At 52.3% G+C, this 115,343-nt stretch carries 98 protein-coding genes, 1 tRNA gene and 1 other annotated feature (1 of these 100 only partly in view); of the genes, 68 read left to right on the top strand and 31 right to left on the bottom strand.

Annotated features, from left to right (window positions below; translation table 11 throughout):
• Nucleotides 1-108: 108 nt before the first annotated feature.
• The 14 genes from LCF41_RS18955 to ahpF all read left to right on the top strand — a co-directional run bounded on the left by LCF41_RS18955 (nt 109) and on the right by ahpF (nt 17,122).
• Nucleotides 109-1,158 (top strand): NAD(P)-dependent alcohol dehydrogenase, encoded by a 1,050-nt coding sequence (locus LCF41_RS18955; RefSeq protein ID WP_225085891.1) that lies wholly within the window; start codon nt 109-111, stop codon nt 1,156-1,158.
• A 371-nt stretch (nt 1,159-1,529) separates the two neighbouring features.
• Entirely contained in the window at nt 1,530-3,242 is a 1,713-nt protein-coding gene (locus LCF41_RS18950; RefSeq protein ID WP_225085890.1) for a DUF6138 family protein, read from the top strand.
• Between the two features lie 55 nt (nt 3,243-3,297).
• On the top strand, nt 3,298-4,224 hold the full coding sequence (locus tag LCF41_RS18945; protein WP_225085889.1) for a D-2-hydroxyacid dehydrogenase: 927 nt from the start codon (nt 3,298-3,300) through the stop codon (nt 4,222-4,224).
• 220 nt (nt 4,225-4,444) lie between these two features.
• Nucleotides 4,445-5,920, top strand: coding sequence for a hypothetical protein (locus LCF41_RS18940; RefSeq protein WP_225085888.1), 1,476 nt, complete (start codon nt 4,445-4,447; stop codon nt 5,918-5,920).
• 292 nt (nt 5,921-6,212) lie between these two features.
• Nucleotides 6,213-6,288 (top strand) — tRNA-Gly (locus LCF41_RS18935).
• A 502-nt stretch (nt 6,289-6,790) separates the two neighbouring features.
• Complete coding sequence (locus tag LCF41_RS18930) at nt 6,791-7,258, top strand: hypothetical protein (protein ID WP_225085887.1); 468 nt, start codon at nt 6,791-6,793, stop codon at nt 7,256-7,258.
• Between the two features lie 195 nt (nt 7,259-7,453).
• A complete protein-coding gene (locus LCF41_RS18925; RefSeq protein WP_225085886.1) occupies nt 7,454-8,194 on the top strand; it encodes a hypothetical protein in 741 nt (246 codons plus the stop codon).
• A 51-nt stretch (nt 8,195-8,245) separates the two neighbouring features.
• The gene (locus LCF41_RS18920; protein ID WP_225085885.1) at nt 8,246-8,947 is read left to right on the top strand and encodes an ABC transporter ATP-binding protein; all 702 of its coding nucleotides are present in this window, start codon (nt 8,246-8,248) and stop codon (nt 8,945-8,947) included.
• Entirely contained in the window at nt 8,940-10,178 is a 1,239-nt protein-coding gene (locus tag LCF41_RS18915; RefSeq protein ID WP_225085884.1) for an ABC transporter permease, read from the top strand. Before LCF41_RS18920 ends, LCF41_RS18915 begins: the two co-directional genes overlap by 8 nt.
• A complete protein-coding gene (locus LCF41_RS18910; RefSeq protein WP_225085883.1) occupies nt 10,171-11,637 on the top strand; it encodes a TolC family protein in 1,467 nt (488 codons plus the stop codon). The genes LCF41_RS18915 and LCF41_RS18910 overlap by 8 nt, the downstream gene beginning before the upstream one ends.
• Complete coding sequence (locus LCF41_RS18905) at nt 11,630-12,901, top strand: efflux RND transporter periplasmic adaptor subunit (RefSeq protein ID WP_225085882.1); 1,272 nt, start codon at nt 11,630-11,632, stop codon at nt 12,899-12,901. The genes LCF41_RS18910 and LCF41_RS18905 overlap by 8 nt, the downstream gene beginning before the upstream one ends.
• 176 nt (nt 12,902-13,077) lie before the next feature.
• Entirely contained in the window at nt 13,078-14,742 is a 1,665-nt protein-coding gene (locus LCF41_RS18900) for a DUF4153 domain-containing protein (RefSeq protein WP_225085881.1), read from the top strand.
• 94 nt (nt 14,743-14,836) lie between these two features.
• Nucleotides 14,837-15,400, top strand: a complete 564-nt coding sequence (gene ahpC / locus LCF41_RS18895; RefSeq protein WP_010287114.1) for an alkyl hydroperoxide reductase subunit C — start codon at nt 14,837-14,839, stop codon at nt 15,398-15,400.
• Nucleotides 15,401-15,559: 159 nt separating this feature from the next.
• Complete coding sequence (gene ahpF / locus LCF41_RS18890; RefSeq protein WP_225085880.1) at nt 15,560-17,122, top strand: alkyl hydroperoxide reductase subunit F; 1,563 nt, start codon at nt 15,560-15,562, stop codon at nt 17,120-17,122.
• A gap of 649 nt (nt 17,123-17,771) precedes the next feature.
• On the opposite strand, the gene queG is transcribed toward ahpF, so the two are convergent.
• Entirely contained in the window at nt 17,772-18,911 is a 1,140-nt protein-coding gene (gene queG, locus LCF41_RS18885; RefSeq protein WP_225085879.1) for a tRNA epoxyqueuosine(34) reductase QueG, read from the bottom strand.
• 169 nt (nt 18,912-19,080) lie between these two features.
• Here queG and LCF41_RS18880 point away from each other — a divergent pair, with 169 nt between their 5' ends.
• From LCF41_RS18880 to hflC, 10 genes are all read left to right on the top strand, one after another.
• Nucleotides 19,081-19,965, top strand: coding sequence for a hypothetical protein (locus tag LCF41_RS18880; RefSeq protein WP_225085878.1), 885 nt, complete (start codon nt 19,081-19,083; stop codon nt 19,963-19,965).
• Between the two features lie 92 nt (nt 19,966-20,057).
• Complete coding sequence (gene nnr, locus LCF41_RS18875) at nt 20,058-21,590, top strand: bifunctional ADP-dependent NAD(P)H-hydrate dehydratase/NAD(P)H-hydrate epimerase (RefSeq protein ID WP_225085877.1); 1,533 nt, start codon at nt 20,058-20,060, stop codon at nt 21,588-21,590.
• Between the two features lie 64 nt (nt 21,591-21,654).
• Complete coding sequence (tsaE, locus tag LCF41_RS18870; protein WP_225085876.1) at nt 21,655-22,137, top strand: tRNA (adenosine(37)-N6)-threonylcarbamoyltransferase complex ATPase subunit type 1 TsaE; 483 nt, start codon at nt 21,655-21,657, stop codon at nt 22,135-22,137.
• Complete coding sequence (amiB, locus tag LCF41_RS18865) at nt 22,134-23,807, top strand: N-acetylmuramoyl-L-alanine amidase AmiB (RefSeq protein WP_225085875.1); 1,674 nt, start codon at nt 22,134-22,136, stop codon at nt 23,805-23,807. The genes tsaE and amiB overlap by 4 nt, the downstream gene beginning before the upstream one ends.
• Nucleotides 23,808-23,858: 51 nt before the next feature.
• A complete protein-coding gene (gene mutL, locus LCF41_RS18860) occupies nt 23,859-25,868 on the top strand; it encodes a DNA mismatch repair endonuclease MutL (RefSeq protein WP_225085874.1) in 2,010 nt (669 codons plus the stop codon).
• Nucleotides 25,861-26,802: a tRNA (adenosine(37)-N6)-dimethylallyltransferase MiaA gene (gene miaA / locus LCF41_RS18855; RefSeq protein ID WP_225085873.1), complete on the top strand. Its 942-nt coding sequence runs from the start codon at nt 25,861-25,863 to the stop codon at nt 26,800-26,802. Before mutL ends, miaA begins: the two co-directional genes overlap by 8 nt.
• A 128-nt stretch (nt 26,803-26,930) precedes the next feature.
• Nucleotides 26,931-27,230: an RNA chaperone Hfq gene (hfq, locus tag LCF41_RS18850; RefSeq protein ID WP_015841848.1), complete on the top strand. Its 300-nt coding sequence runs from the start codon at nt 26,931-26,933 to the stop codon at nt 27,228-27,230.
• Between the two features lie 94 nt (nt 27,231-27,324).
• Nucleotides 27,325-28,605, top strand: a complete 1,281-nt coding sequence (gene hflX, locus LCF41_RS18845) for a ribosome rescue GTPase HflX (RefSeq protein ID WP_225085872.1) — start codon at nt 27,325-27,327, stop codon at nt 28,603-28,605.
• A 96-nt stretch (nt 28,606-28,701) separates the two neighbouring features.
• Complete coding sequence (gene hflK / locus LCF41_RS18840; protein ID WP_225085871.1) at nt 28,702-29,964, top strand: FtsH protease activity modulator HflK; 1,263 nt, start codon at nt 28,702-28,704, stop codon at nt 29,962-29,964.
• 3 nt (nt 29,965-29,967) lie between these two features.
• Nucleotides 29,968-30,963 carry a protease modulator HflC gene (gene hflC / locus LCF41_RS18835; protein ID WP_225085870.1) on the top strand — a complete coding sequence of 332 codons (996 nt, stop codon included), beginning with the start codon at nt 29,968-29,970 and terminating at the stop codon, nt 30,961-30,963.
• A 58-nt stretch (nt 30,964-31,021) separates the two neighbouring features.
• Here the strand turns inward: hflC and LCF41_RS18830 are convergent, their stop codons facing one another.
• A complete protein-coding gene (locus LCF41_RS18830) occupies nt 31,022-32,227 on the bottom strand; it encodes an ISL3 family transposase (protein ID WP_225088227.1) in 1,206 nt (401 codons plus the stop codon).
• A gap of 175 nt (nt 32,228-32,402) precedes the next feature.
• Here LCF41_RS18830 and LCF41_RS18825 point away from each other — a divergent pair, with 175 nt between their 5' ends.
• Both LCF41_RS18825 and LCF41_RS18820 read left to right on the top strand, forming a co-directional pair.
• Nucleotides 32,403-32,603: a DUF2065 domain-containing protein gene (locus LCF41_RS18825; protein ID WP_225085869.1), complete on the top strand. Its 201-nt coding sequence runs from the start codon at nt 32,403-32,405 to the stop codon at nt 32,601-32,603.
• A gap of 99 nt (nt 32,604-32,702) precedes the next feature.
• The gene (locus LCF41_RS18820) at nt 32,703-34,001 is read left to right on the top strand and encodes an adenylosuccinate synthase (RefSeq protein ID WP_015841843.1); all 1,299 of its coding nucleotides are present in this window, start codon (nt 32,703-32,705) and stop codon (nt 33,999-34,001) included.
• Nucleotides 34,002-34,109: 108 nt separating this feature from the next.
• Here the strand turns inward: LCF41_RS18820 and mpl are convergent, their stop codons facing one another.
• Nucleotides 34,110-35,486: a UDP-N-acetylmuramate:L-alanyl-gamma-D-glutamyl-meso-diaminopimelate ligase gene (gene mpl / locus LCF41_RS18815; RefSeq protein WP_225085868.1), complete on the bottom strand. Its 1,377-nt coding sequence runs from the start codon at nt 35,484-35,486 to the stop codon at nt 34,110-34,112.
• Between the two features lie 169 nt (nt 35,487-35,655).
• Here mpl and fbp point away from each other — a divergent pair, with 169 nt between their 5' ends.
• Nucleotides 35,656-36,660 (top strand): class 1 fructose-bisphosphatase, encoded by a 1,005-nt coding sequence (gene fbp / locus LCF41_RS18810; RefSeq protein ID WP_225085867.1) that lies wholly within the window; start codon nt 35,656-35,658, stop codon nt 36,658-36,660.
• Nucleotides 36,661-36,761: 101 nt separating this feature from the next.
• Here fbp and ruvX read toward each other — a convergent pair whose 3' ends face one another.
• The 7 genes from ruvX to metK form a co-directional block, all read right to left on the bottom strand.
• Nucleotides 36,762-37,181, bottom strand: a complete 420-nt coding sequence (gene ruvX / locus LCF41_RS18805) for a Holliday junction resolvase RuvX (protein ID WP_225085866.1) — start codon at nt 37,179-37,181, stop codon at nt 36,762-36,764.
• Nucleotides 37,181-37,744 (bottom strand): YqgE/AlgH family protein, encoded by a 564-nt coding sequence (locus LCF41_RS18800; protein WP_225085865.1) that lies wholly within the window; start codon nt 37,742-37,744, stop codon nt 37,181-37,183. The genes ruvX and LCF41_RS18800 overlap by 1 nt, the downstream gene beginning before the upstream one ends.
• A gap of 83 nt (nt 37,745-37,827) precedes the next feature.
• Entirely contained in the window at nt 37,828-38,787 is a 960-nt protein-coding gene (gene gshB, locus LCF41_RS18795; protein WP_203449583.1) for a glutathione synthase, read from the bottom strand.
• 11 nt (nt 38,788-38,798) lie between these two features.
• A complete protein-coding gene (gene rsmE, locus LCF41_RS18790) occupies nt 38,799-39,533 on the bottom strand; it encodes a 16S rRNA (uracil(1498)-N(3))-methyltransferase (protein ID WP_225085864.1) in 735 nt (244 codons plus the stop codon).
• Nucleotides 39,534-39,647: 114 nt separating this feature from the next.
• The gene (gene endA / locus LCF41_RS18785) at nt 39,648-40,346 is read right to left on the bottom strand and encodes a deoxyribonuclease I (protein ID WP_225085863.1); all 699 of its coding nucleotides are present in this window, start codon (nt 40,344-40,346) and stop codon (nt 39,648-39,650) included.
• A gap of 96 nt (nt 40,347-40,442) precedes the next feature.
• The gene (locus tag LCF41_RS18780) at nt 40,443-40,955 is read right to left on the bottom strand and encodes a SprT family zinc-dependent metalloprotease (RefSeq protein ID WP_225085862.1); all 513 of its coding nucleotides are present in this window, start codon (nt 40,953-40,955) and stop codon (nt 40,443-40,445) included.
• A 303-nt stretch (nt 40,956-41,258) separates the two neighbouring features.
• Complete coding sequence (gene metK / locus LCF41_RS18775; RefSeq protein WP_225085861.1) at nt 41,259-42,410, bottom strand: methionine adenosyltransferase; 1,152 nt, start codon at nt 42,408-42,410, stop codon at nt 41,259-41,261.
• 709 nt (nt 42,411-43,119) lie between these two features.
• On the opposite strand from metK, the gene speA reads away from it, so the two are divergent.
• Nucleotides 43,120-45,102, top strand: coding sequence for a biosynthetic arginine decarboxylase (gene speA, locus LCF41_RS18770; RefSeq protein WP_225085860.1), 1,983 nt, complete (start codon nt 43,120-43,122; stop codon nt 45,100-45,102).
• A 58-nt stretch (nt 45,103-45,160) separates the two neighbouring features.
• Here the strand turns inward: speA and LCF41_RS18765 are convergent, their stop codons facing one another.
• Together LCF41_RS18765 and loiP are read right to left on the bottom strand one after the other, a co-directional pair.
• Complete coding sequence (locus LCF41_RS18765) at nt 45,161-45,706, bottom strand: helix-turn-helix transcriptional regulator (RefSeq protein WP_225088226.1); 546 nt, start codon at nt 45,704-45,706, stop codon at nt 45,161-45,163.
• Nucleotides 45,707-46,384: 678 nt separating this feature from the next.
• Complete coding sequence (gene loiP, locus LCF41_RS18760; protein WP_225085859.1) at nt 46,385-47,137, bottom strand: metalloprotease LoiP; 753 nt, start codon at nt 47,135-47,137, stop codon at nt 46,385-46,387.
• A 411-nt stretch (nt 47,138-47,548) separates the two neighbouring features.
• On the opposite strand from loiP, the gene tkt reads away from it, so the two are divergent.
• From tkt to LCF41_RS18725, 7 genes are all read left to right on the top strand, one after another.
• Complete coding sequence (gene tkt, locus LCF41_RS18755) at nt 47,549-49,543, top strand: transketolase (protein WP_225085858.1); 1,995 nt, start codon at nt 47,549-47,551, stop codon at nt 49,541-49,543.
• Nucleotides 49,544-49,858: 315 nt separating this feature from the next.
• Nucleotides 49,859-50,875, top strand: coding sequence for an erythrose-4-phosphate dehydrogenase (epd, locus tag LCF41_RS18750; protein WP_225085857.1), 1,017 nt, complete (start codon nt 49,859-49,861; stop codon nt 50,873-50,875).
• A gap of 72 nt (nt 50,876-50,947) precedes the next feature.
• On the top strand, nt 50,948-52,111 hold the full coding sequence (pgk, locus tag LCF41_RS18745) for a phosphoglycerate kinase (RefSeq protein WP_180742948.1): 1,164 nt from the start codon (nt 50,948-50,950) through the stop codon (nt 52,109-52,111).
• A 136-nt stretch (nt 52,112-52,247) separates the two neighbouring features.
• Nucleotides 52,248-53,324, top strand: coding sequence for a class II fructose-bisphosphate aldolase (gene fbaA, locus LCF41_RS18740; RefSeq protein WP_015841829.1), 1,077 nt, complete (start codon nt 52,248-52,250; stop codon nt 53,322-53,324).
• Between the two features lie 125 nt (nt 53,325-53,449).
• Nucleotides 53,450-54,310 carry a small-conductance mechanosensitive channel MscS gene (mscS, locus tag LCF41_RS18735; protein ID WP_225085856.1) on the top strand — a complete coding sequence of 287 codons (861 nt, stop codon included), beginning with the start codon at nt 53,450-53,452 and terminating at the stop codon, nt 54,308-54,310.
• A 204-nt stretch (nt 54,311-54,514) separates the two neighbouring features.
• Nucleotides 54,515-55,129 carry an arginine exporter ArgO gene (argO, locus tag LCF41_RS18730; protein ID WP_225085855.1) on the top strand — a complete coding sequence of 205 codons (615 nt, stop codon included), beginning with the start codon at nt 54,515-54,517 and terminating at the stop codon, nt 55,127-55,129.
• A 235-nt stretch (nt 55,130-55,364) separates the two neighbouring features.
• Nucleotides 55,365-56,090, top strand: a complete 726-nt coding sequence (locus LCF41_RS18725; protein ID WP_225088225.1) for an oxidative stress defense protein — start codon at nt 55,365-55,367, stop codon at nt 56,088-56,090.
• Nucleotides 56,091-56,167: 77 nt separating this feature from the next.
• Here the strand turns inward: LCF41_RS18725 and LCF41_RS18720 are convergent, their stop codons facing one another.
• Nucleotides 56,168-57,061: a LysR family transcriptional regulator ArgP gene (locus tag LCF41_RS18720; RefSeq protein ID WP_015841813.1), complete on the bottom strand. Its 894-nt coding sequence runs from the start codon at nt 57,059-57,061 to the stop codon at nt 56,168-56,170.
• 239 nt (nt 57,062-57,300) lie between these two features.
• Here LCF41_RS18720 and rpiA point away from each other — a divergent pair, with 239 nt between their 5' ends.
• Nucleotides 57,301-57,960 carry a ribose-5-phosphate isomerase RpiA gene (gene rpiA, locus LCF41_RS18715; protein WP_225085854.1) on the top strand — a complete coding sequence of 220 codons (660 nt, stop codon included), beginning with the start codon at nt 57,301-57,303 and terminating at the stop codon, nt 57,958-57,960.
• A gap of 294 nt (nt 57,961-58,254) precedes the next feature.
• The gene (gene serA, locus LCF41_RS18710; protein WP_225085853.1) at nt 58,255-59,487 is read left to right on the top strand and encodes a phosphoglycerate dehydrogenase; all 1,233 of its coding nucleotides are present in this window, start codon (nt 58,255-58,257) and stop codon (nt 59,485-59,487) included.
• 52 nt (nt 59,488-59,539) lie between these two features.
• On the opposite strand, the gene LCF41_RS18705 is transcribed toward serA, so the two are convergent.
• Nucleotides 59,540-60,541 (bottom strand): zinc-binding alcohol dehydrogenase family protein, encoded by a 1,002-nt coding sequence (locus tag LCF41_RS18705; protein WP_225085852.1) that lies wholly within the window; start codon nt 60,539-60,541, stop codon nt 59,540-59,542.
• A gap of 129 nt (nt 60,542-60,670) precedes the next feature.
• Between LCF41_RS18705 and LCF41_RS18700 the strand changes: the two genes are divergently transcribed.
• Entirely contained in the window at nt 60,671-61,582 is a 912-nt protein-coding gene (locus LCF41_RS18700) for a LysR family transcriptional regulator (RefSeq protein ID WP_225085851.1), read from the top strand.
• Nucleotides 61,583-61,833: 251 nt separating this feature from the next.
• Complete coding sequence (locus LCF41_RS18695) at nt 61,834-63,537, top strand: methyl-accepting chemotaxis protein (protein ID WP_225085850.1); 1,704 nt, start codon at nt 61,834-61,836, stop codon at nt 63,535-63,537.
• A 76-nt stretch (nt 63,538-63,613) separates the two neighbouring features.
• On the opposite strand, the gene ettA is transcribed toward LCF41_RS18695, so the two are convergent.
• Nucleotides 63,614-65,281: an energy-dependent translational throttle protein EttA gene (gene ettA / locus LCF41_RS18690; protein WP_015841807.1), complete on the bottom strand. Its 1,668-nt coding sequence runs from the start codon at nt 65,279-65,281 to the stop codon at nt 63,614-63,616.
• Nucleotides 65,282-65,837: 556 nt separating this feature from the next.
• On the opposite strand from ettA, the gene sltY reads away from it, so the two are divergent.
• Together sltY and trpR are read left to right on the top strand one after the other, a co-directional pair.
• Entirely contained in the window at nt 65,838-67,772 is a 1,935-nt protein-coding gene (gene sltY / locus LCF41_RS18685; RefSeq protein ID WP_225085849.1) for a murein transglycosylase, read from the top strand.
• A gap of 72 nt (nt 67,773-67,844) precedes the next feature.
• Nucleotides 67,845-68,192 (top strand): trp operon repressor, encoded by a 348-nt coding sequence (trpR, locus tag LCF41_RS18680; RefSeq protein ID WP_225085848.1) that lies wholly within the window; start codon nt 67,845-67,847, stop codon nt 68,190-68,192.
• Between the two features lie 3 nt (nt 68,193-68,195).
• Here the strand turns inward: trpR and yjjX are convergent, their stop codons facing one another.
• Nucleotides 68,196-68,735 (bottom strand): inosine/xanthosine triphosphatase, encoded by a 540-nt coding sequence (gene yjjX / locus LCF41_RS18675; RefSeq protein WP_225085847.1) that lies wholly within the window; start codon nt 68,733-68,735, stop codon nt 68,196-68,198.
• A gap of 50 nt (nt 68,736-68,785) precedes the next feature.
• On the opposite strand from yjjX, the gene gpmB reads away from it, so the two are divergent.
• Nucleotides 68,786-69,436 (top strand): 2,3-diphosphoglycerate-dependent phosphoglycerate mutase GpmB, encoded by a 651-nt coding sequence (gpmB, locus tag LCF41_RS18670; RefSeq protein WP_225085846.1) that lies wholly within the window; start codon nt 68,786-68,788, stop codon nt 69,434-69,436.
• On the opposite strand, the gene robA is transcribed toward gpmB, so the two are convergent.
• Nucleotides 69,425-70,312, bottom strand: a complete 888-nt coding sequence (robA, locus tag LCF41_RS18665) for an MDR efflux pump AcrAB transcriptional activator RobA (RefSeq protein ID WP_225085845.1) — start codon at nt 70,310-70,312, stop codon at nt 69,425-69,427. The two genes, gpmB and robA, sit on opposite strands and share 12 nt — an antisense overlap.
• Nucleotides 70,313-70,517: 205 nt before the next feature.
• Between robA and creA the strand changes: the two genes are divergently transcribed.
• Nucleotides 70,518-71,000, top strand: coding sequence for a protein CreA (gene creA / locus LCF41_RS18660; protein ID WP_225085844.1), 483 nt, complete (start codon nt 70,518-70,520; stop codon nt 70,998-71,000).
• A 71-nt stretch (nt 71,001-71,071) separates the two neighbouring features.
• On the opposite strand, the gene arcA is transcribed toward creA, so the two are convergent.
• Complete coding sequence (gene arcA, locus LCF41_RS18655; protein WP_039490693.1) at nt 71,072-71,788, bottom strand: two-component system response regulator ArcA; 717 nt, start codon at nt 71,786-71,788, stop codon at nt 71,072-71,074.
• Between the two features lie 764 nt (nt 71,789-72,552).
• Here arcA and LCF41_RS18650 point away from each other — a divergent pair.
• The 5 genes from LCF41_RS18650 to thrC all read left to right on the top strand — a co-directional run bounded on the left by LCF41_RS18650 (nt 72,553) and on the right by thrC (nt 78,348).
• Nucleotides 72,553-73,239 carry a tRNA/rRNA methyltransferase gene (locus LCF41_RS18650; RefSeq protein ID WP_225085843.1) on the top strand — a complete coding sequence of 229 codons (687 nt, stop codon included), beginning with the start codon at nt 72,553-72,555 and terminating at the stop codon, nt 73,237-73,239.
• Nucleotides 73,240-73,432: 193 nt separating this feature from the next.
• The gene (gene thrL / locus LCF41_RS22465) at nt 73,433-73,519 is read left to right on the top strand and encodes a thr operon leader peptide (RefSeq protein ID WP_071531141.1); all 87 of its coding nucleotides are present in this window, start codon (nt 73,433-73,435) and stop codon (nt 73,517-73,519) included.
• Nucleotides 73,458-73,573 (top strand) — a sequence feature (Thr leader region). (Overlaps the previous gene by 62 nt.)
• A gap of 90 nt (nt 73,574-73,663) precedes the next feature.
• On the top strand, nt 73,664-76,123 hold the full coding sequence (gene thrA, locus LCF41_RS18640; protein ID WP_225085842.1) for a bifunctional aspartate kinase/homoserine dehydrogenase I: 2,460 nt from the start codon (nt 73,664-73,666) through the stop codon (nt 76,121-76,123).
• A gap of 2 nt (nt 76,124-76,125) precedes the next feature.
• Nucleotides 76,126-77,055 (top strand): homoserine kinase, encoded by a 930-nt coding sequence (gene thrB, locus LCF41_RS18635; RefSeq protein ID WP_225085841.1) that lies wholly within the window; start codon nt 76,126-76,128, stop codon nt 77,053-77,055.
• A gap of 3 nt (nt 77,056-77,058) precedes the next feature.
• Nucleotides 77,059-78,348, top strand: coding sequence for a threonine synthase (gene thrC / locus LCF41_RS18630; protein ID WP_225085840.1), 1,290 nt, complete (start codon nt 77,059-77,061; stop codon nt 78,346-78,348).
• Nucleotides 78,349-78,409: 61 nt separating this feature from the next.
• Here the strand turns inward: thrC and yaaA are convergent, their stop codons facing one another.
• Nucleotides 78,410-79,183, bottom strand: a complete 774-nt coding sequence (yaaA, locus tag LCF41_RS18625; protein ID WP_225085839.1) for a peroxide stress protein YaaA — start codon at nt 79,181-79,183, stop codon at nt 78,410-78,412.
• 319 nt (nt 79,184-79,502) lie between these two features.
• Here yaaA and tal point away from each other — a divergent pair, with 319 nt between their 5' ends.
• Complete coding sequence (gene tal, locus LCF41_RS18620; protein ID WP_015841794.1) at nt 79,503-80,456, top strand: transaldolase; 954 nt, start codon at nt 79,503-79,505, stop codon at nt 80,454-80,456.
• A gap of 77 nt (nt 80,457-80,533) precedes the next feature.
• On the opposite strand, the gene LCF41_RS18615 is transcribed toward tal, so the two are convergent.
• Nucleotides 80,534-81,622 carry a GGDEF domain-containing protein gene (locus LCF41_RS18615; protein ID WP_347881001.1) on the bottom strand — a complete coding sequence of 363 codons (1,089 nt, stop codon included), beginning with the start codon at nt 81,620-81,622 and terminating at the stop codon, nt 80,534-80,536.
• Nucleotides 81,623-82,012: 390 nt separating this feature from the next.
• On the opposite strand from LCF41_RS18615, the gene mog reads away from it, so the two are divergent.
• Together mog and LCF41_RS18605 are read left to right on the top strand one after the other, a co-directional pair.
• Entirely contained in the window at nt 82,013-82,600 is a 588-nt protein-coding gene (gene mog, locus LCF41_RS18610; RefSeq protein WP_225085837.1) for a molybdopterin adenylyltransferase, read from the top strand.
• Between the two features lie 120 nt (nt 82,601-82,720).
• A complete protein-coding gene (locus tag LCF41_RS18605) occupies nt 82,721-84,058 on the top strand; it encodes an MFS transporter (protein ID WP_225085836.1) in 1,338 nt (445 codons plus the stop codon).
• A 134-nt stretch (nt 84,059-84,192) separates the two neighbouring features.
• On the opposite strand, the gene satP is transcribed toward LCF41_RS18605, so the two are convergent.
• The gene (satP, locus tag LCF41_RS18600; RefSeq protein ID WP_015841790.1) at nt 84,193-84,768 is read right to left on the bottom strand and encodes an acetate uptake transporter; all 576 of its coding nucleotides are present in this window, start codon (nt 84,766-84,768) and stop codon (nt 84,193-84,195) included.
• A 482-nt stretch (nt 84,769-85,250) separates the two neighbouring features.
• Between satP and dnaK the strand changes: the two genes are divergently transcribed.
• The 4 genes from dnaK to nhaR all read left to right on the top strand — a co-directional run bounded on the left by dnaK (nt 85,251) and on the right by nhaR (nt 90,833).
• Nucleotides 85,251-87,158 carry a molecular chaperone DnaK gene (gene dnaK / locus LCF41_RS18595; protein ID WP_225085835.1) on the top strand — a complete coding sequence of 636 codons (1,908 nt, stop codon included), beginning with the start codon at nt 85,251-85,253 and terminating at the stop codon, nt 87,156-87,158.
• A 107-nt stretch (nt 87,159-87,265) separates the two neighbouring features.
• Nucleotides 87,266-88,402, top strand: a complete 1,137-nt coding sequence (dnaJ, locus tag LCF41_RS18590) for a molecular chaperone DnaJ (protein ID WP_225085834.1) — start codon at nt 87,266-87,268, stop codon at nt 88,400-88,402.
• A gap of 287 nt (nt 88,403-88,689) precedes the next feature.
• A complete protein-coding gene (nhaA, locus tag LCF41_RS18585; protein WP_225085833.1) occupies nt 88,690-89,886 on the top strand; it encodes a Na+/H+ antiporter NhaA in 1,197 nt (398 codons plus the stop codon).
• Between the two features lie 32 nt (nt 89,887-89,918).
• Entirely contained in the window at nt 89,919-90,833 is a 915-nt protein-coding gene (nhaR, locus tag LCF41_RS18580; protein WP_225085832.1) for a transcriptional activator NhaR, read from the top strand.
• A gap of 37 nt (nt 90,834-90,870) precedes the next feature.
• On the opposite strand, the gene rpsT is transcribed toward nhaR, so the two are convergent.
• A complete protein-coding gene (rpsT, locus tag LCF41_RS18575; RefSeq protein ID WP_010681770.1) occupies nt 90,871-91,134 on the bottom strand; it encodes a 30S ribosomal protein S20 in 264 nt (87 codons plus the stop codon).
• A 424-nt stretch (nt 91,135-91,558) separates the two neighbouring features.
• Between rpsT and ribF the strand changes: the two genes are divergently transcribed.
• From ribF to carB, 8 genes are all read left to right on the top strand, one after another.
• On the top strand, nt 91,559-92,500 hold the full coding sequence (gene ribF, locus LCF41_RS18570) for a bifunctional riboflavin kinase/FAD synthetase (RefSeq protein WP_225085831.1): 942 nt from the start codon (nt 91,559-91,561) through the stop codon (nt 92,498-92,500).
• Nucleotides 92,501-92,531: 31 nt separating this feature from the next.
• On the top strand, nt 92,532-95,345 hold the full coding sequence (gene ileS, locus LCF41_RS18565) for an isoleucine--tRNA ligase (protein ID WP_225085830.1): 2,814 nt from the start codon (nt 92,532-92,534) through the stop codon (nt 95,343-95,345).
• Nucleotides 95,342-95,857: a signal peptidase II gene (gene lspA / locus LCF41_RS18560; protein ID WP_155116488.1), complete on the top strand. Its 516-nt coding sequence runs from the start codon at nt 95,342-95,344 to the stop codon at nt 95,855-95,857. Before ileS ends, lspA begins: the two co-directional genes overlap by 4 nt.
• Nucleotides 95,857-96,330 carry an FKBP-type peptidyl-prolyl cis-trans isomerase gene (gene fkpB, locus LCF41_RS18555; protein ID WP_225085829.1) on the top strand — a complete coding sequence of 158 codons (474 nt, stop codon included), beginning with the start codon at nt 95,857-95,859 and terminating at the stop codon, nt 96,328-96,330. The genes lspA and fkpB overlap by 1 nt, the downstream gene beginning before the upstream one ends.
• A complete protein-coding gene (gene ispH, locus LCF41_RS18550) occupies nt 96,311-97,261 on the top strand; it encodes a 4-hydroxy-3-methylbut-2-enyl diphosphate reductase (protein WP_225085828.1) in 951 nt (316 codons plus the stop codon). Before fkpB ends, ispH begins: the two co-directional genes overlap by 20 nt.
• A 338-nt stretch (nt 97,262-97,599) precedes the next feature.
• Nucleotides 97,600-98,421 carry a 4-hydroxy-tetrahydrodipicolinate reductase gene (gene dapB, locus LCF41_RS18545; protein ID WP_225085827.1) on the top strand — a complete coding sequence of 274 codons (822 nt, stop codon included), beginning with the start codon at nt 97,600-97,602 and terminating at the stop codon, nt 98,419-98,421.
• Between the two features lie 445 nt (nt 98,422-98,866).
• The gene (gene carA / locus LCF41_RS18540) at nt 98,867-100,015 is read left to right on the top strand and encodes a glutamine-hydrolyzing carbamoyl-phosphate synthase small subunit (RefSeq protein WP_225085826.1); all 1,149 of its coding nucleotides are present in this window, start codon (nt 98,867-98,869) and stop codon (nt 100,013-100,015) included.
• A 14-nt stretch (nt 100,016-100,029) separates the two neighbouring features.
• The gene (carB, locus tag LCF41_RS18535; protein ID WP_225085825.1) at nt 100,030-103,254 is read left to right on the top strand and encodes a carbamoyl-phosphate synthase large subunit; all 3,225 of its coding nucleotides are present in this window, start codon (nt 100,030-100,032) and stop codon (nt 103,252-103,254) included.
• 87 nt (nt 103,255-103,341) lie between these two features.
• On the opposite strand, the gene LCF41_RS18530 is transcribed toward carB, so the two are convergent.
• Entirely contained in the window at nt 103,342-103,956 is a 615-nt protein-coding gene (locus LCF41_RS18530) for a LysE family transporter (RefSeq protein ID WP_225085824.1), read from the bottom strand.
• A 199-nt stretch (nt 103,957-104,155) separates the two neighbouring features.
• A protein-coding gene (locus LCF41_RS18525) for an IS5 family transposase (protein WP_225085161.1) occupies nt 104,156-105,000 on the bottom strand; the annotation gives its coding sequence in 2 pieces (ribosomal slippage) (nt 104,156-104,655 and nt 104,655-105,000; 846 coding nt in all).
• Between the two features lie 77 nt (nt 105,001-105,077).
• Between LCF41_RS18525 and LCF41_RS18520 the strand changes: the two genes are divergently transcribed.
• The 3 genes from LCF41_RS18520 (at nt 105,078) to folA (ending at nt 106,893) form a co-directional block, all read left to right on the top strand.
• The gene (locus tag LCF41_RS18520; RefSeq protein ID WP_225085823.1) at nt 105,078-105,851 is read left to right on the top strand and encodes a threonine/serine exporter family protein; all 774 of its coding nucleotides are present in this window, start codon (nt 105,078-105,080) and stop codon (nt 105,849-105,851) included.
• Nucleotides 105,842-106,312, top strand: coding sequence for a threonine/serine exporter (locus LCF41_RS18515; protein ID WP_180741494.1), 471 nt, complete (start codon nt 105,842-105,844; stop codon nt 106,310-106,312). The genes LCF41_RS18520 and LCF41_RS18515 overlap by 10 nt, the downstream gene beginning before the upstream one ends.
• A 98-nt stretch (nt 106,313-106,410) precedes the next feature.
• The gene (folA, locus tag LCF41_RS18510; RefSeq protein WP_225085822.1) at nt 106,411-106,893 is read left to right on the top strand and encodes a type 3 dihydrofolate reductase; all 483 of its coding nucleotides are present in this window, start codon (nt 106,411-106,413) and stop codon (nt 106,891-106,893) included.
• 92 nt (nt 106,894-106,985) lie between these two features.
• Here the strand turns inward: folA and LCF41_RS18505 are convergent, their stop codons facing one another.
• Nucleotides 106,986-107,891, bottom strand: a complete 906-nt coding sequence (locus tag LCF41_RS18505; protein ID WP_225085821.1) for a LysR family transcriptional regulator — start codon at nt 107,889-107,891, stop codon at nt 106,986-106,988.
• Nucleotides 107,892-108,002: 111 nt separating this feature from the next.
• Between LCF41_RS18505 and LCF41_RS18500 the strand changes: the two genes are divergently transcribed.
• Entirely contained in the window at nt 108,003-108,527 is a 525-nt protein-coding gene (locus LCF41_RS18500; RefSeq protein WP_225085820.1) for a DMT family transporter, read from the top strand.
• Between the two features lie 155 nt (nt 108,528-108,682).
• Nucleotides 108,683-108,877, top strand: a complete 195-nt coding sequence (locus LCF41_RS18495) for a hypothetical protein (protein ID WP_225085819.1) — start codon at nt 108,683-108,685, stop codon at nt 108,875-108,877.
• Between the two features lie 43 nt (nt 108,878-108,920).
• On the opposite strand, the gene apaH is transcribed toward LCF41_RS18495, so the two are convergent.
• The 6 genes from apaH to lptD all read right to left on the bottom strand — a co-directional run.
• A complete protein-coding gene (apaH, locus tag LCF41_RS18490) occupies nt 108,921-109,766 on the bottom strand; it encodes a bis(5'-nucleosyl)-tetraphosphatase (symmetrical) ApaH (RefSeq protein WP_225085818.1) in 846 nt (281 codons plus the stop codon).
• Nucleotides 109,767-109,768: 2 nt separating this feature from the next.
• On the bottom strand, nt 109,769-110,146 hold the full coding sequence (gene apaG / locus LCF41_RS18485) for a Co2+/Mg2+ efflux protein ApaG (protein WP_015841767.1): 378 nt from the start codon (nt 110,144-110,146) through the stop codon (nt 109,769-109,771).
• 12 nt (nt 110,147-110,158) lie between these two features.
• Nucleotides 110,159-110,977, bottom strand: coding sequence for a 16S rRNA (adenine(1518)-N(6)/adenine(1519)-N(6))-dimethyltransferase RsmA (gene rsmA, locus LCF41_RS18480; RefSeq protein ID WP_225085817.1), 819 nt, complete (start codon nt 110,975-110,977; stop codon nt 110,159-110,161).
• Nucleotides 110,970-111,971 (bottom strand): 4-hydroxythreonine-4-phosphate dehydrogenase PdxA, encoded by a 1,002-nt coding sequence (pdxA, locus tag LCF41_RS18475; RefSeq protein WP_225085816.1) that lies wholly within the window; start codon nt 111,969-111,971, stop codon nt 110,970-110,972. The genes rsmA and pdxA overlap by 8 nt, the downstream gene beginning before the upstream one ends.
• 31 nt (nt 111,972-112,002) lie before the next feature.
• Nucleotides 112,003-113,298 carry a peptidylprolyl isomerase SurA gene (gene surA, locus LCF41_RS18470; RefSeq protein ID WP_225085815.1) on the bottom strand — a complete coding sequence of 432 codons (1,296 nt, stop codon included), beginning with the start codon at nt 113,296-113,298 and terminating at the stop codon, nt 112,003-112,005.
• Between the two features lie 107 nt (nt 113,299-113,405).
• Nucleotides 113,406-115,343, bottom strand: the 3' portion of a protein-coding gene (gene lptD / locus LCF41_RS18465; protein ID WP_225085814.1) for an LPS assembly protein LptD. 471 nt of this gene lie beyond the right edge of the window; only the last 1,938 of its 2,409 coding nucleotides appear in the window; its start codon lies off the right edge, out of view; the stop codon is at nt 113,406-113,408.

Below are 115,343 nucleotides of genomic sequence, written 5' to 3'. Positions count from 1 at the left end.
TGTTTGCTGGGGGAATTGAGGAAAATAGCGTGTTTTTCCACATAGTCGGTTTCTTTACACGATAAGTTTCTCAACATAATTGGTTTCTCAACAGAAAAGGAAATAGCCATGCTTGTTCATGCGTATGGGGCCCATGCGGGCGATAAACCTCTCGAGCCGTTGCAGATTGTCCGCCGTACGCCGGGAGCTCACGATGTCCAGATTGAGATTGCGTACTGTGGCATCTGCCACTCGGATCTGCATCAGGTGCGTGCTGAATGGGCGGGCACACAGTTTCCCTGCGTGCCTGGCCATGAAATCGTCGGACGTGTGTCTGCGGTTGGGGCCCATGTTTCCGCCTTTAAGGCGGGCGATCTGGTGGGTATCGGCTGCATCGTGGACAGCTGTCGACACTGCGAAGAATGTGATGATGGCTTAGAAAACTACTGTGATGGTATGGTCGGCACCTATAACGGCCCGACGGCGGATGAGCCCGGCTGGACGCTCGGCGGTTACTCTCAGCAGATCGTCGTGCATGAACGCTATGTGCTGCGCGTCCGTCACTCTGAGGCGGAACTGGCCGCTGTTGCGCCTCTGCTATGCGCGGGGATTACCACCTATTCGCCGCTGCGACACTGGAATGCCGGGCCGGGTAAGAAGGTCGGCGTCGTAGGCATTGGTGGGCTTGGACACATGGGGATCAAACTGGCGCATGCCATGGGGGCCTATGTTGTGGCGTTCACTACGTCTGAGTCCAAGCGTGAAGATGCCAAGGCGCTGGGCGCCAATGACGTCGTGGTGTCTCGTCACGCGGAAGAGATGGCAGCGCATGCGGGCAGCTTCGATTTAATCCTGAATACCGTTGCCGCGCCGCACGATCTGGATGCGTTTCTGGTGCTGTTGAAGCGCGATGGCGCGCTAACGCTGGTCGGTGCGCCGGCATCACCGCACCCTTCTCCTAACGTGTTCAACCTGATCATGAAACGCCGTACGGTGGCGGGCTCGATGATTGGCGGCATTCCTGAAACGCAGGAGATGCTGGATTTCTGTGCCGAGCACGGGATTGTTTCTGATATTGAGCTTATCCGCGCCGATGAAATCAATGAGGCCTACGAGCGGATGCTCAAAGGTGATGTGAAATACCGCTTCGTCATTGATAACGCTACGCTGAACGCCTGATTGGCCTGGGTTCCGCTGCACTGACTTCCTCCCGGTGCAGTGGGACTATCATCAAGTGATTTATCACGCCTTCTCGACATCATGAGAAAAATCAAGCTGTCATAATTTCCTGTCACCAAAGACGCATGGATGCGGTACTATTCGTCGCTACTCCTCATTGTTACACCAACGCGTTGATTTTCCTTCTCTATCACAGCGAAAAGACAGTTGAAAATGGAAATTTATCTTGGTTTAGCTCTCCTGCAATGTTCGCTACCTCTTACTGCTACAGAGTAACGAGCAAGGCATATCTTTTGGGCGGTTGGTAGACACCATTAATACAGTTCTTTGGGGCAACGTTTCATCTGCGATAAGTAAGGATAAAGAGAAAAATGACGGACAGGCATTCAAACGAAACCGGGGTATTACCACAACACGACCTGCCGATGCGGGATGAATCGCTTACGGCAATCAACAAATGGTTTGATACGCAGGAGCAAAGGGCGGGGCTCGATGAGATTATATCGCGAACAACATTGCAGGTCGGTATCCATGACGATCTGATACTGGATTATGCGCCGGGGCGTACGTCGATATCCTCTGAAGCGAAACCGGATGCTGACGGGCTGTCGCCCGGCAGTCGCAAAGGTGCGCTGAGTGTGGCGCAGATACAGGACAGTATCGTTCCTGTGCTGGCGCAGGCTATCGCACAGCGTGTTGAGAAACTGGCCGATACGGCGCTGATTGACTACCGGTTTTGTTTTCGGGCTGTATTTCCGACAACAGAAGGCCGCTTGCTGATTACGCTGTTTACATTCACCAATGAGGTGAAAAAACAGCGGCTACTTAACGCTATTCACGACTATATCGATCGCTATCTTACCCACGGCACTGCGCCAACAGAGAAGTTACAAACTTTCTTTCTGGTTCGTCACTTGTTAGATGCGCATCTCTTTCCTGCGATGGATATCGACAACGTCATCACTCTGCTTGAGCTGATTCAGCAGAAAAACGCAGGAAGTGCGGAATTGTCTGAGCATCGACGCACCATTACCCGTGAGTTAAAAGCGTGGGTGGATCAGCACTTTTTGTTGCGCTATTGCGATGTGTCCAAACCCGAGTATTTTTTTGAACCAGATAGTTATACCCTCAAGCCCGGTATCGCACTGGAGTTACAGGGGGCACAAACGATTCATCCCGTTGAATTAGTGCTCTATACGGCAATAATGATTCTGCGCTATGAATCTTCTTACAGTAAGCCGCAGGCTTTGGAATATCTGGATATCGCGAAGCAGTTGGGCTATCCGCGTGCGGTAAGCATGATGGAAGAGGGAAGCGGTACGTTTGAACACGCGCTGATTAATCTGAAGAATGAAGGGGTTGAATGCGTGGCGAATGATGTGTTTGCGACCATCGCCGTGCGTATTCGCAAGGAAAGCGCCGAAGCGTATGCGCTGGCGCTGGGCTTCATTACACGCTTACTGACGCTCGGCTTCCCAAAGAGCTACAAGATCGTCCTGAAATCGTCGGTGCGGCAGTACCTTCCTATTAAAGGGTTAGCAAAATCGGATACCCATCGTTTTTTTGCTAACGCATTGCAGTATGCATCGACCTATCCGCTTCTTGAGGAGTATGCGCGTGCAGCGATTGAGCAATTTGAATGGTACGCCGATTCTGAAGGTGAGAAGTGCATTATGCCGGGAAGCTATGCCGTATTTGGGTTAGGCCTGACTGATGCCGGCTATTTCCCACTTGTAAAAGCGTATATGGAAAGCGTGGATGATGAGCATCAATCGGTACAAGATGCTTTCATTCGAGCGTTTTTCGATAAGCATAGCGTGACGGCGCACAATGTGGCGACGCTGGTTGCCTGCCTGAGTCATGCGACAGAAAGCCTAAAGTTGAATATGTTGCCTGCGTTAGAGGATGACACGCTGTTCGAACAACTGGTCGATGAGGTTCGGCGACGGGAATCCGCCGTGATCGAACATGTTCTGTATCTCATCTGGGGCAATACCAAGAAACTCGCCGCACTGGTGAAAAAATCGGAAGCGAAGCGCGGCGCGTTATTAACGTCGCTCATTCAGGCGTCGACCGAATCTTAAATGTAATAACGACGGGGGCGCCTCGCAGGGCTTCATCCCGGAAAGGAACATATTTATGACTGCTATTCTGCTGCTGGACTCGCGTGCCGATGAGATCGGTTCTGTCTTAAATCACGCTGCGCCGGAGCTTGAACTGGTGCTCTCAAACGGTACAGCAGAGCAGGCGGCGGGTTGTCCGATTTGGTTGGGCGAACCTGATACCGCAGCGGCATTGCTGGCTCAGGGGGCGAAACCGACGTGGCTACAGTCTACCTGGGCGGGGTTCAGGCCGCTGCTGACCAGTGGCTTACCGCGCGATTACCGTTTAAGTCGTGCCGTGGGCGTGTTTGGGCAGCCAATAGCCGAATATGTGATTGCCTATATGCTCAGGCATGAGTTGCGCCTGGGAGAACGGCAAGCCAGTCAGGAAGAACGACGTTGGGATCACCGTTTACCGGGATCGCTGGCAGATAAGCATGTGTTGATTGTCGGTGCCGGAGAGATCGGCTGCGAGGTTGCAGGCTTTCTACGTCCGTTTGGCGTCGAGCTATACGGTATCGTCAGTACACCCAGACAGCGGCCTGATTTTAAACAGATCATGAGCTTAGCGGAGCTACCCACCGCGGTACCGAAGGCTGACTATGTCATCAATCTTCTTCCTGATACCTCGGCAACCACCGATATCTATGATGCCCGTCTGTTTGCCGCGATGAAGCCTTCTGCGTTGTTCATCAATGTCGGGCGCGGTAGCGCCGTGGTGGATGATGATTTACAGACGGCGCTGCGTGATGGGCAGATTGCAGGAGCGGTACTGGATGTATTCAGGCAAGAGCCGCTACCGTACAGTCACCCATTTTGGAACATGCCGAATCTAACGTTGACGGCGCACGTTGCCGGACCGATGGTGCCGGGGCTGATGGGACGATTATTTCTGGATAATCTCGCTCGCTTTCAGGCTGATAATAGGCTGCGTGGCGAAGTGGATTTTAATCGAGAATATTAAATAATAATTAAGCTAATTATAAATGAGTGAATTTATATATTTTACAATAATTTCAATTCACTCATGTAAAGATTTCATTTTAAATATTTTTGTAAAAAATTATTGAGATTATATGGCGTGTCAGTGTAATACTACTGTTGCTAAGAATGATTATTTGTTAATTTCTAAATAATAAGTCTGCGTTCTATTTGAGAAGACTCAAAAATAAGGAAATCTTGGGATGAAATGTCATCGTTTGAATTTATGTCTTGCCGCAGCAGGACTGGCATTCTGTATGAGTGCTGCGCTTGCTGAAACCAGCGTTCCTGTTGAAGTGAAGGATATTGGTAAGCTGCAAAAAAAAGGCACGGTTTCTATCTTTAATGCGCCAAATAATATGCAATCCGATGCCGCAGGTAATTATAAATTTCACAAAGCGCAAAATGAGGGGGTTGTTGTCATTTCCCCTAATGCATCAACGGCGCAGACTGATGAAAAAAACACACAAAAAAAATCGTTATCAAGCACTCAGCCTCTTGCTAATGACAGCGCATTCACGCCTTTGTGTCCAACTCTGGCAGTCAATTCAATTTATACGCTGGATGGTCTGCAAACGGGCGGGAGTGCCTGTTATCATTTCGAAATCACTCAGCGTTCTAAAACAACCGCTTTTGTTGTCGGGCAGAGCGCTGAAACCGACATCGCGCTGAGCCTGTTTCGGGACGATGGGCAGAACAATCTGACGGCAATTAACTATTCCGATCAGCCGGGTAATGCTGATGAGGCTACGCTGAATTTAACGCAGCCGGGTCACTATTATTGGTTTATGGAAGCCAATGCGGCAGATGGTTCCGCTTTTAATTTTGGTGCCATCGTTAATACGAATGTCGATGACTATGAGTTAAATGATATTCCCTCTCTGGCCACCCCGTTGTCTGATAGTCTGAGAGAAATTGAGGCTAATTCTGACAGCGACTCTGATGCGGATTACTACGCCTTTACTGCAACTCGTGGTCAACACCTTTTACTTCGCCTTGATGGGGTGACGAGTGGAACCAATAACAATTGGTTGCTGGCGTCTTCCACTGATGGGGGGAATACCTGGACAGCCCGTAATACCGGACAGGAAATTACCATTATCCCATCTCAGCCGAATGAGAAAGTTTTGGTGAGAGTACTGCCTAATCCATCACGATTGCCGACAGTATCCCAGAAATATAAACTGGTTTTAGGTTCCAAAATTGTCAAATTTACCCATTCTCTTTCGGGAGAAAGTAATGTCCTGCGTATCCCAAGTTCTGCACCGACAGCGTATGGTTTTATGACAACACAAGCCTATCGGGATATTACCTGGGGAGTTCGTGTAACTGATTCAACTGGTGCAGGTATTCCAAATATCGTGGCGATTCTTATACTCGACCAACGAGAAAATAATGGTGCGTTAGAGTTTAATGCTGCCAATGCCCACGGAATAATCACTGATTCAAACGGGAGTGCTTCGGGCTCCGTAAAGCTGGATGGCTGTTATGCCGATCACACTACACAGTTCCAAGACTATAGCATGGGCTATATTAATACGTGGCGCACCACTTATGATGTAGGGGCGTGGATTATTGATGTCCCAGCTCAGGATGGCATTGGTGTAGGTAGTACGGGGACTTACGTCACCTTCGGGCACATTTGCAAACAAACCTTGATTACCAGCGTAAAATCCTGATACGCAGAAGACAATGAAATATCAGGCCGCCTTAACTTCAGGCGGTCTGGCTGTGGAGGCGGGATCATGGTTTCGCTTCCACAGCGATAACGCGACTTGCAGTTGAGCGATACTGTTTTTCAGTGAAAAGGGCTTGCCACGTTAAGTTGATTGGTACATAATTCTGACCGTTGAATCGCTAGGTGAGTAAATAATGATTAAATTCATTAAGTTACATGTGATTCAGCAGGATTTAATCAACGTTGATTTCACTATAAAGTGTTGAAGTCAGAGAGAATAAATCCGATTCTCAGCGGGAATAGCTCAGTTGGTAGAGCACGACCTTGCCAAGGTCGGGGTCGCGAGTTCGAGTCTCGTTTCCCGCTCCAAAATTCTTCATCGTTTTTCCTCATATATCTTCATTTAGTCTGACATCAGATTATTATTTCTGCTCGATCTCTACTTATCCTTATTAATCATTGAGTCTTAAAATGTCTTGGTTATTTATAACGGTTATGAGCTTTTCATAAAATATTGTTATTTTTGAGTTGACGTTAGCTTATTACCAATAAAATGATCACGATAATTATTCTTGTGTTAATTATTCCACCTGTTCTATTTATTTCCTGTGGTTATTTTTATTATTGCTAGTATTTTGTGATGTTGATGGCTTTATATAGAAATAAATTAAAGTTTTTGTTCGTGCTGTCGTTAAGGTTTTACAAGTATTAATGTTATTTTCTTAGCCTTTCTCTGGAATTATAGTGAAGGGAATATTACTACGTCACTGGAGTGGATTTGCGGTGCTGATTTAAAATCTGTGCCGCATCTGAGCAGGGCGGATGTTCCGTCATGCAAGCAAAAATACATTAACACATGGAGAAAAGTGCGATGACTTTTAAAAAGGTGCTTTTGGCTAGTATTGTGACTTCTATATTTGCTGCTGGAACGGCTTATGCCGGGCCTCCAGTGACGGTGACTTTCAAGAATCTGAGCAATGAAACTGCGACATATAAAATTGTCACTAACAATGAGGTCAGCACTAACGCCAGCGCCAGTCCAAAACCAGCCACGACGGTTCCGGCAAAGGGGTCTGATATTTATCGGGTTCAGAATGTCATCAGCCCTGATGCGAATGCTGCAATTGTTCGTTATACCATAGGGAGTAAGACATGCGTATTCGGTACTACCTTCGTGAATACCATCATCCCTGGTGGCATTTTCAATCCTGGTGCGCCTAACAAGGTTCCAAAATGGAATAAATCAGCTGAGGGGAGCGGTGGGGCGGTCTGTACTGCAACGATTACCTCGCAGAGTTTATCTACCTATGCGTGGAACGTTGAATTCACAATGAAATAATCTGCAGGTGACATCCTGTTGCTGATTGGCGAGAGACCGCGTTTTGTATAAAACGCATGGCTAGCGCTATTGTTATGTATATCTTGGGGCGTTATGCATCATTGACGCCCCTTTCTTGGCTCGCTCAGCTTTACGGGTATTGTATAGCGGTACGATCGATGTCGTTGCATCGCTGCTTTTAAATAGGGGCAGATTATGGAAAAAATAGATTCACTTAATGCTACATCCAGCCGCTATATATCGGCAAATGCGGTTGGAAAAAGTGCTGCTGATGCAAAGACGACAGCATCGGCTAAAGAGAATACGGCAACAACGACGAAAGATGAGAGCACGCAGGTCTCTGCATTAGCTCGTCAGTTAAGTGACGCCGCCGTTCGAGCGGCTGCCCGAGATGCAGCTACAGACCGTGATGGTTTAGGGGCGATCGCTCGTGCAGTCACTGAGAAGCTGTTAGGGGCGAGCTACGATATGAATAAAGCGGCTCATGATGCTGAAGTGCCTAAAACAGAAGACCCCGATTTACTCGCTCGAGCCAAACAAGCGACCAGCTTCGTGAATGGCAATGGTACTAACCCGTTCAAGGGGATGTCCCGCGAGCAGTTAGCGTTAATCGCCTACGATGAAAGTGGTGATTTCACTGTCAATGAAAGACGTGCGGCTTGGCTGGAATCTTATGATCAAGAACAACAGTGGAAGCGTGCAGCGATTGCCAAAATGGATGAAGAGTATAACCGTACTGGACAAGTCTCTTCTGATACCTTGTCAGAGATTCTGAAGCATTACCAATCACTGCCAGCAATTGAAGAAGCACAATTGCCTAAAGGATATGATGCGCAGCTACTGTCTCAAATTCACGCTTCGGAAAGCGGCAATGCGTCTCAAAGCGTGGATGCCTTACAAGCATTTATGGATCGTATGACGGAGAGAGCGAAATAGTAGGATAATTCGGCAACGGTGATGCTTTCGGGGGTCAACAAAGAGGCAAGGATGTCTGATGAAAGAATAACGGATCTGATCTGTTTACAAGGTATTTCACACACCTACCGTACCGGTGTTTCCTCTCAATCGGTACTGCACAATATTTCACTGTCTATTCCTGCCGGGCAAAGTTGCGCGATCGTGGGTGCATCGGGTTCCGGCAAAAGCACGTTGCTCAACATCATCGGCTTGCTCGATCAGCCTGTCTCGGGGCGTTTACTGCTCGCGGGGCAGGATATGTCTCAGGCAAGTGCTGATGAACGTGCGATCGTGCGTAATCAGGTCATTGGTTTCGTCTTCCAGAGTTTTAATTTACTGCCGCGTCTGGATGCGTTGGATAACGTTGCGCTTCCTCTGACCTACCGTGGCATCTCGCGTCAGGCCGCACGGCTGGCTGCGCAAATACAGCTGGCGCGCGTCGGTCTTGCGGAGCGAACTCACCATCGGCCTGCCGACCTCTCTGGCGGTCAACGCCAACGGGTAGCGATTGCGCGCGCGCTGGTTGGTGAACCTGCGCTTCTGCTGGCGGATGAACCGACCGGCAACCTCGACAGCCAAACGGCTGATGACATCATCGCGCTATTGCTGGCATTGAACCGCGAACAGGGGACGACGCTGGTGATGGTGACGCATGACGAAGGCATGGCCTGCCGTATGGCTCGATGCATTCATGTGCAAGACGGTCGCATCCATGAGATAAACCATGTCTGAACCTCGTTCACGGATGAAAGCGAGTCCAGTCCACTATGGCCCTTCGTTGCAGCAGCGTCTGCTTGAGCCGTTGAACAGTCTTATGCTTCTGGGGCGACGTGCAGTTCTGGCTTTGCTTGGGATTGCCGTTGGGTGCGGATCGGTTGTCGCGTTGCTCAACATCGGGCACAACGCGGAAGCCGAAGCCATGGGGGTATTCCGAGGGATGGGCAGTGACCTGCTTGTGGCCACTGTGCAGAATCGGGTGGGCAGCCATGCTACCAACTCGGCTCCGGCAGATTTGGATATCCCGGTGTTGCGACAGCATCTGCCTGATATTAAGGCGGCAACGGCGTTAATTATTACTTCCACCGAAGCGCGGCTGCGTGGGCGTTCACTCACTGCCATGGTCGTGGGCAGCCGGGCTGAATTGTCGGACGTGTTAGGACTCACGCTCGCACAGGGCCGCTACTTGAGTGATTTCGACGAGCAAAGTACCTACATCGTGCTGGGCGCGAATGTTGCGACACAATGGGCATCGCAGGGAGGCGTCGCCGCTGTGGGTGAGCGCGTGCAGGTGGGCGAATATCTGTTCGAGGTCGTAGGCATTCTTCAACCGCGGGGACACAACCCGTTGGTTCCCGTCTCGGTTGATGACGCTATCCTGATGCCGATCTCTGGTATGCGCCGTGTCATGCCTGCCCCGCAAATTGTCAGCGTGATTGCACGTAGCCGCAGCAGTGATGCGCTGGTGCAAACGGGCTCACAGTTAAAGGATTACCTATCGCCCCTGATGCCGAAACTTGATATCGATGTGCAAATCCCACAGCAGCTACTGGAGGGAATGGCGCAGCAGTCGCGGATGTTTTCATGGCTGTTGGCGGGACTGGGCGGGATTTCCTTGCTGGTTGGCGGGGTTGGGGTGATGAATGTCATGGTGATGAATGTGTCCGAACGACGCCGTGAAATTGGTGTTCGTATGGCGCTGGGCGCGCGGCCGCGCGATATTGCGGGGCTGTTCTTACTGGAGGCCGTGGTGTTATCCGCCTGCGGCGCCTTGATTGGCGCGGTGTGTGGCATCGTGGCTGCGTGGCTGTTTGTCTTTTTTTCAGACTGGTCTGCCTTTTCGCTTTCGGCGTTGTCACTTCCCCTTGGGATTGGCAGTTCATTGGCGATTGGCCTGTTTTTTGGGCTTAACCCGGCGATGACCGCCGCGCGGCTTGAACCTGTACAGGCGCTACGTGATGCGTAACGCTATCCTGTGTTTACTTATTTTGCTTCTTGCTCATGAAGGGTATGCGGAAACGGCGTTAAATCCTTCTCAGGCGACGCGGCAGGGGCAGGCGACAATCAGTACATCGCTTAATGCACAAACGATCGATCTCACGCTGAGCGATGCCATTTATCTTGGTTTACGCGACAATCGCGCGATCCGTAGCGCTTATCTGGATCGTATCGCGCAGAAATTTGATCTTCGGGTGGCGGAGGATCGTTTTACCCTCAAACTGTCGCTGACGGGCAGTTACCTCTCCAATCGTAACCAAAGCGATCGCTATCGGCAGGGCAATCTGACGCCGACGTCAACCCTGCTCACGCCTTATGGCACCCGTTTCAGCCTTGGCTGGACCTACCGTCACACGCAGGCTGATAACGCCGGATTGTCGCGTAACGATGGTGCCAACATCACGGTGATTCAACCTTTGTTGCGTGGCGCAGGTAAAGACGTCACCACTGCGCCGGTTCATACTGCTCAGTTAACTGAGCAGTTAAATCGTTTGGCGCTGAAATCCACCGTTTCACAGACGATTACGCAGATTATCGCCGCTTATCGGGAGTTGTTGCGTTCACAAGAGCAACTGCAAATCGCTCGTGATGCGCTGGCGCGTGCGCGCCAACTGGTTGAGGTCAACCGTGCGATGATTGCCGCAGGGCGTATGGCTGAATTTGAAATTGTGCAAACCGAAGCCGAAGTGGCCACACAGGAACTGGCGCATGAAGAAGCCAGAAACCAACTGGATACCTCACGCCTTGCGTTGCTGCAACTTCTTGCTCTGGATTTAAATACGTTGGTTGTGGCGACAGAGTCTATGCAGGCGCAGCGCGTGGAGGTTAACGCTGCGCAAGCGTTGAAACAGGCCGAAGCCTCCCGGCCGGAGTATCTCGCACAGCTCATCGCTAACGAGCAGGCGGCGCTCAGTCTGGTGGTGGCCCGTAACGATCGCCTGTGGGATGTTTCGTTGGTTGGTGGCGCGAGTCAGGTGCGCGACCGAGCCGCACAGAGCAACACCTCGCGTACCTGGGAGAACTATGTCGGCGTTCAGGTGGAGATCCCGATCGGCGATCTGAGTACCCGTCAGGCAGAAGTGCAAGCACGGGTCAACGTGCGTAATCAGCATATTCAACTGGATGAAGTCAGGCAGCAGCTTGAACGTGATGTCACCAATGCGGTGCGAGATATCGGTACGCGCTGGCGGCAGTTCGAGATATCCCAACGCGCACGGGATTTGTCGCGCCGTAAGCTGGAAATTGAACGCGAGAAGCTCACGGTTGGGCGTTCCAGTAACTTTCAGGTGTTGAGTTTTGAGAACGATTTACGCAATGCTGAAAACGCCCGCCTCAATGCGCTGATCGGCTACCTCAATGCGCAAGCGGAACTGGATGAAACGCTGGGCACCACATTACAAAGCTGGGATATCGCACTCAATGATTAGGTATCACTTTTCCTCTCTCCTGCGTCGGCGTCATCTTATTGTCTCGTCGCTGATCCTGGTGCTTGGGCTGCTGATTTGGCTACTGGCAGGGCGCACGAATGAGCAGGAAAAAAGCGCACTTCAGGGGCAATGGCTTTCTGTTCAGCCCCAGTTACTGGAAAATCAGCTAGGACTGGTTGGACGAATTCAGGCGGCGACGCAGACCACGCTGGCCGCGCCTTTTGAAGGCATTATCCGTGAGGTTCTGGTGCATGAGGGGCAGCGCATCGAAAAAGGGCAAACGTTGCTGACACTGGATCCCGGACAAATTGAGATTCAATTGCGTCAGGCGCAGGCCGATGTGCTCAAGACACAGCGCGAAGTGCAATCGCTCAGGCAATGGGAACAGAGCACGGAGGTGTCGCGTGCGCGTCGTGCAGTCAACTCAGCTCGGTCAACGTTTAGCAATACGCAGGCCAATCTGCGGGATACTCAGGCGCTGTTCGAACGCGGCATCGTCGCGCGTATGGAAGTGGATACGTTAAAACAGCAAATTCGTTCACAGGAACAGGACATGATTGCGGCGCAAGAAGAGCTGCGAACGGTTCTGGCGCGTGGGAACGGCGAAGATCGCAAGATTGCGGAGATGGAACTGACCAATGCACAAGTGCGCTATCAGGCGCTGGCGGCTCAGGTCGAACGGCAAATCGTCAAAGCGCCGTTTAGCGGTGTTGTCGTGCGACCTGCGCAGCCTGATAACGGCAAGCCTGTGGTCATCCAACCTGGTTTACTGGTCAGCCAGGGGACACCGCTGTTTGATGTCATTGCTCAGGATCGTTTTCAGGTAGCGACACGGGTAGAAGAGACCGACCTGCATCAACTGCAAGAGGGAATGGCGGTTAACGTGACCGGAGATGGCTTTGCCGGACAAACGCTGACAGGCAAGGTTGTGTCGATTGATATGCAGGCTGATGCTGCGGATATGTCCGGCAGCGGCGCTTACTATGCTGTGGTGGTGTCACTCGATACGCCATTGGAGGAGTTAAGGCAAACTATTCGTCTGGGGATGAGCGCGCGGCTGGCTATTATTGTCTATCGTAACGAGCGGGGTATCGCCGTGCCTGCGCAGGCTGTGCATACCGACGAGAAGGGGCGTGCCTATGTGATTTACCGTCCGACCGCTGACGCTCCACCGAAGAAAATCAATGTGACGCTAGGGAGAGCCGTGGCACAGGGCATTGAAATCGCCGGGCTGGAGGCGGGTGAAGTACAACTCCTTTACTGATTGACTTCAGGATATAGCCTGGTATCAACGTGATACCCGAGGCGTTTGTCTGTAGACTTCACACATCATTTATCTTGCGACCTTATTTATCTTGCTACCTTCACACTATTCGAGCAGTGAATGCGTTTGTACGCCAGCACCCAATATGTGACGGTACGCCGACAAAAGGATTTGCTATGCCTGCCAGTTCTCCATCGTTACGGTTTTATCTGGTTGTTGGCCTGCTTCAGGGGCTGTTATTTGTCACTGCGCTGGAAATGAAAGAAGGCATCCTTCAGACGCTATTGATCATGATGGCGGCGGTTGGCGGCATCAGTCTGCAATGGCTGGAACGTACTCTCTTTGTGAAAAAGACCTGGCTATGGGTCTTCATCTTGACCTCGCTGATGACGGCGATCGGTGGCTGGGCTTTCTATGACAGCGGAGTAGATCAACTGCCCGATTCCTGGATAGTGTGTAGCATCCTCCTCGTTTATATCTGCTGTACGTTTATTGGCTGCTGGGCAACCCGTGAAGGGCGATGGCCGTCTTATGAGGCACTCTGTAAACATGCCTGGGTCAATATTTTTACTGTGCTATTAGCCTGGCTATTAGTTCTGGTCGTGGTATTGCTGCTCGTACTGTGCGGTATGCTGTTCAAAATGTTGGGATTTCCACAGGTTAACCGTGTATTCGCCCATTCTCGGTTTTATATGCTGCTTTTCCCGGTGGTGTTTTCTATCGGCATATATATCGGCATGACCAAAGAAGCGGTCGTCGGACTATTGCGTGGAATTCTGCTATCGGCTTGTCGCTTCCTGCTGCCGTTTAGTGCGCTGATTACGGTCGTATTTACTTTGACGCTGCCTTTTAGCGGTCTGGATCCGATATGGGATACCGGTCGTTCCACCGTCATTCTGTTATGCCTGATGGGTGTAAGCCTCTTTTTGATTAATTGCGCCTCTCAGGATGATAACGAGGGGCGCGCTTATCCTGCCGTGTTACGCGGGTTGGTTAGCGCCAGCGCGCTGTGCTTGCCAGTGTTGGTGGTATTGGCGGGCTATTCCAGCTGGCTGCGCATCGAACAGTATGGCCTGACGCCTGCCCGTTTTCAGTCGATCTTCGTGGTGGCGATTGCGATGTTGTACAGTCTGGCGATGGTGTGGGCCGTGATTCGCCGCTCTGGCGTTTGGTTGGGGAATTTGCGTACAAGCAATCCGCTGCTTGCCGCGGCCACCTGCGTGTTCATGGTATTACTGCATACGCCGCTGTTAAGCCCGGAAGCGTTTAGTGCGAGGAATCAGGTTCAGCGTCTGCTTAGCGGAAAAACGCCGATCGATAAGTTCGACCTGTGGGCGCTGCGTGATGAGTTAGGGATGGCGGGAAGACAACAATTCAATTGGCTGGCTGAAGAATTGCAGCATGACCGAATACTGGATCCTGTCGGACGTCAGGCGCTGCTCGATCGGCTGAAGGGGAAACCCGCACAAATCCGTCCTGTTCAGGTCGAATGGGTTGGGCCGCAGGAAGACGGAGTCGAAGGCATGTTGCAGAAGGATAATTTGGGTAATCGATGCAGAGAATTGGCTTGTTTGCTCTTTGCTATTGATTTGACAGACGATGGCCATAACGAAGTGCTTATTTTCCCCAAAGTGGGCTGGTCGAATGGTGGGAAGATCCTCGTCCGTGATGAAAAAGGGCAGTGGCAGATTGCGGCCAGAATATATGCCCCGATTGGCACAAAGCACCTGATCGAGCTGGTGAAGGATGGAAAAATTGAAGCCGTTACGCCACGCTTCAAAACGCTCAGAATTGGTGGCAAGGACATGCAGATTGATCCCCTTGAAGTGGAATCAAATTAGGTATTGCTTATTGATTCGATAAAGACAACGGATTGGTGATAACGATCACGTTTCTGTACTTTAGCCACGTACGAAAACACATGAGGATAAAGTGATGTCAGTAATCAATACCCAAGTTAAACCATTCAAAAACATGGCTTTCAAAGACGGTCAATTCATCGAAGTGACTGAGAAGAATATTGAAGGAAAATGGAGCGTATTCTTCTTCTATCCGGCTGACTTTACGTTTGTCTGCCCGACCGAACTGGGTGATGTCGCTGACTATTACGACGAATTCCAACAGCGTGGCGTCGAAATCTACTCTGTTTCCACCGACACCCACTTCACGCACAAAGCGTGGCACAGCAGTTCTGAAACGATTGGCAAAATCAAATACACCATGATCGGTGACCCAACGGGCCAACTGACGCGTAACTTTGAAAACATGCGCGAAGCAGAAGGTCTGGCCGATCGCGGTACGTTCATCGTTGACCCACAGGGCATCATCCAGGCGGTAGAAATCACGGCGGAAGGTATTGGCCGCGATGCCTCCGACCTGCTGCGTAAGGTGAAAGCGGCGCAGTACGTGGCTTCTCACCCAGGCGAAGTCTGCCCAGCCAAGTGGAAAGAAGGCGAAGCTACGCTGGCTCCGTCTCTGGATCTGGTTGGCAAAATCTAAGCTAACACCTCGGAAAACATCGCGATAGAAAACATGGCTGTTTTGTCGGGTGCGTTGCACCCGATTTTTCTGGCCCGGTTTTTTGGGGCCAGCTCCCTCTACGATTTTGCTTTTGCACCACTTGGTCTTTGTACCCACTTGCCTAATTAAGGACGACCGATGCTCGACAATACGATGAAAGTCCAGTTGAAAGCCTATCTGGAAAAATTAACCAAACCTGTTGAGTTGATTGCGACTCTGGATGATTCCGCTAAATCTGCTGAAGTCAGAACCTTGCTGACTGAGATCGCTGAGCTGTCCGAACGGGTAAGTTTCGTTGAAAAGAATGATCTGGCAGTGCGTAAGCCTTCATTCCTGATTACCAATCCAGATTCCCAAAGCGGCCCGCGTTTTGCCGGTGCGCCAATGGGGCACGAATTTACCTCCCTGATCCTGGCGTTATTGCAGGTGGGCGGCCATCCGTCGAAAGAAGCGAAAGAATTACTCGATCAAATCCGCCACCTTGACGGTTCGTTCCACTTTGAAACCTATTACTCGTTGTCCTGCCATAACTGTCCGGATGTGGTGCAAGCACTGAATTTAATGGCCGTGTTGAATCCGAATATCACCCATACCGCGATTGACGGCGGTGTGTTTCAGGATGAGATCCAAAGCCGTAATGTGATGGGCGTCCCTACCGTTTTCCTGAACGGTGAACACTTCAGTCAAGGGCGGACGACCCTGGCTGAGATCGTGACTAAAATCGATACCGGCGCGGGGGCTAAACAGGTTGAGAAACTGAACCAGCGCGACGTCTATGATGTATTAATTATCGGTAGCGGCCCGGCGGGGGCAGCGGCGGCGGTCTATTCGGCACGCAAAGGCATTCGTACTGGCTTGGTCGGCGAACGTTTTGGCGGTCAGGTATTGGATACCGTCGATATTGAAAACTACATTTCCGTTCCGAAAACGGAAGGTGCCAAACTGGCGACCGCACTGAAGAGCCATGTTGATGACTATGATGTCGATGTGATCGACGCGCAGAGCGCAGAAGCCTTAATTCCCGGCGGCGAACCGGGTAAACCGCATCAGGTCATCACCGTATCCGGTGCGACGCTGAAAGCGCGTAGCGTGATCATTGCGACCGGTGCGCGCTGGCGGAATATGAATGTACCCGGCGAAGATCAGTATCGTACGCGCGGTGTTACGTACTGTCCGCACTGCGATGGGCCGTTGTTCAAAGACAAGAGCGTCGCGGTGATTGGCGGCGGGAACTCCGGCGTGGAAGCAGCGATCGATCTGGCTGGTGTGGTAAAACATGTCACGCTGCTTGAGTTTGCCCCCGAACTGAAAGCGGATTCTGTATTGCAAGATAAAGTGCGTAGCCTGCCGAACGTTGACATCATTCTGAATGCGCAAACCACAGAAGTGAAAGGTGATGGACAGAAGGTGACGGGCCTGAGCTACAAAGATCGTCTTACCGATACGGTGCACGATTTAGCATTGGAAGGGATCTTCGTGCAGATTGGCCTGCTGCCTAACACCCACTGGCTGGAAGGTACGGTAGCCAGAAACCGCATCGGGGAAATTGAGATCGATGCCAAGTGCGAAACCAGCATAAAAGGTGTCTTTGCTGCTGGCGACTGTACGACGGTGCCGTACAAGCAGATCATCATCGCGACGGGTGAAGGTGCAAAAGCATCCTTGAGCGCTTTTGACTACCTGATTAGAACCCGCGCATAACATCAATTCGTGGGAAAGGGAGGGCGATTCCTAATACAGGTCACTTAAGCCCGTTATTAGGGGAAACACAGGGGGAGGTTCCCGTAGGGAGGCCTCACTCCTGTGGTAGCCCCGTGTATCTCGATGCTTAAACGATCGGCATTAGGACGATGCTGCTGTCACCGTCCCAATTCTTTGAAGACGATCTTAACGTTCCGCGCGGCGATGCCTCATAAAGAGGTGTCGCCGCGTTTTTGCTTTTGATCGTAGAATTTTTCTTTCGATCGTAAAAATTAGATCTCAGCCCTTGCCAAGGGACGATAAGAAATTCATAATGCTGGCCGCTCTGTGCTATTGCACGTTTTTGCTGTCTACACAGCATCGTATTTCGAGCGCTATCGTTACCTCAGTCCACATCATTTTTTATCAGTTAATACAAAAAATCATATTCTTCTTAACAGACTTATCCACAGGCTGTTTATTGGTTATTTATTAATCACACTGTGTTGTTGATAAAATACTGTAGAGTATCTTATTGATATCTATTCATAAATTTTACTTATAAAACGTTATAACGATCGCTTGTACTTTTTGTGACAGTTGATTGGCAACGGTTTTTTTTATTTATTCACAGCGCGTGCGACAAACTGATGACAACGGTTTGGGCGACTCACGCATCGCGCGGTAATCCTTTCTCTACTGCACGAATAAGTCGTTTTTTCTGTGTAGACTGGACGTCAATTTCCAGTGACGCGCGACGTTCCAACTGCTGACGCATCGCCCAGTGGATATGTTCATCCAACAGTTCGCTTTCACCCAGACGGGCTTGCAGGGCTAGCACGATACTATCCTGATAGGGAGCATTCCCCAGCGCGACGGCAATATTGCGTAGCCAGCGGAGATGACCGATGCGCCTTATCGGCGACCCTTCCGTAATCCGCAGAAATTTCTCTTCATTCCAGCCGAATAGCGCCAGTAGCTCGGGCGTGTGCAGCGCGGCACGCGGGCTGAAATCCGCCTCGTCGGTAAGTTGCGAAAACCGATTCCACGGGCAAATAAGCTGACAGTCATCGCAGCCATAGATGCGATTGCCCATTAGCGGACGAAATTCTTCAGGAATCGAGCCTTCTAATTCGATAGTCAGATAGGAAATACAGCGGCGGGCATCGACGGTATAAGGCGCGACAATCGCGCCAGTTGGGCAGGTAGTCATGCAGGCGACACAGCGGCCGCACTGCTCTTCCTGCGGCCGATCGACGGGCAGGGGTAAATCGATCAGCAATTCGCCGAGAAAGAACCAGGAACCGGCTTCTCTGTTGAGAATTAGTGAGTGTTTACCAATCCAGCCAAGCCCGGCTTTTGCCGCTAACGGGCGCTCCATGATGGGCGCGGAATCGACAAAGGGGCGAAAATTCAGTTCACCGCAGTATTCCTGAATCTGGTCGCCGAGTTTTTTCAGACGTTGGCGTAATAGCTTGTGGTAATCACGACCGAGCGCATAGCGGCTAACGTAGCCGAGTTCTGGGTTTTTTAAGGTACTGGCGAATGCGGCTTTGGCTGGCAAGTAATTCATACGAACACTGATGACGCGCAGTGTGCCGGGCAGCAGCTCATGCGGACGCGCCCGCAGCATGCCGTGGCGTGCCATCCAGTCCATTTCCCCGTGGTATTGCTTATCCAGCCAGTCCTGAAGTCGGGGCTCTTCTGCGGACAAATCAGTGTCGCAGATGCCGACCTGCTGGAACCCCAATTCCTGTCCCCATTGTTTGATGTGTTGCGCTAATTCATTGAGATCGTAGGGGTATGACATGGGGAACCGTAAAATGTACTGTATTACCCCGATTTTACCATAACGTTTAGACATCGTTGTTGAACAGAACTGTATTGTCGATAAAAAGAACAGATAAAGACTTTGAGACGGTCGTCGATAATTTTAGACATAGCAAATAAAAACGTATGAATACCTCTGGGAGCACCTCATGGAAATGGCACCATTGTCATTTTATCGCACCACGATTCACGGCTTGGATCTCAGCATTGATGTTAATCAGCGGCAGGCAGCGCAGTTAGTTAACGTTGAGAAATCGGCGACTACCCTTGACGTTGAACCGGTACAAATTAGTCAGGAAGGCCGGGATCAGTTACAGGACGAGATTATATCGCAGCCTGCTCGCCGTTTTTTCTCCTCTGATATCGATAATGCCTTGTCACAGGCGTTAGCCGAACAGCCTGAACAGGTGTCTCAGGCGGTTTATCGTATCATCGATGAAAATTTCATGAATAGCTCCGCGGTAAGCGGAGCGCAACGTCAGGCTTCGTTAGCGCTGGGGCTTTCTCAGGCTGCTTATCTGGCTGAACACTATATCAATGACGACCAGAAACAATCCTTTCTGGATGCGATGAAACAAATCGCCGCAATTTCGCAGACGCGGACAACGGACGAAACAGGCCATGTCTCTTATGACACTCCTCCTTCATATATACCCGGAACGACGGAGTATAAGGTGGACTGGGTAGAAATCATGAAGGAAAAAGAACCGAAGAGTTATGAGAGGTATCAGGAAACGATGGCGTCCGGTGACATGGTAAAAGGGTTAGAAGAGTTTATTAGCTTCGCCAAAACTGCTGCCATTAAACATCCTGAGTGGGGACGTGAGTATCAGAGCAACGCTGCCAGGCAGGTTAACGAGCTGAAGCACGCAGAAATAAGCAATCCCTTTGCCAATATTGATGTGTCCACCCCCTCTGGCTTTATGTCGGGCGCGCTTAAGGTATTGAAAAGCGCTTTTAATGAACAAACGTTGCAATACTCGGTAAAGAGAATCGAGCAGTTCTTTGCCTCGTTGCCTGACATTGCTCGCTAATATGCCCTGATCGTCTGCCCGTTCTCTCTGGCTAACCTGGACAGACCTTGCTAACTTGAAATGCATGTTCCATGCCATTGATGGAGAACAACATGCATCACGCCAGTGAGCCTTATCGGCTCGATACGGCAGAAATCACATTGCCTGATTCGGTGTTTTACGCCGAGTGGGTTCGCCGTGAAGAAGCCAGAGCGGCGCGCGAGTCAGGGCTTTCACTGTGGGAACTCATGCAGAGTGCGGGAGATGCCGCATTTCAGGTCGCTCGTCAATGCTATCCCTTGGCCCGCCGCTGGCGGGTTCTGGCTGGACACGGTAATAACGGCGGTGATGGATATGTGGTCGCCAGTTTGGCGCTGGCGGCGGGCATTGACGTGGATGTTGTTGCCTGTGCCAGCGACAAGCCGCTGCCCGACGAGGCTCATCTTGCTCGCCAGCGCTGGCTGGAACAGGGCGGTCATGTTGAAGAAGTTAATGCGCAGGATGTCGATACGCCGTGGCCGGAAGGGATCGATCTCATCGTTGATGGTCTACTCGGCACTGGGCTTTCCGCCGCACCGCGCGCACCCTATGCTGCATTAATGACACAGGCGAATACCTATCCCGCCCCCATCGTTTCACTGGATATTCCCTCTGGATTACATGCTGAAACCGGCGCCTGTGCGGGCGTTGCGATCTGTGCCGCGCATACGGTGGCGTTTATCGTGTTGAAACCGGGGTTACTGACGGGCCGTGCACGTGAACAGGTTGGGAAATTACATTACCATTCGTTAGGCTTACAGACATGGCTGGATGACCAAACAGCACCGATACGGCGACTGACTGCGGCGCACCTTGCCGAATGGCTGTCTCCTCGACCGGCCGGACAGCATAAAGGCGATAACGGCAGACTGCTGGTGGTTGGCGGCAATGCTGGTCTGGGTGGCGCGGTATTGATGGCTGCCGATGCGGCGTTACACAGCGGCGCAGGCTTAGTGCGAGTACTTACTCACAAACAGTATCAATCGGCGTTTCTGACGGCCCGACCTGAGCTGATGGTGCAGGAAATGACGACAGATACCCTGCGGCAGGGGCTGGAATGGGCGGATGTCGTCGTGATAGGGCCCGGTTTAGGACAGGATGAATGGGGTAAAAATGCGCTGCGTCTGGCAGAAAATTGTAACAAACCCATGTTATGGGATGCGGATGCGCTTAACCTGCTGGCAATCAATCCGCATAAGCGGCAGAATCGCGTGCTGACACCTCACCCCGGCGAAGCGGCGCGTTTACTGAATTGTCGCGTCTCTGATATTGAAAGTGATCGCTTACTTGCAGCGACAAGATTGGTAAAACGCTATGGTGGCGTTGTCGTGTTAAAAGGTGCGGGAACGGTCATCGTCAGCGAGCGAGACGAGGTTGCCATTGCTGATGTGGGTAACCCTGGCATGGCGACAGGTGGCATGGGTGATGTGCTGTCAGGTATTGTCGGCGGTTTGCTGGCACAAAAGCTCTCGCTGTATGATGCGGCCTGTGCAGGGTGTGTCGTACACGGTGCGGCGGCCGATTGGTTGGCGGCGCGACGCGGCACCCGGGGTATGCTGGCAACCGATTTACTGCCTGTGCTGTTCCGGTATGTTAATCCGAGCTGATGTTTTTAGAGCCGATGTTTTTAGAAATCGATGTTTTTAGGACTTATGTTGTTAGAACAATAGAATGAAAAAAATAGTCTTACTTCTGCCGGATGAGGCAGCCACTATCTCGTTAGGCACGGCGCTGGCGCAAGCTTGTGACGGCGCTTGTGTTATCCACCTTTATGGCGACCTCGGGGCAGGAAAAACGACGTTTAGTCGCGGGTTCCTACAGGCACGCGGTCATCAGGGCAATGTCAAAAGTCCCACTTATACGCTGGTAGAGCCTTATGCGTTATCGCCGCTGGCTGTCTACCACTTTGATCTCTATCGACTGGCCGACCCGGAAGAGTTGGAATTTATGGGGATCCGTGATTATTTAACGCAGGATGCTATTTGTCTGATTGAATGGCCGCAGCAGGGTGCTGGCGTGCTGCCCGATGCGGATATCGAACTGCATTTGCGCTATAAGGATCAGGGCCGACAGGCTGAACTGTCCGCTGTCTCTGCAACGGGAGACGCGATGTTACAACGTTTTTCTCTCCAGCCAGGAACAACAGAATCATGATGAGTCGTATGGTTAAGCTGTTCATCGGCGTGTGGCTGTTGCTGGCGGGGTCGGCGTGGGCCGCTAATCTGTCGGACATTAAGGTGGACAATGCTTCAGGTCAGGCGACGGTGCGTCTGAGCTTTAGCGGTCAGCCTATTTATGCTTTTTTCCCGCTGAGTAATCCTGCCAGAGTCGTCATCGATATTCGTCAGACTGGCGTCATTCAGGGGCTGCCGTTGGACTTCAGCGGGCAAAATCTGATTAAGCGTGTGCGCACCAGCAATGCGCAGGACGCACAAAGCCTGCGTTTGGTGCTGGATTTGACTCAGGCAGCTAAAACGCGAGCGGTGACGCAAAAAGAAGGTTCGGGTTACGTTGTCGTTTTCACCATCACTGGCGATAAAGCGAAAACGGTACCAGCCTCAGCGCCTCCGGCTTCGCGGCAGCAGAATAGCGCACCGGTAGAGCCCGCCAAAAATCCGTTTACCAATAAACCTACCGTGGTCGTTAGTAGCAGTTCGTCATCGTCTACCCGCGCGCCAGTCCGGCAGGGAAATGAACGTGTTGTTGTGGCGATTGATGCCGGTCACGGCGGGCAGGATCCTGGAGCGATTGGCCCTAACGGGCTGCGGGAGAAGAATGTCACTATTTCTATCGCCCGTAAGCTACAAGCCTTACTGAATAGCGATCCGGCCTTTAAAGGTGTGCTGACGCGTGACGGCGACTATTTTATCTCCGTCATGGGGCGTTCGGACGTGGCGCGTAAGCAGGGCGCGAACCTGTTAGTGTCGATTCACGCGGATGCGGCACCAAACCGTAATGCTAAAGGTGCCTCTGTTTGGGTGTTGTCCAACCGCCGTGCGAACAGCGAAATGGCAAACTGGCTGGAGCAGCATGAGAAACAGTCTGAGCTGTTGGGCGGCGCAGGCGATCTGCTGGCAAACAGCAGCGCGGATCCTTACCTCAGTCAGGCAGTGCTGGACCTGCAATTTGGTCACTCCCAACGCGTCGGGTATGACGTGGCAACGAAGGTGCTGCGTGAACTCCAGCGTGTCGGGGGGCTGCATAAACGGCGTCCTGAGCACGCCAGTTTAGGGGTGTTACGCTCGCCGGATATTCCTTCCCTACTGGTTGAAACCGGATTTATCAGTAACGTGGAAGAAGAGCGTCTGTTGGGCAGTAACGACTATCAGGAAAAACTCGCTAATGCGATTTATCAGGGATTGAGGGGATACTTCCAGACGCATCCGATGCAATCTCTCCCAAAGCAGGAAAGCCGCCCACTACAGTCGGCGGCAAGTGATACCGCAACGCCGAGTGATAACGTCAGCGCGGCAAAGGTGACAGCGGGTAGCACGCGTCATACCGTTGCACGTGGTGAAACACTTTCTTCCATTGCCCGGCGTTATGGTGTCAGCCTCGCGGCCATGCGTGATGTGAATAAGCTAAACAAGGACATTGTCTGGGTTGGACAGCGCCTGAATATTCCGGCCACAGGGTCGAAACAGACGGCATCAACGCCAGCGCCCAAAAAGGCCGCGCCGGTAAAGCATAAGGTCGTAAAGGGTGATAGCCTGAGTGCGATTGCTGCCCGTTACGGTGTTAGTATGAAGGATATCCAACAGGCGAATAATATGCGCTCCGGCACAGTACAACTGGGACAAACGCTGATTATTCCGTCTGCCTGAGACTTCATGCTGACAATGTCGATAGATTGACGTTATTAAGAGGGATGCGCCATGCCGATTCAGGTGTTGCCACCGCAGTTGGCTAACCAGATTGCTGCCGGAGAAGTGGTTGAACGTCCGGCTTCGGTCGTGAAGGAACTGGTGGAAAACAGTCTGGATGCAGGGGCGACCCGGATTGATATCGACATCGAGCGCGGTGGTGCGAAGCTGATCCGTATTCGTGACAACGGCTCGGGCATTGGAAAGGATGAATTGACGCTGGCGCTGGCACGCCATGCGACCAGTAAAATTGCGACGCTCGACGATCTGGAAGCGATCGTCAGCATGGGGTTTCGCGGCGAAGCGTTGGCGAGTATCAGTTCTGTCTCCCGCTTAACTCTGACGTCACGCACTGCCGAGCAATCCGAAGCCTGGCGGGCCTACGCCGAAGGGCGTGATATGGCCGTGACGGTCAAACCTGCCGCCCATCCTGTCGGCACTACGCTGGAAGTGCTGGATCTGTTTTATAACACGCCCGCCCGCCGTAAATTTATGCGCACCGAAAAAACTGAATTCACCCATATTGATGAGGTGGTGCGACGCATTGCGCTGGCGCGTTTTGATGTCGCCATTACGCTGCATCATAACGGTAAGCTGATGCGGCAGTACCGTGCGGCAGCGGATAAAAGCCAGCATGAACGTCGGTTAGGCAGCATTTGCGGTGCGACTTTCTTGCAACATGCGCTGGCGGTGTCATGGCAACACGGCGATCTCACCATTCATGGCTGGGTGGCCGATCCGGTTGGCGCGAAACAACTGCCTGATATGCAGTATTGCTACGTGAACCAGCGCATGATGCGCGATCGGCTCATCAATCACGCCATCCGACAGGCCTATCAGGATCAGCTTAGCGACGATCAGCAGCCCGCTTATGTTTTGTATCTGGAGATCGACCCACATCAGGTTGATGTCAACGTTCACCCCGCCAAGCATGAAGTTCGGTTCCATCAGGCTCGACTGGTGCATGACTTTATCTATCAGGCGGTGATGTCCGTTCTGCAACAGGCTTCCGCACCGGGGCTTGGTATGACGGAGCCGGAAACCGGGAAACCCGTGCAATGGCAGCAGGAAAATCGTCCCGCCGCTGGCGAAAATCACTTTGCTCAGCCGTCACGTACCGATAACGCTCCATCGTATGGCGGGAAAACGCCGCGCGCGGGTCATTCCGGTTCGGCGAGAGAAGCTGCCTATTCCGGCTATCAACCGGAAAATCCGTACCAGAAAAAGCAGGGCGATCTGTATAAGGCGCTGCTGCAACCTGCGGATAATGCAGCAAGTGTACCACCGCCGTCTGGCGAGCGTGTTTCTGTCGCCTCGAATCACGCTGCGTCGCCAGATGCGGCAGTGCCGTCGACGGCATTACCCGTTTTCCCTCCACATCGCGCTACGTTAGAGACGGCAGCGAGCAATCCCAGGGCACGTACTTCGATTGAGCCGCCGCTGGAAAGTCAATCGAGTGGTTTTGGGCGAGTATTGACGGTTTATCCGCCGTGCTACGCGCTGTTGGAGTACCATAAGGGGTTGGCGATGCTGTCGCTTGCCGTTGCCGAGCGCTATCTGAAAGCGGTGCAACTGACGCCGTCGGAAGAGGGACTGCGGGCGCAGCCGTTACTGATTCCGCAGCGCCTGACGTTGAGTAAATCTGAGCTGAGCGTGTTGTCTGCGCATCACGCTTTGCTGACTCGTTTTGGTATTGATGTACTCGTTGAGTCACAGCGTGCCACATTGCGTGCCGTACCTTTACCATTGCGCCAACAAAATTTACAAAACTTGATCTCTGAACTGATAGGCTATCTGGCCGACTATCAGACGGTTGAGACACAGCAGGTGGAACCTGGCGCCCTGGCATCGTGGATGGCAACGCGATTGCAGAGTGAGCAGGAAAGCTGGAGCCATTCTCAGGCCATACAATTACTGGCGGATGTCGAGCGGCTTTGTCCGCAGTTGGCGAAAGCGCCGCCGTCTGAACTTTTATATATGGTGGACATCGATGATGCCATCAAGGCTTTAAAGCATGAATGATGTAGAAAACGCGCCGTTGCCGCCCGCCATTTTTATCATGGGGCCAACGGCGTCAGGAAAAACGGCACTGGCAATGGCGTTACGAGAATATTTGCCAGTAGAGTTGATTAGCGTCGATTCCGCCCTCATCTATAAAGGTATGGATATCGGGACAGCGAAACCGAGTGCGGAAGAGCTGGCACTGGCGCCGCATCGGTTAATCGACATTCTCGACCCGGCGGAATCTTATTCTGCGGCCGATTTTCGCCGCGATGCGCTACGTGAGATGGCGGAGATTACCGCCGCCGGACGCATTCCCCTTTTAGTCGGGGGGACGATGTTGTATTTCAAGGCGCTGCTGGAGGGGCTTTCTCCTCTGCCGCCAGCCGATGCCGCAGTGCGCCAGCGCATTGAAGAGCAGGCAAAAGAAATCGGCTGGGAAGCGATGCATCGGCAGCTCAGTGAGATCGATCCGGTAGCAGCAATTCGGATTCATCCAAATGATCCGCAGAGACTCTCGCGAGCACTGGAAGTTTTTTTCGTTTCAGGTAACACTTTAACTGAACTGACAAAAACGTCTGGCGACGCGCTGCCCTATCAGGTTCATCAGTTTGCTATCGCCCCGGCGACGCGTGAATTGTTGCATCAGCGAATTGAACAGCGCTTTCACCAGATGTTGGCGGCGGGGTTTGAGACAGAAGCCCGGACATTGTTTGCCCGGCGCGACCTTCATACGGATATGCCCTCTATTCGTTGCGTTGGTTATCGCCAGATGTGGTCATATTTATCCGGTGAAATTGATTACGATGAAATGGTTTATCGGGGCATTTGTGCGACGCGTCAGTTAGCGAAGCGGCAAATGACCTGGCTACGCGGTTGGGATGATGTCTGCTGGCTGGATAGCGAAAAACCGACTGAAGCACTGCACAACGTTATACAGGTCATTAAGGCATAGGTTTGTTAGTGCATAGGTTGAGTGATTGTGTACAATCGGTGAGTCTCAGCGTGCAAGTTTTTTACACCGTTATTTTAGAACCGTAGGGTTCTTTGTTACAAACAACATACAAATAAGGAAAATATAGAATGGCTAAGGGGCAATCTTTGCAAGATCCGTTCTTGAACGCTTTGCGTCGTGAACGTGTTCCGGTTTCGATTTATTTGGTGAACGGTATTAAGCTGCAAGGTCAGATCGAATCTTTCGATCAGTTCGTGATTTTGTTGAAAAACACGGTAAGTCAGATGGTTTATAAGCACGCCATCTCTACAGTTGTTCCCTCTCGTCCTGTATCTCACCATAGCAACAATCCAGGCGGCGGCAGCAATTATCACGGTAACAACACGGCGGCTTCGCAGCAGTCGCAGGAAGCTGATGACGCCGAATAAGGCGTATTGTCAATTCACCACGGCGCGGGAGAGCTGGACGCATCGCTCGGCTCCTTCGCTGTGGTGTTTTTTGCTCGTTTGAGAGGTTACTCGCTTGTTTGACCGTTATGAATCAGGTGAACGGGCCATATTAGTTCATATTTACTTCTCGCAAGATAAAGATACGGAAGATCTGCTGGAGTTCGAATCTCTGGTTTCTTCTGCCGGTATTGAATCCTTGCAGGTGGTTACTGGTAGCCGTAAGGCGCCTCACCCCAAGTATTTTGTCGGGGAAGGCAAAGCAGAAGAAATTGCTCAGGCAGTAAAAGAAACCGGCGCGTTTGTCGTGCTGTTTGATCATGCGCTGACGCCAGCTCAGGAACGTAATCTGGAGCGTTTGTGCGAGTGTCGGGTGATCGATCGTACCGGACTGATTTTAGATATTTTTGCCCAGCGTGCGCGTACTCACGAGGGGAAATTACAGGTAGAACTGGCACAGCTGCGCCACCTTGCGACCCGATTGGTTCGCGGTTGGACGCACCTTGAGCGCCAGAAAGGCGGTATCGGTTTGCGTGGCCCGGGTGAAACCCAGCTTGAAACCGACCGCCGTTTATTGCGTAACCGTATCACTCAGATACTGTCGCGTCTTGAACGGGTAGAAAAACAGCGTGAACAGGGGCGGCGGTCGCGAGTTCGCGCCGATGTCCCCACCGTTTCTCTGGTGGGCTATACCAACGCGGGTAAATCCACGCTGTTTAACAAGATTACATCGGCGGGCGTTTATGCCGCCGATCAGTTATTTGCCACACTGGATCCTACATTGCGCCGCATTGAAGTGGATGATGTCGGTGATACAGTGCTGGCGGATACCGTAGGTTTTATCCGGCAGTTGCCCCATGATTTGGTGGCTGCGTTTAAGGCTACACTACAGGAAACACGTCAGGCCTCGCTGCTGTTGCACGTTGTTGATGCTGCCGATCCTCGTCTTGACGAGAACATTGAGGCGGTTAATGACGTACTGACGGAAATCGAGGCGGATGAAATACCTGCGCTGTTGGTAATGAACAAGATTGATATGCTGGATGATTTTGTTCCGCGCATCGATCGCAACGAAGAGAATTTACCGGTACGGGTCTGGCTTTCAGCACAGACCGGCGACGGTATTCCGTTGCTATTTCAGGCATTGACTGAGCGGCTTTCCGGGGAAATCGCACAATATACCTTGCATCTTCCCCCGCAGGCAGGACGCTTGCGTAGTCGTTTTTACCAGCTTCAGGCAATAGAAAAAGAATGGATTGAAGAGGATGGGCAAATTGGTTTGGTTATTCGTATGCCGATTGCTGACTGGCGCCGCCTCTGCAAAAAAGAGCAGGAACTGATGGACTATATTGTCTGATTTGACTGGCAGAAACAGTCTGAGCGGTGAAATAGTCTGACGGACTCTGGGATATTGAACCTGAAGAACACCTATCATAAAGAATGGAGCTAAAACATGGCGTGGAATCAGCCCGGTAATAACGGACAAGACCGCGACCCGTGGGGGAGCAGCAGCAATAATGGCGGCAACTCTGGCGGAAATAACAATAAAGGTGGCCGAGATCAGGGGCCGCCGGATCTGGACGACATCTTCCGTAAGCTGAGCAAAAAACTCAGCGATCTGGGTGGCGGAAAAGGTTCTGGCTCAAGCAACAGCGGAAATTCTGGCGGCCCAGCACTGGGTGGCCGGATCGTCGGTATCGCTGCCGTCGCTGCGGTTGTCATCTGGGCTGCTACGGGTTTCTATACCATTAAAGAAGCGGAACGCGGTGTCGTTACGCGCTTTGGTAAATTCAGCCATTTGGTGGGGCCAGGTCTTAACTGGAAACCGACCTTCATTGACTCTGTTCGCGCCGTGAACGTCGAGTCGGTGCGTGAACTGGCGACGTCGGGCGTGATGTTGACGTCAGACGAAAACGTCGTGCGTGTTGAAATGAACGTGCAATATCGTGTCACGCAGCCAGAACAATATCTGTTCAGCGTAACCAATGCGGATGACAGCCTGCGTCAGGCAACTGACAGCGCGCTGCGCGGCGTGATTGGTAAGTACACGATGGACAAAATTCTGACGGAAGGCCGTACCATTGTGCGTACGGATACCCAGCGCGTACTGGAAGAAACCGTTCGTCCGTACAACATGGGGATCACGCTGCTGGACGTCAACTTCCAGACCGCGCGTCCGCCGGAAGAAGTGAAGGCCGCGTTTGACGATGCGATTGCCGCTCGTGAAAACGAACAGCAATACATTCGTGAAGCGGAAGCGTACGCGAACGAAGTGCAGCCGCGTGCTAATGGTCAGGCTCAGCGTATTCTCGAAGAGTCTCGCGCTTATAAAACCCGTACCGTTCTGGAAGCGCAGGGTGAAGTTGCTCGCTTTGCTCGCGTCTTACCGGAATATAAAGCCGCACCGGAAATTACCCGTGAGCGTCTGTATATCGAAACGATGGAACGCGTGCTGAGTCATACCCGCAAAGTGCTGGTCAATGACAAGGGCGGCAACCTGATGGTTCTGCCGCTGGATCAGATGCTGCGTGGACAAAGTGCTGACAATACGCAAAGCAACAGCAGTAACACCAGCGCTAGCCCACTGCGTCTGCCCACTGGCAACAGCGGGGCGGCGAATAGCAACCAGACGCGCAGCAGCAACAATGGAAATATCATGGATCAGCGCAGAGCAAATGCGCAGCGTGATGACTTCACTCGAGTAGGGAGAGAATAATCGATGCGTAAGCCCTTACTATTTATCCTGATCCTGGTACTGATGGTGGTCTATGCGTCACTGTTTGTGGTGCAGGAAGGCCAGCGCGGCATTGTGATGCGTTTTGGTAAAGTATTGCGTGATGACGAGAATAAGCCACTGATTTATGAGCCGGGATTGCAATTTAAGATTCCGTTTATCGATTCAGTGAAAATGCTCGATGCACGTATCCAAACGATGGAAAATCAGGCTGACCGCTTTATCACTAAAGAGCAGAAAGACCTGATTGTCGATTCCTACATTAAATGGCGTATCAGCGATTTCAGCCGCTACTATCTGGCTACAGGTGGTGGTGACATCTCTCAGGCTGAAGTCCTGCTGAAACGTAAATTCAGTGACCGTCTGCGTTCTGAAATTGGTCGCCTGGATGTGAAAGGTATTGTGACCGACTCGCGTGGACAGCTGATGTCTGACGTGCGTGAAGCGCTGAATACCGGCACCGGTGAAACCACCGAAGCCGATAATGCGATTGCTTCTGCGGCGGCGCGCGTTGAGAAAGAGACGACAGGTAACGAACCTCACATTAACCCTAACAGTATGGCTGCGCTGGGTATTCAGGTTATTGATGTGCGAATTAAGCAAATCAACCTGCCAACTGAAGTGTCTGACGCGATTTACCAACGTATGCGTGCAGAGCGTGAAGCGGTCGCGCGTCGCCACCGTTCACAGGGTCAGGAAGAAGCTGAAAAGCTGAAAGCGGCAGCAGACTATGAAGTCACCCGTACGCTGGCTGAAGCTGAGCGTCAGGGGCGTATCACCCGTGGTGAAGGGGATGCCGAAGCGGCGAAACTGTTTGCTAATGCATTCAGTGAAGATCCTGACTTCTACGCTTTCGTTCGTAGCCTGCGCGCGTATGAAAGCAGTTTCAGTAATAATCAGGACGTGATGGTTCTCAGCCCGGATAGCGACTTCTTCCGCTACATGAAGTCACCGGATAGCAGTATGGCACCACGCCGCTGATCGTCATTCACTGACGTCTTTCATCAAGCCCGGGTTCTTTCTCGGGCTTTTTTTTGGTTCATCGCGCTTTACCGGGGAACGCTGCTTTAATTTTCAGGAAGAAGTAGTCGTTATCCCGGTATCCATAAGCCATTCGCTTTAGTACCTTGATTTTGTTATTCATCCCCTCCAGCACACTCGTATTCAGACGATGTTCAGCACTGGCGATTATCCCGCTCACGTAGCCCTTGAGCTTATCTGCGAACTGCTGCAGCGCTTTTATATCGCTCTCCTGAGACTGCCTGTACCATTCATCCCAGCGATGCCGGGCCACCTCCTTATCCGGCGCATACCACAGCTCTTTCAGCGCAGTTTTCATCACGTACACGGTGTTCAGCGGCTGGTTGGCCTCCAGCAACTCTGCCAGCTTTACATCATGACCTGCTGGCAGATTTTCAGCGTTACGCAGCAACAGCCAGCGGCTGCGCTTGATAACCTTCCGGGTTTTCGCGTTGTCACGTAGCTGATTCGCCTGGTCAACCCGCACCCTGTCGATGACCTCGCGACCGAACTTCGCCACCACGTGGAACAAATCATAGACCACTTCCGCCTGTGGGCATTGCTCCCTGACTTCAAGGTCCAGCGCCGTGTTCATGTCCATTGCGACAGACTCGATAGCCGCGCAGCCTTCCGGTCCCAGCCAGGTGAAGAACGGGCGGAAGGCCGCGCGGCTGCGACCTTCCCCGACCCACAGCACCTGCTGCGTATCAGCGTCCACGACCACAGTGGCATAGCGATGACCTTTAAACAGGGCGAACTCATCCATTATCAGGCGGCGAAGTGTATGTCGCTCTGGCTCCTGCAATTCCCGACGCAAACGGCGGAGGTCGATATTCTTGATGGTGTGCCAGTGCAGGCCTGTCAGCTGTGCTACGTGCTTCACGGGGAGTAGACGGCTAAGAGACTCAACCCAGACGGATAATTTAGAGGTGTAACGCTGCCTCTCAGGCAACCAGGAGATACGTTCGGTGGCAACACCGCAGCAGGCGCAGCGAAGACGACGAACAGGAACCAGAAGGGTGACGCGCCAGTGCAGCAAATCCCGCTCACGAACCTGACGTACAGAGACATCATGAACGGCACAGTCTCTTCGGCCACATCGGCGGCACTGGGGTGCAAAACGGGGGTCTGGGCGAAGCGTAATAAGCAGCGCATCAGATGAGGAATGGGAAAAGGAGTCAACGGTAAAGCCTTCCCAGAAAAGGGAAGAGAGGTTAGCATTCATGGCAGACGGCGGTTGAGTGGTCGGTTGGTGTTTTGGCGAATACAAAACTAACCACTTTTACCGCCGTTTTCTATTGGTTCACGCTTAAGCGCGATGAACCTTTTTTGCCATTTTCTGGCAGAGATATTCAAGGGTTTGCTCCTGCACGAATCGGATGCGGGGAAAAGAGGTTGTTATGAATTCAACGATTTGGCTGGCGCTTGGTCTGGTTTTGGTGCTTGAAGGGCTTGGGCCGTTGCTGTTTCCCCGTCTCTGGCGGCGTATGATTTTGGGTATCGCACAGTTGCCGGATAATGTTTTGCGCCGTTTTGGCGGTGGAATAGTTGTTGCTGGGTGCGTGATCTACTACATGTTGCGTAGCCGCATGGGAGGCTAAAATTAAGCGGAAAAATGTGCGCAATCGTGTGCTAAAAGTACTGAAAGCATCCAAATGAGATGTTAGAATCCTTTTTTAAGCAACCTGGTGATTCTTGAAATGGGTAAGAACGTCGTCGTACTGGGCACCCAATGGGGTGACGAAGGTAAAGGCAAGGTCGTTGACCTGCTGACTGAACGGGCTAAATATGTTGTGCGCTATCAGGGTGGACACAATGCTGGCCACACACTGGTTATCAACGGTGAAAAAACCGTCCTTCATTTAATTCCTTCTGGCATTCTGCGTGAAAATGTTGTCAGCATCATCGGTAACGGTGTTGTGCTGGCGCCTGATGCATTGATGAAAGAAATGACGGAGCTTGAAGCGCGTGGCGTCCCGGTACGCGAACGTCTGCTGCTTTCTGAAGCTTGTCCGTTAATCCTGCCTTATCACGTCGCGCTGGATAACGCCCGTGAGAAAGCGCGTGGTGCGAAAGCAATTGGTACGACTGGCCGTGGTATCGGTCCTGCGTATGAAGATAAAGTTGCTCGCCGTGGTCTGCGCGTTGGCGATCTGTTTGATAAAGAAACCTTTGCCGTCAAACTGAAAGAGATCGTCGAATACCATAACTTCCAGTTGGTTAACTACTACAAAGCCGATGCGGTCGACTACCAGAAAGTGCTGGACGATGTGCTGGCGATTGCTGACATCCTGACTGCGATGGTGGTTGATGTTTCCGATCTGCTGTACAAAGCGCACCTGCGTGGCGATTTCGTTATGTTTGAAGGCGCACAGGGTACACTGCTGGATATCGACCACGGTACTTATCCGTACGTGACTTCCTCAAATACCACTGCGGGTGGCGTTGCTACCGGTTCTGGTCTGGGTCCACGTTATGTAGACTACGTGCTGGGTATCGTTAAAGCTTATTCTACTCGTGTAGGTGCCGGTCCATTCCCGACTGAGCTGTTTGAAGAAGTCGGTGAGCACCTGTCTCAGAAAGGCAACGAGTTTGGCGCGACAACAGGTCGCCGTCGTCGTACTGGCTGGCTGGATGCCGTTGCCGTGCGTCGTGCAGTGCAGATCAACTCGCTGTCTGGCTTCTGCCTGACCAAGCTGGATGTTCTGGACGGTCTGAAAGAGATTAAAATCTGCGTAGGCTATCGTTTACCGAATGGCACCGAAGTGGATACCACTCCGCTGGCTGCTGAAGGCTGGGAAGGTCTTGAGCCGATTTACGAAACGATGCCAGGCTGGTCTGAAAGCACGTTTGGTGTGAAAGATCACAGCAAGCTGCCGCAGGCTGCTCTGAACTACATCAAACGTATCGAAGAAGTCACCGGTGTGCCGATTGATATTATTTCTACCGGCCCGGATCGTAGCGAAACGATGGTGTTGCGCGATCCCTTCGACGCTTGATCTCGTCCCCTTAACGGGTGATGCGAAGATGAAAAAGGACGGGATTCCCGTCCTTTTTGCTATCTGTCAGTTAACCGTCGTCGTGTGAATAACGACGGCTTCTATCTGTTATTCCTGAGCGTTTTCCGCTTTCTTCTTCAGCCCATCTAATAGCTTATTGTGGATGTTGCTGAATCCGCCGTTGCTCATCACCAGAATGTGGTCGCCAGGCTGTGCGGTCTTGACGATGTTGTCTACCAACGTGTCAATGTCCGCGCTCCAGTGCGCAGGCTGTACGCAGGCTTCCGCGACTTCTACGACCTGCCACGGAATATGTGCTGGCTGGAAGAGGAACACTTCATCTGCACGGCCTAATGACGGTGCCAGCTCGTTTTTACACATCCCCAATTTCATGGTGTTGGAACGGGGTTCAAGCACGGCCAAAATACGCGCCGTGCCGCCAACCTTGCTGCGTAGTGCCGACAGCGTTGCCAGAATCGCGGTAGGGTGGTGTGCAAAGTCGTCATAAACTGCGACGCCATGCGCCGTACCGCGTAATTCCAAACGGCGACGCGCGTTGATAAATCCACCCAGCGCACGGCAGGCATCTGCGGGTAGCACGCCGACGTGGTGTGCTGCCGCAATGGCCATCAGCCCGTTGTGCATGTTGTGTTCACCCACCAGCTTCCAGTGGACTTCACCGACGAGTTCATTGTTCAGGTAAACCTGATATTGGCTGGCATCAATCGACACTTTCTGTGCCCGCCATGTGCCTTCTTCGCCAACCAGTTCCTGCTCGCTCCAGCATCCCATTCCCATCACCTGTTTGAGGTTAAGGTCGTTGGTTGGCAGGATGATCTTTCCGCTGCCGGGTACCAGCCGTACAAGATGGTGGAACTGTTTTTGAATGGCTTTCAGATCGTCGAAGATATCGGCGTGATCGAACTCAAGGTTGTTGAGTACCAGCGTTCTGGGGCAGTAATGTACGAATTTGGAACGCTTGTCGAAGAACGCACAGTCATATTCATCGGCTTCGAGCACCATGAACGGGCTGTCGCCCAACCGTGCGGAAACGGTGAAGTTGCCGGGAACGCCGCCGATCACAAAGCCGGGCTGGTAGCCACACTCTTCCAGAATCCAGGTGACCATCCCCGCGGTCGTGGTTTTGCCGTGTGTACCCGCAACGGCAATCACCCAGCGATCGCGTAATACATGATCGTGCAGCCACTGTGGACCGGAAACATAGGGTAATCCCTGTTCCAGTACGGCTTCAACGCATGGGTTTCCCCGCGTCATCGCATTGCCGATGATGACTAAATCAGGGGCGGGAGTAAGCTGTGCCGGATCGTAGCCCTGAATCAGCGTGATTCCTTGCTCTTCAAGTAAGGTACTCATGGGGGGATAAACATTCGCATCTGAGCCTGTGACGTCATGCCCCAGCGAACGAGCAAGCAGGGCAAGGCCACCCATAAAGGTGCCGCAGATACCTAAAATATGAATACGCATACATTTTCCATCTTCACAGTGAGTCTGCGTCACATTCTAACGCTATGAATCCGCCATAAGAAATGGATTTGACTAGGTACTCACTTTCTCTTTGGGCTACACTGCATGCGCAAACGTTGGCGGTGCAGAAATGAAACCGCTTTTCATCCGTAGATTCTGGAATAGTGTTATGAAAACGTTAGGCGAATTTATCGTCGAAAAACAGCACGATTTCTCTCACGCCACAGGTGAGCTTACCGCGCTGCTGTCTGCTATTAAACTGGGTGCCAAGATTATTCACCGTGATATCAATAAAGCGGGTCTGGTTGATATCCTGGGTGCCAGCGGCATTTCTAATGTTCAGGGCGAAGTGCAGATGAAGCTCGATCTGTATGCCAATGAGAAACTGAAAGCGGCATTAAAAGCGCGTGGTGAAGTGGCAGGTATTGCCTCCGAAGAAGAAGACGAAATTGTTATCTTTGAAGGTGATAAGGCGGAAAATGCCAAGTATGTCGTTCTGATGGATCCGCTGGATGGCTCGTCGAATATCGATGTGAACGTCTCTGTTGGTACCATTTTCTCTATTTATCGCCGTATTACGCCGCTGGGAACCTCAGTCACGGAAGCTGACTTCTTACAGCCGGGTAGCCAGCAGGTTGCTGCGGGTTACATTGTTTACGGTTCTTCCACCATGCTGGTGTACACCACGGGTCACGGCGTGCACGCCTTTACCTACGATCCGTCGCTCGGTGTATTCTGTCTCTCGCATGAAAAAGTTTGCTTCCCGGAAAAAGGGAATATGTATTCCATCAACGAAGGGAACTACATCAAGTTTCCTGTCGGCGTGAAGAAATACATCAAATACTGTCAGGAGCAGGATGAAGAAACGCAGCGTCCTTATACGTCGCGTTATATCGGCTCACTGGTGGCGGATTTCCACCGCAATCTGCTGAAAGGCGGAATCTACCTGTATCCGAGCACGGCGAGCTACCCGAAAGGCAAACTGCGTTTGCTGTACGAATGCAACCCGATGGCGTTTTTGGCGGAGCAGGCGGGCGGTAAGGCCAGTGACGGTAAAAACCGTATTCTGGATATTACGCCGGAGAAACTGCACCAGCGCTCACCGTTCTTCGTCGGGACGGAATCAATGGTGAATGACGTTGAACGCTTTATCCGTGAATTCCCAGACGCTTAATTAGCGCTTTCCCGTGTTGTCGGGCTTTCTGCCAACGCGGGATGACTTTATGGCGTGCTGTCCAGTACGCCATTTTTGTGGCTCGCCACAACCCGCGTTTTTTAGTGTTGTGCCTCGAACCAGCTTTCCAGAATAATCACCGCAGAGGCCGCGTCTACACTCCCTTTATCCAGTGCTCTAAAGCCGCCACGTTCGAAGAGATCCGCGCGCGCTTCTACGGTACTCAAGCGTTCATCGTGTAACTCAATCGCGACGCCAAAACGGCCATGCAGTCGGTTAGCGAACTTTCGCGCCCGTGCCGTCAATGGCTGTTCGGTGCCATCCATGTTGAGCGGTAAGCCGACGACGACCAGATCAGGTTGCCATTCTGACAACAGCTTCTCCACTTTTTGCCAGTCTGGGATGCCTTCCTGCGCTTTGAATGAGGTCAGTGGGCGTGCTGTACCGGTAATCTCCTGACCGATGGCGACACCGATGCTTTTTGTCCCAAAATCAAAGGCAAGGATGGTTCTGCTGTTCATCAGGCATGTCCCGCTTCGGTGGAGATATTATGAATATCGATGCCCAGCTTTCTGGCCGCCGCCCGCCAACGTTCTGCAATCGGCGTGTGGAACAGAATGTCTTTATCGGCCGGCGTGGTCAGCCAGGCGTTCTCCAGCAGCTCTTCTTCCAACTGGCCGTTCTCCCAGGCGGAATAGCCTAAGGCGACCAGCGTATTTTTCGGCTGACTAGGTGTCCCCAACGTTTCCAGCACGTCTTTTGACGTGGTGATCATGGTGTCTTCAGAAATACTGATGCTGGAGCCAAAGCCGGGACAAGGCGTGTGCAGGATAAAACCCCGATCGTCCGCCAGCGGGCCGCCCATGAAGACGGGGTTATCCAATCGAATGGCAGGATCGCGCGGTGTCGGATCTATTTTTAGCTTGTTCAGCACATTTTCCACGGAAAACTGATCCATCGGTTTATTGATGATCAGCCCCATGGCTCCGTCTTCATTATGTTCGCAGATATAGACCACCGAACGTTTAAATACAGAGTCCTGTAGTGCTGGCATAGCAATGAGGAAGTGATGCTGTAAATTCATTGTGTATTTTTATCGATATCCGTCAGCGTTGGAGAAACGGCCCGTATTGCGCGGGCCGAGTGGTGTGTGCGGTGTCTCTGGTATTAGCGGGTACGTACAGCCAGACGTTTCTCAATGGCGTCCATCAACATACCGGTAATGGAAACATCCGGGTAGGCGGCTTCGATTTCACGCACGCAGGTCGGGCTGGTGACGTTAATTTCTGTCAAACGGTCACCGATGATGTCCAGACCGACAAAAATCAGGCCTTTGGCTTTTAACGTTGGGGCGACGTCACGGGCGATTTTCCAGTCGCTTTCGGTTAGCGGACGTGCTTCACCACGGCCACCGGCGGCCAGATTACCGCGTGTCTCACCGCTTTTCGGGATACGCGCCAGGCAGTAAGGGACGGGTTCGCCATCGACCACCAGCACGCGTTTATCGCCGTCTTTAATCGCAGGCAGATAATTTTGCGCCATGCAGTAGCGGGTGGCGTGTTCGGTCAGCGTCTCGATGATCACGGAGACGTTGGCGTCGTCCTGCTTCAAACGGAAAATAGACGCACCACCCATGCCGTCCAGCGGCTTGAGAATGACGTCACCGTGTTTTTCATGGAACTGACGCAGCTTATCGGCACGACGTGTGACGAGCGTATCGGGAGTCAGGTGCGGGAACCAGGCGGTGAACAGCTTCTCATTGCAATCACGCAGGCTTTGCGGTTTGTTGACGATCAGCGTGCCTTTCTCTTCTGCGCGTTCCAGAATATAGGTGGCGTAGATGAACTCCGTATCGAACGGCGGATCTTTACGCATCAGCACCACATCCAGCTCTTCCAACGCAATGTCCTGCTCGCCGGAGAAATCGTACCAGCCGTCGTAATCGTACTGGACGCTCAGGCGACGCGTTGTCGCACGGGCGACGCCTGCGTGCATGTAGAGATCGTTCATCTCCATGTAATGCAGTTCCCAACCACGGCGCTGTGCTTCCAGCAGCATGGCAAAGCTGGTGTCTTTCTTGATATTGATGGTGTCAATCGGATCCATCACGATACCGAGTTTGATCATTCTTTTCTCCTTTACCCCAAATCGCCGAAACGTACCTGTAAGGCGGTCATGGCGGTGAGTGCAGTGGTTTCTGTGCGCAAGACGCGTGGCCCCAACAGGATATCAGTGAATCCGTGTTCTGAGGTCATGGTAATTTCATCGGCGGTGAGCCCGCCTTCTGGTCCTATTAGCAATCTGACCCGTTCTACGGGCAGCGGCAGTGTATTGATGCTCTGTGTAGCGCGTGGGTGCAGATTTAATTTCAACGCGTTGTCTTGTTCTGCACACCAGGCTTCCAGCGTCATCGCTGGCCGCACCAGCGGCACACAGTTGCGGCCAGATTGTTCACAGGCGGCAATCGCAATTTTCTGCCACTGGCTAATTTTTTTCTCCATACGCTCGGCATCCAGCTTTACGCCACAGCGTTCGGAAAGCAGCGGGGTAATCACATTGACGCCCAGCTCGATAGATTTCTGGATAGTAAACTCCATCTTTTCGCCGCGTGACATCACCTGTCCCAGATGTAAATGTAGGGGCGATTCTTTATTTTCCAACTTACCTGCTGTGAAGCGAACGCGCACACTCTTTTTGCTGGCCGCGATGATTTCCGCATCAAAGACATGATTGCTGCCATCAAACAACTGCAATGCCTGTCCCGTATTCATGCGTAACACGCGACCAACGTGATTGGCGGCATCGTCGCTCAGTTCGGCTTCACCGCCGTGTAGGGGGAGCGTCTCGGGATGAAAAATGCGTGGTACTCGCATGCGGATTCAGACCTTTGAATAAAAGAGAAGCGAATGAACGCCAGAAACAGGCAACACCACCGTTATCTGACGGCGGTTTTGCTGGAAACAGATTCGCTATAGTAGGTAGACGAACTAGCGCTGGCAAGCTTGTTGAACGTAGGGGTTCGGGTTTCCCTGTTTTGCGGCGATGCGCTGATTGCGGGTACATTCCCACGGTGTGACCGGGTACTGCTTATCCCAGGCTTCGAACAGCTGAGTTTGCTGACTGGACAAGCGTAACTGATAGCGATCGCGCATGTAGAAATAGGTACGGGCGATCTGGCCGCGAGCGCGAGCAGGTGGCTCTGCCAGATTGTTTTTAAAATCGATCTTCATCTCGCATTGGCCGTACTGGGATGTACCACCGTTCCACTGCCCATACATCGCATTGCCGCGATCGCCGTTTACCTCGCCGATAGCCGGTTGCAGGTTATGCAAATCGGTTTCCATCTCACGGTAGACGGGGTCGCTGCTACAGTTCTTTCTGCCGCCATCCTGCCAGCACTGACGCTGGTGGCCGAACTGCCAGGCAGGCACAACGTGTTCCCATTCGATACGGCTGGCACGCTGTTCATTTTTTCTTACCTGATAGCCGCAGGATTCAAGGTCGGGAGTGCCTTTCTTGCCTTGCCATGTAATTTTGCAACCGCAGTAGAACGAACCCGGCGCATCCCGGTTGATTTCGACTGCTGCGGCTTTTGCCTGCGAAAAATTATTGATGTTCTGACCTAACGCGGTGGCCGAAAACAGCGCCGCGCCAACGGCGGAGATAGCGAGAATTTTGCGTAGCATATTCCAAATAATCCACAGGCTGTAAAGTTGGCAGACTACCGGATGTCTCGTCGGCAGGCAAATGCAAAAGCAGTTTTTAAAACTGGAAATTCCCTTTTAAATAGAACTTTTTACATCATGACGTAAGGTTTTCCCGCAACGACGGCAGCGATATTCTGTTTCGCCGCGCAGCACCCGATTGTGTCGGCGGATCGTCAGTTCATGCCGTTGGCAATCGCACAGGTACGTGAAGGTTTGCCCCTGCACGGATTGCACTGCAAACCGATGCGTGCGTTTTGCCGGAACATGCAGGACGCTTTCCATCATCCAGCGCCATTCTTTGCCATGTGGCGCGACACGGCCAAAGCGCGCGTAGACCAGAAGATGAGCCAGTTCATGAGGAACCACCTCATCGATAAAAGCCTGCTGATTTTCCTGCAACAAGACAGGATTCAGCCGAATTTCCCAGTGTTGCAGCCAGGCCGTTCCTGCCGTGGCGCCACGTTGCTGGTAATTTACCGTGGGTTCGGTGTAGTCCGTTTGCAACGCGAGATTAGCCTGCTGCAATTTATCACGCAGACAGCGCATCACAGCCTGATGGCTGGCAATGGGGATTCGGGGTGTATTCATATTCGGTGAGGATAAAGTGAGTAGCAGGGAGACGCAATAGGTGACGCGGAGGGAAATCATAATGAAAAACGGCGAATGAGAATTCGCCGTTTCAGACAGTTGACAAACCTATTTGTCGAACGAAAACGAGAGTAACGGAATAGAAGAGTAAAGCGTTTGCGCCAGGGATGGCGCAAGCCGAGCGCACAGGGACGTGTTTACAGCGTCTTTACGATCTATCCGTTGCTCTCGCTCTACGGACTTTATCAGTAACCTCAAACAGCGAATCTTCATTCGCTGTTTGGTCTTTATTGCATCGCCGGATTATAGACCCGCGGCCTCGCGCAGCTGTGCGGCTTTGTCTGTTTTTTCCCACGGGAAATGTTCACGGCCAAAGTGACCATAGGCTGCCGTTTCCTGATAAATCGGGTGCAGCAGGTCTAGCATCTGAATTAAGCCGTAAGGACGCAGATCGAAGAATTCGCGTACCAGCAGCGTCAGTTGCTCGGTAGACACTTTCTCTGTGCCGAAGGTTTCGATCATGATAGAGGTCGGTTCTGCTACGCCGATAGCGTAGGACACCTGAATTTCGCAGCGATCGGCCAGGCCAGCCGCAACGATATTCTTGGCAACATAGCGCGCGGCATAGGCTGCAGAACGGTCTACTTTAGATGGATCCTTACCGGAGAATGCCCCGCCGCCGTGACGCGCCGCGCCACCGTAGGTATCAACGATGATTTTACGACCGGTCAGGCCGCAGTCACCCATCGGGCCGCCGATAACAAAGCGTCCGGTCGGGTTGATGAAATATTTGGTATTGGCAGACAGCCATTCGGCAGGCAGAACCGGTTTGATGATCTCTTCCATCACCGCTTCATGCAGATCTTTTTGGCTGATGTCTTCCGAATGCTGGGTAGACAGTACCACGGCATCGATGCCGGCAATCTTGCCATCGTCGTACAGGAACGTAACCTGGCTTTTCGCATCCGGGCGCAGCCACGGCAGAGTGCCACTCTTACGCACTTCTGACTGACGCTGAACCAGACGGTGCGCGTAAGTCACTGGGGCTGGCATCAGCACGTCGGTTTCATTGGTCGCGTAGCCGAACATCAAACCCTGATCGCCCGCGCCTTGCTCCAGCGGATCGGTGCGGTCAACGCCCTGATTGATGTCTGGAGATTGCTTACCAATCGCGCTCAGTACGGCGCAAGAGTTGGCATCAAAACCCATTTCGGAATTGACATAACCGATATCACGCACGGTACGACGGGTAATTTCTTCGATATCGACCCAGGCGCTGGTGGTGATTTCGCCACCGACTAACACCATTCCGGTCTTTACATAAGTCTCACAAGCGACACGCGCTTTTGGGTCTTGCTCCAGAATGGCGTCGAGAACCGCATCAGAAATCTGGTCAGCAATTTTATCAGGATGTCCTTCAGAGACTGACTCGGACGTAAAAAGGTGTTTAGCCATGAGTTTCTTTACCTTCAAATCAAAGCCGTTAAGCAGTGTATCAGTTAATCGGTATAGACGGATTAACATCTGGATGGCTATTCTAGGTCACCTTTTAGTCTCAGTGCCAGTAGTTTTTCGCATTAGCATGCCATCGTCCTTTTATCATCGGCCGTTTTTTCTTTTACAAGAGATGACTAGCGACAATTTTCATTTTGCTTTTCCAGTAGCATGTAGGTATAAACGGCGAGCGGTGATGCAATCCGCGACATCTTGAATTGCTTATTGATAGCTGACCGCATGACCTGCGGCGCACGTGGAGGTGGTAGGATTAATGATCCGTTGTTTACTGAGTATATTGCGTTCGCAATATGTCCCTTTTGACGCTATCGCGTCCGCGACTCAACCCTTCTTTTCCGTTTCCCGACGTAGCCTGTCTTTAAATTCGACACAGGACTCCAGGGCTGGTTAATCCGCCTGTTATTCTTTCTGCCAGAAGCGCTTAACGCCTTTCTGGTCACGTTCGCCCGGTGATTTTCACGACGAGTTTTATCGACCCGTAACACGGAGCCTGACAACGTGTTTTACACTAATAAGAGTAATAAAGTGACGGCATATTTCACTACGCCGATTTTTTCACTGTCGACGCCGCATGTTGCAGGTATGCTCATGTGGGCGGTTTATTCAGGTACTGATGTGATCAGCAGTCTAGAAAAAGAAGAGGTTCGTTATGTCTGACGACATGATTCATCACGGCTCGTCAGCGACGGGTAAACATGAAAATTTGCGCTCAATGCAGGAGGTTGCCATGAATGACCGTAATGCCAGCGAAATGCTTCGTACCTACAATATTGCCTGGTGGGGTAATAATTACTATGACGTCAATGAGCTGGGCCACATTAGCGTGTGCCCGGATCCTGACGTACCAGAAGCTCGCGTCGATCTGGCCAGATTGGTCAAAGATATGCAGAGAGACCACCACCAGCGTCTTCCTGCGCTATTCTGCTTTCCGCAAATCCTTCAGCATCGCCTACGTTCTATTAATGCGGCGTTTAAACAGGCTCGTGAATCGTTTGGCTATGAAGGTGGCTATTTTCTGGTTTATCCCATCAAGGTTAACCAGCATCGTCGCGTGATTGAGTCACTGGCGAATTCCGGTGAACCGTTGGGTCTGGAAGCCGGTTCAAAAGCGGAACTGATGGCTGTTCTCGGCCACGCCGGCATGACGCGCACGGTGATCGTGTGTAACGGCTATAAAGACCGTGAATACATCCGTCTGGCACTCATCGGTGAAAAGCTGGGCCACAAGGTGTATCTGGTCATCGAGAAGATGTCTGAAATTCGTCTGGTGCTGGAAGAAGCCGAGCGTTTGAATGTGGTGCCGCGCCTCGGCGTTCGCGCACGTCTCGCCTCTCAGGGGTCGGGTAAATGGCAATCCAGCGGTGGCGAAAAATCCAAATTTGGTCTGGCGGCGATTCAGGTTCTGCAACTGGTTGAGATGCTGCGTGACGCGGGGCGGTTGGATAGCCTGCAACTGCTGCATTTCCATTTGGGGTCGCAACTGGCAAATATCCGTGATATCGCGACGGGCGTGCGTGAGTCTGCGCGTTTCTATGTCGAGCTGCATAAGCTGGGCGTGAATATCCAGTGTTTTGACGTCGGTGGCGGTTTGGGCGTGGACTATGAAGGTACGCGCTCTCAGTCCGATTGTTCAGTGAACTATGGCCTGAATGAATACGCCAACAACGTGATTTGGGGTATCGGCGATGCCTGTAATGAACACGGGCTGCCGCATCCGACGGTGATCACCGAATCCGGTCGTGCGGTCACCGCGCACCATACCGTACTGGTTTCCAATATTATCGGGGTGGAACGCAACGAGTTCAGCGAACCTACCGAGCCGGAAGAAGATGCGCCGCGCGCGCTGGAGAGCCTGTGGTCGACCTGGAAGGAAATCAAGCAGCCAGGAAAACGTCGTTCGTTGCGTGAGTGGCTGCATGACAGCCAGATGGATTTGCACGATGTACATACCCAGTACACGCACGGCATGTTGGATCTGACACAGCGTGCGAAAGCAGAGCAACTTTATCTGAGCATCTGTAAGCTGATTCAGGAGCAGTTGGATCCGAGTAACCGTGCGCACCGGCCGGTGATTGATGAGTTACAGGAGCGGATGGCGGACAAGCTGTATGTCAACTTCTCGCTGTTCCAATCCATGCCGGACGCATGGGGTATCGATCAACTGTTCCCGGTACTGCCGCTGGAAGGGCTGGATAAGCAGCCTGAACGCCGCGCGGTGCTGCTGGACATCACCTGTGATTCCGACGGTACGATCGATCACTATGTCGATGGTGACGGCATTGCGACAACGATGCCAATGCCGCCTTACGATCCAGAAAACCCGCCGCTGCTGGGCTTCTTTATGGTCGGTGCCTATCAGGAAATTCTGGGGAACATGCATAACCTGTTCGGTGATACGTCGACCGTAGACGTGTTTGTCTTCCAGGATGGCACCGTCGAGATTGAAGAATCCGACGAAGGGAACACGGTTGCCGACATGCTGGAATATGTGCAGCTTGACCCTGACGTGCTGATGACTCGTTTCCGCGATCAGGTTAAAGAAACCGATCTGGATGCTGAACTTCAGGCACAGTTCATGGAAGAGTTTGAATCCGGGCTGTACGGCTATACTTATTTGGAAGATGAAGAATAAGTGTGACTGACGAAGTAAAAGGGGATGCGAGCGCGCATCCCTTTTTTTCGGCCATCGATCAGATAAGCGAATTACTTATATTGATATCGGTTGCTGGTTTGGGAAGGGAATCAAATTCTTCAATGACGCTGTCTTTGAAGATAATCTTGGCAATTAGCAGTAAAGAGTTTTTATCCTGAACGCCATATTTATTCAGTAATCGTGATTTGCTGTTCAGTACTGACTTCTTATTTAATCCGATGATATCGGCAATCGCTTCCGCCGTGTAGCCCGCACACCAATACTGGAATACGGCATATTCAGATTTTGACAACCTGACGGGACTGAATAAACGGCGATCGTGAAGGTGGACGAAATCGAGTAATTTATAAAAAGAATCGATGGCTGCTGATTTTGAAATAAGAATCGTTTTTTCGTCAATGCACACGGGAGGGTGATTGGGGGAATTATTGATGATCACGAACGACGACGCCATATTATAAAAGTGAGTTCTTATCGACTCATAGTATTCCTCAAAGCCCTCACTGCTACCGTCGATGATGAAAATACATTTTTTCTTTCCCTGCTGCAGCGTAAACCTGTTGACGGGCTTTATCGAGAGCATAGGGATACCGGATAGGATTTCCCGTAATCCTACCGTGGTAAAATTGCATTTACTGAAAATTCTCACATCCATGATTTTTAACACATATGAGTTTATTGTCTGAAAGTGGCCACAAACCAATAATTGCTGCTGATGTTATCCAGTTATTAAGAAATCGCGATCCTGAAATGCCGTTAAATCGCTAAAAGGTGGAGCCTCTAGAGAAACCTGTGAAAGAGACAACAGGGGTTATCATATATCTATATGATCAAACTGGAAAAATTTTTATTGGTTTAACATAGTATGCTTGATTTACTGGTTTATTTCTATCTTTAAATACAGGGGGTTACCACAAGATTCCTGCTGATTGAGACGTAGGTCTCTGTGCTAATCGTGGTTACCTGTTTGTCGGTATGCCGCCGCATTGGTGGATGACGGCTTTCCAGCATCTGGAAATCCACGGAGTATCGTTTCTTAAAAAGAGAACGAAAAGTTAGTGCGATTGAAAATAGCTATCTATTTATTATCGATTAATTCTTAAATCCTATCATCATGACGATGGCGAGATTAAAGATGGCAATTTCATGACAGCTTACAGCGAATATGGCGGGGATGATAGTGGTCGGATGACTAGCGGGCAATTGAGATTTTTTCAATTGCCCACGATGTGCCTGCTCTGTGCGTCATCAGAACGCGGGGTTACTTCTCGGCAGCAATGCGTTCACGAATGTGTTTGGCGCGCCCTTCAGATGAAGGGTGGGAGTCGAACATGCTGCTCTCATGGCCAGCATCGAGTTTTGCGAGTTTCTCAAAGCTGCTCGCCAGGCCTTCCCGATTGATGCCGCGTTTCTTCAGCAAATCAAAGGAGTAATCATCGGCCTGCGTTTCTTGAGTTTGAGAGAACTGGGAATTAACCAGTTTTTCTCCCAGATCCGCTAGCTGAGATTCTGACAAGGACTGCGCGACACCGCCAGCAGAGGCGATGGCAGTACGGGCGGCCGTCGCAGCATAGGCAACCTGCATCGCTTTACGCGTGTGTCCCAGCGCAACGTGACCCATTTCGTGGCCGAGAACGCCTTCGACTTCATTGTCGTTCATGATGTCCATCAGGCCGCTGTACACCCGGATACAGCCGTTAGCCATTGCCCAGGCGTTAACGTCTTTTGTCAGATAAACCTTGTAGTTGGCTGGCGTACCGTTGATGTCATGACCCAGCGCATCTGCAATTTTATTCAAGCGTTGTGTGTACTTGTTGTCGGCAGGGGCAATGTTTGCCTCTTTGTCCATTTGCTCACAGGACTGGTTGCTAAGCGCTTTAACCTGCGCATCGCTGAGCGTTGCCGCCTGAAACGCCTGAGCGCCGGATTGCATTAAGGTATTGGTGTTTAAGTTTTGGCAGCCGGTCAGCAACGTTGCGACACACAGCGCCAGCACAGAAGAACGAATTACCATAAAAATCATCTCCCTACGAGCGTTCTTGTTTTTTAGTACGAAAGAAAATCGGCTATAAACTACCCGAAAACGACATTGAGAAATAGATCGGAAAATCTGATTTGTACTTTTTACGAGAGCGCGCAGGCAATGCATTTTGTTTCTGATACGTTCCCAAAAGGCACGCCAAATAAAGGTGAACCCACTAGAAAACATCGCGTATGGCGCTGTAATTCACTGCGCAATTGGCAAAAGAACCGCTATTGATTCGTCAGCCAATAAATCCCTGTTTTTTGCTCACGGTTCCATGTGCATTCGCTACATTTTTCATGTACATTTGTAATCATATTTATTTTGTCATTCTTGTTTAACTTATTGATTTTTATTTGTTTTACAGGAAGGGCAGTCGTTCAATCCGATCTGGAGTCAAGCATGTCCTCTCGTAAAGAACTTGCCAATGCTATCCGCGCGCTGAGCATGGATGGGGTGCAGAAAGCCAAATCCGGTCACCCGGGCGCACCGATGGGCATGGCCGATATCGCCGAAGTCCTGTGGCGCGATTACCTCAACCATAATCCGGCCAACCCCAACTGGGCCAACCGTGACCGCTTCGTGCTGTCCAACGGCCACGCGTCCATGCTGATTTACAGCCTGCTGCATCTCTCCGGCTACGACCTGCCGATTGAAGAATTGAAAAACTTCCGCCAGCTGCATTCCAAAACGCCGGGTCACCCTGAATACGGCTACACCGCGGGCGTCGAAACCACCACCGGCCCGCTGGGTCAGGGGATTGCCAACGCGGTCGGCATGGCGATTGCCGAGCGCACGCTGGCGGCGCAGTTCAACCGTCCGGGTCACGAGATTGTCGACCACCACACCTATGCCTTCCTGGGTGACGGCTGCATGATGGAAGGGATTTCCCACGAAGTCTGCTCGCTGGCCGGCACCATGAAGCTCGGCAAACTGACCGCGTTTTATGATGACAACGGCATCTCTATTGACGGCCACGTTGAAGGCTGGTTCACCGACGATACCGCCGCCCGCTTTGAAGCCTACGGCTGGCACGTGGTGCGCGGCGTAGACGGTCACGATGCGGACGCCATCAAACGCGCCATCGGCGAAGCGCAGCTTGTCACTGACAAACCGTCGCTGCTGATGTGCAAAACCGTGATTGGCTTCGGTTCACCGAACAAGGCCGGTACGCACGACTCCCACGGCGCGCCGCTGGGTGATGCCGAAGTGGCCGCCTCCCGCGAACAGCTGGGCTGGGCGTATGCGCCGTTTGAGATCCCGGCGGATATCTATGCAGCCTGGGACGCCAAACCAGCGGGCCAGCGTAAGGAAGCGGCCTGGAACGAGGCGTTTGCCGCCTACGCCAGCGCCTACCCGGAACTGGCCGCCGAGTTCAAGCGCCGCACCGGCGGTGAGCTGCCAGGCAACTGGCAGGCGGATGCACAGAAATTTATCGACGATTTGCAGGCCAATCCGGCGAAAATCGCCAGCCGCAAAGCCTCACAGAACGCGCTGGAAGCCTACGGCAAACTGCTGCCGGAATTCCTGGGCGGCTCTGCCGACCTGGCACCGAGCAACCTGACCATCTGGTCCGGCTCGGTCTCGCTGGACAAAGACCACGCGGGCAACTACATCCACTACGGCGTGCGCGAATTCGGCATGACGGCGATTGCCAACGGGATTGCGCTGCACGGCGGCTTTGTGCCGTACACCGCGACCTTCCTGATGTTTGTGGAATACGCGCGTAATGCCGTGCGTATGGCCGCGCTGATGAAAATCCGCAGCATCTACGTTTACACCCACGACTCCATCGGTCTGGGCGAAGACGGCCCGACGCACCAGCCGGTTGAACAGCTGGCGAGCCTGCGCGTGACGCCGAACATGAGCAACTGGCGTCCGGCAGACCAGGTGGAAACGGCGGTGGCATGGAAATACGCCATTGAGCGTCAGGACGGCCCGACGTCGCTCATCCTGTCCCGTCAGAATCTGGCGCAGCAGCCCCGTACCGCGGAGCAACTGGCGAATGTGGCGAAAGGCGGCTACGTGCTGAAAGACAGCGACGGTCAGCCTGAGCTAATCCTGATTGCGACGGGTTCAGAAGTTGAACTGGCGGTTGGCGCCTATGACAAGCTGACTGCCGCAGGCCGCAAGGTGCGCGTGGTGTCGATGCCGTCTACGGATGCGTTCGACAAGCAGGATGCAGCCTACCGTGAAGCGGTGCTGCCGAAGGCGGTATCGGCGCGCGTGGCGATTGAAGCGGGTATCGCGGACTACTGGTTCAAGTATGTTGGCCTGAATGGCGCGATTGTCGGCATGACGAGCTTCGGCGAATCGGCGCCGGCTGAGCAACTGTTTGAAACCTTCGGTTTCACCGTGGACAACGTGGTGGAAAAGGCGCAGGCGCTGCTGAAGTAATCATGCTGCGTTAAACCCCGATATGAGAAGCCGTCAGCTAATGCTGGCGGCTTTTTTTCATCCTGAATTTCCCCTTATTCTCAATGTGCTTTGCCTGCTCCCCAAATGCCGTTTTTTCATTTTTATGACGCAGGTCACTCTTCTGGCGTGTGCCAGACGAGAATATTTCTTTTATGCGTTAATTCGTTTATTCTAGCTGAAGCGTTTCAGTTGTTGTGCTGACGGCGTTTCGTAAGGGGTTCTCTGGTGTCTAAGAAGGGTATATCCTATGCGCTGGGTAGCCCAGCGATGACATAAGGAACCACAAGGAACGCCATGACGATCCGTATTGCGATAAACGGTTTTGGCCGCATAGGCCGCAGTGTTTTACGTGCGTTGTATGAATCAGGTCGCCGAGCTGAGATTGCCGTTGTGGCGATTAACGAGCTGGCGAGTGCGGAAGGTATGGCGCATTTGCTCAAGTACGACTCAAGTCACGGCCGTTTTTCGTGGGATGTGCGTCAGGAGTGCGATCAGCTTTATGTTGGTGATGACTGTATTCGCCTGTTGCATCAGGCAGAGATTCAGCAACTGCCCTGGCGAGAACTCGGTGTCGATATCGTACTGGATTGCAGCGGTGTCTACGGTAGCCGGGAAGATGGGGAAGCCCATCTGGCGGCGGGCGCGAAGAAAGTGTTGTTTTCTCATCCGGGCACGGCAGATCTGGATGCGACGGTGGTGTTTGGCGTCAATCACCAGCAGTTGGAAAGTGGGCATCGTATTGTTTCCAATGCGTCTTGTACGACTAACTGCATTATTCCGGTGATTAAACTGCTGGATGATGCCTTCGGCATCGAGAATGGCACGGTAACGACGATCCACTCATCCATGAACGATCAACCGGTGATCGATGCTTATCATCACGATCTGCGGCGTACGCGAGCCGCCAGCCAGTCGATCATCCCGGTGGATACCAAGCTGTCGGCGGGAATCACCCGTATTTTTCCACAGTTTGTTGACCGTTTTGAGGCGATCTCGGTGCGAGTGCCGACGATCAACGTTACGGCAATTGACCTGAGCGTTAGCGTCAGGAAAGCCGTAAACGTGAATGAAATTAATGCACTATTGCAAAAATCAGCGCATGAGTCGTTTCGTGGTATAGTTGATTATACTGATTTGCCATTAGTGTCAGCTGATTTTAACCACGATCCGCACAGTGCCATTGTTGACGGCACGCAGACACGGGTCAGTGGTCAGCATCTGATTAAAACATTGGTCTGGTGCGATAACGAATGGGGCTTTGCCAACCGGATGTTGGATACAACACGGGCGATGGCAGCCTGCGGTTTCTAGTACGACGGTGGCGATCAGGGGTCGCTATCTCGCTCAAGCAACTTTAAAAGAGAATCAACAAGAGGATTCACCATGTCTGTAATTAAGATGACCGATCTGGATCTGGCTGGTAAACGTGTTCTTATTCGTGCGGATCTGAACGTACCAGTAAAAGAAGGGAAAGTGACGTCTGATGCGCGCATCCGTGCCTCTCTGCCGACCATCGAAATCGCTCTGAAACAAGGCGCTCGCGTTATGGTCACCTCCCACCTGGGACGTCCGACCGAAGGCGAGTACAACGAAGAATTTTCTCTGCTGCCTGTTGTTGACTACCTGAAAGAAAAACTCTCTTCGCCTGTGCGTCTGGCGAAAGATTATCTGGATGGTGTTGATGTCGCCGAAGGCGAGCTGGTTGTACTGGAAAACGTCCGCTTTAACAAAGGCGAAAAGAAAGACGACGAAGTTCTGTCCAAGAAATACGCGGCGCTGTGCGATGTGTTCGTCATGGACGCATTCGGTACTGCACACCGCGCGCAGGCTTCCACTCACGGCGTGGGTAAATTTGCGCCTATCGCTTGTGCAGGCCCTCTGTTGTCTGATGAGCTGGAAGCGCTGGGCAAAGCATTGAGCGAACCAGCACGTCCGATGGTTGCTATTGTGGGCGGCTCTAAAGTTTCCACCAAGCTGACCGTGCTGGATTCTCTGTCTAAAATCGCCGATCAACTGATCGTCGGTGGCGGTATCGCTAACACCTTCGTGGCAGCACAAGGCCACAACGTGGGTAAATCCCTGTACGAAGCTGACCTGATTCCTGAAGCGAAAAAGCTGCTGGAAACCTGTGATATTCCTGTACCGAGCGATGTACGTGTTGCGTCAGAATTCTCTGAAACTGCGGCCGCAACGCTGAAGTCAGTTACGGCAATCAAAGACGAAGAGCAGATTCTGGATCTGGGCGATGTTTCCGCTGAGCGTCTGGCTGAAATTCTGAAGAATGCCAAGACCATCCTGTGGAATGGCCCGGTTGGCGTCTTCGAATTCCCAAACTTCCGTAAAGGAACCGAGACCATTGCTCGTGCGATCGCAGATAGCGAAGCATTCTCTATCGCAGGCGGCGGCGATACGCTGGCTGCGATCGATCTGTTTGGTATTGCTGACAAAATCTCCTACATTTCTACCGGCGGTGGCGCATTCCTGGAGTTCGTTGAAGGGAAAAAACTGCCAGCAGTAGTTATGCTGGAAGAACGCGCCAAGCAGTAATTTAAGGTAAGGGCTGCTTTTTCCCTTTCCTGTGGTTGTCTCGGCATGCCGTTATGCAATAGCGTGCCGAGACAATCTGTCGATTCAACATCGATTTCTCTAACCCCTCCACGGCCAACGAAACGGGACACGTAACATGTCTAAAATTTTTGATTTCGTAAAACCCGGTGTCATCACTGGTGATGACGTTCAGAAAGTTTTCGCAGTAGCAAAAGAAAACCAATTCGCTTTGCCAGCAGTGAACTGTGTCGGTACCGACTCAATCAATGCTGTGCTGGAAGCCGCAGCCAAAGTACGCGCGCCGGTCATCGTTCAGTTCTCTAACGGCGGTGCAGCATTCATCGCGGGTAAAGGTCTGAAAGCAGAAGGCCAGCAGGCGGCAATTTTGGGTGCGATTTCTGGCGCTCATCATGTTCACCAAATGGCTGAGCATTATGGTGTTCCGGTCATTCTGCACACTGACCACTGTGCCAAGAAACTGCTGCCGTGGATCGATGGCCTGCTGGACGCGGGTGAAAAACACTTCGCGGCTACCGGCAAACCTCTGTTCTCTTCTCACATGATCGATCTGTCTGAAGAGTCTCTGGAAGAGAACATCGAAATCTGTTCTAAGTATCTGGCGCGTATGGCCAAAATCGATATGACCCTGGAAATCGAACTGGGTTGTACCGGTGGTGAAGAAGACGGCGTGGATAACAGCCACATGGACGCTTCTGCTCTGTACACCCAGCCAGAAGACGTTGACTACGCGTACACCAAACTGAACGCGATCAGCCCACGTTTCACCATCGCTGCCTCTTTCGGTAACGTACACGGCGTCTACAAGCCAGGTAACGTGAAGCTGACTCCAACCATCCTGCGTGACTCTCAGGAATATGTTTCCAAGAAACATAACCTGCCGCACAACAGCCTGGACTTCGTGTTCCACGGTGGTTCTGGTTCAAGCGCGCAGGAAATCAAAGATTCCGTTAGCTACGGCGTCGTGAAAATGAACATCGATACCGACACCCAGTGGGCAACGTGGGAAGGTATCCTGAAGTACTACAAAGATAACGAAGCTTATCTGCAAGGCCAATTGGGTAACCCGAAAGGCGAAGACCAGCCAAACAAGAAATACTATGACCCGCGTGTGTGGCTGCGTTCTGCTCAGGCAAGCATGGTGACGCGTCTGGAACAAGCCTTCAAAGAGCTTAACGCTGTTGATGTGCTGTAAGACAGACGACGTAAATGTGATTTGATGCTAAGGCTCCTACGGGAGCCTTAATTTTTGGTGGTAATGTTGCGCTTTAAGTGATGGACGTTATGCTTTCCCAGTGATTAAAAAACAGGAGCCTTCAAATGGAAGAACTTAATACGAGTCTGGATCAGGCAGGGAACTGGTTGGTGACGCATCAGAACTTGTTTTTACAGTATGCCGTGAATATTGTCGCCGCATTAGTGATCCTCATCGTTGGTTTGGTGATCGCTCGGATTGTTTCCGGCACGATTAATAAACTGATGATCAGTCGCTCTATCGATTCAACCGTGGCGGATTTCCTCTCTGCATTGGTACGTTATGGCATTATCGCGTTCACGCTGATTGCAGTATTGAGCCGGGTTGGCGTGCAGACGGCATCGGTCATTGCCGTACTGGGTGCGGCGGGCTTGGCTGTCGGCCTGGCATTGCAGGGGTCGTTAGCCAACTTTGCTGCGGGCGTCTTACTGGTGATTTTCCGGCCTTTCCGTACTGGGGAATGGGTTGACTTAGGCGGTGTGTCTGGCTCGGTCACGCAGGTACAGATCTTCTCGACGACGCTGCGTACCTCTGACGGCAAAATCATCGTGGTGCCGAATGGCAAAATCATTGCTGGCAACATCATCAATAGTTCACGTGAGCCGGATCGCCGTACCGAAATTATTGTCGGAGTGGCTTATGATGCCGATATCGACGTAGTGAAAAAACTATTGGGCGATATTGTTGCGGCGGATGAACGTATTCAGCACGACAAGGGCGTCACGATCCGCCTGAATGAAATGGCGGCGTCATCGCTGAATTTTGTGGTGTGGGTGTGGACAACCAATGGCAACGCGCAGGCGGTGTATTGGGATCTGCTTGAAAGCTTTAAACGTGTGCTGGATGAGCACCGTATCGGCATTCCTTATCCGCAGATGGACGTACACCTGCATAACTTACCATCCGCAGCGAAACAGCCAGAATAACCTCTCTGACATAAGCCTTCAGGTATGCACCATGTCCTTATCGGCGTGGTGCATCGTCAGAAATTATCTTCTCGTCCGACACGGACTTCCTCTGCCTTCAGCACATTAGCTTAGCTAATGTAGCGTTAGAATATTCAATTTCACTTATCTTATCGGCTTCCATACACTCCCCCGCGATAACAACAAATGATGCAGGAGAGAAGTATGTGGGCGGTGTATTTACAGGGCGTTTTGTTGGGGACTGCGATGATTTTGCCTTTGGGGCCACAGAATGCGTTTGTGATGAATCAGGGGATTCGCCGGCAATATCACCTGATGGTGGCAATGTTATGTGCCTTGAGCGACATGGTGCTGATTACCGCAGGAATTTTTGGCGGTAGCGCGTTGCTCAGTCAATCTTCATTGCTGCTGGGTGCGGTGACCTGGGGCGGCGTTGCGTTTCTGCTTTGGTTCGGCTGGGGCGCGATGAAAACAGCCTTCAGCAAGAATATTTCACTCGCCAGCGCCGAGGTAATGAAACAAAGCCGCTGGCGCATTATCGCGACGATGCTGGCGGTGACCTGGCTTAATCCACATGTCTATCTGGATACGTTTGTGGTGCTGGGGAGTCTGGGAAGCCAGTTTGCGGATGATGCCCGTCGCTGGTTTGCGCTAGGGACGATGACCGCCTCTTTCACCTGGTTCTTTGCACTGGCGCTATTGGCCGCCTGGCTGGCACCGTGGCTGAATACGCCACGGGTACAACGGGGGATCAACTTTTGTGTCGGCGTAGTGATGTGGGGCATTGCCTTGCAACTGGCGCGTCACGGCTGGCAATAATGGCGGGAAATAAATGACATCCCCTTACGCTAGGCTTCAGAAAGACATCTAGGTTTCAGAAATTCACCTATATTGTGTGGAGTTGGTCATGCGTTATGTTAGTCGGTAAAGCACTCCGTCTTGTCTCTTTCATTCTGGAAGAGACCGTGTTGGTGCAGATAATCTATTGGCACAGACAATCTGCCAGCGGCATGCGACGAAACATAAGTAAGGAGAGATTGTGAAGCAAGGTATGATGAAGCTAAATGCACTGGCGTTGGCCGCTGCGGTAGGATTGGGCGGTATGTCGATGGTCGCTCAGGCTGCGGAACTGCCGGATGGCCCGCATATCGTGACGTCAGGGACATCCAGCGTCGATGCGACGCCAGATATCGCCCGTCTGGCGATTGAAGTCAGCGTGTCATCGAAGGATGCGGCGGAAGCGAAAAAGCAGGTCGATGCCCGTGTTGCACAATATTTTGATTTTCTGGGTAAAAACGGCATTGAGAAAAAAGATATTAATGCCGCCAATTTACGCACGCAGCCGGAGTATGACTATCTTAAAACGGGTGGCTCGGTGCTGAAAGGCTATCGTGCTGTGCGTCAGGTGGAAGTGACGCTGCGCCAGTTAGACAAGCTGAATGAACTGCTGGATGGGGCGCTGAAATCGGGGCTGAATGAGATTCGCACGGTAGAATTAGGTGTTGCCAATCCCGAAGCCTATCGTGATGAAGCGCGTAAAAAAGCGATTGAGCAGGCGACGAGTCAGGCGGCCGCGCTGGCACAGGGCTTTAATGCCAAGCTGGGGCCGATTTACAGCGTTCGCTACCACGTTGCCAACTATCAGCCGATGCCGATGGCGCGGATGTTTAAAACGGCAGACGCGGCGGTGCAAACCGAAGCATCACAAACCTATGAACAGCAAACTATTCACTTTGACGATCAGGTGGATGTTGTCTTTGAGCTACAGCTTACGCCGTAAGCACTGTTCTCACTCGTTAATAATCCCCACAGGCCTGCTCAGACAGGTCTGTGGCATTTTACTGAAATATCAAGGTGTTATGACTGGCGCAGTACCTGATGGCCGTGCGCGAGCAGGGCATCCGTTACTTTTCTCATCATCCGGCTTTCTGGCGCGAAGCGGTGCCAGTAGAGCATCCGCCGTTGAAACAGTCCCGGCGTCAGGTCGACTAACTCGTTATTGGCCAGTTCTTTCTCGATTTGCAGATGCGGGATCATACAGCAGGTTGTGCCTTGTCGTGCCAGCTGTACAAACGCTTCCGACGAATTCACGATGTGGCAGGGAACGCTGCCCGGCGACAAATCAAAGTTTTGTTGTAAAAAAGCCTGATGCATGTCATCCAGATGGTCGAAGGCGACCGCAGGCGCGCGCAGCAGTGCCGAACGTGTCACGCCATTGGGAAAATAGCGGGCGGCGAAGGTCGGCGAGGCCACAAACAGATAATCTAATGCGCCCAGCTTATCCACCAGACAACTTGGCAACGGCTGGGACTGAATACTCACCGCCCCTACCACTTCACCCCGGCGCAGCCTTTCCTGCGTACGTGTTTCATCTTCTACCTGCAAGTTAAGGCGAATCGGGGAATCAACCAGCACCGGCTGTAGCGCAGGCAGCAGCCAGGTTGCCAGACTGTCGGCGTTCACCGCCAGCGACAGCAGCAGCGGGATATCGCTGTTGGTTTCATTTCCCAGCCACTCTTCTTCCAGCAGCTCAACCTGATGCAGCAGCGCCAGCAACTTTTGCCCCTGTTCCGTTGGGCGGGGGGGAATGGTTCTGACCAAAAGCGGCTGGCCGAACAGGTTTTCCAACTGCTTGATACGCTGTGAAACGGCAGATTGGGTAATACACAATTTTTGGGCGGCGCGCTCAAAACCACGCTCGCGGATGACGGCATCCAGAGCCTGAAGCGTTCGATAGTCCGGGCGTTTCATGAAAGTCAAAATCCTCTGAATGAGCCTGTTTTTTTCACTATGCCACATTTTGCTGATTTGCCATGCAGAAATCTTATTTTGGCTCTTGTGCGCCATTACGATTCAGCAGGGTAGGTGTGGAATGAGGCGCATGAAATAATGCATCGGCGGTGAAGTGAATTTACACGCTTTCCCCAACGAGCATGTTCTATAATACGCACACGTTTTCGTATATCGATTCTACAGGCCAGAAGCAGATTATGACGCAAGATGAACTGAAAAAAGCAGTGGGATGGGCAGCGCTCGACTACGTCCGCCCGGACACCATTGTGGGAGTTGGAACCGGATCGACAGCAGCACACTTTATTGATGCGCTGGGTTCGATAAAACACCAAATCAAAGGCGCGGTTTCCAGCTCAGATGCCTCAACGGAAAAACTGAAAAGTCTGGGTATTCCCGTGTTTGACGCCAATGAGGTCGATTCACTGGATGTCTATGTCGATGGTGCGGATGAGATCAATGGCCACATGCAGATGATCAAAGGCGGTGGTGCGGCGCTGACCCGTGAGAAAATCATTTCAGCACTGTCGCGCCAGTTCATCTGCATTGTTGATGCATCCAAGCAGGTTGATGTGCTGGGTAAATTCCCGTTGCCGGTTGAAGTCATTCCGATGGCGCGGTCTTACGTGGCGCGTGAACTGGCGAAGTTGGGTGGGCAGCCGGTCTACCGTCAGGGCGTCGTGACGGATAACGGCAACGTCATTCTGGATGTGCACAACCTGAATATCATGGATGCGGTCGCCGTAGAAAACCACATCAATGGTATCCCCGGCGTGGTGACCGTTGGGCTGTTCGCCAACCGCGGCGCGGATGTCGCCTTGGTCGGGAGGGCTGATGGGGTAAAAACCGTCGTTAAATGAGTGCGAGATCGTTCTGACGTGGTGAATGTCCACGTCAGAAATTTTTTAGCTAAAAAAATCTATTTAGTTAACGGCTCATTTTTGGTACTTAATATCACATTTTCTTATTTTGTTTATCGCCGATATGGCAATGCACATCTTTGGCAATATTTTTTGCCATAAATCAGGCGCGCCTCTTTGTGGCGTGATTCGGGCGAAGCAATCGTTTGTATTGCTGACTGCGTAATTTTTGTTATGTTGGCAGAGGCTATTTAGCACTCTGTCACATTTGAAGTCTGAAAATAAGGTCGGGAAATGGCAAAGGTATCACTGGAAAAAGACAAGATTAAGTTTCTGTTAGTGGAAGGCGTGCACCAGAGCGCGCTGGATAACCTGCGTGCAGCCGGTTACACCAACATCGAGTTCCATAAGGGCGCGCTGGATCCTGAGGCGCTGAAAGCCTCCATTCGCGATGCGCACTTTGTGGGTATCCGCTCGCGTACCCATCTGACAGAAGAGATTTTTGCTGCTGCGGAAAAACTGATCGCGGTAGGGTGTTTCTGTATCGGAACGAATCAGGTTGATCTGTCGGCCGCGACCAAACGCGGTATCCCGGTCTTTAACGCACCGTTTTCCAATACCCGATCCGTGGCAGAAATGGTGATCGGCGAAATGCTGCTGATGCTGCGTGGTATCCCAGCGGCGAACGCGAAAGCACACCGCGGTATCTGGCACAAACTGGCCGTAGGCTCGTTTGAAGCGCGCGGTAAAAAGCTGGGGATCATCGGCTACGGCCATATTGGTACTCAGTTGGGTATTCTGGCTGAAAGCCTGGGTATGCACGTTTACTTCTATGATATCGAAAGTAAATTGCCGCTGGGTAATGCCCAGCAGGTGCGCCACCTCTCCGACCTGCTGAATATGAGCGATGTAGTGAGCCTGCACGTGCCGGAAAATGACAGCACGCAGAATATGATGGGGTCGGAAGAGCTGGCGCTGATGAAGCCGGGTTCCATCCTGATTAACGCTGCTCGCGGTACGGTGGTTGATATTCCTGCACTGTGCGAAGCGTTGAGCAGTAAGCATCTGTCCGGTGCGGCCATTGATGTGTTCCCACAGGAACCAGCCACCAACAGCGATCCGTTCCTGTCGCCGCTGTGTGAGTTTGACAACGTGCTGCTGACGCCGCATATCGGCGGCTCCACGCAGGAAGCACAGGAAAACATCGGTGATGAAGTCGCCGGAAAGCTGGCGAAATATTCAGACAACGGCTCTACGCTGTCTGCGGTGAATTTCCCGGAAGTGTCGCTGCCTGTTCATGGCGCACGCGCCAGCCGCCTGCTGCACATCCATGAAAACCGTCCTGGCATTATTACCAAAATTAACCAGATCTTTGCTGAGCAAGGCATTAACATTGCCGCGCAATACCTGCAAACGACGCCTGAAATTGGTTATGTGGTCATTGACGTAGAAACGGATGGCGCGCAAACGGCGCTACAGCTGATGAAGGCAATTCCAGGTACCATTCGTGCCCGTCTGCTGTTCTGATTCGTTTTAATCAGTGAATAAACAGCCAGCCCTTTTGGGACTGGCTGCGTTATTACAGCGCGATAACGATCTTGCCGCGCATATGCCCTTCCAGCACTTTACCGTGAGCCTGCTTCAGCGTGTCTACCGTTAACCCTTGCAGCGTTTCGCTGGCGGTTCCCTGAAGTTTTCCTGCATCAACCAACTGTGCGATTTCGTGCAAAATATTCCCCTGCTCGGCGATATCTGGCGTGGTGAACATGCTGCGGGTGAACATGAGTTCCCAATGCAGCGCCGCGCTTTTGAGTTTCAGCGCCGTTTGGTCGAGCGGATTTTTGTTTTCCACGATGGTGCAGATGTGTCCCATCGGTGCGATCAGTTTGCTAATGGCATCCCAGTGGCCGTCCGTGTCGTTCAGGCAGAAAATGTAATCGACCTGTTTGATCCCTTCTTTTTCTAGCTCAGCCACCAAATTACGGTAATCCACGACCTTGTGTGCACCACGTTGGCGGCACCACGCTGCTGAGTCAGGCTGCGATGCGGTAGCAATAATGTTTACCGAACTGCGCAGGGCTGCCAGAGAAATCGCAAGGGAGCCTACGCCGCCTGCGCCACCGATAATCAACAGCGTTTTATCGCTGTCTGCCTGCTGTATTTTCAGGTGTTCGAACAACCCTTCCCACGCAGTCAGCGCTGTGAGCGGCATTGCCGCCGCTGAAGCCCAGTTCAGAGACACAGGTTTGCGTGCCACGATACGTGAATCAATCAACTGATGTGTGGTGTTGCTGCCGGGACGGGTAATATCGCCGGCGTACCAGACTTCATCGCCTACCTGAAATTGGCTTACTGCACTGCCGGTTTTTAGCACGACACCGCTGGCATCCCAGCCGAGAATTCTGGGCTGCTCTAACCCATTTTGACGCAAGCCTGCGTGAACCTTGGTATCCACCGGATTCACGGAAACGGCTTTTACATCGATCAACAGATCGTATTCACCGGGCTCGGGGATGTCTTGAGTGATGGCAATGAAATTTTCTGGCTGTTGTGGAGCAACGGCTATGGCATGAGCGGTCATGGTCTGTTCCTCATTATTTTCAGAATGCGGTTTTGTGAATAAAACTGAATAGAACCAAGTGTAGAACACGGCGATAGGGCTGATAAGATGGACAATAAATAATGCAGTGTTCGTCTAAGGTGAACAATTATGTTTAAGCAATTGCAGGATATGGCGTTGTTTGCGCTGGTGGCCGAGTGTGGCAGTTTTACACAGGCGGCGCGAAAAGCCGGGCTGGCGAAATCCAGCCTGAGCCTGCGCATTAGCCAGCTTGAACAGCAGATTGGCCTGCGGTTGTTGAATCGAACGACGCGCCAGCTCAATCTGACGTTTGCAGGCGAGCGCTATCTGGTTCACTGTCAGGAAATGCTGCAAGCCAGCGAGCGTGCCGATCTTGCTATACAGCGCCTGCGTGATAATCCCAGCGGGCGACTGCGTATCACCAGTCCTGCAGGATTCGGTTCCACCTTGCTGGCACGGCTTACTGCCGATTTTTTGCAGCGCTTTCCGGCGGTATCGCTGGATGTGCTGATTTCAGATGAGGTGATCGATTTGGTTCAGGAAGGTTTCGATGTCGCTTTTCGTACTGGGAAACCGCACGATTCTTCATTGATCGGGCGCTCGCTTGGGCAGACTCCCCGCTATTTGCTGGCAGCACCTGACTATCTGGCGCGGCATCCGGCATTGCTCCATCCACAGCAGCTTCAGCAGCACCGCTGTATTGCGCACCATGCCTGGACGGAGTGGCTACTTCATCGCGGTTCAGAACTCTATCGCTGGCTGCTGCCCGAGACGCATATCACAGATAACCTGCTTTACGCCCGTGAGTGCGCCATTGCGGGGGCGGGGATTACCCTATTGCCGGATTTCCTCTGCCTGGATGACGCGGTGTCTGGGAAGCTGGTTAAGGTCTTGCCGGATTGGCAGGTGGAAGCTAACGACCTTTATCTGGTTTATCCCAGCCGCAAACTGAATTCGCCCGCATTGGCGTGTTTTATTGACTTTGTTTTACAACATCGCGCGCTGGATGATTACTCAGCGTTTTTGAAAAATCAGCCGTGATGCCATACCTACAATATTTTTGTTTCATTTTTTCTGGTTATTTTTTAATTTTTATTGAAACGTGATTTCTATCAATTTATTTTAGGTACGTTTTAAATTGGAAATGCCGATAACACTTTTGGTTCCTTTTGGCTTTTTTATAAAAGGTTCGTCCTGCGTGGCGTTATTGTCACAGTGATATCTGGGCTCTGCCGTGCCTGTCATGGCAGAGATAATGTATACCAGTGATGGTGAAAATGAGAATGCAACCGATGTCTATTCAAAAAGAGAAGTTGAGTTACATCAACAATATACGCCTCGTTTCGTTATTTATTACTCTTTTTTCAATTATCCTAATTTTATTTGCGCTTTCTATTGGCACAGCGAGTTATTTTTTAAAGCAGAGTAATGATTCACTTGATAAGGCTAATGAGTTGTCTGATATCCGCGCCGGTATCAGTAGCAGCCTCGATCAGCTACGTGTTGCCCGGCTGCTGCTGATTCAAGCTGGCGCAGCAAATCGTATTAGCGATCACGAGGTGTTTAAATCCGCTTCAGATCAGGCTGCGGGTCGAGTCAAAGCCTCACAGAAGCGTCTGGATGAATATCTCGCACGCCCAGACAAACTGGAGGGTGAAAAGGCCTTGGACGAGGATATCCTCAAGGCTTATAACAACTATCGCGATAATGCGATTGTTGTGATGCAGAAAGCCACGAGTGATGGTGAATTTGAAGACCTGGTGTCGTTGGAAAGCACAGTGGCTCGCCAGTTAGACGAAGCGTTCAGTGTTCCAGTACGCAAGAAGGTAACTGAACTCACGAAAGCCGCGCAGGATATCAATCTACAAGCAGAACAGAATGCCAAGCTGGGTTACTGGATGATGGCGGGCTCCTTTGCCCTGTCGATCATTATGGCGATCATGGCCTACATCATGGTGCGCAATGTGATCCTTGCGCCAATCAACAGACTGGTTGAGCGTATCCAGAAGATTGCCGCAGGCGATCTGACGCAACCGCCGATGGTGATGGGGCGTAATGAAATCGGCATTCTGGGAGTAAATATCCAGAATATGCAGGCGGAGCTGACGGATACGGTGACGATCGTGCGTGAAGGTGCGGATTCGATCTATCAGGGATCGTCAGAAATTACGGCGGGTAACGTCGATCTCTCTTCGCGTACCGAGCAGCAGGCGGCCGCGTTGGAGGAAACCGCCGCGAGCATGGAACAGCTAACCGCAACGGTGAAACAGAACTCTGATAACGCCCATCACGCTAGCCAATTGGCGAAGAATGCTTCTGAAAAAGCCGAGAAGGGCGGGCAGATCGTGAAGAACGTGGTGGATACCATGCAGGATATTTCCACCAGTTCACGACGTATTTCTGAAATCACTTCCGTCATTAATAGCATTGCATTCCAGACCAACATTCTGGCGCTGAACGCGGCGGTGGAGGCTGCGCGAGCGGGTGAGCAAGGGCGTGGTTTTGCTGTGGTGGCGGGTGAAGTCCGTAATTTGGCGCAGCGCAGCGCACAGGCCGCGAAAGAGATTGAAGGGCTGATCGGCGAATCGAGCCGACTGGTGGAAACGGGGTCTGGGCTTGTGTCTCAGGCGGGCACAACCATGGGTGAGATTGTCCGCGCGGTTGTCAGCGTGACCGACATCATGGGGGAAATTGCTTCCGCTTCCGACGAACAAAGCCGTGGCATTGGGCAGGTGAGTCAGGCCGTGTCTGAAATGGACAGTGCGACGCAGCAGAATGCGGCATTGGTGCAGGAAGCTTCGGCCGCCGCCGTGTCACTTGAAGAGCAGGCCGCGCGTCTGACGCAGGCTGTCGCGGTATTCAAGCTGGCTGGGGTGGCTCAGAAGCTGAAAGCCTCATTGCCAAAGGCTGCGCCGCAGCCGCGTTTAGCGCCAGCAATGGCGATTGCCGGAACCAGTAGCAAAGGCAGCGATAATCAAAATTGGGAAACGTTCTGATTCCCGATAAATGAAGCATGGTAGGAAAAAAATGGCCCGCAATGCGGGCCATTCGTTTATGATGTCTGGTGACGGCTTATTTAGCGATCTTCTTGTATTTGATGCGGTGTGGTTCCAGCGCATCGGCGCCCAGCGTACGTTTCTTGTATTCTTCGTATTCGGTAAAGTTACCTTCGAAGAATTCCACTTTACCTTCATCCTGGTAATCCAGAATGTGTGTTGCGATACGGTCGAGGAACCAACGGTCATGCGAGATCACCATGGCACAGCCTGGGAATTCCAGCAGGGCGTTTTCCAGCGCGCGCAGGGTTTCGATATCCAGGTCGTTGGTCGGTTCATCGAGCAGCAGCACGTTGCCGCCGACCTGCAACAGCTTCGCCAGATGCAGACGGCCGCGTTCACCACCGGACAGCTCGCCAACGCGTTTGCCCTGATCAACCCCTTTGAAGTTGAAACGGCCAACGTACGCACGGCTTGGCATTTCGGTGTTGCCGATACGCATGATGTCCTGCCCGCCAGATACTTCTTCCCAGACGGTTTTGCTGTTATCCATCGCATCACGGAACTGGTCGACTGACGCCAGTTTCACCGTTTCACCCAGCTCAATCGTGCCGCTATCTGGCTGCTCCTGACCGGACATCATACGGAACAGCGTCGATTTACCGGCACCGTTCGGGCCGATGATACCGACAATCGCGCCTTTCGGTACGGAGAAAGAAAGCCCGTCGATGAGCTGGCGTTCACCGTAAGATTTGCTGAGATTGGTGACTTCCACCACTTTGTCGCCGAGGCGAGCACCAGGCGGAATAAACAGTTCGTTGGTTTCGTTACGTTTCTGGTATTCCGTGTTGTTCAGCTCTTCAAAGCGTGCCAGACGAGCCTTACCTTTGGACTGACGGCCTTTAGCGCCTTGACGCACCCACTCCAGCTCTTTCTCAATGGACTTACGGCGTGCCGCTTCCTGAGACGCTTCCTGTGCCAGACGCTGATCTTTCTGCTCCAGCCAGGAAGAGTAGTTGCCTTCCCACGGAATCCCTTCACCACGGTCCAGCTCCAGAATCCAGCCTGCGACGTTATCGAGGAAGTAACGGTCGTGGGTAATAGCGACCACGGTACCTTCGAAGTCATGCAGGAAGCGTTCCAGCCAGGCGACAGACTCGGCATCCAGGTGGTTGGTTGGTTCGTCGAGCAGCAGCATGTCCGGCTTTTCCAGCAGCAGACGGCACAGGGCCACACGGCGACGTTCCCCCCCGGACAGGTTAGCGATTTTCGCATCCCACTCCGGCAAGCGCAGCGCATCGGCGGCACGCTCCAGTTGGTTATTCAGATTGTGACCGTCATGCGCCTGAATGATTTCTTCCAGCTTACCTTGCTCGGCAGCCAGTTTATCGAAATCCGCATCCGGGTCGGCATACAGCGCATAGACTTCATCAAGACGTTTCAGCGCGGTCACGACTTCAGACACCGCTTCTTCTACGGATTCACGTACGGTGTGCTCCGTGTTTAGCTGCGGTTCCTGCGGCAAATAGCCGATTTTGATGCCAGGTTGTGGGCGAGCTTCGCCCTCGATGTCCGTATCAATGCCAGCCATAATACGCAACAGTGTTGATTTACCGGCTCCGTTCAGACCCAGCACGCCGATCTTGGCACCGGGGAAAAAACTGAGGGAGATGTTTTTCAGAATGTGACGCTTCGGCGGTACGACCTTACCGACGCGATGCATGGTATAAACATATTGAGCCACGTTGCGACTTCGCCTCTCTCTTATCTCTATGATTTGTCAACCTAAACGGGTGACCATATGTAGCACGGCGCTACTTAATACTCAGTGATGCCACCCGGAAAATGCCCTGGCAGCGGATCGATTATTCTAGGCGCATTACTCTAAGTATGAAGTGTAGCGGGTTTCAGCCCGCGATCCCAGCTATCCGGCGATTTGCCGTGGCCGATCTGAGACCTGGGCCCGCCTGATGAATTTCAGAATCGGTTTGCGGATCGGCATATCGTTGTCTGGCATGATGTGCCACACTGGATCTGCCCGATATATCCGTCATACTTCAAGCTGCTTGTGCGTTGGCTGCCCTTACTCACCCCAGTCACTTACTGATGTAAGCTCCTGGGGATGAAATGAGAGACATCCTGTCTCTCACCGAAGGCCAGCCGTTGGCTGGTCAAATTCGTTCCCGACGAATTTGTCATGCGGTTGCCGCCTTCACGCAACTCGAATTATTTTGGGTATAGGATAGGGGTATCGATACGATGAAGGATGCCGATAGCAAGTTCGATAACGGATGAGGTTAATGCAGGTGATAAAAGCGGGTCATTGGTGGTACGCCGTTTCGGCGATATGTCTGGCTGGGTTTTCCGGCCATGTGCTGGCGGATTCTCTGGACGAACAGCGTCAGCGCTATCAGCAGGTTAAGCAAGCATGGGACAGCAACCAGATGGACACGGTGGCGCAGCTGATGCCAACGCTGCGCAGTTATCCACTTTATCCTTATCTTGAATACCGTTCGCTCACGCAGGATCTGAGTCAGGTCAGTGCGACGCAGGTGAAGCAGTTTATGGCAACGCACCCGACGTTGCCGCCCGCCCGTAATCTCTCTACCAGCTTTGTGAATGAACTGGCGCGTCGTCAGGACTGGATTGGGCTGCTGGCATTTAGCCCCCAGCCGCCGAAGCCGGTCAGCGCCCGCTGTAACTTTTATTATGCCCAGTGGGCTACCGGCCAGCGTCAGGGCGTGTGGGAAGCTACGCGTGATATCTGGCTGACTGGACGCTCGCTCCCTGCGGTGTGCGATAAACTTTTCTCCGTGTGGCAGCAGGCGGGCGAACAGACGCCGTTGACGACGCTGGAGCGCGCGCGTCTGGCGATGGATGAGGGCAGCAGTAGTCTGGTGAGCTACCTCATCAAGCAGTTACCTGGCGATTATAAAACGATGGGCGATGCGCTGCTCAAACTCCAGAACGATCCGAATTCGCTGGAGAGTTTCGCTCGTACTGTCGGGCCAACGGATTTTACCCGGAAAGTCACGCTGTCGGCCTTCACGCGCACGGCGCGTCAGGATGCTGATAATGCCCGTTCGATGCTGCCGATTATTGTCCGTCTACAGAAAATGAGTGCCGCAGAGCGTCAGGAGATGGAAGAAACCATTGCCTGGAGATTGATGGGCAACGATGCCACACCAGAGCAGGCGCAGTGGCGGGATGGCGTGGTGCGAAAAAGTACGTCGACCACCTTGCTGGAGCGTCGTGTACGCATGGCGTTGGGCGCAGGCGACCGTCAGGGGCTAACAAGCTGGATGGCGCGTTTGCCAGCGGAGGCGTTACAGAAAGACGAATGGCGCTACTGGCGTGCGGTGGTGCTGTTGGAGCAAGGTAAACGTCAGGAAGGCGAGCCGTTATTACGCAGTCTGATGCAGGAACGCGGGTTCTATCCGATGGCGGCAGCGCAGAAGCTCAATGAGCGCTATCCCATTACGATCATGACAGCGGTGAAACCGGATCCTTCCCTGTCCCAGCTACCGGAAGTCGCTCGCGTGCGGGAATTGATGTTCTGGCAGATGGATAATCTGGCGCGTAGCGAATGGGTCGGGTTAGTCGCGAACCGTAGCAAACCACAGCAGGAAGCGCTGGCTCGCTATGCGTTTGAACAGCGCTGGGCGGATTTAAGCGTACAGGCAACGATTGTCGCGAAGCTGTGGGATCATCTGGAAGAGCGTTTCCCGCTGGCCTGGAATGATGAATTCCGCCGTGAAACGCAGGGGAAAGGTATTAGCCAGAGTTATGCGATGGCGATCGCTCGTCAGGAGAGTGCCTGGAACCCGAAAGCGCGTTCTCCGGTTGGTGCATCGGGTTTAATGCAGTTGATGCCCGCGACGGCGCAGCATACTGCCAAAATGAGCAATATCACGTTCTACACGAACAGCAGCCAACTGTTCGATCCTGAGACCAACATTCTGTTGGGAACGAGCTATCTGGAGTACGTGTACCAGACGTTTGGCCGTAACCGCATCCTGTCTTCTGCGGCTTATAATGCCGGGCCATCGCGGGTGAATACCTGGCTGAGAAACAGCGCCGGACGTATTGATCCTGTTGCGTTTATCGAAAGTATTCCGTTCTCGGAAACGCGGGGATATGTGAAAAATGTGTTGGCCTATGATGTCTTCTATCGCTATTTCCTTCACCAGCCAGCCAATGTGCTGACGGATGCGGAATGGCAGCGGCGTTATTGAGACGCGGCGTTGCGATTGTTACCTGAAATTGTGTTATGCTGCCGTACTAGTTAAATAGTATGGCAGCCCGTTATGACTCCGTTATCGCTTATCGACCCGGCACTTTCTGAACAAGACAATGAGCACTGGTTGCGCTTTGTCGCGCTATTGCAGCAGTCTATTGCGGAGGATCTGCAATTGCCGCTGCTTCAATTGCTACTGACGCCGGACGAACGTACTGCGCTGGGAACGCGGGTGAGAATTGTGCAGGAACTGATGCGGGGTGACATGAGTCAGCGTGAGTTGAAAAGCGAGTTAGGTGCAGGGATTGCTACCATCACGCGCGGTTCAAATAGTCTGAAAGCCGCGCCCCCCGCGTTAAAAAGCTGGCTGGAAGCGCAGTTGCTGTCGGCAGATAAACCGTTGGGTGACGACGCGTAACCGTTACGGTTTTGCGGCGTGAACGGGAATCTGATAGATCGGGTTATGGAACGGCACCAGCGCCAGCAGCAGCGCCTGATGGTATACGCTGGTACGTGACAATTTGCCGTCGGTGAAGACGCCGATGGCACCACCTTTATGTTTAATATTCTGAACGCCCGTCAAACGTTCCATTTCATCGCCTAATTCCCGCCCTTCACGGATACCATGTAATATACTTTCTGGAAGAACCAGGCTTGCAGAGCGTGACTCGCCACGCAGGTGGGGGTTTTCGATCACCATCCAGGCGAACGTCATGCTTTCTTCAATGCCCGCTTCGACACCGACCCAAAAATCGGCTTCAGGCCGCACCTGACGTGCCATCATGACGCGGTTTCTGGCGCCAGTACGGGTTTCGATAGAACCAAGAGGTTGACGCGGGACGCCGCTATCGACGTCAACGCCTTCGATGCGGCAATTTTCTGCACCAAAGACATCGGTGAATGCCAGAGTAATAGCCTTAATCTTTGCCGGGTTGGTAGTTGCAGCAACAACGTGATACATAACAGTTTCGTACCTTTAGTTAATTTGACGCAGTATAACGGAAAATAACCATGTTACAGGTATATCTTGTTCGCCACGGCGAAACAGAATGGAATGTGGCTCGACGTATTCAAGGTCAATCGGACAGTGCGCTGACGCCAAGAGGTGAGCAACAGGCACAGCGAGTTGCTGAACGAATCAGGACGTTAGGGATTACGCATATTTTTACCAGCGATCTCGGAAGAACGCGTCAGACGACAGAAATCATCGCTAAATCTTGTGGTAATTGCCAGATAATCCTGGAGCCTGGGTTACGTGAATTGAACATGGGCGTATTGGAAGCGCGCGATCTGGACTCGCTGACCGCCGAGGAAGAAGGGTGGCGTAAAGGGCTGGTAGATGGCACGCCCGATGGCCGCATCCCGGAAGGTGAATCGATGAGTGATGTCGCATTGCGCATGCACGGCGTTCTGGAACGTTGTCTGGCATTGCCTGCGGGAAGCCGTCCTCTGCTGGTGAGCCACGGGATGGCGCTGGGCTGTCTGCTGAGTACGGTTCTGGGGCTACCCGCGTCGGCTGAGCGGCGCCTGCGCCTGCGCAACTGCTCCCTGTCGCGTATCGATTATCAGCAAAGTCCGTGGCTGGCACCGGGATGGGTGGTGGAAACGGCCGGAGATATCTCGCATCTGGATATTCCGGCACTGGATGAGCTACAGCGCTGAGAGCGGCTCTGGGTGCTGGATGGGGATCAAATACTCGCAGCGGATGATCGCGGGTATTTCCCCGTCTGTATCACGGCTGGGGTGAAAACGCTCGGCGTCGAACCCTTTGCGGCGTGTGAGCTGGAAGGTCGGCAGACAGGTGTCATACAGCGTGATGATGAAGTCTTGTAGCTCGTCGTTTGGCCCTTCAAAAACAAACATCGCGTAGTCACCGCCCGGTAGCGTAATGGGTTCGCCCGTGTGGACATCATCCGGCAGGTACTGTGGCTCCAACGCGGTGGTGTAGAGCACTTCGTGCTCGTCGTCTTTCTCTTTGCTCGGCCGTGAATGGTGCAGCCCGTAAAGCACGGGGGGAACGGAGCAGGTTTCGCCTAAAAACTGACGCCAATAGTGGACGCGAATTTCCGTACGGAAGTTACAAATCTGTTCCAGACGACAGGTATAGGTTTGCGTTAGCCCAAGCAACTGTGTTTCTGGCAGGGTGACAAACTGCGGCTGTGGCAGGGTAAACGCACCAAGCCGGATCGGCGGACGAATGCCGAATGTATTCCAATTATCGGAACGACGATAAGACGCAGGCGTTTGGGTAAACTGCTTTTTGAACGCGCGGGTAAAGGTCTGTTGTGAATCAAAACGATATTGCAGGGCAATATCAAGGATAGGGCGACTGGTTAGACAAAGTGCAACCGCCGCTTTGGTCAATCTCCGCGCTCGGATATATGAACCAATGGCATGGCCCGTCACGTCTTTGAACATTCTTTGCAGATGCCACTTGGAATAACCCGCTTTTGCCGCCACATTATCCAGTGATAGCGGCTGGTCGAGATGGCTTTCCAGCCAGTTAAGCAAGTCACGTATGATACCGGCTTGATCCATAATCTTCCTCATCAAACACATTGGGCGCGAGCGTATTGAGATCCTGCATCATAGCAATATTTTCACTTTGGTACTGCCGAAGATTTTTGAAAATATTCCGCAGGTAATTTGGATAAGGAGGATTGCGATAGTGGTTTATTTTGTACATCCTCTTTTAAATTGTGGTTATTAATCGTTTGTCATGAATTGTCACAGGGCCTGAAATATGAACATAAAGCGCATCATGGGAGCGGGTCTGCTATTGCTGTCCACCGCTGGCGTCGTCAGTGCGGAAGAAGTCGGGTCTGTCGATACCGCCTTTAAACTGCTGGGGCCGGATCATAAGATCGTGGTGGAAGCGTTTGACGACCCGGATGTATCAAACGTGACCTGCTACATTAGCCGAGCCAAAACGGGCGGAATCAAGGGCGGCTTAGGGCTGGCTGAAGACACATCGGACGCGGCCATTTCCTGCCAGCAGGTTGGGCCGATTACGCTGTCCGATAAAATCAAAAACGGCGGTGACCGCGGATCTGTGGTGTTCCAGAAAAGAACCTCGCTGGTTTTCAAGAAATTACAGGTTGTTCGATTTTACGATCAAAAGCGTAATGCGCTGATCTATCTCGCTTACTCCGATCGCTTAGTCGATGGTTCGCCGAAAAATGCGTTAAGCGCGGTGCCGGTTATGCCGTGGGCAAAGAGTGAATAACGTGCGGTGATGCGGTAATGCGGTAAGAAGGGAAAACAGCCGGAACAGATGTCTGTTCCGGCTGAGAGGGATTAATTTTCCAGGTCGCCGCAGAAGCGGTAGCCTTCGCCGTGGATCGTCGCGATGATTTCCGGCGTATCGGCTGTTGATTCGAAGTGCTTGCGGATACGGCGGATGGTGACGTCAACGGTACGGTCGTGTGGCTTAAGCTCACGGCCGGTCATTTTCTTCAGCAGTTCCGCACGAGACTGAATCTTGCCCGGGTTTTCGCAGAAGTGCAGCATGGCGCGGAATTCACTGCGCGGCAGCTTGTATTGTTCGCCAGCCGGGCTAATCAGAGAACGACTATTGATGTCCAGTTCCCAGCCGTTGAAGCGGTAGCTTTCCACCAGACGGCGCTCTTCAGTGCCGCCGCCCAGATTCATGGTACGTGACAGCAGGTTACGCGCGCGGATCGTCAATTCACGTGGGTTGAACGGTTTGGTGATGTAGTCATCCGCACCGATTTCCAGACCGAGAATCTTATCGACTTCATTGTCACGACCGGTGAGGAACATCAAGGCAACGGTGGCTTGCTCGCGCAGTTCACGTGCCAGCAACAGGCCGTTCTTTCCTGGCAGGTTGATGTCCATGATCACCAGATTGATGTCATTCTCGGACAAAATGTGGTGCATTTCTGCGCCATCAGTGGCTTCGTGAACAACGTATCCTTCCGCCTCAAAAATGCTTTTGAGGGTATTACGAGTTACTAGCTCGTCTTCAACAATAAGAATGTGCGGCGTCTGCATGTTTGCTACCTAAAATTGCCAACTTAAATTATAGAAATCGGAAGTACAGAAGTCGCTGTCATACCCTGCTGGCCCGCTGGCTACAACGCCAGTTATTCCGGGTATTTCCCTGGAGCTTATCGAGGTAAACTACGCTCTCGCTCAACATTAGACTCAAGTACGTAAAGGCGTTACTGGTGTTCATTCTCTACCCGCTTAGAGGTACTGCTAGCGGATGAGCGTGGCGCTAATTTAACTGCGCTCAAAGTGGCGCATAGTTTAACCTTATTAACAGCAACATAACAGTAAGCACGGATTTTGCCTGCTGATAAATCTACGGTTCTGTTGACATATATCAAATTTCATTTTAGCACGTTAACTATTTTGTGATAAACACTTATAGGATTGCCAGTTTACGTCACAATTTAGCACTTTTTATGAACGATTTAGCATAGCAAATGCCAATAATCATAATTGGCGCTACACAGTCGGTAGTCGTTTTATAACTTATTGAAATAAAATAATTTACCCTGTTTTTCTTAGGGTTTTCTCTTCCTGCCTATTTTTTGGACTCTCCGATGTTTCCTGCCGAAGGCTGAGTTGATACCGGAAATTTTGTTGGTTTATTGTTAACTTTTCATCGTAACGATCAACACGCTGCGGTTATCAACGAATAGTACTTATTAATCAATCGTTATCAGTGAGCGCTATCGATGAGGCCGCTGTTTTATTTGACGGCTGGTGGAGACAGTGACAGAACGCACGTAACCCATACTGAGGAGTTTATGCAGTTTCATATTATTTTGGTTGAGCCCGCTCGGGCAGAGAATGTAGGGGCGGCAGCCCGTGCGATGAAAACGATGGGATTCAGCAGTTTGCGTATTGTCGGTAGCACTGCACACCAAGAACCGGCAGCGCGTTGGGTGGCGCACGGCTCGGGGGATATTCTGGATAACGTGCAGGTGTTTGGCACGTTGGCTGAAGCACTGGCAGATGTCGACTTTACGGTCGCAACCACCGCGCGCAGCCGGGCTAAGTATCATTATTACTGCACGCCAGCTGAACTGACTGGCATCTTGCAGGAGAAGGTGCAATGGATGGCTTCTGCGGCGCTGGTGTTTGGTCGGGAAGATGTGGGCCTGACGAATGAAGAGCTCGAACTGGCGGATGTATTGACTGGCGTACCGATGAAAGCGGATTACCCTTCGCTGAATCTGGGTCAGGCGGTGATGGTGTACTGTTACCAACTGGCTGAACTGATGGAGGTCAAACCGGAAGCGGCACAGCCTGCGGCAGTGGGACAGTTGTCGGCGCTGCACGATCGTTTGGATCGGCTACTGGTGAATTTGGCTGTTGAGGATGATGAAAAACTGCGGGACTGGTTGCATCAGCGGCTAGGGCGTTTAGAGCAGCGCGACACGGCGATGCTACATCGGCTGCTACACGACATTGAAAAAAACTTGCCGAAATAAGATAGCAGAGATGGCTTTTTTGGCAGTCGAACATCTTGAAGCGTGTATTTTGGCAATGGTTCGTCCGGCATATTCCCGTTTTGGCAGTGGGTTTAGCGGTAGACATTTTTCGTTCGGTGAGAAGAAAAAAAAGAAATCCGTTGACTTCAAAGGGCGATTGGCCTAACTAATAGGGCAGATAACTCTACTTCTAATGAGATTCGATTTTAGCATGCGCACTATCAGCCTGATCACCACGATTATTACCATCACCGATACAACCAGTAACGGTGCGGGCTGACGCATATAAAGATTCCAGAAAAAGCCCGCACCGAACAGTGCGGGCTTTTTTTTTACGGCAGGTTATCCCTCAGCGCCGCCTGCAAGCGGCATACAAAAACGCTTCCGGCGTTTGGTTGGCAGAAATTCAGGAGAAAAGATAAAAATGCGAGTGTTGAAATTTGGCGGGACTTCAGTAGCAAATGCGGAACGTTTTGCGCGCGTTGCCGACATTATCGAAAACAACGCGCGCCAGGGACAGGTGGCTACCGTATTGTCCGCTCCGGCGAAAATTACCAACCATCTGGTTGCCATGATTGAGAAAACCGTCGCCGGACAAGATATCCTGCCTCATTTGAATGACGCCGAAACGATCTTTTCTTCGCTGCTGCAAGGCCTTGCCGAGTCTCAACCCGGTTTTGATCATGCTCGCCTGAAGGCATTCGTGGATCAGGAATTTGCACAGCTGAAACACGTGCTGCATGGCATCGCGCTGTTGGGGCAGTGCCCTGACAGTGTGAACGCCGCGATTATCTGCCGAGGGGAAAAACTATCTATTGCCATCATGGAAGCGGTCTTTCAGGCACGCGGCTATGGGGTTTCCGTTATCAATCCGGTCGAGAAGCTGCTGGCGCAGGGACACTACCTGGAATCCACCGTGGATATCACAGAATCGACTCGCCGTATCGCTGAAAGCGCCATTCCGAAAGATCATGTCATCCTGATGGCGGGCTTTACTGCGGGTAACGATAAAGGCGAGCTGGTGGTACTGGGCCGCAACGGTTCAGACTATTCCGCTGCGGTACTGGCTGCGTGTTTACGTGCCGACTGTTGTGAGATCTGGACCGATGTAGACGGTGTTTATACCTGCGATCCGCGTCAGGTGCCGGATGCCCGATTATTGAAATCGATGTCCTATCAGGAGGCGATGGAGCTGTCCTATTTCGGCGCCAAAGTCCTCCACCCCCGCACCATCGCTCCTATCGCCCAGTTCCAAATTCCCTGCCTCATCAAAAACACCGAAAACCCTCAGGCTCCCGGCACACTCATCGGCATGGACAGCACGGATACTCAGTATCCGGTGAAAGGCATCACCAACCTGAACAATATGGCGATGATCAACGTTTCCGGCCCTGGCATGAAAGGTATGGTTGGCATGGCGGCGCGCGTATTTGCGGCGATGTCGCGTGCGGGTATTTCGGTGGTGCTGATTACGCAGTCGTCTTCTGAGTACAGCATCAGCTTCTGCGTATCACAAAACGAGCTGGCGCGTGCCAGAAAAACGCTGGAAGACGAATTCTATCTGGAACTGAAAGAAGGCGTGCTGGAGCCGCTGGATGTGATGGAACGCCTGGCAATCCTCTCTGTCGTGGGGGACGGCATGCGCACGCTGCGCGGCCTGTCTGCCCGCCTGTTCTCCGCACTGGCGACGGCGAATATCAATATCGTGGCTATTGCGCAGGGTTCCTCCGAACGTTCTATTTCCGTCGTAGTGAACAACGATGTGGCGACCACTGGCGTGCGCGTGGCGCACCAGATGCTGTTTAACACCGATCAGGTGATCGACGTATTTGTTATCGGCGTGGGCGGCGTGGGCGGCGCACTGCTGGAGCAGATTCACCGCCAGCAGCCGTGGCTGAAAGACAAGCATATCGATCTGCGTGTGTGTGGGATCGCGAACTCCAAAGCCATGCTGACCAATATTAACGGCGTTTCGATGGATAACTGGCGCGAAGAGTTGGCGAAAGCCCGCGAGCCGTTCAATCTGGGTCGTCTGATTCGTCTGGTGAAAGAGTACCACCTGCTGAACCCGGTTATCGTTGACTGTACGTCGAATCAGGCGGTGGCCGATCAGTATGTGGATTTCCTGGCCGACGGCTTCCATGTGGTGACCCCAAACAAGAAAGCCAACACGGGGTCGATGAATTATTATCACCAACTGCGCGGCGCCGCGGCGAAATCCCGCCGTCGTTTCCTGTATGACACTAACGTCGGTGCTGGCCTGCCGGTGATTGAGAACCTGCAAAACCTGCTGAATGCGGGTGATGAGCTGATTCGCTTTACCGGTATTCTCTCTGGCTCGCTGTCCTTTATTTTCGGTAAACTCGATGAAGGCATGTCGCTGTCGGAAGCGACCACGCAGGCGAAAGAGAAAGGGTATACCGAACCCGACCCACGTGACGATCTGTCTGGTATGGACGTGGCGCGTAAGCTGCTGATTCTGGCGCGTGAAGCGGGCTATCAGTTGGAGCTGGGCGATATTGAGGTGGAATCTGTTCTGCCTGCCAGCTTCGATGCCTCCGGCGACGTTGCCAGCTTCATGCAGCGCCTGCCGTCGGTAGACGATGAGTTCGCCAGCCGTGTTGCACAAGCGCGCGATGAAGGTAAAGTGTTGCGCTATGTCGGCGTCATTGAAGAAGGTCGCTGCAAGGTCAAGATCAGCGCCGTTGGCGGCAATGATCCGCTGTTTAAAGTCAAAGATGGCGAGAATGCGCTGGCATTCTACAGCCGTTATTATCAGCCACTGCCGCTCGTGTTGCGCGGTTATGGCGCGGGTAACGATGTTACCGCTGCTGGTGTGTTCGCAGATCTGCTGCGCACCTTGTCATGGAAGTTGGGAGCATAATTATGGTTAAGGTGTATGCACCTGCATCAATCGGTAACGTCAGCGTTGGATTTGATGTGCTGGGTGCGGCCGTTTCGCCGGTAGACGGTTCATTGCTGGGAGATTGCGTCTCTGTCGAGGCCGCCGATCTGTTCAGCCTGCGTAATGAAGGGCGTTTTGTCAGCAAGCTGCCGGACAACCCGAAAGAAAACATTGTGTATCAGTGTTGGGAGCTTTTCTGTCAGGAAATTGGCAAAACCGTGCCGGTGGCGATGACGCTCGAAAAGAATATGCCGATTGGTTCAGGGCTAGGTTCTAGCGCCTGTTCTGTCGTCGCTGGATTGATGGCGATGAACGAATTTTGCGGCAAACCGCTGGATGATACCCGCCTGCTGACGCTGATGGGTGAGCTGGAAGGACGTATTTCCGGCAGCGTTCACTACGATAACGTGGCGCCGTGCTTCCTCGGCGGCGTCCAACTGATGCTGGAAGAGAACGGCATTATCAGCCAGCCTGTGCCATCGTTCGATGACTGGCTGTGGGTCATGGCATATCCGGGGATTAAAGTCTCTACTGCTGAAGCGCGTGCGATTCTGCCTGCGCAATATCGTCGTCAGGACTGTATCAGTCACGGTCGCTATCTGGCTGGTTTTATTCACGCCTGCCATACCGGTCAGGCCGCGCTGGCGGCGAAGCTGATGAAGGATGTCATCGCGGAACCTTACCGTACGAAACTGCTGCCCGGCTTTGCCGCCGCTCGTCAGGCTGCGGAAGATATCGGGGCGCTGGCCTGCGGTATTTCCGGCTCTGGCCCGACGTTATTCTCCGTCTGCAACGACATGGCGAGCGCACAGCGCCTGGCCGATTGGCTGCGGGATAACTATTTGCAGAACGATGAAGGTTTTGTTCATATTTGCCGTCTTGATACGACTGGCGCACGACTACTGGGATAATGCATGAAACTGTACAACCTTAAAGATCATAACGAGCAGGTCAGTTTTGCTCAGGCTATCAAGCAAGGGCTGGGTAGCCAGCAAGGGCTGTTCTTCCCGCTGGATCTGCCGGAATTTGAGCGCACTGAAATCGACGCGCTGCTGGATCTGGATTTCGTTACCCGCAGCAGCCGTATTCTGTCTACGTATATCGGCGATGAAATTGCGGCTGAAACCGTGTTCGAGCGCGTAAAAACGGCCTTTGCATTCCCTGCGCCCGTTGCACCGGTAGCGGAAGATATCGCCGCGCTGGAGCTGTTCCACGGCCCGACGCTGGCCTTTAAAGACTTCGGCGGCCGCTTTATGGCGCAAATGCTGACGGAAGTGTCTGGCGACGAGAAAATTACCATTCTGACGGCGACTTCTGGCGACACCGGTGCTGCCGTGGCGCATGCCTTTTACGGTCTGGAAAATGTCCGTGTGGTGATTTTATATCCGCAGGGCAAGATCAGTCCGTTGCAGGAAAAGCTGTTCTGTACGCTGGGCGGCAACATTCACACCATCGCAGTCGACAGCGATTTTGATGCCTGTCAGGCATTGGTGAAAAAGGCGTTTGATGATGAAGAGCTGAAAAAGGCGATTGGCCTGAACTCGGCAAACTCCATCAATATCAGCCGTCTGCTGGCGCAAATTTGCTACTACTTTGAAGCGGTTGCACAACTGCCGCAGGAAGCGCGTAATCATCTGGTGGTTTCTGTGCCGAGCGGTAACTTCGGCGATCTGACGGCTGGTCTGCTGGCAAAATCGCTGGGGCTGCCGATTAAGCGCTTCATCGCTGCGACCAACGCCAATGACACCGTGCCGCGTTTCCTGAGCAGCGGAAATTGGGAGCCGAATAAAACGGTGGCAACCTTATCCAACGCGATGGACGTGAGCCAGCCGAACAACTGGCCGCGCGTGGAAGAGCTGTTCCGCCGTAAAAACTGGCAGTTGAAAACGCTGGGTTTTGGCGCGGTGAGCGATGAGACCACGAAAGAAACCATGCATGAGTTGGATGCGCTAGGTTATCTCTCTGAGCCGCATGCGGCGATTGCTTACCGTCTGCTGCGCGATCAACTGCAAGCGGGTGAGTTCGGCCTGTTCCTGGGGACGGCACACCCGGCGAAATTCAAGGAAAGCGTAGAAGACATTCTGGGCAAAGAACTGGATCTGCCGGAAGCGCTGGCTGAGCGTGCCGATCTGGATCTGCTGTCGCACAACTTCCCGGATGATTTCGCGAAGCTGCGTGAGTTCCTGATGTCGCTGCCGGAATAAGGTTGTTGAAAAGGCGGCGGTTTCGCCGCCTTTCTCTTTGTTGCCTATCGTACTACTTTGTTTACTGTTCGTGGCGCTTAAACACCAGTTCATCCGTCGAAGAGTCTGCTTTCTCGAAGAAGTAACCCTCCAGATTAAACGCTTTCAACTGTTCCGGCTGCGTCAGGCGGTTTTGAATAATGAAACGACTCATCAGGCCGCGTGCTTTCTTGGCGTAGAAACTGATCACTTTGAATTTGCCGTTTTTCTCATCCAAAAAGACGGGCTTGATCAGGCGGGCATTGAGTTTTTTGGGCTTAACGGCTTTGAAATATTCATCCGATGCCAGATTAACCAGCACATCGTCGCCTTGATCGCGCAGCGCCTGATTCAGTTTTTCCGTAATGGTATCGCCCCAAAAACTGTAGAGATCTTTACCGGCTTTATTTTCCAGTTTGGTACCCATTTCCAGCCGATACGGGCGCATCAAATCCAGCGGGCGCAACACGCCATACAAGCCTGACAGCATACGCAAATGCTGCTGGGCGAAATCGAAATCATCCTCGCTGAAATCTTCTGCGGCTAATCCGGTATAGACGTCGCCCTTAAACGCCAGCAACGCCTGACGCGCGTTCTCAGGCGTGAAATCCGGGTGCCACTCGCTAAACCGGCCTGCGTTCAGATCAGCCAGCTTATCGCTGATACTCATCAGAGAGGCGATCTGTGCCGGCGTCAGTTTTTTACATACATCAATCAACTGACTGGACTGGTCCAGAAGTTCTGGCTGCGTATAACGCGTCGTTGCCAAAGGACTGGTGTAGTCGAGCGTTTTTGCGGGTGAAATAGTAATAAGCATGCGCCATGTCCTGTCGGTTTGATTTGAGATGAGCCTACTATAGCAAGAACGCCGTAAGAAAACGGCGATAGCTACAATACGCCAATAGCTACAATATGCCTTGTCTTTGACGTTCGAGCGTCTTTGGAAAGGGGGAACGCTAGTATGTGACCCCCATGGCAGAGGGACGTAGGAAAAGGCTGGCTTGCGTGGGAAAACGCGCGTGTTATTATCAGATTTCGGCGCAAAACAGACGGCCACCCGATTAGATAATAAGTCGATTCATATACGAGCTATTTTCATTCACGAGCACCACGTATAAACAACGAGACATGCCAACATGACGGATAAACTGACTTCCCTACGCCAATTGACCACGGTTGTAGCTGATACCGGCGATATTGCGGCAATGAAACTGTACCAACCGCAAGATGCGACCACCAACCCTTCGCTGATTCTGAACGCGGCGCAAATTCCTGAATACCGCAAGCTGATCGACGAGGCGATTGCCTGGGCACGCGAGCAGAGCAGCGATCGCAAACAGCAGGTCGTCGATGCTACGGACAAACTGGCGGTCAACATTGGTCTCGAAATTTTAAAATTGATCCCAGGCCGCATCTCCACAGAAGTGGATGCACGTTTGTCTTATGACACCGAAGCCAGCGTGGCGAAGGCAAAACACCTGATCAAACTGTACAACGACGCAGGTATCAGCAACGAGCGTATCCTGATTAAACTGGCGTCAACCTGGCAGGGTATCCGCGCGGCGGAGCAACTGGAAAAAGAAGGCATCAACTGTAACCTGACGCTGCTGTTCTCCTTTGCGCAGGCACGTGCCTGTGCTGAAGCTGGCGTATTCCTGATTTCACCGTTTGTTGGCCGTATTCTTGACTGGTACAAAGCTAATGGCGATAAGAAAGAATTCGCGCCGCACGAAGATCCAGGTGTGGTTTCCGTTAGCGAAATCTACGATTACTACAAAGAGCACGGCTATGAAACCGTCGTGATGGGCGCGAGCTTCCGTAACGTGGGTGAGATTTTGGAACTGGCCGGATGTGACCGCCTGACGATTGCCCCAGCGCTGCTGAAAGAACTGTCAGAAAGCGAAGGCGAAGTGGTTCGCAAACTGTCTTATGCTGGTGAAGTGAAAGTTCGTCCGGCGAAAATGACGGAAGCGGAATTCTACTGGCAGCACAATCAAGACCCAATGGCGATCGATAAACTGGCCGACGGGATCCGTAAATTTGCTATCGACCAGGAAAAACTGGAAAAGATGATTGCAGATTTACTGTAAACATTCTGTCACATGAAAATAGCCGGGATTCCCGGCTATTTTTTTGTCTGTGAATTGGTATTTTGGAAGGGGAAAGTCTATTTCGCCGTCGCGTTACGGGTTTTCTTCGCGATATAAAGATTATCATCGGCCCGCTTCATCACTTCGCTGAGGTCTTCTCCAGCGATATGGTATTCAACCAGCCCAATACTGACCGTCAGCCTGATTTTTCCTGCGGCGGTTTCACAGGGTGTTTCGCTAACGCGCGCTCTCGCTTTATCCACGATGGTGTACGCATCGTCTAATCCGGTATTCGGCAACACAATGGCAAATTCATCGCCGCCAATACGGCCAAAAATATCTTCGCGGCGAAATGATTTTTTGAACGTGTCGGCAACAAATTTCAGGGCCTCATCTCCGACGCTGTGACCGAAGCTGTCATTCACCTGCTTAAAGTAGTCGATGTCGATCAGAATGACACTAACGGGCCGTTTGGTGAGGTTAGCGACACTAAAGGCTTTATTGGCGGCCAGAAAGAACGCGTCTCGCCGCAAGTAGCCGGTGAGATCGTCATAGCGCGCGATAATAGGCAGTTCTATCAGATATTTTTTTGCCAGAAGCGAGAGCAGGCTGCCTAAAATTGCAGAAAGCAGTACAACGCTGAGAATGACGGCTGCTGAACCAAGAGAGGTCAGTGTATAAAAAAACGTAGGAGAGGGCGTTTCTGACGTGGTTCTAATTCGAACACCCAATAATTCATCCGTGGGCGATAACACAGGAAATATGATAGTAAGGGTGCCTTTCCCTGCATATTCACCAATTGATGGCAGTTTATTCTGGCAAATGCGGATGATCGCCATATCATTAAATGTCAGATCGGATGACGACAAACGATTGATACACTCGCTGCGCACATCACGTGTATTAAATACCCATGTTCTCATTCGTGCGAATACGTAAGAGCCGGTTTTCCGGGTGATATCATTCTCCGTCACTTCTCCACCGGAATTATAGGATTCATAGGTCTTTATTGTGATGTCCAAGTTTTGCCGCTCGACTTTCCACGCATTTTTATTCGCTTCATGCGTAAGAAAGATAGTGATCAAAAAGGAAAGGGAACCAAACAGGAAAAAGGCCGAGGTGGGGTGTGAGAATAGCTTTAATATCTTATATTTAAGATCGTTCATGGCGACTTCCTTGATAGGGCTTTTTTTACTTATTGTGATACGAAAGAAGTGCTTTAATTTTATCATATTATTCGCTTTAACGAGATGTTCTGCCTTGGCGGGCGCCATTATTTTCTCTTTAATCTATCGGCTTATTTCACCCGCTCTTAATGGGTAAGCGATCTTTTTTATGCGCCTGCTATTCTTAAATTTTAATTGCGAAACGGTATTATTAATTCAAGTCATGTGCTTCGATTTTTTGAGACGCTATTTAATAATTATTATCAAATGCTGTATTGCGATCAGCATGAAATAACAGATGCAGTGTGAATTTCCTCATAACAGCTAATTGTTTGCTAAAAGCGCTCAATATCCTGATAAAATTGGTGTTTTATTTAGACTGAGGTGCTTATGAACGTATTGCGTATTGGTTTGGTCTCCGTATCTGACCGCGCTTCCAACGGGGTTTATCAGGATAAAGGCATCCCAGAACTGGAATCCTGGCTCCGTAGTGCCCTGACTACGCCTTTCGAAGTGGAAACGCGACTGGTGCCTGATGAGCAACCGATGATTGAACAAACGCTGTGTGAACTGGTTGATGAGCGCGGCTGTCACCTGGTGTTGACGACCGGAGGCACAGGGCCAGCACGTCGTGATGTCACGCCGGACGCCACGCTGGCCGTTGCCGATCGAGAAATGCCGGGGTTTGGCGAGCAAATGCGGCAGATCAGCCTGCGCTTCGTGCCTACCGCGATTCTCTCTCGTCAGGTGGGTGTGCTGCGCAAACAGGCGCTGATTCTTAACTTACCGGGGCAGCCTAAGTCGATTAAGGAAACGCTGGAAGGTTTAAAAGACGCTGATGGCAAGGTGGTTGTGGCCGGTATTTTTGCCAGCGTACCGTATTGTATCCAACTGCTGGAAGGCCCTTACATCGAGACCAATCCAGATGTAGTAGCAGCTTTTCGCCCTAAAAATGCCATGCGCGAAATAAAAGACTGAAGTTAGGCGATTTGAAACATAAGATTCAGCTTTACTGGTGTATAAAAATTTTGCCGCTATAGTAATTTCTATTTTACACACTGCGGTGGATTTTTTCACTCTGGCAATGCACGGTATCTTATGACTCAGGATCAACACGCCGATCCTCGCCGGTTGAACCGGCAGGACTATAAAACGCTGTCTCTGGCTGCGCTGGGTGGCGCGTTAGAGTTTTATGATTTTATTATTTTCGTCTTCTTTGCTGCCGTGATTGGCGATCTCTTCTTCCCGCCGGATATTCCTGAATGGCTGCGGCAGGTTCAGACGTTCGGTATTTTCGCCGCAGGCTATCTGGCGCGTCCGCTTGGGGGCATCATCATGGCCCACTTCGGTGATAAGAGCGGACGTAAGAGAATGTTCAGCCTGAGCATATTGCTGATGGCGCTACCGACGCTGGCAATGGGCTTGCTGCCGACCTATGAAGCCATTGGTATTGCGGCACCGCTTTTACTGCTGTTAATGCGCGTGCTGCAAGGCGCGGCAATCGGTGGCGAAGTCCCCGGCGCGTGGGTCTTCGTTGCGGAGCATGTGCCGCGCGCCCGTATTGGGTTTGCCTGCGGTACGCTGACTGCCGGCTTGACGATGGGGATTTTGCTAGGCTCGCTGATCGCAACGTTGCTGAATACGGTGCTGACGCCAGAGCAGATGTCTGGCGGTGGCTGGCGGCTCCCCTTCTTCATCGGCGGGGTCTTCGGCCTTGTTGCCATGTATCTGCGCCGCTGGTTGCAGGAAACGCCTATTTTTATGGAAATGCAGGCGCAGAAGAAATTGGCGGAAGAACTGCCGCTGAAATCTGTCGTCTTAAACCATAAACGTGCGGTTGTGGTTTCCATGCTGCTGACCTGGCTGCTGTCTGCGTGCATCGTCGTCGTTATTCTGATGGCACCGACCTATCTGCAAAAAGTCCACGGGATTCCTGCCGCGCTGGCGTTGCAGGCGAACTGTTTGGCAACGATTGCATTGATGGTGGGCTGCGTCGGTTCGGGGCTGCTGGTCGACCGCTTTGGTGCCAGCAAGCTGTTTATGGTGGGTAGCCTGTCGTTGGCCGCCTGTAGCTGGTTCTTTTACAGTTCGGCAGCAAGCAGTACGACGCTGCTCTTTGTCAGCTATGCGATTGTGGGGCTCAGCGTTGGCGTGGTGGGCGGTGTGCCGTATGTCATGGTGCGGGCGTTTCCGGCCGCGGTGCGGTTCTCGGGGATTTCTTTTTCTTACAACGTTTCCTATGCCATTTTCGGCGGCCTGACGCCCGTCTTTGTCACGCTGATTATGAAAGCAACGCCGCTGGCACCAGCATTTTATGTCCTGACGCTAGCCGCAGTAGGGTTGCTGTTGGGGATTTATTTGCAGCGCGATCTGGATGCTGATTCGCGAGCGTTGGCCGACAGCGACGCGCGCGATCGTTCGCCTGTTGAGGTTTAAGCGTACTTAATCGAAAACATAGCGTTATCGAAAATCCGTCATCAAAAACAAACGGGCCCTGTCAGATAGACAGGGCCCGTTGGCATTTAACGCGGCGAGAGCTTACCGCGTCAGAAATTATATCGCATCAGAACTTAGTGGGACGCGCCACATGAACCGATTGGCAGGACGCTACGGCCAAACTTCTCGTTCAGCACTTCAGCCATTGCCAGATAAATTGCGCTTGCGCCACAGATGATGCCTTCGTAACCCGCGAAGGTCAGCAGCGCGTGGTTGCCGGTGAAGTTACCGACGGCCAGCAGAGCAAACAGTACGGTCAGGCTACCGAAAACAAATTGCAGTGCGCGGTTGGTGCCGAATGTACCGAAGAACATAAACAGCGTGAAGATGCCCCACAGGCCAAGAAACACGCCAAGGAACTGGGCATCGCTGGCTTCCGCCAGACCCATTTTCGGCAGCATGAGAATGGCAACCAGCGTCAGCCAGAATGCGCCATAAGACGTAAACGCGGTCACGCCGAATGTATTGCCTTTTTTATACTCCAGCAGACCGGCCAGAATCTGGGCGATGCCGCCGTAGAAAATACCCATGCTGAGAATGATGGAAGAAAGTGGGAAAAAGCCTGCGTTGTGCAGGTTCAACAGAATAGTGGTCATCCCGAAGCCCATCAGTCCTAATGGACCAGGATTTGCCAACGTGTTCGTGCTCATAAATCCTCTGCAATAACAGATTATTAATAGTCCCTTCGCGTCGAGCGCAGCATTAAGGCTAGCGAATGCGCCAATCACGTTGGGATAGGTGTCGTTTAGGTGTTATTGCCCGCCATTGTGTAGGGAAATGTCCCCATTTTTGCGGCGAGCGCGGCATCATATCGGGCGTTTGGAATGGACACAACATGGGGAAGGCAGAATAGTTTGATCGTACGAGGGATAAAGGTCATTTTTTTTCATCTTCCCCCCTTGATGATAGAAATGTTGGCCCCATCTTATTTCCAACCGAAACAGTTTGACCTGCCGCGAAGGCGTGTGTCGGGCCGTTACATCGGTGGTTAGCATGGCAATGAAACGTGTGCTGCTGATGAAAACGAGGGTGTGTCGTTGGAAAACGAGAAATCTTGTTGAAAAATGACATTTCGCCCGCACAGTAGGTTTAACCACCACACCGAATATGACTTTTTAGTGGAGATGTTTAGATGGGTAAGATTATTGGTATCGACCTGGGTACAACCAACTCTTGTGTCGCGATTATGGACGGTACGCAGGTAAAAGTACTGGAAAATAGCGAAGGCGATCGCACCACGCCTTCAATTATTGCTTATACGCAAGATGGCGAAACTCTGGTTGGCCAACCGGCTAAACGTCAGGCAGTGACCAACCCGAAAAATACCCTGTTTGCTATCAAGCGTCTGATTGGTCGTCGTTTCAAAGACGAAGAAGTTCAGCGCGATGCCAACATCATGCCGTACAAAATTATCGCGGCAGATAATGGCGATGCATGGCTGGAAGTGAAAGATCAGAAAATGGCTCCGCCGCAGATTTCAGCTGAAGTGCTGAAAAAAATGAAGAAAACGGCAGAAGACTATCTGGGTGAGACGATCTCCGAAGCGGTTATCACCGTACCGGCTTACTTCAACGATGCACAGCGTCAGGCGACCAAAGATGCCGGCCGTATCGCGGGTCTGGAAGTCAAACGTATCATCAACGAACCGACAGCGGCAGCATTGGCATACGGTCTGGATAAAGAAGTCGGCAACCGTACTATCGCGGTTTACGATCTGGGCGGCGGTACGTTCGATATTTCCATCATCGAAATCGACGAAGTTGATGGCGAAAAAACCTTTGAAGTGCTGGCGACCAACGGTGATACACACCTGGGTGGTGAAGACTTCGATAGCCGCATGATCAACTATCTGGTTGACGAATTTAAGAAAGAGCAAGGTTTCGACCTGCGCAATGACCCGCTGGCGATGCAGCGTCTGAAAGAAGCGGCAGAAAAAGCCAAGATCGAGCTGTCTTCTGCTCAGCAGACCGACGTTAACCTGCCGTACATCACGGCGGATGCGACGGGTCCTAAGCACCTGAACATCAAAGTGACTCGTGCGAAACTGGAATCACTGGTAGAAGAGCTGGTTAACCGTTCTCTGGAGCCGCTGAAAGTGGCATTGCAGGATGCTGGCCTGTCCGTTTCTGAAATTCAGGACGTGATTCTGGTTGGTGGTCAGACGCGTATGCCTCTGGTACAGAAGAAAGTCGCTGACTTCTTCGGTAAAGAGCCGCGTAAAGACGTGAACCCGGATGAAGCAGTTGCTATCGGTGCTGCGGTTCAGGGCGGTGTTCTGTCTGGTGACGTGAAAGACGTTCTGCTGCTGGACGTTACCCCGCTGTCTCTGGGTATCGAAACCATGGGCGGCGTGATGACGGCGCTGATTGCCAAGAACACCACCATCCCGACTAAACACAGTCAGGTGTTCTCAACGGCGGAAGACAACCAGTCTGCGGTAACGATTCATGTTCTGCAGGGTGAGCGTAAGCGTGCGCACGATAACAAATCACTGGGTCAGTTTAACCTGGATGGTATTCAGGCTGCACCGCGCGGTATGCCGCAGATCGAAGTCACTTTCGACATCGACGCCGACGGTATCCTGCATGTTTCTGCGAAAGACAAAAACAGCGGCCGCGAGCAGAAAATCACCATCAAGGCATCTTCTGGTCTGAACGAAGAAGAAATCCAGAAGATGGTACGTGATGCAGAAGCGAACGCTGAAGCTGACCGTAAGTTTGAAGAGCTGGTTCAGGTACGCAACCAGGGCGATCACCTGCTGCACAGCACGCGTAAGCAGCTGGAAGAAGCGGGCGATAAACTGGCCGCTGACGATAAAGCTGCCATTGACGACGCACTGAAAGCGCTGGAAAGCGCGCTGAAAGGCGAAGACAAAGCAGAAATTGAAGCGAAAATGCAGGCGCTGGTTCAGGTTTCCGGCAAGCTGCTGGAAGCGTCTCAACCACAGCAAGGCCCTGAAGGTGCCGCTGATGATGCCTCTGCTCGTCGCGACGACGATGTCGTTGATGCTGAGTTTGAAGAAGTAAAAGATAAAAAGTAATCGCCCTTGAGCGGGCGCAGTAGCAGCCACAAGGCTATTGCTGGCAATCAGCACGGGCGTCGAGGAAACTCTGCGCCCGTGCACGCATGTTGAGGGCAGGAAAAGAAATGGCGAAGCAAGATTATTACGAAAGCCTGGGCGTTTCGAAAAGCGCGGATGAGCGCGAGATAAAGAAAGCCTATAAGCGTCTGGCAATGAAGTACCACCCCGATCGCAATCCGGGTGATAGCGAGGCAGAAGCCAAGTTCAAAGAGATCAAAGAAGCCTACGAGATCCTTACCGACTCGCAAAAACGCGCCGCCTACGATCAGTACGGCCATGCGGCGTTTGAGCAAGGTGGTATGGGCGGAGGCGGCGGTGGTTTTGGCGGCGGCGGTGCCGATTTTGGTGATATTTTTGGCGACGTGTTCGGGGACATTTTTGGCGGTGGCCGCCGTCAGCGTGCGAGCCGTGGATCCGATTTACGCTACAACATGGAGTTGACGCTGGAAGAAGCGGTACGTGGCGTCACCAAAGAGATCCGAATTCCCGCGCTGGAAGAGTGTGATGTGTGCCACGGCAGCGGTGCGAAGCCGGGTAGTTCTCCGATCACCTGTCCAACCTGTCATGGTAACGGCCAGGTTCAGATGCGTCAGGGCTTCTTTACCGTACAGCAGGCATGTCCGCACTGTCATGGGCGCGGTAAGATCATTAAAGATCCGTGCGTCAAATGCCACGGTCATGGCCGTGTAGAGAAGAGCAAAACGCTGTCGGTGAAAATTCCAGCTGGCGTGGACACGGGTGACCGTATTCGCTTGTCCGGTGAAGGTGAAGCCGGTGAGCACGGCGCGCCGTCAGGAGATTTGTACGTTCAGGTGCAGGTTAAAGCGCACCCGATCTTCCAGCGTGAAGAGAATAACCTGTACTGCGAAGTGCCGATCAACTTTGCGATGGCTGCATTAGGCGGCGAGATTGAAGTCCCGACGCTGGATGGCCGTGTGAAGCTGAAAGTGCCTGCGGAAACGCAAACCGGCAAACTGTTCCGTATGCGCGGCAAAGGTGTGAAATCGGTACGTGGCGGTGCGCAGGGCGATCTGCTGTGCCGTGTAGTGGTCGAAACGCCAGTTAATCTGAACGAACGTCAAAGACAGCTGCTACAAGAACTCGATGAGAGTTTCGGCGGCCCGTCCGGTGAAAGAAACAGCCCGCGTTCGAAAAGCTTTTTCGATGGCGTGAAGAAATTCTTCGACGATTTAACCCGTTAATGGTTTATCGTTAACGCGTAATCAAAAGACCGGTGGGGTAAACCCGCCGGTTTTTTTATGACCGGCATCCTTGTCCGTCACCTTGCGGCCGTTGCTGCGCAATGTTGAAAAACGCTCCCGACGTTTTTTATCTCCTCCTCTGAATAGTTATCACCTTAAATGATCGGTTTTTACGATCTTTATGCCAGTTTTAATCTGCTTTTAACGAGTGGTTAGATTGCGTAATCTTGCCAGCAAGAAAGCGGACGTACGGTATTGGTGTTCGCGCCTGATGGGAGATGAAGTCAATGATAACAATGATTCGCCGTTTTATCGGATTGGATGCGGCGGCTGGCATCATGCTGATGATGGCAACGGTTTTCGCGCTCGCGTTTGCCAATTGGTCTGTTACTGCTGCTGGTTATCAACAGTTCCTGATGATGCCAGTGGAAATGCGCTTTGGCGCACTGGAAATTAATAAGAATCTGCTGCTGTGGATTAATGATGGCCTGATGGCGATTTTCTTCCTGCTGATTGGTCTGGAAGTGAAACGAGAACTGGTTGAAGGCTCGCTAGCCAGTCGTCAACAGGCGATGTTGCCACTAGTGGCGGCGGTAGGCGGAATGATTTTTCCCGCCTTGCTCTTTCTGCTTTTCAACGCAAAGGATGAGGTAACGCGCGCTGGCTGGGCTATTCCCGCTGCGACAGATATTGCATTCGCCATTGGTGTGCTGACGCTATTGGGCAAGCGCGTTCCCGCAGGGTTAAAAGTCTTCTTGCTGGCGCTGGCGATCATTGACGATCTGGGGGCGATCCTAATCATTGCTCTGTTTTATACGCAGCAGATCTTCTGGCCTGCGCTGTGCGGCGCGGTATTGGCGGTTGCAGCGCTGGCCTATTTGAACAGGCAACAGGTCAGGAAAACATCCGCCTATTTGCTGGTGGGGATTGCTCTGTGGGTCTGCATCCTGAAATGTGGCGTTCATGCGACGTTGGCTGGGGTGATCGTCGGATTCTTTATCCCTTTGCGCACGTCCGACGGGGAAACGTCTCCGGCAACCACGCTGGAACACGGTTTACAAACGTGGGTCGCGTTTCTGATTATTCCGCTGTTTGCCTTCGCTAACGCTGGCATTGTGTTACAGGGAATTGTGCTGGAAAAACTGTTCTCCCCTCTTAGTCTGGGTATCGCCGCCGGGCTACTGATCGGTAAACCGCTGGGTATTACCTTGTTCAGTTGGCTAACCATTCGGCTGGGCTACGCGCGTTTGCCTGCTGGCGTTGGCTTTAGCCAGATTGTGGCGGTGTCCGTGCTGTGTGGCATCGGTTTTACCATGTCGATATTCATTACGCTGCTGGCCTTTTCTGGCGGTGATGCGGAATTGATTACCTATGCCAAGCTGGGAATCTTGCTGGCATCGGGATTGGCGGCGCTGCTTGGCTATCTGGCACTACGTGGGGTGTTGCCTGCGCTGGACAAGGCGGTGCAGCCGTGTAAGGGTTGAGGCTATGCCGGAGACGCGAAGAGGGGGCGGGTGTGTCTCATTTGAATTTTAATCATCTCTATTATTTCTGGCAGGTTTATAAGTCGGGCTCCGTTGCCGGTGCGGCAGAGACGCTGTTCTTAACGCCGCAGACCATTACCGGGCAGATCAAATGCCTGGAAGAGCGTCTGCAAGGCAAGCTTTTCAAGCGCAAGGGACGGGGGCTGGAACCGACAGAGCTGGGGCAGCTAGTTTTTCGCTATGCGGATAGCATGTTTCAGCTTAGCCAGGAAATGTTGGATATTGTGAACTACCGCAAAGAATCGAACCTGTTATTCGATGTCGGCGTGGCAGATGCATTGTCCAAACGGCTGGTGAGCAGGGTGCTGGAAACGGTCGTGACGGAACAGGAGCATATCCATTTGCGCTGTTTTGAGTCGACGCACGAAATGCTGCTGGAGCAGTTGAGCCAGCATAAGCTGGATATGATTTTGTCGGATTGTCCGGTAGATTCAACGCAGCAGGAAGGGCTATTTTCAATCAAGCTGGGCGAGTGTGGCGTAAGCTTTTACTGTAAACGTCCTCAGCCCGAATACGCTTTTCCTGCCTGCCTTGAACAGCGTAAGTTACTGATTCCAGGACGGCGAACCATGTTGGGACGCAAGTTGCTGAATTGGTTTACTGCGCAGAATATTCAGGTGAACATTTTGGGGGAATTTGATGATGCGGCGCTGATGACCGCGTTCGGCATTAATAATGACGCCATTTTCGTTGCGCCATCGCTGTATGCCAATGAAATCTACCAGCAGGGCGACATCGTCGAGATCGGCAGGATCGAGAACATTCAGGACGAGTATTACGCGATCTTTGCGGCCAGAATGATCCAGCATCCGGCGGTACAGCGTGTGTGTAACGCGGATTTTTCGGCGCTCTTCTGTGATACGACAGACACAAAAAAACCGGCCTGAGCCGGTTTTTTCTTAGCAACAACACGCAGGTGCGTGATTATTGCATGGCGTTGATGCGCGCAACCAGATTGGATTTATGACGTGCAGCTTTGTTCTTGTGGATCAGGCCTTTACCAGCCTGACGATCCACGATCGGTTGCATGTCATTAAACGCTTTCTGTGCCGCTTCTTTATCGCCAGTCGCGATCGCCGCGTATACTTTCTTGATGAAAGTACGCATCATAGAGCGACGGCTTGCGTTATGCTTACGGCGCTTCTCAGATTGTACGGCGCGTTTCTTAGCTGATTTGATATTAGCCAAGGTCCAACTCCCAAATATATTCAATCGAGGACAATTCAAAGGCCGTGGAATATGCTCGTTTAGCCTTCGTTTGTCAATGGATTTGTGCAAATAAGCGTCGTTGTACGTCGACACTTGTTACGTTGTGATGGCGCAGGATTTTAGCAGCTTCACGCGGTGGAATACAGCCTTTCGCAGCAGAAATTCATCCTGAATGTGATAAAACCCTGTCTGCCATCGGTAAAGTCGGATTGTGCAGGGCATCGGCTATCTGGATATTCTGCGTCTGGACGTCATTCATCGAGGATTCCGCTAAAAAACGTGCAAATATCGGCACGATTTACAGGGTGGCTGCAAAAGGCGCGAATCGCGGGTTAACCTTACTCGCTGTACAAGGTATAATCCGCCGATTTCCATAATATTAACCCTTTGTTCTGGGCCAGCCATGCAGCTAATTCGCGGTATACACAATCTTCGGGCACACCATTACGGCTGTGTGCTCACTATTGGTAATTTTGACGGCGTGCACCTCGGACACCAAATGCTGCTTGAACGACTGAAGCAGGAAGGGCGCGCTCGTGGGCTGCCGGTGATGGTGATGATTTTTGAACCACAGCCGCTGGAACTCTTCGCTGCGGAAAAAGCGCCAGCCCGTTTGACGCGTCTGCGTGACAAGGTGAAATATCTGGCGCAGGCCGGCGTGGACTATCTGCTGTGCGTCAGATTCGATGCGCGTTTTGCCGCCAATGATGCCGAGACGTTCGTTTCTTCTCTGCTGGTGAAGAAATTGGGCGTGAAGTTTCTGGTTGTGGGGGATGACTTCCGCTTCGGGGCTGGTCGTCAGGGAGATTTCCTGTTATTACAGAAGGCTGGACGTGAGTCGGGATTTGATGTTATCAGCACCGATTCGTTCTGTAATGGCGGCAAACGGGTTAGCAGCACGGCGGTGCGAGAAGCGCTGAGTCGTGATGAGCTCGAACGGGCGGAAAGCCTGCTGGGTCACCCTTACTCCATTTCCGGGCGCGTGGAACATGGTAAAGCGCTGGGGCGAACGATCGGGTTTCCCACTGCCAACTTGCCGCTGAAGCGCCAGGTTTCCCCTGTCAGTGGCGTGTATGCCGTCAGCGTTTATGGGCTGGGGCCAGAACCGCTTCCGGGCGTCGCCAATATAGGCACACGTCCGACCGTAAACGGTGACCAACGCCAGCAGCTTGAAGTGCATTTGCTGGACGTGACGATAGATCTCTATGGTCGTCACATTGAAGTCGTACTGCGTAAAAAAATCCGTAATGAACAGCGTTTTGCTTCGCTCGATGCGTTAAAACAGCAAATCGCCGATGATGTGGTGACAGCCCGGACGTTCTTCGGGTTAAAGACACCGGTTTAATTTTTCTAGCCGAAACGAAATCGAGAATCTAATGAGTGACTATAAGACTACCCTGAACTTGCCGGAAACAGGGTTCCCGATGCGTGGCGATCTGGCCAAGCGCGAACCTGACATGCTGAAACGTTGGTATGAGCAGGATCTGTACGGGATTATTCGCAATGCGAAGAAGGGAAAGAAGACTTTCATTCTGCACGATGGCCCTCCGTACGCGAATGGCAGTATTCATATTGGTCACTCAGTTAACAAGATTCTGAAAGATATTATCGTTAAATCGAAAGGCCTGTCTGGCTACGATTCCCCTTATGTGCCGGGCTGGGACTGCCACGGTCTGCCGATTGAGCTGAAAGTAGAGCAGCTGGTCGGTAAGCCGGGCGAGAAAGTCAGCGCTGCGGAATTCCGCGCAGAGTGTCGCAAATATGCGGCAGAGCAGGTTGCTGGTCAGAAAGCCGACTTTATTCGTCTTGGCGTGCTGGGCGACTGGGATCGTCCTTACCTGACGATGGATTTCAAAACCGAAGCGAACATCATTCGTGCGCTGGGTCGCATCATTGAAAATGGTCACCTGCACAAGGGCGCGAAGCCAGTTCACTGGTGTGCGGATTGCGGTTCCGCGCTGGCGGAAGCAGAAGTCGAATATTACGACAAAACCTCTCCATCCATTGATGTGGCGTTTAACGCCAGCGACGTGGCAGCGGTATTAGCCAAGTTTGGTGTGAGTAGCGTAGATGGCCCTGTTTCGCTGGTGATCTGGACGACGACGCCGTGGACGCTGCCAGCAAACCGTGCGATCTCATTGAATGCGGAATTCGATTATCAGCTGGTGCAAATTGACGGTCAGGCGCTGATTCTGGCAGCCGATCTGGTTGAAAGCGTGATGAAGCGCGTCGGCGTGACGCAGTGGAGCGTTCTGGGCGACTGTAAAGGCGCGGATCTTGAGCTGCTGCGTTTCAAACACCCGTTCCTGAACTTCGACGTCCCCGCCATTCTGGGCGAGCACGTGACGCTGGATGCGGGTACCGGTGCGGTGCATACCGCCGGTGGTCACGGTCCTGACGACTATGTGATCAGCCAGAAATACAATTTGGAAATCGCTAACCCGGTAGGGCCGAACGGTTGCTACCTGAGCGGCACGTATCCGGAATTGGACGGCAAATTCGTTTTCAAAGCCAACGACCTGATCGTTGAAATCCTGCGTGAAAAAGGCATGTTGCTGCACGTAGAGAAATTACAGCACAGCTACCCGTGCTGCTGGCGTCATAAGTCGCCGATCATTTTCCGTGCGACGCCGCAATGGTTTGTCAGCATGGATCAGAAAGGCCTGCGTAAGCAGTCGTTGTCTGAAATCAAAGGCGTGCAGTGGATCCCTGATTGGGGTCAGGCGCGTATCGAAGCGATGGTCGCCAACCGTCCTGACTGGTGTATCTCCCGTCAGCGTACCTGGGGCGTACCGATGTCGTTGTTCGTTCATAAAGAGACGGAAGAGCTGCATCCGCGCACCGCTGAGCTGATTGAAGCCGTGGCGAAACGTGTTGAAGCCGACGGCATTCAGGCATGGTGGGATCTCGATCCGGCCGATGTACTGGGCGCAGACGCTGACAACTACGTCAAAGTGCCGGACACACTGGACGTATGGTTTGATTCTGGATCGACGCACGCGTCTGTCGTGGATGTTCGCCCTGAGTTCGGCGGCCATGCGGCGGATATGTATCTGGAAGGGTCTGACCAGCATCGTGGCTGGTTCATGTCTTCCCTGATGATCTCAACGGCGATCAAAGGCAAAGCGCCTTATCGTCAGGTACTGACTCACGGTTTCACCGTTGATGGTCAGGGACGCAAAATGTCCAAGTCGATCGGGAATACCGTGAGTCCGCAGGACGTGATGAATAAGCTGGGTGCTGACATTCTGCGTCTGTGGATCGGTTCAACGGATTACTCTGGTGAAATCGCCGTATCTGATGAGATCCTGAAGCGCTCTGCCGATGCCTACCGTCGTATCCGTAACACCGCGCGTTTCCTGCTGGCGAACCTGAATGGGTTCGATCCACAGAAAGATAGCGTGAAACCAGAAGATATGGTGGTGCTGGATCGCTGGGCGGTTGGCTGTGCGAAAGCCGCGCAGGAAGAGATCCTCGAAGCGTATGAAAGCTATGATTTCCACCGCGTCGTACAACGCCTGATGCAGTTCTGCTCGATCGAGATGGGATCGTTCTATCTGGATATCATTAAAGATCGTCAGTACACGGCAAAAAGCGACAGTGTTGCGCGTCGTAGCTGCCAGACTGCGCTATACCATATCTCAGAAGCGCTGGTACGTTGGATGGCACCGATTATGTCCTTCACTGCGGATGAGATCTGGAATTACCTGCCGGGCGAACGTGCACAGTACGTCTTTACCGAAGAGTGGTATGACGGTCTGTTCTCGCTGGATAGCGCAGAAACCATGAACGATGCGTTCTGGGCGGATATCCTGAAAGTGCGTAGCGAAGTGAACAAAGTCATTGAGCAAGCGCGTCACGACAAGCGCATCGGTGGCTCACTGGAAGCCTCCGTCACGCTGTACGCCGATGCCAATCTGGCGGGCAAGCTGAACCAGCTGCGTCAGGAACTGCATTTCGCGCTGTTGACGTCAAAAGCGCTGGTCGAACGTTATGAAAATGCGCCGGATAGCGCGCAGGCAACGGAACTCACCGGACTGAAAATTGCCTTAAGTGAGGCAGAAGGGCACAAGTGTCCACGCTGCTGGCATTACGAGACGGATATCGGTAGCAATGCCGATCATCCTGAAGTGTGTGGTCGCTGTGCGACTAACGTGGGTGGTAACGGCGAAGAGCGTAAATTTGTCTGATGAATAAAATCTGTTCGAGTGGACTGCGCTGGCTCTGGCTAGCGATACTGGTTTTAGTTATCGATCTTGGCAGCAAGCAGTGGATCCTTGCCCACTTTGCGCTGGGGGATACGGTGCCAGTAATGCCTTCTCTGAATCTGCATTACGCCCGTAACTACGGCGCAGCGTTCAGCTTCCTGGCGGATAAAGGCGGCTGGCAACGCTGGTTCTTTGCTGGTATCGCGATTGCTATCGTGGTGGCGCTGCTGGTGATGATGTATCGCGGTAGCGTCAAACACAGGCTGAATAACATTGCGTATTCGCTGATTATCGGCGGCGCATTGGGCAATCTGTTTGATCGGACATGGCATGGGTTTGTCGTCGATTTCATCGACTTCTATGTCGGTGACTGGCACTTTGCCACGTTTAACCTGGCCGATACCGCCATCTGTATTGGAGCAGCGCTCATCGTACTGGAAGGGTTTTTCAGTACGCATGATGATACTGATACCGTTAAGCAAAAGGGTCACTGATGTCCGAGACTGTGCAGCACAACAGCGCGCTGCTGGTGCATTTTATTCTCACGCTGGAGGATGGCTCCATTGCCGAGTCTACGCGTGAGCGCGGCAAACCAGCGCTGTTCCGCCTTGGCGATAGCAGCCTGTCTGATGCGCTGGAACAAAACCTGTTGGGATTGAAGCGTGGCGATAAACGCAAGTTTACGCTGCCGCCGGAGTCGGCCTTTGGGCCGACCAATCCGAACCTGATCCAATTCTTCCTGCGTCGTGATTTCGCTCAGACCGGTGTGCCGGATGTGGGCACCATCATGCTGTTCAGTGGTGTTGCCGGAAATGATATGCCGGGGATTATCCGTGATGTGACCGAGGAATCGGTCACTGTGGATTTCAATCACCCTCTATCCGGTCAGGCGATTACCTTCGATCTCGACGTGCTGGATATCGATCCCGTACAACAGGAGGTGTCCCATGCAGATCCTGCTGGCTAATCCACGCGGCTTTTGTGCCGGTGTCGATCGTGCTATCAGCATTGTGGAACGCGCGTTAGAGCTGTTTGGTACGCCGATCTACGTCCGTCATGAAGTGGTACATAACCGCTATGTGGTTAACGGATTGCGCGAACGTGGTGCCATTTTTATTGAGCAGATTGAAGACGTGCCGGACGGCGCGATTCTGATTTTCTCGGCACATGGCGTTTCGCAAGCGGTACGCAATGAAGCAAAAAGCCGTGACCTGACGGTATTCGATGCCACCTGTCCGCTGGTGACCAAAGTACATATGGAAGTGGCCAGAGCCAGTAAGAAAGGTGTAGAAGCGATTCTTATTGGGCATGCCGGACACCCTGAAGTTGAAGGGACGATGGGTCAGTACAGCAATGCGGATGGTGGCATGTATCTGGTGGAATCCCCCGAGGATGTCTGGCAGCTACAGGTAAAAGACGAAAGCAACCTGTGCTTTATGACGCAAACCACGCTTTCTGTTGATGATACCTATGCGGTGATTGATGCGTTACGTGAGCGTTTTCCGCAGATCGTCGGCCCGCGTAAAGATGATATCTGCTATGCCACGACCAATCGTCAGGAAGCCGTTCGCCATTTGTCGGATAAGGCGGATGTCGTGTTTGTTGTGGGGTCTAAAAATTCCTCAAACTCTAACCGTCTTGCTGAATTGGCACAGAGAGCGGGGAAAGCGGCTTATCTGATTGATTCAGCCGAAGATATCCAGGAGTCATGGGTAGAGGGCGCTTCGCATGTTGGGGTAACCGCAGGCGCATCCGCACCGGATATCCTGGTACAACAGGTGATTCAGCGCCTGAAAGCATTAGGCGGCAAGGTTGCCGTTGAAATGCAGGGGCGTGAAGAAAACATCGTCTTTGAAGTGCCGAAAGAGCTGCGTGTTGAAGTCAAACAGGTAGATTAACGCTGTTTCTGTGGTAGGGCTTCGGCCCTACCGCTGTTATCCCCCTCTGTTTTCTCTCCCCTGTATTCACTCATGGAAATGTTAATGCATAAAAATGAATTTTTATGCGTTATGTCATGTGGTTTATTTTTGACCTTCCCTGCATGTTTTCAAACGCCTCACGATGTTTCATCGCTTTCAGACGTGATTCTGCTATCAGTAGTGAGACAGTTTTGCTGATTTTCTGCGGCTTCAAACAGTATTTTCTAATCTGGTGGTAAATCCGCTGGCGATAGTGCGCGGTGCCCGTTAACCTGATGTTATTTTTATGTCGTCAGGATCAAAAAGAGAGAGACATTATGAAGGATTCATCCATCCGTATTGCGGTTGTAGGTGCGGGCGGCCGCATGGGGCGTCAGCTGATTCAGGCCATCGAGCAAATGGACGGCGTGGTATTGGGCGCGGCGCTGGAACGTTCTGGTTCGTCTCTGCTCGGCAGCGATGCTGGTGAACTCGCCGGGTTAGGTAAAAGCGGTATTACCGTGAATGAAAGCCTGGATGTCGTGCAGAATGATTTCGATATTTTGATCGATTTCACTCGCCCGGAAGGCACATTAGCGCATCTGGCCTTTTGCCGTCAGCACCGTAAGGGCATGATTATTGGGACAACCGGTTTTGATGACGCAGGGAAGGCGGCGATTAAGCAGGCTGCACAGGATATCGGGATTGTGTTTGCAGCGAACTTCAGCGTTGGCGTCAATGTCATGCTGAAGCTGCTGGAAAAAGCGGCGAAGGTCATGGGCGATTATACTGATATCGAAATCATTGAAGCACATCACCGGCACAAGGTGGATGCGCCGTCTGGCACCGCGCTGGCAATGGGCGAAGCGATTGCCGATGCGCTGGGGCGCGATCTGAAATCCTGTGCGGTGTATGCGCGTGAAGGTCATACCGGCGAACGCGATCCGAAAAGTATTGGTTTTGCGACCGTGCGGGCTGGCGATATTGTCGGTGAACATACGGCGATGTTTGCGGATATTGGCGAGCGTGTTGAGATTACCCATAAGGCATCCAGCCGTATGACGTTTGCCAATGGTGCAGTAAGAGCGGCTATCTGGATTAGTTCGAAAGAAAGTGGTCTTTTTGATATGAGAGATGTGCTTTCTCTGGATGATTTATAGTTTTTAATTATTTATAAATAATCATATCATACTGATAAGGGTGGTTATTTTAATGATCACCTTTATTTTCATTGGTTACGTTTTAATTTCTTCTCCTTACTTGTTTTTATTCGTATTTTGTTCGGTTTTTTAGCGGCAAGACGTCCCCTTTACTCCTGAAATGTCCTTTGCTGGTGATTTGTTATCCTTATTTTAACGATGTTGCCTCGCAACCGTTTACTTACCTAAGTTGATGTGGTTTTTTACGTCAGTGGGCAGCGATTTATTTCGGAAAGCATAAAAATAAGAGAAAAAAAGCGGTTTGGGTAGACAATCAGGAAGACCATCATTAAAATGCGCCCAATTTGCCAAAAATTGGCCTTACAGGTAGTTTTTGCATTGATTTAGTGGCTCGAATCTGAATTAATATGCAAATAACGTGATTGTTTATTCCTTGGAGGGTGTTTTGATTAAGTCAGCGCTATTGGTTCTGGAAGACGGAACCCAATTCCACGGTCGGGCCATTGGGGCAGAAGGGTCGGCAGTGGGGGAAGTGGTCTTCAATACGTCGATGACCGGTTATCAAGAAATCCTTACTGATCCTTCCTATTCCCGCCAGATTGTCACTCTCACTTATCCCCATATCGGTAATGTCGGCGCCAATGCCAACGATGAAGAATCTCCCTCTGTACAGGCTCAAGGTCTGGTTATTCGCGATTTACCTCTGATTGCCAGCAACTACCGTAGTGAAGAAAGCCTGTCTGAATACCTCAAGCGCAACAACATCGTCGCCATTGCTGATATTGATACCCGTAAACTGACTCGTCTGCTGCGTGAAAAAGGCGCACAGAATGGCTGCATCATCGCGGGCGATGCGCCTGATGCCACTGTCGCGTTGGAGAAAGCGAAAGCCTTCCCTGGGTTGAAGGGAATGGATCTGGCAAAAGAAGTAACGACGGCAGAAAGCTACAGCTGGTTACAGGGAAGCTGGACGCTGGAAGGTGAATTGCCTGCGGCGAAAAACGAAAGCGAACTGCCTTACCACGTTGTGGCGTATGACTACGGTGTGAAACGCAACATTTTGCGTATGCTGGTGGATCGCGGCTGCCGTCTGACGGTGGTTCCGGCGCAGACACCGGCTGAAGATGTGCTGAAGTTGAATCCAGACGGTATTTTCCTTTCTAACGGCCCGGGCGACCCTGAGCCGTGTGACTACGCAATTCGCGCGATCAAAACCTTTCTGGAAACGGATATTCCGGTATTCGGTATCTGCCTGGGTCACCAACTGCTGGCGCTGGCGAGCGGTGCGAAGACCATCAAAATGAAGCTGGGTCACCACGGCGGCAACCATCCGGTAAAAGATCTGGATAACAACTGCGTGATGATTACCGCGCAGAACCACGGCTTTGCGGTGGATGAAGATAATCTGCCTGACACGCTGCGCGTCACGCACAAATCCCTGTTTGACCACACGGTTCAGGGGATTCACCGCACGGATAAGCCAGCGTTCAGCTTCCAGGGGCACCCAGAAGCGAGCCCAGGCCCGCATGATGCTGCGCCGCTGTTCGACCACTTTATTGACTTGATTCAGACTTACCGTTCTTCCGCTAAATAATCAGGAGCGAGACAATGCCAAAACGTACAGATATTAAAAGCATCCTGATTCTGGGCGCCGGCCCGATTGTTATCGGCCAGGCGTGTGAGTTTGACTACTCGGGTGCACAAGCCTGTAAAGCGCTGCGTGAAGAGGGCTACCGCGTTATTCTGGTGAACTCGAACCCGGCAACCATCATGACTGACCCGGAAATGGCCGATGCGACCTACATCGAGCCGATTAACTGGGAAGTGGTGCGTAAAATCATTGAAAAAGAGCGTCCAGACGCGGTGCTGCCAACGATGGGCGGCCAGACCGCGCTGAACTGTGCGCTGGAGCTGGAACGTCAGGGCGTGCTGGCCGAGTTCGGCGTCACCATGATTGGTGCAACGGCGGATGCCATTGATAAAGCAGAAGATCGCCGCCGTTTTGACGTCGCGATGAAAAAGATTGGTCTGGACACCGCGCGTTCCGGTATTGCGCACACGATGGAAGAAGCACTAGCCGTGGCGGCTGATGTGGGCTTCCCGTGCATCATCCGTCCTTCCTTCACGATGGGCGGCACTGGTGGCGGTATCGCGTACAACCGCGAAGAGTTTGAAGAGATCTGCGAACGCGGGCTGGATCTTTCGCCAACCAAAGAGCTGCTGATTGATGAATCGCTGATCGGTTGGAAAGAGTACGAGATGGAAGTGGTGCGTGATAAGAACGACAACTGCATCATCGTCTGCTCCATCGAAAACTTCGATGCGATGGGGATCCACACCGGAGACTCCATCACCGTCGCGCCTGCACAAACGCTGACCGATAAAGAATATCAAATCATGCGTAACGCCTCGATGGCGGTACTGCGTGAAATCGGCGTAGAAACTGGTGGTTCTAACGTCCAGTTCTCGGTGAACCCGAAAACCGGTCGTCTGATTGTTATCGAAATGAACCCGCGCGTATCGCGTTCTTCCGCACTGGCTTCTAAAGCGACGGGCTTCCCGATTGCAAAAATCGCAGCCAAGCTGGCGGTGGGCTACACGCTTGATGAACTGATGAACGATATCACCGGTGGCCGTACCCCAGCGTCCTTCGAACCGGCTATCGACTACGTTGTCACCAAGATCCCACGTTTCAACTTCGAAAAATTCGCCGGTGCCAACGACCGTTTGACCACGCAGATGAAATCTGTGGGTGAAGTGATGGCGATTGGTCGCACACAGCAGGAATCCCTGCAAAAAGCGCTGCGTGGGCTGGAAGTGGGGGCAACGGGCTTCGATCCGAAAGTGGATTTAGACGACCCAGAAGCGCTGACCAAAATTCGCCGCGAGCTGAAAGATGCGGGTGCCGAGCGTATCTGGTACATCGCCGATGCCTTCCGTGCAGGGATGTCGGTCGATGGTGTCTTTAACCTGACTAACGTCGATCGCTGGTTCCTGGTGCAAATTGAAGAGCTGGTACGTCTGGAAGAGCAAGTGGCAGAAAAAGGCGCCACCGCGCTGGATGCCGAGTTCCTGCGTATGCTGAAGCGTAAAGGCTTTGCCGATGCGCGTCTGGCGAAACTGGCTGGCGTGGCGGAAAGCGAAATTCGCAAGCTGCGCGATAAGTTCGACCTGCACCCGGTGTACAAGCGTGTTGATACCTGTGCGGCAGAATTCGCGACCGACACGGCTTACATGTACTCCACGTATGAAGAAGAGTGTGAAGCTAATCCGAGTCAGGACCGTGACAAAATCATCGTACTGGGCGGCGGACCAAACCGTATCGGTCAAGGGATCGAATTTGACTACTGCTGCGTCCACGCTTCTCTGGCGCTGCGTGAAGATGGCTATGAAACCATCATGGTCAACTGTAACCCGGAAACTGTTTCAACCGACTATGACACATCTGACCGTCTGTACTTCGAGCCGGTAACGTTTGAAGACGTGCTGGAAATTGTCCGTATCGAGAAGCCAAAAGGCGTTATCGTGCAGTACGGTGGTCAGACGCCGCTGAAACTGGCGCGCGCGCTGGAAGCGGCGGGTGTGCCTGTTATCGGTACTAGCCCGGACGCGATTGACCGTGCAGAAGACCGTGAGCGTTTCCAACAGGCTGTTAACCGTCTGGGGCTGAAGCAGCCTGCTAACGCGACGGTAGCGACGATTGAGCAGGCGGTAGAAAAAGCCCGTGGCATCGGTTACCCGCTGGTTGTGCGTCCTTCTTATGTTCTGGGCGGCCGCGCGATGGAAATCGTGTATGACGAAATTGACCTGCGTCGTTACTTCCAGACCGCCGTTAGCGTGTCCAACGATGCGCCGGTGCTGTTAGACCGCTTCCTTGACGATGCCATCGAAGTCGATGTCGATGCGATCTGTGACGGTGAACGTGTACTGATTGGCGGCATTATGGAGCACATCGAGCAGGCTGGGGTTCACTCCGGTGACTCGGCGTGTTCACTGCCAGCCTACACGCTGAGCAAAGAGATTCAGGACGTGATGCGTCAGCAGGTTGAAAAACTGGCGTTTGAACTCTGCGTTCGCGGCCTGATGAACGTGCAGTTTGCGGTGAAGGATAATGAAGTTTATCTGATTGAAGTGAACCCGCGTGCGGCGCGTACTGTACCGTTTGTCTCGAAAGCGACTGGCGTTCCGCTGGCGAAAGTCGCGGCACGTGTGATGGCAGGCAAAACGCTGGCTGAGCAGGGCGTCACGAAAGAGATTATCCCGCCGTACTATTCGGTGAAAGAAGTGGTGCTGCCGTTTAACAAATTCCCTGGCGTTGACCCGATTCTGGGGCCAGAAATGCGTTCGACTGGTGAAGTGATGGGCGTTGGCCGCACGTTTGCTGAAGCGTTTGCCAAAGCGATGCTGGGTAGCAACTCGCATATGAAGAAGACTGGACGCGCGCTGCTGTCGGTACGTGAAGGCGATAAGGCTCGTGTGGTCGATCTGGCTGCCAAGCTGCTGAAGCACGGTTTCGAATTGGATGCAACGCACGGCACGGCGATTGAACTGGGTGAAGCGGGTATTAATCCACGTCTGGTGAACAAGGTGCATGAAGGCCGTCCGCACATTCAGGACCGCATCAAGAATGGCGAGTACACCTACATCGTCAACACCACCGCAGGGCGTCAGGCGATTGAAGACTCCAAGCTGATTCGCCGTAGCGCACTGCAATACAAGGTGCATTACGACACCACGCTGAACGGTGGTTTCGCCACGGCAATGTCGTTGACGGCCGATCCGACGGAGAAGGTTACCTCCGTGCAGGAAATGCATGCGATGATTAAAGGCTGATTGACCGACTTCGGTAGGCAGTAAGTCGATAATGGAAGCCAGCGTTGGCAACAGCGCTGGCTTTTTTACTGGGGAGCGTTTTAAATGTTAGCCCAGTGCGACCTTGATACCCAAGGCGATAAGCACCGTGCCCAGCAGTTTATCCACCAGTTTCTGCACCTTCGCCAGCCCACGCCGTACCGGCTCACTTTGGAAAAGCAGCACCAGCACCGGCCACCAGATGGCCGCGAGCAGCCAGATAATCATGGCATACCACAACTTTTCACCGAAACCAGAATGAATATTCAGAACCTGTGTGAATACTGCCAGAAAAAACAGTGTCGCTTTTGGATTAAGCAGGTTACAGAGGTAACCTTGCAGGAACGCTTTTTTCAGACTGACGCTCTGTTGCCCCTGAGTTGATACATCCATCTTGCTGCCACCGCGCGCGAATAATGCCTGAATACCGATCCAGATCAGATAGGCGGCGCCGGCATATTTCAGTACATTAAATAGCCACGGTGTCGTTGTGATGACGACGGCCAACCCGGCGACGCAGTACGCCATATGGGTTGCAACGCCGCAGATTACGCCAAACGCAGTCATCAGCGCGGCGACGCGTGGATAGCGTGTGGCGTTCTTGATGACGAGGAAAAAGTCAGGGCCGGGAGAGAGCATTCCCAGCGTGGCGATGGTGGCGACAAACAGCGATGTTTCTAGCATGGTCATTCCCGCGAGTGAAAAGAGTAAGAGCGTTTGAAATGATAGCGCCAGAATAATGAATTCGCATCACACTTATTGGTTATTCGGCGGCGATATGTTAACAATTGTCCTTTCATTTTTTGTGGTTAATTTCAGGGGCGGGTTGAGATAACAACATGGTCAGTGAATGTGAGAACCGTGAATTACTAGGCTGTGTCCCTTAATTGCATAACTTCTTGTAAAAGAGTCGGATGCAGCCCAGTTTCACCATCGACAGATAATTTCTCGCCGTTTTGTCGTAGCGTGTGGCGATACGCCGGTACTCTTTTAACCGACCAAAACATCTCTCCACTACGTTGCGGCGGCGGTAAACGTCACTGGCGAACCGTGAGCGTCCGTCAGAAGCCATTTTTTCATTAGATTTTCGCGGGATAACTACTTTTATCCCTTTTCGTTTCAGTTCGTTACGAAGCGCATGCCCTGAATAAGCTTTGTCAGCCAAAACCGCATAACCACGGCGCTTCATGCTGCCGTTCTGACGCTGAACACCAATACCATCCAGCAGGCGTAATGCGAACTGGCTCTCGTGAGCCTGTCCGGGACTCAGCACAATGTTTAGCGGGAGACCGCCTGCATCTGTCGCCAGATGGATTTTGGTGCCAAAACCACCGCGAGAGCGACCCAGCCCATTATCTCCGGTGATATCGGGATGTTTTTTTGAGCACCGGCAGCACATTTCAGCGCACGGATATTACTGCCATCCAGCGCAGTAGCAGACCAATCAACAAGGCCATGTGCATCAAGCAATGAAAGTAACCTGTTGAAAATAATGTTAATGACACCAGATTTAGACCACCGATTAAAGCGATTATAAACCGTTTTCCAGGAGCCATATCGCTCAGGTAAATCGCGCCATGGCGCACCAGAACACAACACCCAGAACATACCGTTGATGACTTTACGATGCTCAGCCCATGGGCGTCCGGCTCGTGGGGATGTAGGTTCAGCAGGCAGTAGGGGCTGGATGATGCTCCATGCTTCATCGGGAAGATCGTATCGGGCCATATCTCAAAGTGTTGTGGAAATAAGTAGTTACTATAGCTCAGATTATTAAGGGACACAGCCTAAGTAATACAAAACGGATGGGGGAAGCGCCACAGCAGCGGGAAATCACCCGGCTGTGCATCCAGTGCGCACTGCTGCTATTACAGCATGGCGCAGAGAGTATGGTCGTGGAACAGCTATCGTCACGGCTGGGTATGGCGCTGGGTGCTGATAGCGTTGAGAGTTCCATCTCGGCAAACTCGATTGTCCTGACCACCATCATGCAGGGACATTGCCTGACGTCGACACGAAAGAATGTGGACCGCGGCATTAACATGCACGTTGTCATTGAAGTTCAGCATGCGGTCATCATGGCCGAGCATAAACTGCTGGATGTGGCGGGAGTGGAAAAGCGTCTGGGGAACATCAAACCCTTGCGCTACCCGCGCTGGCTGATGGTTTCGGTTGTGGCGCTCTCCTGCGGCTGCTTCAGCCGTTTGAATGGCGGCGGGTGGGACGCGTTTATCGTCACGCTGATTGCCAGCGGTCTGGCGATGTATGTTCGGCAGGTCTTTACGGCGCGACACCTGAATCCGTTGATCAACTTCTGCATTACGGCATTTGTCGCCACGTCGGCATCCGGGCTGTTGATGCGTTTACCCACTTTTTCTCAAACCTCTACAGTGGCGATGGCGGCGAGCGTGCTGCTGTTGGTTCCCGGTTTTCCGCTGATTAACGCCGTGGCGGATATGTTTAAAGGGCACGTGAATACCGGTCTGGCGCGCTGGACGGTGGCGAGTTTACTGACGCTGGCAACCTGTATCGGTGTAGTGATGGCGTTATCACTGTGGGGGTTACGCGGATGGGCTTAAGTTTACTGTGGGCGCTCTTGCAGGATATGGTGCTGGCGGCTGTTCCGGCGTTAGGGTTTGCGATGGTCTTCAATGTTCCGCTAAGAGCATTGCCTTATTGTGCGCTGCTGGGCGGCGTCGGGCACGGCGTACGGTTTCTGGCGGTCCACTTCGGTATGAATATTGAGTGGGCATCGTTTTTGGCGGCGATCCTGATAGGTATCATCGGTATTCGTTGGTCACGTTGGCTGTTAGCGCATCCGAAAGTCTTTACCGTCGCGGCCGTAATCCCGATGTTTCCGGGGATTTCTGCCTACACGGCGATGATTTCGGTAGTGGAAATTTCGCATCTTGGCTACAGCGAGGCGCTGATGAACGTCATGGTGACGCATTTCCTGAAAGCGAGTTTTATCGTTGGCGCGCTCTCTATCGGCCTGTCTTTACCGGGAATCTGGCTCTATCGCAAACGGCCGGGAGTATAAAACTCTTATATTACGTTTCGGTCTCGTATCTATATCGACGAGCGAAAGGGCTTTCCGTATAGTGTCAGCAATTTTCTGACCTACAGGGTTTTTTCACCATGGTTATTAGTTTGATTGCTGCACTGGCAGTGGATCGCGTAATCGGTATGGAAAACGCGATGCCGTGGCATTTGCCCGCCGATCTGGCATGGTTTAAGCGTAATACGCTGAATAAGCCGATTATTATGGGGCGTAATACTTTCCGTTCTATCGGTCAGCCGCTGCCCGGCCGGCTGAATATTGTCGTCAGTAATCATCCCGGTGATGACGATCGTGTGACCTGGGTCTCTTCGCTGGATGCTGCGCTGGCGGCGGCGGGTGACGTTGATGAAGTGATGGTGATTGGCGGCGGCAGTATTTATCAACAAATGCTGGCGCAGGCTAACCGTCTTTACCTGACGCACATTGACGCTGAAGTGGAAGGCGACACGCATTTCCCTGACTATGAGCCGGATGAATGGCAGTCTGTTTTCAGCGAATTCCATGATGCTGATGAGCGCAACTCACACAGTTACTGCTTCGAAATTCTGGAACGCCGCTAACCGCGCTTTCCTGCTATAGCGTCCTGTCAATAAATACGGATCGCTCACCAAACCCGCCTTGTCGCGGGTTTTTTCGTTTCTGAGCTGATGCTTTATTTCCCCGCCTGACAGCTTTTCCAAATGGCGTGTCTCAGCCAGCGATGTGCAGGATCGCTCTCGCGTCGTGTGTGCCATACCTGCTGGAAGGCAAAGTCGGGTATTGTGAACGGCGGCGGAAAAATGTGTAAATCTGGCGTGTTAACTTGCGCCATGCTGCGCCGCGCGGCGGTTAGAATCAGGTCAGTATCGGCAATGAGATTGATGGCGGCATGCCAGTGGGGCAGGGTCAGCACGACATTGCGCGTCAGGCCGTTTGCAGCCAACGCGTTGTCAATTTCATTGGCAGAATCGGGATGCATGGTGACCAGAATATGTGGCCGTTCCAGCCATGCCTCAAACGGCAGTGTACCGTTTTCCGGCAGCGTGGCGCGATCTGCCAGACAGGCAAACTGTTCTTCAAAAAGAAGCGCGGCGTGCACCTCGGGCGGACGATCCGGAAAAACGCCGAGGCCTAAGTCGATTTCGCCATCGATCAACTGTGCCAGCATCATTTCACGACCGGCATGACTGACGGCCAGTGAAATGCCGGGTGCCTGTGCGCGCAGATGCTGCATGAGCGTTGGCAAGACGGCATTCGTACCGTAATCGGAGAGCGCTAAACGGAAATGCCGCGTGGTATGACGCGGATCGAACTGCGGTGTCTGGATGAGGCCGTTCAACTGATCCAGCGCCTGTTCCAGCGGGTCGAGTAGCGCCTGAGCGCGGGTCGTCAGCGTCAGGCCAATTTCACGCCGGACGAGCAGTGGATCGTTAAAAATCTGGCGCAGCTGTGCTAATGAATGGCTGACGGCAGGCTGGCTGCGGTGCAGACGCAGCGCCGCCCGCGTGACGTGTTTTTCCGTCAACAGTGCGTACAGCGTTAACAACAGATTCATATCAATACGACGCAAATCATCCATTGTGCGCATGCCTTACGTATGAATTACGAATTTCCATTAGTTTAATGGATGATTGAGTATTGGAACATCCCAATTATGTTGTGAAATTTATAGTGTGAACGAGGGGGTTCCATGTCGTTATTCTCTTCTTTTTCTCTCTCATTATTGCTGTCGCTGGGCATTGCTGTACTTGCAGGGAGCATTGTGCCTTTTCAGGCTGCCAGTAATGCTGCGCTGGGACGTGCGTTAGGTCACCCGCTTTGGGCAACGCTGGCCTCACTGCTGGTCAGTATCTGCGTGCTGTTACCGATCCTGTTTGCTGCCCGGATACCGATGCCTGCGGTTGGTTCTGCTTTGCAAGGATCGTGGTGGATCTGGCTGGGCGGCGTGGCGGGTGTCGCTTATATCACCGCTGCGTTATTGCTGACGCCAAAGCTCGGCGCTTCAGGCTTTATTGTCTGTGTGATTGCGGGTCAGGTTGTGGCATCGCTGATTATCGATCATTTTGGTTTGATGGGGCTGGCCGTGAAGCCTGCAACGCTAGGGCGGATTGCAGGGGTCGCGTTAATCGTCCTTGGGATGCTGGTGGTGCAATGCTCTGCGGTTTCTCAACCGCTGACAACATCCGCCGTTGAGGCTCCTAAGCTCCCACAGTGAGGATATCTCTTCGCTGTGCTGTGCAAGCGAGTCACATTTCCGTCATCTGCCATCGTTAGTATAAGAACGTGTGATGGTTAACATCGCTAAATCGAAATGCAGGTAAGTCGACATATCGTTAAGTCGCTGTGTTTGATAGACTGGAGACAGTAAGCATGACGAATAGAAATAGCACGTTGAATACTGACCGTCTGAGCGATCCACGTCGCCGTGAATTACCGCCAGGCAACGTAAAAACTGTTGGTCTGGCTGGATTTCTTGGCGGGGGTATCTGGTCGATTCCTACCGAGGCGGCAGCCGTTCCGCCAGCCAAAAACGTTCAGCCTGGGACAGCTTTCCCTTTTCTATGACAGTAGTACGGTTGCGATAGTCTGAAGACATTCGCGCATCCGATCAGGACGCGCTATCGCCAGAGAGGTCGGCAGTTGATGAAAGCGACGGTTGCGTGAAATAGCGCTTATCGTCCCAACGCAGCATCGTCAGTTCTCCCCCCCAACAGCACCCGGTATCCAGTGCGTAAATATTTTCCGGTGTGCCTTTCCCTTCCAGCGAAGCCCAGTGACCGAAGGCAATAGCATATTCCCCAGCAATCTGGCTTGGCAGATCAAACCACGGTTTTAGCAGAGAAGGTGCCTGACTCGGCGGCTCTTTACAGAGCATATCCAGTTGCCCACCGGAGAAGCAGTAGCGCATACGGGTAAAGACGTTGGTGCTAAAGCGTAGGCGAGCCAGACCGCTCAGCTCCGGGCTCCAGTGGTTCGGCATATCGCCATACATGGCATCGAGGAAAAGCGGGTAGCTGTCGCTGCTCAGGATCGATTCGACTTCACGTGCGCACATGAGTGCAGTCGGCAGATCCCACTGCGGCGTGATGCCCGCGTGCGCCATCACCAGCTTCAGATCGTCATCAGCCTGTAGGATCGGCTGGCGGCGTAGCCAGTTGATGAGCTCATCTGCATCCGGCGCAGTGATGAGATCGCTGATACGATCTTTCGGTTTGTTACGGCTGATGCCAGCATAAACGGCCAACAGGTGCAGGTCGTGGTTGCCGAGCACCATGCGGACAGAAGCACCGAGAGAACGAACGAAGCGCAGAACCTGAAGCGAATCCGGCCCGCGTGCGACTAAATCGCCGGTTAACCACAGCGTATCTTGCTCAGGAGTAAAGGAAACTTGCGCCAATAGCGCTTTGAGTTCAACTAAACAGCCGTGAACATCGCCAACTAAATAGGTAGACATAATTAATGTATCAGTGAAGGGATAGCCAGTCGGAAAACGGGGATAGAAACCTGAAACGCTTTACCCTGATGGTCGGTCATATGGTAGTGGCCTTCCATCGTGCCGAGGGGCGTTTCGATGACGGCACCGCTGGTATATTGGAATTCGCTGCCAGGGTGGATAATCGGCTGTTCGCCGACCACGCCTTCCCCCTGAACTTCAGTCTGTCGGCCGTTACCGTTGGTAATCAGCCAATAGCGTCCCAAAAGCTGGACTTCATGACGCCCCAGATTGCGAACCGTAATCGTGTAAGCAAACACGAAACGTTCTTCATCAGGCTCCGATTGTGATTCCACGTAGAAGCTCTGAACCTGTACACAAACACGGGGCGCATTAATCATGATGAACTCCAGTTATTCCTGTTTTGCAGGATGCTCGCTTAACCAGTTTGCCAGTCGGCAATACTGCTCAACGGTCACATTCTCTGCGCGGCTGGTGGCATCGATCCTCAGCTCGGTGAGCACGTCTGGGGTAAACAGATTGCCCAGACTGTTACGCAGTGTCTTACGACGCTGGTTAAACGCTTCAGTGGTGATGCGGCTCAGTACGCGAATGTCGCTGACCGGGTAGGGGATCTCGGCATGGGGGACGAGTCGCACTACGGCAGAATCAACTTTAGGTGCGGGCTTGAACGCCTCCGGCGGCACTTCAAGCACCGGAATCACCTGACAATAATACTGTGCCATAACGCTCAGGCGTCCGAAAGCTTTGCTGTTCGGCCCAGCGACCAAACGGTTAACCACTTCTTTCTGCAACATAAAGTGCATGTCGCGGATAGATTGAGTATAGCTGAACAGGTGGAACATCAGCGGTGTGGAAATATTATACGGCAGGTTGCCAAAAACGCGCAGCGGTTGGCCGGCTTGCTCAGCGAGCGCGGCGAAATCGATCGTCATGGCATCTTGCTGAATAATAGTCAGCTTATCTTTCAGCGTCGGATGTGTTTCCAACCGCGCGGCCAGATCCCTGTCCAGTTCAATCACGGTAAAACGATCCATTCGTTCGCCGACAGGCGCGGTCAGTGCGCCGAGGCCGGGGCCGATCTCTACGACGGCTTGACCCGGCTGAGGATGAATAGCCGAAACGATGCTATCGATCACGAAGTGATCGTTTAAAAAGTTTTGCCCAAAACGTTTACGGGCGAAGTGACCTTGGTGTACGCGATTATTCATTACTGTGTTTTATCATTTTAATGGCAAGATTTAATGCCGTGATGAAGCTGCCAGGGTCGGCACTGCCCGTTGCGGCCAGCTCAAGCGCTGTACCGTGGTCAACAGATGTGCGGATAAAAGGTAACCCCAGCGTGATATTAACGGCGCGCCCGAAGCCCTGATATTTCAGAACCGGGAGCCCTTGATCGTGGTACATCGCCAAAACGGCGTCAGCGTGTTGCAGATATTTGGGCTGGAAAAGGGTGTCGGCAGGTAGTGGCCCAACCAACGTGATGCCCTGCTGACGAAGTTCGTCCAGCGCTGGGTTAATCACATCCAGCTCTTCACGGCCCATATGGCCGCCTTCTCCGGCATGAGGATTCAGGCCACAGACATAAATCTGCGGTTGAACGATGCCGAATTTTGTCTGCAAATCATGATGCAAAATAGTGATGACTTCGTGCAGGCTCTGACGGGTGATAGCCGCAGAAACGGCGGCAAGCGGCAGATGCGTGGTCGCTAGGGCAACACGCAGCTCTTCCGTCGCCAGCATCATGACGACGCGGTCACAGTGGCTGCGATCGGCGAAAAATTCAGTGTGTCCACTGAACGGGACGCCGGCATCGTTGATAATGCCCTTATGTACCGGGCCGGTAATCAGCGCGGCAAATTCACCGTTCAGGCAACCATCGCAAGCTCGCGCCAAGGTGTCAACGACATAAGCGCTGTTAGAGACATTCAATTGGCCTGGAATGACGGTTGCCGGTGCGGCGATTGGCAGGATGGTGAGGCTACCTGCCTGCTGTGGCTGTGCGGGGTGACCGGGTTGATAGTCACGCAGCGTCAGCGGCATAGACAATTGCAGCGCGCGACTGAGTAGCAGCTCGGGATCCGCACAGATGACCAGCTCCACAGGCCAGGCCTGCTGAGCCAGAGCAATCACCAGATCGGGGCCAATCCCGGCGGGTTCGCCGGGGGTGATCACAACGCGTGGCGTATTGCTCTCAGTCTGCATGAGTTTCAATCTGCATTAGTTTCAATCAGCATTAGTTAGTCGCGCCATTAATCACTTTGACATAGGCCGATGCACGCTGTTCCTGCATCCAGGTTTGTGCTTCTTCGGCGAATTTACGATTAAAGATCATACGGTACGCCTGCTCTTTTTGTGCCGCGTCGGTTTTATCCACCTGGCGGGTATCCAGCAACTGAATCAGATGCCAGCCAAAAGAGGAATGAACAGGCTGGCTGATTTCGCCTTTCTTCAGTTTCAACAACGCATCGCGGAAGGCCGGATCGTACATATCTGGAGAAGCCCAGCCAAGATCGCCGCCCTGATTTGCTGAACCGGGATCCTGAGAGAGCAGTTTGGCTTGCGAGGCGAAATCGGTGCTGCCGTTTTTGATCTGCTGTGCTACTTCGGCCAGCTTGGCTTGCGCCTGACTGTCCGTCATGACGACGGAAGGTTTGATCAGAATATGGCGAGCATGGGTTTCAGTTACCGATACGCTTTTGTTACCACCGCGAATATCGTTCACTTTCAGAATGTGGAAACCTACGCCAGAACGGATTGGGCCGACGATTTGGCCTTTTTGCGCCTGAGTTAAGCGCTCGGCAAACAGCGTTGGGATCTCTTGCAGTTTACCCCAGCCCATCTGGCCGCCTTTCAGCGCCTGAGAGTCAGCCGAATAGGTGATGGCCAACTTACCAAAATCCGCGCCTTCATTGATTTGTTTCACCAGAGAGGTTGCCAGATTTTCTGCCTCATCAACCTGCTGCTGAGTCGGGTTTTCCGGCAGGGGGATCAAAATGTGGCTCAAGTTCAGCTCATCATTTTCACCGGTCTGGTTGGCGATCTGCTTCGCTAGCGTATCGACTTCCTGCGGCAGTACCGTCACGCGACGACGGACTTCGTTGTTACGGACTTCCGAGATCAGCATCTCTTTGCGAATCTGGTCACGGTAGGTGTTGTAGTTCAAACCTTCGTAGGCCAACTGGCTTTTTAGCTGGTCCAGAGACATACGGTTCTGAGAGGCAATATTGGCAATCGCCTGATTCAGTTGCTCATCGTTCACCTGAATCCCCATCTTCTGCGCCATTTGCAGGATGATGTTGTCCATGATCAAACGCTCGGTAATCTGATGGCGCAGCGTGGCATCATCCGGCAATTGTTGCCCGGCCTGCTGGGCGTTCAGTTTTACCGACTGCAAAAGCGCATTGACATCACTTTCCAACACAACGCTGTTGTCGACCACTGCTGCGACTTTATCAACCACCTGTGGTGCTGCGAACGCGGTAGAGGCACTCAGTGCCAATCCGAGAATAAGCGTTCTCCAGTTCTTCATACCTTTCCCATTATTTCATCCGCAAGGCGGGTTAAAGTTCCAACATTGCTGTAAGACAGCCTGTTTGTTTTTGCTACATCCTTATCGGCTTAGCACTCTGGATGACATCAGAATGCGCGCTGGTAAGGCAAAATACCTGAACGCAGCATTTTGTCGGAACCCAGACTGTAATTACTGCTTAAACCACGTAATTCGATATTAAACGACACTTTGTTGTCGTATTCGCTGCTGCGGCTAACGCTGTTCCAGTCGGTAATTTTACGCTCATAACCGACGCTCACGGCCCAGCAGCAGGTGTTGTACTGTAAGCCAATGAGCTGGTTCGCCGGCTGATTGGCCTTGGTGTCGTAATAATAAGCACCCACCACGGCCCAACGCTCGACAATCGGCCAGCTCGCGGTGATACCGACCTGCGAGATACCTTGCTGGAAGCCAGGGTTCGTGACATTAGGGATCATGTCTCGAATATATTCTGGGCTCGCGTAACGATAATTCAGCTGCACCAGACGTTCCGCATCACGACGGTATTCTAACACGGCGTCGCCCAGCGCGATTTCGTTCAGGCGATTGTCATACTGTAGACCTCCGCGAACACCCCATCTGTCATCGATTTTCAGGAAGGAGTCACCTGCCCATACCTGGCTACCGTTGTTATCGCTTTTATCGAGCGCAGTATTGCGATCCCCTGTGCGTGGGCGATCGAAGTAATAGATTTGACCAATAGAAGCGTTAAAACGTTCAACCAATGCGTCATCATAAATACGTGTAGTGACACCAGTCACTAGTTGATTCGCTGATGCAATACGATCCAGACCACTGTAACTGCGATCGCGGAACAGGCCGGAATAGTCGGTCTGCATCAGCGTAGAATCGTAGGTATGAATACTGCTCTGGTCGCGATAAGGCACATAGAGGTATTGCGCACGAGGCTCCAACGTCTGAGTATAAGCCTGCGACCAGTCCATTTCGCGCTCAAAGACCATCTTGCCATCGACTTTATATTGCGGCATTACGCGATTCACTGAATCTTTTAGTGCATTTTTTGAATCTTGTATCTCTTGAGAGCTACTTGGTGTCGCACGGTAACGATCGAGATTATCTTGTTGATAATGTGTCGCCAAGAGCTTGGCTTCAGTATTTAGGCTGGCCCAGCGATTTGCTAACGGCAGATTCAGCGTGGGTTCAACGTGCAGACGTGTCGCTTCTGGCCGACTATTGTTGACGTTAGTAAATTTTACCGCCTGACCATAAAGATGCATATCAACCGGGCCGATATCATTCTGGTAGTAATTGATATCGAGCTGCGGCTCAGCACGATAGACATCGCGGCTGGTCGCATTGGAAAAGACCTGGAACTGTTTGGTGGATAGCGCAGTGTCCCAGTTTTGGTTCGCATAGCCTACGCTCAGTTTTTGGGTGACGTAGCCATCGGTGGTTGACCCGTAATTCGAGTCCAGATCGGTGAAGTAGCGGTCATCGCTGACTTTGGTGTAGTCCGCGTTAAAACGCCACACCTGATCCATCACGCCGCTGTGGCCCCAATGGAACAGCCAGCGGGTGTCGTTACTATCCTGTGGGGCGACTTTGGCGTATTCATTGTCACTAGGAAGCCAGTCTAACTGAATCACGCCGAGGCCTGGCGTGGTCAGGTAGCGGAATTCGTTCTGCCACTGCATACCACGTTTAGTTTGCAGGTGCGGTGTGATCGTGGCGTCAAAATTAGGCGCGATGTTCCAGTAATAAGGCGTCAGCAGTTCAAAGCCGTTGCTGCTGCCATATTTCGCATTGGGGATCAGGAAGCCAGAGCGTCGTTTATCGCCGATAGGAAGCTGCAAATACGGGCTATAGAACACAGGTACGCCAGCAATCTTGAAACGCGCGTTCCAGATTTCAGCAACCTGCTCTTCTCTGTCTTGAATCACTTCCGAACCGACGACACTCCAGCTATTATCTCCCGGCAGACAGGAAGTGAAAGAGCCGTTTTCCATAATAGTGTAGCGATTGCTGTCACGCATTTTCATTTTGTCGGCGGAACCACGCCCTTG

The sequence above is a fragment of the Pectobacterium colocasium genome (assembly GCF_020181655.1).
Classification (GTDB): domain Bacteria; phylum Pseudomonadota; class Gammaproteobacteria; order Enterobacterales; family Enterobacteriaceae; genus Pectobacterium; species Pectobacterium colocasium.
Note: the sequence above shows the minus strand (reverse complement) of the source record. Positions and strands in the feature narration are given on the sequence as shown.

Bases quoted from the DNA above. Each gene is read 5' to 3' on its own strand.
- LCF41_RS18955 (WP_225085891.1), top strand. From the start codon at position 109: ATGCTTGTTCATGCGTATGGGGCCCATGCGGGCGATAAACCTCTCGAG.
- LCF41_RS18950 (WP_225085890.1), top strand. From the start codon at position 1,530: ATGACGGACAGGCATTCAAACGAAACCGGGGTATTACCACAACACGAC.
- LCF41_RS18945 (WP_225085889.1), top strand. From the start codon at position 3,298: ATGACTGCTATTCTGCTGCTGGACTCGCGTGCCGATGAGATCGGTTCT.
- LCF41_RS18940 (WP_225085888.1), top strand. From the start codon at position 4,445: ATGAAATGTCATCGTTTGAATTTATGTCTTGCCGCAGCAGGACTGGCA.
- LCF41_RS18930 (WP_225085887.1), top strand. From the start codon at position 6,791: ATGACTTTTAAAAAGGTGCTTTTGGCTAGTATTGTGACTTCTATATTT.
- LCF41_RS18925 (WP_225085886.1), top strand. From the start codon at position 7,454: ATGGAAAAAATAGATTCACTTAATGCTACATCCAGCCGCTATATATCG.
- LCF41_RS18920 (WP_225085885.1), top strand. From the start codon at position 8,246: ATGTCTGATGAAAGAATAACGGATCTGATCTGTTTACAAGGTATTTCA.
- LCF41_RS18915 (WP_225085884.1), top strand. From the start codon at position 8,940: ATGTCTGAACCTCGTTCACGGATGAAAGCGAGTCCAGTCCACTATGGC.
- LCF41_RS18910 (WP_225085883.1), top strand. From the start codon at position 10,171: ATGCGTAACGCTATCCTGTGTTTACTTATTTTGCTTCTTGCTCATGAA.
- LCF41_RS18905 (WP_225085882.1), top strand. From the start codon at position 11,630: ATGATTAGGTATCACTTTTCCTCTCTCCTGCGTCGGCGTCATCTTATT.
- LCF41_RS18900 (WP_225085881.1), top strand. From the start codon at position 13,078: ATGCCTGCCAGTTCTCCATCGTTACGGTTTTATCTGGTTGTTGGCCTG.
- ahpC (WP_010287114.1), top strand. From the start codon at position 14,837: ATGTCAGTAATCAATACCCAAGTTAAACCATTCAAAAACATGGCTTTC.
- ahpF (WP_225085880.1), top strand. From the start codon at position 15,560: ATGCTCGACAATACGATGAAAGTCCAGTTGAAAGCCTATCTGGAAAAA.
- queG (WP_225085879.1), bottom strand. From the start codon at position 18,911: ATGTCATACCCCTACGATCTCAATGAATTAGCGCAACACATCAAACAA.
- LCF41_RS18880 (WP_225085878.1), top strand. From the start codon at position 19,081: ATGGAAATGGCACCATTGTCATTTTATCGCACCACGATTCACGGCTTG.
- nnr (WP_225085877.1), top strand. From the start codon at position 20,058: ATGCATCACGCCAGTGAGCCTTATCGGCTCGATACGGCAGAAATCACA.
- tsaE (WP_225085876.1), top strand. From the start codon at position 21,655: ATGAAAAAAATAGTCTTACTTCTGCCGGATGAGGCAGCCACTATCTCG.
- amiB (WP_225085875.1), top strand. From the start codon at position 22,134: ATGATGAGTCGTATGGTTAAGCTGTTCATCGGCGTGTGGCTGTTGCTG.
- mutL (WP_225085874.1), top strand. From the start codon at position 23,859: ATGCCGATTCAGGTGTTGCCACCGCAGTTGGCTAACCAGATTGCTGCC.
- miaA (WP_225085873.1), top strand. From the start codon at position 25,861: ATGAATGATGTAGAAAACGCGCCGTTGCCGCCCGCCATTTTTATCATG.
- hfq (WP_015841848.1), top strand. From the start codon at position 26,931: ATGGCTAAGGGGCAATCTTTGCAAGATCCGTTCTTGAACGCTTTGCGT.
- hflK (WP_225085871.1), top strand. From the start codon at position 28,702: ATGGCGTGGAATCAGCCCGGTAATAACGGACAAGACCGCGACCCGTGG.
- hflC (WP_225085870.1), top strand. From the start codon at position 29,968: ATGCGTAAGCCCTTACTATTTATCCTGATCCTGGTACTGATGGTGGTC.
- LCF41_RS18830 (WP_225088227.1), bottom strand. From the start codon at position 32,227: ATGAATGCTAACCTCTCTTCCCTTTTCTGGGAAGGCTTTACCGTTGAC.
- LCF41_RS18825 (WP_225085869.1), top strand. From the start codon at position 32,403: ATGAATTCAACGATTTGGCTGGCGCTTGGTCTGGTTTTGGTGCTTGAA.
- LCF41_RS18820 (WP_015841843.1), top strand. From the start codon at position 32,703: ATGGGTAAGAACGTCGTCGTACTGGGCACCCAATGGGGTGACGAAGGT.
- mpl (WP_225085868.1), bottom strand. From the start codon at position 35,486: ATGCGTATTCATATTTTAGGTATCTGCGGCACCTTTATGGGTGGCCTT.
- fbp (WP_225085867.1), top strand. From the start codon at position 35,656: ATGAAAACGTTAGGCGAATTTATCGTCGAAAAACAGCACGATTTCTCT.
- ruvX (WP_225085866.1), bottom strand. From the start codon at position 37,181: ATGAACAGCAGAACCATCCTTGCCTTTGATTTTGGGACAAAAAGCATC.
- LCF41_RS18800 (WP_225085865.1), bottom strand. From the start codon at position 37,744: ATGAATTTACAGCATCACTTCCTCATTGCTATGCCAGCACTACAGGAC.
- gshB (WP_203449583.1), bottom strand. From the start codon at position 38,787: ATGATCAAACTCGGTATCGTGATGGATCCGATTGACACCATCAATATC.
- rsmE (WP_225085864.1), bottom strand. From the start codon at position 39,533: ATGCGAGTACCACGCATTTTTCATCCCGAGACGCTCCCCCTACACGGC.
- endA (WP_225085863.1), bottom strand. From the start codon at position 40,346: ATGCTACGCAAAATTCTCGCTATCTCCGCCGTTGGCGCGGCGCTGTTT.
- LCF41_RS18780 (WP_225085862.1), bottom strand. From the start codon at position 40,955: ATGAATACACCCCGAATCCCCATTGCCAGCCATCAGGCTGTGATGCGC.
- metK (WP_225085861.1), bottom strand. From the start codon at position 42,410: ATGGCTAAACACCTTTTTACGTCCGAGTCAGTCTCTGAAGGACATCCT.
- speA (WP_225085860.1), top strand. From the start codon at position 43,120: ATGTCTGACGACATGATTCATCACGGCTCGTCAGCGACGGGTAAACAT.
- LCF41_RS18765 (WP_225088226.1), bottom strand. From the start codon at position 45,706: ATGCTCTCGATAAAGCCCGTCAACAGGTTTACGCTGCAGCAGGGAAAG.
- loiP (WP_225085859.1), bottom strand. From the start codon at position 47,137: ATGGTAATTCGTTCTTCTGTGCTGGCGCTGTGTGTCGCAACGTTGCTG.
- tkt (WP_225085858.1), top strand. From the start codon at position 47,549: ATGTCCTCTCGTAAAGAACTTGCCAATGCTATCCGCGCGCTGAGCATG.
- epd (WP_225085857.1), top strand. From the start codon at position 49,859: ATGACGATCCGTATTGCGATAAACGGTTTTGGCCGCATAGGCCGCAGT.
- pgk (WP_180742948.1), top strand. From the start codon at position 50,948: ATGTCTGTAATTAAGATGACCGATCTGGATCTGGCTGGTAAACGTGTT.
- fbaA (WP_015841829.1), top strand. From the start codon at position 52,248: ATGTCTAAAATTTTTGATTTCGTAAAACCCGGTGTCATCACTGGTGAT.
- mscS (WP_225085856.1), top strand. From the start codon at position 53,450: ATGGAAGAACTTAATACGAGTCTGGATCAGGCAGGGAACTGGTTGGTG.
- argO (WP_225085855.1), top strand. From the start codon at position 54,515: ATGTGGGCGGTGTATTTACAGGGCGTTTTGTTGGGGACTGCGATGATT.
- LCF41_RS18725 (WP_225088225.1), top strand. From the start codon at position 55,365: ATGAAGCTAAATGCACTGGCGTTGGCCGCTGCGGTAGGATTGGGCGGT.
- LCF41_RS18720 (WP_015841813.1), bottom strand. From the start codon at position 57,061: ATGAAACGCCCGGACTATCGAACGCTTCAGGCTCTGGATGCCGTCATC.
- rpiA (WP_225085854.1), top strand. From the start codon at position 57,301: ATGACGCAAGATGAACTGAAAAAAGCAGTGGGATGGGCAGCGCTCGAC.
- serA (WP_225085853.1), top strand. From the start codon at position 58,255: ATGGCAAAGGTATCACTGGAAAAAGACAAGATTAAGTTTCTGTTAGTG.
- LCF41_RS18705 (WP_225085852.1), bottom strand. From the start codon at position 60,541: ATGACCGCTCATGCCATAGCCGTTGCTCCACAACAGCCAGAAAATTTC.
- LCF41_RS18700 (WP_225085851.1), top strand. From the start codon at position 60,671: ATGTTTAAGCAATTGCAGGATATGGCGTTGTTTGCGCTGGTGGCCGAG.
- LCF41_RS18695 (WP_225085850.1), top strand. From the start codon at position 61,834: ATGTCTATTCAAAAAGAGAAGTTGAGTTACATCAACAATATACGCCTC.
- sltY (WP_225085849.1), top strand. From the start codon at position 65,838: ATGCAGGTGATAAAAGCGGGTCATTGGTGGTACGCCGTTTCGGCGATA.
- trpR (WP_225085848.1), top strand. From the start codon at position 67,845: ATGACTCCGTTATCGCTTATCGACCCGGCACTTTCTGAACAAGACAAT.
- yjjX (WP_225085847.1), bottom strand. From the start codon at position 68,735: ATGTATCACGTTGTTGCTGCAACTACCAACCCGGCAAAGATTAAGGCT.
- gpmB (WP_225085846.1), top strand. From the start codon at position 68,786: ATGTTACAGGTATATCTTGTTCGCCACGGCGAAACAGAATGGAATGTG.
- robA (WP_225085845.1), bottom strand. From the start codon at position 70,312: ATGGATCAAGCCGGTATCATACGTGACTTGCTTAACTGGCTGGAAAGC.
- creA (WP_225085844.1), top strand. From the start codon at position 70,518: ATGAACATAAAGCGCATCATGGGAGCGGGTCTGCTATTGCTGTCCACC.
- arcA (WP_039490693.1), bottom strand. From the start codon at position 71,788: ATGCAGACGCCGCACATTCTTATTGTTGAAGACGAGCTAGTAACTCGT.
- LCF41_RS18650 (WP_225085843.1), top strand. From the start codon at position 72,553: ATGCAGTTTCATATTATTTTGGTTGAGCCCGCTCGGGCAGAGAATGTA.
- thrL (WP_071531141.1), top strand. From the start codon at position 73,433: ATGAGATTCGATTTTAGCATGCGCACTATCAGCCTGATCACCACGATT.
- thrA (WP_225085842.1), top strand. From the start codon at position 73,664: ATGCGAGTGTTGAAATTTGGCGGGACTTCAGTAGCAAATGCGGAACGT.
- thrB (WP_225085841.1), top strand. From the start codon at position 76,126: ATGGTTAAGGTGTATGCACCTGCATCAATCGGTAACGTCAGCGTTGGA.
- thrC (WP_225085840.1), top strand. From the start codon at position 77,059: ATGAAACTGTACAACCTTAAAGATCATAACGAGCAGGTCAGTTTTGCT.
- yaaA (WP_225085839.1), bottom strand. From the start codon at position 79,183: ATGCTTATTACTATTTCACCCGCAAAAACGCTCGACTACACCAGTCCT.
- tal (WP_015841794.1), top strand. From the start codon at position 79,503: ATGACGGATAAACTGACTTCCCTACGCCAATTGACCACGGTTGTAGCT.
- LCF41_RS18615 (WP_347881001.1), bottom strand. From the start codon at position 81,622: ATGAACGATCTTAAATATAAGATATTAAAGCTATTCTCACACCCCACC.
- mog (WP_225085837.1), top strand. From the start codon at position 82,013: ATGAACGTATTGCGTATTGGTTTGGTCTCCGTATCTGACCGCGCTTCC.
- LCF41_RS18605 (WP_225085836.1), top strand. From the start codon at position 82,721: ATGACTCAGGATCAACACGCCGATCCTCGCCGGTTGAACCGGCAGGAC.
- satP (WP_015841790.1), bottom strand. From the start codon at position 84,768: ATGAGCACGAACACGTTGGCAAATCCTGGTCCATTAGGACTGATGGGC.
- dnaK (WP_225085835.1), top strand. From the start codon at position 85,251: ATGGGTAAGATTATTGGTATCGACCTGGGTACAACCAACTCTTGTGTC.
- dnaJ (WP_225085834.1), top strand. From the start codon at position 87,266: ATGGCGAAGCAAGATTATTACGAAAGCCTGGGCGTTTCGAAAAGCGCG.
- nhaA (WP_225085833.1), top strand. From the start codon at position 88,690: ATGATAACAATGATTCGCCGTTTTATCGGATTGGATGCGGCGGCTGGC.
- ribF (WP_225085831.1), top strand. From the start codon at position 91,559: ATGCAGCTAATTCGCGGTATACACAATCTTCGGGCACACCATTACGGC.
- ileS (WP_225085830.1), top strand. From the start codon at position 92,532: ATGAGTGACTATAAGACTACCCTGAACTTGCCGGAAACAGGGTTCCCG.
- fkpB (WP_225085829.1), top strand. From the start codon at position 95,857: ATGTCCGAGACTGTGCAGCACAACAGCGCGCTGCTGGTGCATTTTATT.
- ispH (WP_225085828.1), top strand. From the start codon at position 96,311: ATGCAGATCCTGCTGGCTAATCCACGCGGCTTTTGTGCCGGTGTCGAT.
- dapB (WP_225085827.1), top strand. From the start codon at position 97,600: ATGAAGGATTCATCCATCCGTATTGCGGTTGTAGGTGCGGGCGGCCGC.
- carB (WP_225085825.1), top strand. From the start codon at position 100,030: ATGCCAAAACGTACAGATATTAAAAGCATCCTGATTCTGGGCGCCGGC.
- LCF41_RS18530 (WP_225085824.1), bottom strand. From the start codon at position 103,956: ATGCTAGAAACATCGCTGTTTGTCGCCACCATCGCCACGCTGGGAATG.
- LCF41_RS18520 (WP_225085823.1), top strand. From the start codon at position 105,078: ATGGGGGAAGCGCCACAGCAGCGGGAAATCACCCGGCTGTGCATCCAG.
- LCF41_RS18515 (WP_180741494.1), top strand. From the start codon at position 105,842: ATGGGCTTAAGTTTACTGTGGGCGCTCTTGCAGGATATGGTGCTGGCG.
- folA (WP_225085822.1), top strand. From the start codon at position 106,411: ATGGTTATTAGTTTGATTGCTGCACTGGCAGTGGATCGCGTAATCGGT.
- LCF41_RS18505 (WP_225085821.1), bottom strand. From the start codon at position 107,891: ATGGATGATTTGCGTCGTATTGATATGAATCTGTTGTTAACGCTGTAC.
- LCF41_RS18500 (WP_225085820.1), top strand. From the start codon at position 108,003: ATGTCGTTATTCTCTTCTTTTTCTCTCTCATTATTGCTGTCGCTGGGC.
- LCF41_RS18495 (WP_225085819.1), top strand. From the start codon at position 108,683: ATGACGAATAGAAATAGCACGTTGAATACTGACCGTCTGAGCGATCCA.
- apaH (WP_225085818.1), bottom strand. From the start codon at position 109,766: ATGTCTACCTATTTAGTTGGCGATGTTCACGGCTGTTTAGTTGAACTC.
- apaG (WP_015841767.1), bottom strand. From the start codon at position 110,146: ATGATTAATGCGCCCCGTGTTTGTGTACAGGTTCAGAGCTTCTACGTG.
- rsmA (WP_225085817.1), bottom strand. From the start codon at position 110,977: ATGAATAATCGCGTACACCAAGGTCACTTCGCCCGTAAACGTTTTGGG.
- pdxA (WP_225085816.1), bottom strand. From the start codon at position 111,971: ATGCAGACTGAGAGCAATACGCCACGCGTTGTGATCACCCCCGGCGAA.
- surA (WP_225085815.1), bottom strand. From the start codon at position 113,298: ATGAAGAACTGGAGAACGCTTATTCTCGGATTGGCACTGAGTGCCTCT.